103 protein-coding genes and 1 pseudogene (1 of these 104 cut by a window edge) are annotated in these 114234 nt (G+C 60.2%); 51 read left to right on the top strand and 53 right to left on the bottom strand.

What is annotated here, in order from left to right:
* The 4 genes from AB7M16_RS12365 to AB7M16_RS12350 all read right to left on the bottom strand — a co-directional run.
* A protein-coding gene (locus tag AB7M16_RS12365; protein ID WP_453944063.1) for an autotransporter outer membrane beta-barrel domain-containing protein crosses the window boundary here: on the bottom strand, positions 1-1524 show its 5' portion. Its footprint begins 561 nt before the window's first position; only the first 1524 of its 2085 coding nucleotides appear in the window; the start codon lies at positions 1522-1524; the stop codon falls past the left edge of the window.
* 863 nt (positions 1525-2387) lie between these two features.
* Positions 2388-3701, bottom strand: coding sequence for a GGDEF domain-containing protein (locus AB7M16_RS12360; protein WP_453944062.1), 1314 nt, complete (start codon positions 3699-3701; stop codon positions 2388-2390).
* Between the two features lie 243 nt (positions 3702-3944).
* Entirely contained in the window at positions 3945-5249 is a 1305-nt protein-coding gene (gene pncB, locus AB7M16_RS12355; RefSeq protein WP_172785713.1) for a nicotinate phosphoribosyltransferase, read from the bottom strand.
* A gap of 100 nt (positions 5250-5349) precedes the next feature.
* A complete protein-coding gene (locus AB7M16_RS12350) occupies positions 5350-6279 on the bottom strand; it encodes a LysR family transcriptional regulator (protein WP_453944061.1) in 930 nt (309 codons plus the stop codon).
* 92 nt (positions 6280-6371) lie between these two features.
* Here AB7M16_RS12350 and pcaH point away from each other — a divergent pair, with 92 nt between their 5' ends.
* Positions 6372-7160 (top strand): protocatechuate 3,4-dioxygenase subunit beta, encoded by a 789-nt coding sequence (gene pcaH, locus AB7M16_RS12345; protein WP_172785715.1) that lies wholly within the window; start codon positions 6372-6374, stop codon positions 7158-7160.
* A gap of 4 nt (positions 7161-7164) precedes the next feature.
* Positions 7165-7791, top strand: coding sequence for a protocatechuate 3,4-dioxygenase subunit alpha (gene pcaG / locus AB7M16_RS12340; protein WP_453944060.1), 627 nt, complete (start codon positions 7165-7167; stop codon positions 7789-7791).
* Between the two features lie 24 nt (positions 7792-7815).
* Here pcaG and AB7M16_RS12335 read toward each other — a convergent pair whose 3' ends face one another.
* Both AB7M16_RS12335 and AB7M16_RS12330 read right to left on the bottom strand, forming a co-directional pair.
* On the bottom strand, positions 7816-8427 hold the full coding sequence (locus AB7M16_RS12335; protein WP_212259206.1) for a LabA-like NYN domain-containing protein: 612 nt from the start codon (positions 8425-8427) through the stop codon (positions 7816-7818).
* A 309-nt stretch (positions 8428-8736) separates the two neighbouring features.
* On the bottom strand, positions 8737-9642 hold the full coding sequence (locus AB7M16_RS12330; RefSeq protein ID WP_453944059.1) for a helix-turn-helix domain-containing protein: 906 nt from the start codon (positions 9640-9642) through the stop codon (positions 8737-8739).
* Between the two features lie 50 nt (positions 9643-9692).
* On the opposite strand from AB7M16_RS12330, the gene pobA reads away from it, so the two are divergent.
* A complete protein-coding gene (gene pobA / locus AB7M16_RS12325; RefSeq protein ID WP_212259204.1) occupies positions 9693-10865 on the top strand; it encodes a 4-hydroxybenzoate 3-monooxygenase in 1173 nt (390 codons plus the stop codon).
* A 48-nt stretch (positions 10866-10913) separates the two neighbouring features.
* On the opposite strand, the pseudogene AB7M16_RS12320 reads toward pobA, so the two are convergent.
* The 3 genes and pseudogenes from AB7M16_RS12320 to AB7M16_RS12310 all read right to left on the bottom strand — a co-directional run bounded on the left by AB7M16_RS12320 (position 10914) and on the right by AB7M16_RS12310 (position 15079).
* Positions 10914-13063 (bottom strand): annotated as a pseudogene (locus tag AB7M16_RS12320) (CHASE2 domain-containing protein).
* A 20-nt stretch (positions 13064-13083) separates the two neighbouring features.
* On the bottom strand, positions 13084-13752 hold the full coding sequence (locus AB7M16_RS12315) for a hypothetical protein (protein WP_453944058.1): 669 nt from the start codon (positions 13750-13752) through the stop codon (positions 13084-13086).
* Positions 13753-13939: 187 nt separating this feature from the next.
* Positions 13940-15079: an HD domain-containing phosphohydrolase gene (locus AB7M16_RS12310; protein ID WP_453944057.1), complete on the bottom strand. Its 1140-nt coding sequence runs from the start codon at positions 15077-15079 to the stop codon at positions 13940-13942.
* 243 nt (positions 15080-15322) lie between these two features.
* Between AB7M16_RS12310 and AB7M16_RS12305 the strand changes: the two genes are divergently transcribed.
* From AB7M16_RS12305 to AB7M16_RS12245, 13 genes are all read left to right on the top strand, one after another.
* A complete protein-coding gene (locus AB7M16_RS12305; protein ID WP_271502006.1) occupies positions 15323-15646 on the top strand; it encodes an STAS domain-containing protein in 324 nt (107 codons plus the stop codon).
* Positions 15646-16011: a response regulator gene (locus tag AB7M16_RS12300; RefSeq protein ID WP_100231554.1), complete on the top strand. Its 366-nt coding sequence runs from the start codon at positions 15646-15648 to the stop codon at positions 16009-16011. Before AB7M16_RS12305 ends, AB7M16_RS12300 begins: the two co-directional genes overlap by 1 nt.
* Positions 16008-18104, top strand: a complete 2097-nt coding sequence (locus AB7M16_RS12295; RefSeq protein WP_453944056.1) for a chemotaxis protein CheA — start codon at positions 16008-16010, stop codon at positions 18102-18104. The genes AB7M16_RS12300 and AB7M16_RS12295 overlap by 4 nt, the downstream gene beginning before the upstream one ends.
* Positions 18104-18565, top strand: a complete 462-nt coding sequence (locus AB7M16_RS12290; RefSeq protein ID WP_260380468.1) for a chemotaxis protein CheW — start codon at positions 18104-18106, stop codon at positions 18563-18565. The genes AB7M16_RS12295 and AB7M16_RS12290 overlap by 1 nt, the downstream gene beginning before the upstream one ends.
* Before the next feature lie 42 nt (positions 18566-18607).
* Positions 18608-20305, top strand: coding sequence for a methyl-accepting chemotaxis protein (locus AB7M16_RS12285; protein WP_172785726.1), 1698 nt, complete (start codon positions 18608-18610; stop codon positions 20303-20305).
* Between the two features lie 66 nt (positions 20306-20371).
* Complete coding sequence (locus AB7M16_RS12280; RefSeq protein WP_100231558.1) at positions 20372-20860, top strand: chemotaxis protein CheW; 489 nt, start codon at positions 20372-20374, stop codon at positions 20858-20860.
* Between the two features lie 60 nt (positions 20861-20920).
* Positions 20921-22735, top strand: a complete 1815-nt coding sequence (locus AB7M16_RS12275) for a methyl-accepting chemotaxis protein (RefSeq protein WP_453944055.1) — start codon at positions 20921-20923, stop codon at positions 22733-22735.
* A gap of 134 nt (positions 22736-22869) precedes the next feature.
* Complete coding sequence (locus AB7M16_RS12270) at positions 22870-23721, top strand: CheR family methyltransferase (protein WP_453944054.1); 852 nt, start codon at positions 22870-22872, stop codon at positions 23719-23721.
* A 16-nt stretch (positions 23722-23737) separates the two neighbouring features.
* Entirely contained in the window at positions 23738-24829 is a 1092-nt protein-coding gene (locus AB7M16_RS12265; protein WP_260380464.1) for a protein-glutamate methylesterase/protein-glutamine glutaminase, read from the top strand.
* 5 nt (positions 24830-24834) lie between these two features.
* On the top strand, positions 24835-26562 hold the full coding sequence (locus AB7M16_RS12260; protein ID WP_453944053.1) for a chemotaxis protein: 1728 nt from the start codon (positions 24835-24837) through the stop codon (positions 26560-26562).
* A 152-nt stretch (positions 26563-26714) separates the two neighbouring features.
* Positions 26715-27158 carry a hypothetical protein gene (locus AB7M16_RS12255; protein ID WP_172785731.1) on the top strand — a complete coding sequence of 148 codons (444 nt, stop codon included), beginning with the start codon at positions 26715-26717 and terminating at the stop codon, positions 27156-27158.
* Between the two features lie 154 nt (positions 27159-27312).
* On the top strand, positions 27313-27597 hold the full coding sequence (locus tag AB7M16_RS12250; RefSeq protein WP_172785732.1) for a hypothetical protein: 285 nt from the start codon (positions 27313-27315) through the stop codon (positions 27595-27597).
* Between the two features lie 134 nt (positions 27598-27731).
* Complete coding sequence (locus AB7M16_RS12245) at positions 27732-28178, top strand: CHRD domain-containing protein (RefSeq protein ID WP_172785733.1); 447 nt, start codon at positions 27732-27734, stop codon at positions 28176-28178.
* A gap of 45 nt (positions 28179-28223) precedes the next feature.
* On the opposite strand, the gene AB7M16_RS12240 is transcribed toward AB7M16_RS12245, so the two are convergent.
* The 4 genes from AB7M16_RS12240 to AB7M16_RS12225 form a co-directional block, all read right to left on the bottom strand.
* Positions 28224-28589: a VanZ family protein gene (locus AB7M16_RS12240; RefSeq protein ID WP_172785734.1), complete on the bottom strand. Its 366-nt coding sequence runs from the start codon at positions 28587-28589 to the stop codon at positions 28224-28226.
* A gap of 98 nt (positions 28590-28687) precedes the next feature.
* Entirely contained in the window at positions 28688-30280 is a 1593-nt protein-coding gene (locus AB7M16_RS12235) for an EAL domain-containing protein (protein ID WP_453944052.1), read from the bottom strand.
* A gap of 692 nt (positions 30281-30972) precedes the next feature.
* Positions 30973-31119: a hypothetical protein gene (locus AB7M16_RS12230; protein ID WP_453944051.1), complete on the bottom strand. Its 147-nt coding sequence runs from the start codon at positions 31117-31119 to the stop codon at positions 30973-30975.
* 275 nt (positions 31120-31394) lie between these two features.
* Positions 31395-31568, bottom strand: coding sequence for a hypothetical protein (locus AB7M16_RS12225; RefSeq protein ID WP_271502031.1), 174 nt, complete (start codon positions 31566-31568; stop codon positions 31395-31397).
* A 565-nt stretch (positions 31569-32133) separates the two neighbouring features.
* Between AB7M16_RS12225 and AB7M16_RS12220 the strand changes: the two genes are divergently transcribed.
* The 4 genes from AB7M16_RS12220 (at position 32134) to AB7M16_RS12205 (ending at position 33914) form a co-directional block, all read left to right on the top strand.
* Complete coding sequence (locus AB7M16_RS12220) at positions 32134-32295, top strand: hypothetical protein (protein WP_172785737.1); 162 nt, start codon at positions 32134-32136, stop codon at positions 32293-32295.
* A 315-nt stretch (positions 32296-32610) separates the two neighbouring features.
* Positions 32611-32901 (top strand): hypothetical protein, encoded by a 291-nt coding sequence (locus AB7M16_RS12215; RefSeq protein ID WP_453944050.1) that lies wholly within the window; start codon positions 32611-32613, stop codon positions 32899-32901.
* A gap of 41 nt (positions 32902-32942) precedes the next feature.
* Positions 32943-33359: a hypothetical protein gene (locus tag AB7M16_RS12210; RefSeq protein WP_172785739.1), complete on the top strand. Its 417-nt coding sequence runs from the start codon at positions 32943-32945 to the stop codon at positions 33357-33359.
* Between the two features lie 276 nt (positions 33360-33635).
* Positions 33636-33914 (top strand): hypothetical protein, encoded by a 279-nt coding sequence (locus tag AB7M16_RS12205; protein WP_257187486.1) that lies wholly within the window; start codon positions 33636-33638, stop codon positions 33912-33914.
* 15 nt (positions 33915-33929) lie between these two features.
* Here the strand turns inward: AB7M16_RS12205 and AB7M16_RS12200 are convergent, their stop codons facing one another.
* Positions 33930-35102: a hypothetical protein gene (locus AB7M16_RS12200; protein WP_453944049.1), complete on the bottom strand. Its 1173-nt coding sequence runs from the start codon at positions 35100-35102 to the stop codon at positions 33930-33932.
* Positions 35103-35607: 505 nt separating this feature from the next.
* On the opposite strand from AB7M16_RS12200, the gene AB7M16_RS12195 reads away from it, so the two are divergent.
* Entirely contained in the window at positions 35608-35847 is a 240-nt protein-coding gene (locus tag AB7M16_RS12195) for a hypothetical protein (protein ID WP_172785741.1), read from the top strand.
* Between the two features lie 33 nt (positions 35848-35880).
* On the opposite strand, the gene AB7M16_RS12190 is transcribed toward AB7M16_RS12195, so the two are convergent.
* Entirely contained in the window at positions 35881-36258 is a 378-nt protein-coding gene (locus tag AB7M16_RS12190) for a hypothetical protein (protein ID WP_439364463.1), read from the bottom strand.
* A 426-nt stretch (positions 36259-36684) separates the two neighbouring features.
* On the opposite strand from AB7M16_RS12190, the gene AB7M16_RS12185 reads away from it, so the two are divergent.
* A complete protein-coding gene (locus AB7M16_RS12185) occupies positions 36685-37062 on the top strand; it encodes a hypothetical protein (RefSeq protein WP_453944048.1) in 378 nt (125 codons plus the stop codon).
* A 1-nt stretch (position 37063) separates the two neighbouring features.
* On the opposite strand, the gene AB7M16_RS12180 is transcribed toward AB7M16_RS12185, so the two are convergent.
* Positions 37064-37714, bottom strand: coding sequence for a hypothetical protein (locus AB7M16_RS12180; RefSeq protein ID WP_453944047.1), 651 nt, complete (start codon positions 37712-37714; stop codon positions 37064-37066).
* 23 nt (positions 37715-37737) lie between these two features.
* Positions 37738-38475 (bottom strand): metallophosphoesterase family protein, encoded by a 738-nt coding sequence (locus tag AB7M16_RS12175; RefSeq protein ID WP_172785745.1) that lies wholly within the window; start codon positions 38473-38475, stop codon positions 37738-37740.
* A 193-nt stretch (positions 38476-38668) separates the two neighbouring features.
* Here AB7M16_RS12175 and AB7M16_RS12170 point away from each other — a divergent pair, with 193 nt between their 5' ends.
* Positions 38669-39295, top strand: a complete 627-nt coding sequence (locus tag AB7M16_RS12170; RefSeq protein ID WP_453944046.1) for a transglutaminase-like cysteine peptidase — start codon at positions 38669-38671, stop codon at positions 39293-39295.
* A gap of 11 nt (positions 39296-39306) precedes the next feature.
* On the opposite strand, the gene AB7M16_RS12165 is transcribed toward AB7M16_RS12170, so the two are convergent.
* From AB7M16_RS12165 to AB7M16_RS12155, 3 genes are all read right to left on the bottom strand, one after another.
* Positions 39307-40578, bottom strand: a complete 1272-nt coding sequence (locus AB7M16_RS12165; protein WP_453944045.1) for a hypothetical protein — start codon at positions 40576-40578, stop codon at positions 39307-39309.
* 83 nt (positions 40579-40661) lie between these two features.
* Positions 40662-40937 carry a hypothetical protein gene (locus AB7M16_RS12160; RefSeq protein ID WP_453944044.1) on the bottom strand — a complete coding sequence of 92 codons (276 nt, stop codon included), beginning with the start codon at positions 40935-40937 and terminating at the stop codon, positions 40662-40664.
* Positions 40938-41014: 77 nt separating this feature from the next.
* A complete protein-coding gene (locus AB7M16_RS12155) occupies positions 41015-41587 on the bottom strand; it encodes a hypothetical protein (protein WP_453944043.1) in 573 nt (190 codons plus the stop codon).
* Positions 41588-41863: 276 nt separating this feature from the next.
* Here AB7M16_RS12155 and AB7M16_RS12150 point away from each other — a divergent pair, with 276 nt between their 5' ends.
* The 7 genes from AB7M16_RS12150 to AB7M16_RS12120 all read left to right on the top strand — a co-directional run bounded on the left by AB7M16_RS12150 (position 41864) and on the right by AB7M16_RS12120 (position 50266).
* Positions 41864-43066, top strand: a complete 1203-nt coding sequence (locus AB7M16_RS12150) for a polysaccharide biosynthesis/export family protein (protein WP_172785749.1) — start codon at positions 41864-41866, stop codon at positions 43064-43066.
* 169 nt (positions 43067-43235) lie between these two features.
* Positions 43236-43817, top strand: a complete 582-nt coding sequence (locus tag AB7M16_RS12145; protein WP_246708835.1) for a hypothetical protein — start codon at positions 43236-43238, stop codon at positions 43815-43817.
* Positions 43818-43839: 22 nt separating this feature from the next.
* Positions 43840-45333 (top strand): O-antigen ligase family protein, encoded by a 1494-nt coding sequence (locus AB7M16_RS12140; protein WP_453944042.1) that lies wholly within the window; start codon positions 43840-43842, stop codon positions 45331-45333.
* A gap of 138 nt (positions 45334-45471) precedes the next feature.
* The gene (locus AB7M16_RS12135) at positions 45472-46092 is read left to right on the top strand and encodes a hypothetical protein (protein WP_453944041.1); all 621 of its coding nucleotides are present in this window, start codon (positions 45472-45474) and stop codon (positions 46090-46092) included.
* A gap of 261 nt (positions 46093-46353) precedes the next feature.
* Positions 46354-48609 carry a polysaccharide biosynthesis tyrosine autokinase gene (locus tag AB7M16_RS12130; protein WP_453944040.1) on the top strand — a complete coding sequence of 752 codons (2256 nt, stop codon included), beginning with the start codon at positions 46354-46356 and terminating at the stop codon, positions 48607-48609.
* A 31-nt stretch (positions 48610-48640) separates the two neighbouring features.
* Positions 48641-49366 (top strand): hypothetical protein, encoded by a 726-nt coding sequence (locus AB7M16_RS12125; protein ID WP_453944039.1) that lies wholly within the window; start codon positions 48641-48643, stop codon positions 49364-49366.
* 21 nt (positions 49367-49387) lie between these two features.
* Complete coding sequence (locus AB7M16_RS12120; RefSeq protein ID WP_453944038.1) at positions 49388-50266, top strand: glycosyltransferase family 2 protein; 879 nt, start codon at positions 49388-49390, stop codon at positions 50264-50266.
* Between the two features lie 498 nt (positions 50267-50764).
* Here the strand turns inward: AB7M16_RS12120 and AB7M16_RS12115 are convergent, their stop codons facing one another.
* The 10 genes from AB7M16_RS12115 to AB7M16_RS12070 form a co-directional block, all read right to left on the bottom strand.
* Positions 50765-51604: a hypothetical protein gene (locus AB7M16_RS12115; protein WP_453944037.1), complete on the bottom strand. Its 840-nt coding sequence runs from the start codon at positions 51602-51604 to the stop codon at positions 50765-50767.
* Positions 51598-52575 (bottom strand): aldo/keto reductase, encoded by a 978-nt coding sequence (locus AB7M16_RS12110; RefSeq protein ID WP_453944036.1) that lies wholly within the window; start codon positions 52573-52575, stop codon positions 51598-51600. The genes AB7M16_RS12115 and AB7M16_RS12110 overlap by 7 nt, the downstream gene beginning before the upstream one ends.
* The gene (locus AB7M16_RS12105; RefSeq protein ID WP_453944035.1) at positions 52572-54158 is read right to left on the bottom strand and encodes a GMC oxidoreductase; all 1587 of its coding nucleotides are present in this window, start codon (positions 54156-54158) and stop codon (positions 52572-52574) included. Before AB7M16_RS12105 ends, AB7M16_RS12110 begins: the two co-directional genes overlap by 4 nt.
* Positions 54158-55387: an O-antigen ligase family protein gene (locus AB7M16_RS12100; RefSeq protein WP_453944034.1), complete on the bottom strand. Its 1230-nt coding sequence runs from the start codon at positions 55385-55387 to the stop codon at positions 54158-54160. Before AB7M16_RS12100 ends, AB7M16_RS12105 begins: the two co-directional genes overlap by 1 nt.
* A gap of 23 nt (positions 55388-55410) precedes the next feature.
* Entirely contained in the window at positions 55411-56643 is a 1233-nt protein-coding gene (locus tag AB7M16_RS12095) for a glycosyltransferase family 4 protein (RefSeq protein ID WP_453944033.1), read from the bottom strand.
* A gap of 2 nt (positions 56644-56645) precedes the next feature.
* Complete coding sequence (locus AB7M16_RS12090) at positions 56646-57896, bottom strand: lipopolysaccharide biosynthesis protein (protein ID WP_453944032.1); 1251 nt, start codon at positions 57894-57896, stop codon at positions 56646-56648.
* Between the two features lie 146 nt (positions 57897-58042).
* The gene (locus tag AB7M16_RS12085; RefSeq protein WP_453944031.1) at positions 58043-59182 is read right to left on the bottom strand and encodes a glycosyltransferase; all 1140 of its coding nucleotides are present in this window, start codon (positions 59180-59182) and stop codon (positions 58043-58045) included.
* Positions 59179-60210, bottom strand: coding sequence for a glycosyltransferase family 4 protein (locus tag AB7M16_RS12080; protein WP_453944030.1), 1032 nt, complete (start codon positions 60208-60210; stop codon positions 59179-59181). The genes AB7M16_RS12085 and AB7M16_RS12080 overlap by 4 nt, the downstream gene beginning before the upstream one ends.
* Positions 60211-60306: 96 nt before the next feature.
* Entirely contained in the window at positions 60307-60867 is a 561-nt protein-coding gene (locus AB7M16_RS12075; RefSeq protein ID WP_453944029.1) for a WcaF family extracellular polysaccharide biosynthesis acetyltransferase, read from the bottom strand.
* Positions 60868-60927: 60 nt separating this feature from the next.
* The gene (locus AB7M16_RS12070; RefSeq protein ID WP_453944028.1) at positions 60928-62427 is read right to left on the bottom strand and encodes an undecaprenyl-phosphate glucose phosphotransferase; all 1500 of its coding nucleotides are present in this window, start codon (positions 62425-62427) and stop codon (positions 60928-60930) included.
* Positions 62428-62690: 263 nt separating this feature from the next.
* Between AB7M16_RS12070 and AB7M16_RS12065 the strand changes: the two genes are divergently transcribed.
* The 8 genes from AB7M16_RS12065 (at position 62691) to AB7M16_RS12030 (ending at position 72980) form a co-directional block, all read left to right on the top strand.
* Positions 62691-63677, top strand: a complete 987-nt coding sequence (locus AB7M16_RS12065) for an ABC transporter substrate-binding protein (protein WP_453944027.1) — start codon at positions 62691-62693, stop codon at positions 63675-63677.
* 768 nt (positions 63678-64445) lie between these two features.
* Complete coding sequence (locus tag AB7M16_RS12060) at positions 64446-65420, top strand: GDP-L-fucose synthase family protein (RefSeq protein ID WP_453944026.1); 975 nt, start codon at positions 64446-64448, stop codon at positions 65418-65420.
* A gap of 54 nt (positions 65421-65474) precedes the next feature.
* Positions 65475-66758 carry a WcaI family glycosyltransferase gene (locus tag AB7M16_RS12055; protein WP_453944025.1) on the top strand — a complete coding sequence of 428 codons (1284 nt, stop codon included), beginning with the start codon at positions 65475-65477 and terminating at the stop codon, positions 66756-66758.
* 132 nt (positions 66759-66890) lie between these two features.
* Positions 66891-67889 (top strand): UDP-glucuronic acid decarboxylase family protein, encoded by a 999-nt coding sequence (locus tag AB7M16_RS12050; protein WP_453944024.1) that lies wholly within the window; start codon positions 66891-66893, stop codon positions 67887-67889.
* A complete protein-coding gene (gene galE / locus AB7M16_RS12045) occupies positions 67886-68869 on the top strand; it encodes a UDP-glucose 4-epimerase GalE (protein WP_453944023.1) in 984 nt (327 codons plus the stop codon). The genes AB7M16_RS12050 and galE overlap by 4 nt, the downstream gene beginning before the upstream one ends.
* A 33-nt stretch (positions 68870-68902) precedes the next feature.
* A complete protein-coding gene (locus tag AB7M16_RS12040) occupies positions 68903-70033 on the top strand; it encodes a glycosyltransferase family 2 protein (protein WP_453944022.1) in 1131 nt (376 codons plus the stop codon).
* Between the two features lie 168 nt (positions 70034-70201).
* Positions 70202-71167 (top strand): glycosyltransferase family 2 protein, encoded by a 966-nt coding sequence (locus AB7M16_RS12035; RefSeq protein WP_453944021.1) that lies wholly within the window; start codon positions 70202-70204, stop codon positions 71165-71167.
* 43 nt (positions 71168-71210) lie between these two features.
* The gene (locus AB7M16_RS12030; protein ID WP_453944020.1) at positions 71211-72980 is read left to right on the top strand and encodes an ABC transporter ATP-binding protein; all 1770 of its coding nucleotides are present in this window, start codon (positions 71211-71213) and stop codon (positions 72978-72980) included.
* A 284-nt stretch (positions 72981-73264) separates the two neighbouring features.
* Here the strand turns inward: AB7M16_RS12030 and gmd are convergent, their stop codons facing one another.
* Positions 73265-74356, bottom strand: a complete 1092-nt coding sequence (gmd, locus tag AB7M16_RS12025) for a GDP-mannose 4,6-dehydratase (RefSeq protein ID WP_453944019.1) — start codon at positions 74354-74356, stop codon at positions 73265-73267.
* A 907-nt stretch (positions 74357-75263) separates the two neighbouring features.
* Between gmd and AB7M16_RS12020 the strand changes: the two genes are divergently transcribed.
* The gene (locus AB7M16_RS12020; protein ID WP_453944018.1) at positions 75264-75482 is read left to right on the top strand and encodes a hypothetical protein; all 219 of its coding nucleotides are present in this window, start codon (positions 75264-75266) and stop codon (positions 75480-75482) included.
* 1171 nt (positions 75483-76653) lie between these two features.
* A complete protein-coding gene (locus AB7M16_RS12015; protein ID WP_453944017.1) occupies positions 76654-77961 on the top strand; it encodes an FAD-dependent oxidoreductase in 1308 nt (435 codons plus the stop codon).
* A gap of 476 nt (positions 77962-78437) precedes the next feature.
* Here the strand turns inward: AB7M16_RS12015 and AB7M16_RS12010 are convergent, their stop codons facing one another.
* From AB7M16_RS12010 to AB7M16_RS11975, 8 genes are all read right to left on the bottom strand, one after another.
* Positions 78438-79130, bottom strand: coding sequence for a sugar transferase (locus tag AB7M16_RS12010; protein WP_453944016.1), 693 nt, complete (start codon positions 79128-79130; stop codon positions 78438-78440).
* 225 nt (positions 79131-79355) lie between these two features.
* Entirely contained in the window at positions 79356-81575 is a 2220-nt protein-coding gene (locus AB7M16_RS12005) for an AAA family ATPase (RefSeq protein WP_453944015.1), read from the bottom strand.
* A 164-nt stretch (positions 81576-81739) separates the two neighbouring features.
* Positions 81740-82885, bottom strand: a complete 1146-nt coding sequence (locus AB7M16_RS12000; protein WP_453944014.1) for a glycosyltransferase — start codon at positions 82883-82885, stop codon at positions 81740-81742.
* A gap of 74 nt (positions 82886-82959) precedes the next feature.
* A complete protein-coding gene (locus AB7M16_RS11995) occupies positions 82960-83832 on the bottom strand; it encodes a glycoside hydrolase family 16 protein (RefSeq protein ID WP_453944013.1) in 873 nt (290 codons plus the stop codon).
* A 37-nt stretch (positions 83833-83869) separates the two neighbouring features.
* Positions 83870-85291 carry a lipopolysaccharide biosynthesis protein gene (locus tag AB7M16_RS11990; RefSeq protein ID WP_453944012.1) on the bottom strand — a complete coding sequence of 474 codons (1422 nt, stop codon included), beginning with the start codon at positions 85289-85291 and terminating at the stop codon, positions 83870-83872.
* Between the two features lie 73 nt (positions 85292-85364).
* Positions 85365-87416 carry a glycosyltransferase gene (locus AB7M16_RS11985; protein ID WP_453944011.1) on the bottom strand — a complete coding sequence of 684 codons (2052 nt, stop codon included), beginning with the start codon at positions 87414-87416 and terminating at the stop codon, positions 85365-85367.
* Positions 87413-88819, bottom strand: a complete 1407-nt coding sequence (locus AB7M16_RS11980) for a hypothetical protein (RefSeq protein WP_453944010.1) — start codon at positions 88817-88819, stop codon at positions 87413-87415. The genes AB7M16_RS11985 and AB7M16_RS11980 overlap by 4 nt, the downstream gene beginning before the upstream one ends.
* 115 nt (positions 88820-88934) lie before the next feature.
* Positions 88935-90899: a hydrolase gene (locus AB7M16_RS11975; protein ID WP_453944009.1), complete on the bottom strand. Its 1965-nt coding sequence runs from the start codon at positions 90897-90899 to the stop codon at positions 88935-88937.
* 364 nt (positions 90900-91263) lie between these two features.
* On the opposite strand from AB7M16_RS11975, the gene AB7M16_RS11970 reads away from it, so the two are divergent.
* The 3 genes from AB7M16_RS11970 to AB7M16_RS11960 are packed head-to-tail and all read left to right on the top strand — an operon-like array spanning position 91264 to position 94074.
* Entirely contained in the window at positions 91264-92013 is a 750-nt protein-coding gene (locus AB7M16_RS11970) for an FkbM family methyltransferase (protein WP_453944008.1), read from the top strand.
* An 11-nt stretch (positions 92014-92024) separates the two neighbouring features.
* Positions 92025-93323, top strand: coding sequence for a glycosyltransferase family 4 protein (locus AB7M16_RS11965; protein WP_453944007.1), 1299 nt, complete (start codon positions 92025-92027; stop codon positions 93321-93323).
* Between the two features lie 58 nt (positions 93324-93381).
* The gene (locus tag AB7M16_RS11960) at positions 93382-94074 is read left to right on the top strand and encodes a class I SAM-dependent methyltransferase (RefSeq protein ID WP_453944006.1); all 693 of its coding nucleotides are present in this window, start codon (positions 93382-93384) and stop codon (positions 94072-94074) included.
* 57 nt (positions 94075-94131) lie between these two features.
* Here the strand turns inward: AB7M16_RS11960 and AB7M16_RS11955 are convergent, their stop codons facing one another.
* Positions 94132-94443 (bottom strand): hypothetical protein, encoded by a 312-nt coding sequence (locus AB7M16_RS11955; protein WP_453944005.1) that lies wholly within the window; start codon positions 94441-94443, stop codon positions 94132-94134.
* 517 nt (positions 94444-94960) lie between these two features.
* On the opposite strand from AB7M16_RS11955, the gene AB7M16_RS11950 reads away from it, so the two are divergent.
* On the top strand, positions 94961-96031 hold the full coding sequence (locus AB7M16_RS11950) for a glycosyltransferase family 4 protein (RefSeq protein WP_453944004.1): 1071 nt from the start codon (positions 94961-94963) through the stop codon (positions 96029-96031).
* Positions 96018-97088: a glycosyltransferase family 2 protein gene (locus tag AB7M16_RS11945; protein WP_453944003.1), complete on the top strand. Its 1071-nt coding sequence runs from the start codon at positions 96018-96020 to the stop codon at positions 97086-97088. The genes AB7M16_RS11950 and AB7M16_RS11945 overlap by 14 nt, the downstream gene beginning before the upstream one ends.
* A 107-nt stretch (positions 97089-97195) precedes the next feature.
* Here AB7M16_RS11945 and AB7M16_RS11940 read toward each other — a convergent pair whose 3' ends face one another.
* From AB7M16_RS11940 to AB7M16_RS11915, 6 genes are all read right to left on the bottom strand, one after another.
* Positions 97196-99265 (bottom strand): carbohydrate-binding domain-containing protein, encoded by a 2070-nt coding sequence (locus tag AB7M16_RS11940; protein ID WP_453944002.1) that lies wholly within the window; start codon positions 99263-99265, stop codon positions 97196-97198.
* Positions 99266-99822: 557 nt separating this feature from the next.
* A complete protein-coding gene (locus AB7M16_RS11935) occupies positions 99823-100386 on the bottom strand; it encodes a transglutaminase-like cysteine peptidase (protein WP_453944001.1) in 564 nt (187 codons plus the stop codon).
* 447 nt (positions 100387-100833) lie between these two features.
* The gene (locus AB7M16_RS11930) at positions 100834-101193 is read right to left on the bottom strand and encodes a VanZ family protein (RefSeq protein WP_453944000.1); all 360 of its coding nucleotides are present in this window, start codon (positions 101191-101193) and stop codon (positions 100834-100836) included.
* Between the two features lie 357 nt (positions 101194-101550).
* Positions 101551-102126 carry a hypothetical protein gene (locus AB7M16_RS11925; protein ID WP_453943999.1) on the bottom strand — a complete coding sequence of 192 codons (576 nt, stop codon included), beginning with the start codon at positions 102124-102126 and terminating at the stop codon, positions 101551-101553.
* Positions 102123-103268, bottom strand: a complete 1146-nt coding sequence (locus tag AB7M16_RS11920) for an ERF family protein (protein ID WP_453943998.1) — start codon at positions 103266-103268, stop codon at positions 102123-102125. Before AB7M16_RS11920 ends, AB7M16_RS11925 begins: the two co-directional genes overlap by 4 nt.
* Positions 103252-104106, bottom strand: a complete 855-nt coding sequence (locus AB7M16_RS11915; RefSeq protein WP_453943997.1) for a YqaJ viral recombinase family protein — start codon at positions 104104-104106, stop codon at positions 103252-103254. The genes AB7M16_RS11920 and AB7M16_RS11915 overlap by 17 nt, the downstream gene beginning before the upstream one ends.
* A 323-nt stretch (positions 104107-104429) precedes the next feature.
* Between AB7M16_RS11915 and AB7M16_RS11910 the strand changes: the two genes are divergently transcribed.
* Positions 104430-104747, top strand: coding sequence for a hypothetical protein (locus AB7M16_RS11910; RefSeq protein WP_453943996.1), 318 nt, complete (start codon positions 104430-104432; stop codon positions 104745-104747).
* A gap of 224 nt (positions 104748-104971) precedes the next feature.
* Here the strand turns inward: AB7M16_RS11910 and terL are convergent, their stop codons facing one another.
* From terL to AB7M16_RS11880, 6 genes are all read right to left on the bottom strand, one after another.
* Entirely contained in the window at positions 104972-106378 is a 1407-nt protein-coding gene (gene terL / locus AB7M16_RS11905; protein WP_453943995.1) for a phage terminase large subunit, read from the bottom strand.
* Positions 106375-106797, bottom strand: coding sequence for a DUF5681 domain-containing protein (locus AB7M16_RS11900; protein ID WP_453943994.1), 423 nt, complete (start codon positions 106795-106797; stop codon positions 106375-106377). Before AB7M16_RS11900 ends, terL begins: the two co-directional genes overlap by 4 nt.
* The gene (locus tag AB7M16_RS11895) at positions 106794-108263 is read right to left on the bottom strand and encodes a site-specific DNA-methyltransferase (RefSeq protein WP_453943993.1); all 1470 of its coding nucleotides are present in this window, start codon (positions 108261-108263) and stop codon (positions 106794-106796) included. Before AB7M16_RS11895 ends, AB7M16_RS11900 begins: the two co-directional genes overlap by 4 nt.
* 265 nt (positions 108264-108528) lie before the next feature.
* Entirely contained in the window at positions 108529-108873 is a 345-nt protein-coding gene (locus tag AB7M16_RS11890) for a hypothetical protein (RefSeq protein WP_453943992.1), read from the bottom strand.
* Between the two features lie 728 nt (positions 108874-109601).
* Positions 109602-109778, bottom strand: coding sequence for a hypothetical protein (locus tag AB7M16_RS11885; protein ID WP_453943991.1), 177 nt, complete (start codon positions 109776-109778; stop codon positions 109602-109604).
* Positions 109779-110616: 838 nt separating this feature from the next.
* Positions 110617-110796: a hypothetical protein gene (locus AB7M16_RS11880; RefSeq protein ID WP_453943990.1), complete on the bottom strand. Its 180-nt coding sequence runs from the start codon at positions 110794-110796 to the stop codon at positions 110617-110619.
* Positions 110797-110825: 29 nt separating this feature from the next.
* Between AB7M16_RS11880 and AB7M16_RS11875 the strand changes: the two genes are divergently transcribed.
* From AB7M16_RS11875 to AB7M16_RS11855, 5 genes are all read left to right on the top strand, one after another.
* Entirely contained in the window at positions 110826-111074 is a 249-nt protein-coding gene (locus tag AB7M16_RS11875; RefSeq protein ID WP_453943989.1) for a PilZ domain-containing protein, read from the top strand.
* A 47-nt stretch (positions 111075-111121) separates the two neighbouring features.
* Positions 111122-111334 (top strand): GcrA family cell cycle regulator, encoded by a 213-nt coding sequence (locus AB7M16_RS11870; protein ID WP_453943988.1) that lies wholly within the window; start codon positions 111122-111124, stop codon positions 111332-111334.
* Complete coding sequence (locus AB7M16_RS11865) at positions 111322-111516, top strand: tyrosine-type recombinase/integrase (protein ID WP_453943987.1); 195 nt, start codon at positions 111322-111324, stop codon at positions 111514-111516. Before AB7M16_RS11870 ends, AB7M16_RS11865 begins: the two co-directional genes overlap by 13 nt.
* Before the next feature lie 85 nt (positions 111517-111601).
* A complete protein-coding gene (locus AB7M16_RS11860) occupies positions 111602-111898 on the top strand; it encodes a hypothetical protein (protein ID WP_453943986.1) in 297 nt (98 codons plus the stop codon).
* Positions 111899-112387: 489 nt separating this feature from the next.
* Positions 112388-113140: a Crp/Fnr family transcriptional regulator gene (locus AB7M16_RS11855; protein WP_453943985.1), complete on the top strand. Its 753-nt coding sequence runs from the start codon at positions 112388-112390 to the stop codon at positions 113138-113140.
* A 56-nt stretch (positions 113141-113196) separates the two neighbouring features.
* Here the strand turns inward: AB7M16_RS11855 and AB7M16_RS11850 are convergent, their stop codons facing one another.
* Positions 113197-113439 carry a hypothetical protein gene (locus AB7M16_RS11850; protein WP_453943984.1) on the bottom strand — a complete coding sequence of 81 codons (243 nt, stop codon included), beginning with the start codon at positions 113437-113439 and terminating at the stop codon, positions 113197-113199.
* Positions 113440-114234 lie beyond the last annotated feature (795 nt).

Genomic DNA, 114234 nt, shown 5'->3' with positions numbered 1-114234 from the left:
GAGAGAGGCGGCGAAATAGGCGGCTCCGTTGCGGACCGCTGTGTAGACGCCGGCCTGGACCGCATCGCTCTTGCCGCCGCCGATCGCCTGCGCCAGATCCCATCTGGTGCCGCCGCCCGAGAGCGCAAAGCCGACCAGCGCGTCGCGGCTGAAGTGATAATCGGCGCCGGCCGCGATGCCGCCGGCCCGCGCGCTGAGGTCGTGGCTGCCGATCACGACCGGGTCGCCGCTGGTGCGGTTGACGCCGCCGAACGCCGTGCCCCATGCCGCCCAGCGCTCTTCGAAGGCCGCCGCTTTCGCGGGCGGCATGCCCAAGGCCTTGTTGTAGGCGAGGGCAGCAGCTTCCGGCAGCGCGGGACGCTCGGGGCTGAAGCCGAATGCCGTGCCGCCCGCATCGACGAGGCCGCTGCCGCGGCCATCGACGAATGGATCGAGCATCAGGCCGAGGAACTGGCCGGTGAACTGGAAGGCACCCTGCCGTGCGCCGGTCGCAGCCTCTCCCGAGACCTGATCGAGACTGTAACGAAGCTGGGCGTCGCTGAGACCTGCGAAAGAGGACAGGAACGGCAGATTGGGGCCGAATGCGCTCAGTGCGCCGGCAACAGCTTTCTGGTTCTGCGTCTGGGCGACGGAGAGGAACGCGGCGTCATTGTAGTTGAGCGTCAGGAGGACGGCGGACCCGTTATAGCTGAGGGCGGAGGTGAAGAACTGAGGATTGTATCCGCTGAGCGTTACCCCGGAGAAAGTCCCGGTGAGGCCGGTCGTCGTGGTCAGGATCGTATATTGTGTCGATGCGCCGTAGACGCCGGCGAGCGTGGTGACGGCGACCGTGCCGCCGTTCAGCGTCGCGCTCACCGCAGCGATCTTGCTGGATTGTCCGGCCGCGTTGACCGAGATCGCGTAGGTCGAGCCGGCGTTGAACGTGGCATTGCCGTAGCTCGTGAGCGAACCGAAATTGCCGGGTGCGACCCTGCCGCCCGACAGCACGACGAGATCGCCGACATTGCCGTTGCCGCCAAGGGTGCCGCCGCCGCTGACCGTCGTCGTAACGCTAGCCATTGCGCCATTGATGATGAGGTTGCCGGCCAGGACGTTCATGGTCGCCGTGTCCGTCGTCGAGCCCGTCAGCGTCCAGGTGGAGCTGCCGGTCTTTTCCAGCGACTCGAATTCCCGGAACTGCTTGGCCGCGCCGAATGTGCCGAGATCGAACGAGCTGTTGGCCGCCCCGCCGAAACGCAGCGCGTCCGTTCCGTTGCCGCCCTGGACCAGGCCCGTGATGCTCGAGCCAGCGCGCAGCTCGAAGACGTCGCTGCCGTCCTTGAGATCGACGGCGCGGTTGGCGAAGTTGCCGACGATCGTGCCGGAGTTGATGACGGTGTCCTGGCTGGCCGAGCCGAAGATCGCATAATTCGAAGCGCTCGAGATCGTGCCGGCATTGTTGATGACGTTTCCGTCGCCCGCGCCGTTGAGGTTGAGGGCGTTGTTGTTGCTCGCCTGGACGACGCCGCCCGAAAGAATGTTCACCTGATTGTTGGTCGACGCGTTGGAGATACCGAGACCCGTCGTGCCCGACGCGAGGTTTCCAGCAGTGCCTCCAATGACAACGATGTTATTGCCCGAGCCACTCATAACGACAGCAATCGAACCCGGGCTCGTGGTACCGATGGTTGCTCCGGCCGCCACTGTCACGCTGTTGCTGCCGCCGCCAGAGAGGAGGATGCCCGAATTGTCTGAAGTGATTGCAGCATTGCTGAGAATGTTGATCGTGCTGTTTGATGCGGTATCGAAACCGATACCCGGAAGGAAAGTACCATCCAGGGATGTTGCGGTGCCATCGCCGATATGAACCGTGACGTTATTGACGGCCGGGTCCGTCCGAACGGCAGTATTTCCCGCGCCGGTACAGGTAACGACATCGCCCGACTGGAGTCCGAGCTGCGTGCCGCTTCCGGTGATCGCGCACGCAGCCTCGGCCGGCGTGGCGAGCCACGGCAGTGCGCTGCCTGTGGCAAGAGCTCCGATCGCGGCAGCCAAAAGACGTGCACGCCGCCGGGGTGTCTTCGCCGGGCGAGCGTCAGGCGAAGTCGGCAAACCATTCGAAGGCACTTCCAAACTCCTTTTACGGGGCGGTCCGAGCGGATTCGGGCCGCAACGTTGGGGCGGTGCCATGCTTAGCGGCGCAGGTCCCGGCCATCGTGGACCAGCGCGCAAGGAGTGGTGTCGAAATGCGAAGAACGCCGCGTTTTCAGAGCAATGTGGCCGTAGCGTCACAACCGCGCCGTTTCACCGGCATCGGAGTCGCGTCACGGCAGACCACGGCGCCATCGTCCGTGGCTTGAGACGAATCCGGCCGGAAGACTCGGGATCAAGCGGTTCGCGGGCGCCCGTCAGCCCCGTGCCGCGACGGCTTCGCGCGCCCGGGCTGCAACGAGGACGACGTCCGGCCGCACACTGTCGACCTGAACCCGGTTGCGTCCCTTTTCCTTGGCGCGGTAGCAGGCGGCATCCGCGCGCCGCATCGCCTCCTCGAGCGAGGTATCGCGGTCGGCGATGCAGGTGACGCCGACGCTGGCGGTCACCGCGAAGCAGCGATCGTCCCAGGTGAAGCTGAACAGCTCGAGCGATCGTCGCAGCCGTTCGGCGATGTCGACGGTGCTCGACGGCGAGCACTGCGGCAGGATCAGGCCAAACTCATCGCCGCCGAGCCGGGCCACCAGATCATGCGGCCGCCGGTCCCGTTGCAGGAGGCTGCAGACCTGGCAGAGCAGGCGGTCGCCCGCGAGATGGCCGCAGCTGTCGTTGACGTTCTTGAACTGGTCGAGGTCGAGCAGGATCAGTCCCAGCGGACCCGCCGCGACATTGTCCAGCTCGCCTTGCAGGCGCGCCTCGAAGGCGCGGCGGTTGGAAAGCCCTGTCAACCAATCGTGCGATGCCTGCCAGGCCAGGCGCTCCTTCTCGGCATGCAAGGCCTCTTCGAATGACTGCCGTTGCAGCACCAGCCGCCGCGTATGCCAGATCAGGAGCAGGATCAGCGTCGCGGCGGTGAGGATATTGATGCCCGTCAGCGTCAGCTTGATCGCGCGGGAGCCTTCACCGAGGACGGTGGAGAATCGCTTGGCATGCACCGTGAACTGGGCATTCAGCTCCGACAGCCGCGACGACAGGACTTGCAGGCGGCCATCGTCCTGAATGGGACCCTTCTCCAGCTCGGATCGGATGACCTCGCCGAACACGCTGAGCTCCAGCAGCATGGGATCGGTGGCGGCCCATTCCCTGATCGCGTCCTGGAGGAAGCTGACGCGGTTGAAATATCGAAACAGCCAGATCAGTCCCGGGACATCGTCGGGATGGTTGCCGCCTTGCAGGAAGCCGATGCGGGCGGCCTCGACGTCGACCGGATCGCGCTCCAGCGCCCAGCGCGCGAACTCGTCGCCGATGGGAACGGCGAGTGAAGCCTGATATTGCGCGAACTGGCTCGGTTCGCCCGAATGCAGATAGAGATTGAGGAAATAGACGGCGTTCTTCTGCGAGCGTGACCAGAGTGCTTCGCCGGCGACATAGGCGCGGACCGACGACATCACCTCGAGGCTGAATCCGGCGATCGCCGCCTGCAGCAGGACGACCATCACGAAAGGCAAGACGAGCTTGATGACGTGAAGGAAGTTGCCGCCCTCCGCCGACGCCGCTGTTCTGCGAAACACACTAGTCCCCAAGTCGATCGACGCGCCCCAGAGGGCGTCGCGCCTGCAACGCAAAGTAGACGAGATGGTTGCTTAACTCGACCTGAAAGGCGCGGAGAACTCCGTACCAGGGTGAAGCCGTTGTGAAGCAGGCGCCAGCAACTCGCTTCAAATGCGGTGAACGGGGAACTGGCGCAGCATCGACGAACGATGCCGCGCATTCGTCATGCGCGATTTACCCGATGGAGAGAATTTGGCGAGGCGCTACACAAGCACCGGCTTGCGCACGCGACCGGCGTCGCCGAACACGCGCAGGTAACGCGCGATCTCCGAGGGCAGGCCAGTCGCCTTCTCCGGATTGTCGGAGAGCTTGACAGCCGGACGGCCGTCGACCGACGAGACCTTGCAGACCAGCGAGATCGGATCGAGGCTGATCGAGCCGTCCGGCGTGCAGCCGACGAAGTCGTTGGTGAGGTTGGTGCCCCAGCCGAAGGAGAGCCGCACGCGCCCTGCGAAGTGGCGATAGGTGTCCTCGATCGAGCCGACATCCATCGCGTCGGAAAAGACGAGCAGCTTGTCCTTGGGGTTGCGGCCCTTCTTTTCCCACCAGGCGATGATCTCCTCGCCGGCCTGGATCGGCGGCGCGCTGTCGGGGCGGAAGCCGGTCCAATCGGCCACCCATTCCGGCGCATCGCGCAGGAACGCCTTGCTGCCGAAGGCGTCGGGCAGCGCGATCAGGAGGTTGCCGCCGTAAGTCTGACGCCATTGGTCGAGAATGCGGTAGGGCGCCCAGCGCAATTCCTCGTCGTCCCTGGCGAGCGCGGCTGCCACCATGGGCAGCTCGTGCGCGTTGGTGCCGATGGCTTCGAGATCGTTGTCCATGGCGAGCAGCACGTTGGACGTGCCGATAAAGGAGGGGCCGAGGCCTTCCTTCACCGCCTCGACGCACCAGCGCTGCCACAGGAAGCCGTGACGCCGGCGCGTACCGAAGTCGGAGAGCCGCAGGCCCTCGAGCTGGCGCAACCGTTCGACCTTGGTCCACAGCTTGGCCTTGGCGCGGGCGTAGAGCACGTCGAGCTCGAAGCGGCCTCGGCCCTTCATGGCCGCACGCGAACGCAGCTCGTTGAGGATCGCAAGCGCCGGAATCTCCCACATCGTGGTGTGGGTCCAGGGGCCATGGAAATGCAGCTCGTATTGGCCCTCGACCTTGCGCAGCTCGTATTCGGGCAGGCGGAATTCCGCCAGCCAGCGGATGAAATCCGCCGAAAACATATGGGTCTTGCCGTAGAAGGTGTTGCCGGCCAGCCAGATCAGCTCTTTCTTGGTGAAGCGGATGGTGCGGGCATGGTCGAGCTGGGCGCGCAGCTCGCCCTCGTCGATGATCTCGGCAAGCCGCACATGGCGCGACCGGTTGATGACCGAGAAGGTCACCTGCTGATCCGGGTAATCCTCCCGAATCATCTGCAACATCAATAGCTTGTAGAAATCGGTATCAAGCAGGCTGCGGATGATGGGATCCAGCCGCCAGCTGTGATTGTAGGTCCGGCTCGCAATGTCAGTCACTGTCATGCGGGGATTTTAGCGCGGCTCTCCCGGCGCAACCAGTGGGTTTGGGAAGAGCAGTCCCCACGAAGCGCGGCACCTGATATCAGGACTTGAGAACTGGAGGTCAGGACTTAGCGGCCGTCGTCGCGACGGCCTCGAGCTGGCTCCTGACCCAGCGATGGGCCGGGTCCTTCTGGTAGCGCTGGTGCCAGACCATGAACATCGGCAGCTCGGCCAGGGTCTTCGTGCGGGACGCCAGCGGGATCGGCGTTTGCGCAAAGCCGCGCATCACGCCGGACGCGAGCAGGCTCGGCATGCTCGCCAACATCTGCGAGCCGCGCAGGAAGGACGGCACGCCGGAGAAGCTCGGCACCGAGATCGCGATGTCGCGGTGAAGCCCGTTCGCTGCCAGCCGGCGGTCGAAGTCGAGCCGCTCATTGTCCGTGTAGACCACGGTGATGTGACGCGCCGCGAGATAGGCATTGCGGCTGGCCGGCGCGGCACGTGCCTTGGCATCGTAGTAGCAGACATAGTGATCCCTCAGCAGCCGCTTCTGCACGATGTCGACGCCGGAGGGCGGCAGCGGCGTGATCAGGAGGTCGCAGCGGTTCTCGCGCAGCATCGCCGGCGAGGGCGATTGCGAGGGGATCACGCGCAGGTTCAGGCTCTTCACTTGTGCGGCGACGTGATCGAAGAACCGCGGCAGCAGCAGGTCGCGCTGGAAGTCGTTGGCGGCGATCGTCAGCGACAGCTGAGCCTCCTCCGGCGCGAAGCTGACGCCGCCGGCAAAGCTGCGCATCTCGTCGATCAGCGCGCGTGCCTTGCCGGCCAGTGCCTGGGCATGAGCCGTCGCGACGATGCCGCGGCCTGACTTGGCGAACAGCGGATCGCCGGCGATGCGCCGCAGCTTGTTCAGGGCGTGGCTGACGGCCGATTGCGTCAGGCCGAGCCGCGTCGCCGCCGCCGTGACCGATCCCTCCTCCAGCACGGCCAGGAACAGTTCGAGGGCGTGGCCATCGAGGGCCAAATGATCGATTTCCTTCATGTAATTCATTATAATTCATCTATTTATCTTGAGAATAGGGTGGCTCATGCTCTCCCGATAAGCCGGGCCCGACCCCGGGCTCCCAGGGAGAGACAACGCCGATGAATGCCCAGGCGCCAGCCTTGCGGGATCCCCGCCTCAACCGTCCCGAGCCGTTCACGCCGCCGCTCGGCGACGGCGGCTTCTTCCAGCGCGACCGCGCGATCCATCCGCCGGCACATGCGCCAGGCTACAAGTCCTCGGTACTGCGCTCGCCGCGCCAGTCGCTGCTGTCCCTTGAGAACTCGATCTCGGAGATGTCAGGGCCGGTGTTCGGGCACAATGATCTCGGCCCGCTCGACAACGATTTGATCCGCAATTACGCCAAGGACGGCGATCCCGTCGGCGAGCGCATCATCGTCCACGGCCGCGTGCTGGACGAGACCGGCCGCGGCATTCCGAACACGCTCGTCGAGTTCTGGCAGGCCAATGCGGGCGGCCGCTACCGGCACAAAAAGGACACCTATCTGGCGCCGATCGATCCGAATTTCGGCGGCTGCGGCCGTGCGCTCACCGACGACACCGGGTACTATTATTTCCGCACCGTGAAGCCGGGCCCCTATCCCTGGCGCAACTACGTCAACAGCTGGCGCCCCGCCCATATCCACTTCTCGGTGTTCGGCTCGGGCTTTGCGCAGCGGCTGATCACGCAGATGTATTTCGAAGGTGACCCGCTGATCCCGGTCTGCCCGATCCTGACGACGATCCCGGACAAGGACGCGCTCGACCGCCTCGTCGCGCCGCTCGACCTCAACGCCTCGACGCCGTTCGACTCGCTCGCCTACCGCTTCGACATCGTGCTGCGCGGCCAGCGCTCCACCTATTTCGAAAATCGAACCGCGGGGAACTAAGCCCATGCCGCAGCCGCTCAACTACCTCAAGGAAACCGCCTCGCAGACCGCCGGGCCTTACGTCCATATCGGCCTGATCCCGGCCATGGCCGGCTTCGACATCTTCGAGAAGAACTTCTCCAACGTGCTGGTGACGCCGAATACCAAGGGCGAACGCATCACGCTGGAGGGCAAGGTGCTCGACGGCACCGGCACGCCGCTGCGCGACGTGCTGCTGGAGATCTGGCAGGCCAATGCGGCCGGCCGCTACAACCATCCGGCCGATCGCTCGGCCGGCGCGCTGGATGACGAGTTTCGTGGCTGGGGCCGCGCCGGCTCCGACTTCGACAGCGGCCTCGTCACCTTCGAGACCATCAAGCCGGGCGCGATCACCGACAGGACGGGCCGCAAATGCGCGCCGCACGTCAATATCTGGATCGTCGCGCGCGGCATCAACATCGGCCTCAACACGCGGCTCTATTTCTCGGACGAAGAGGCGGCCAACGCCGCCGATCCCGTGCTCAACCTGATCGAGCAGCCGATGCGCCGCAAGACATTGATCGCAACCCGCAGCGAGCGCGCCGGCAAAATCGTGTACGCCTTCACGATCAATCTGCAGGGGCCGGAGGAGACGGTGTTCTTCGACGTGTGAGGCGCCGGGGCGGCCGTCCTCCGATCATTCCACCCGGTCGTCGCGCTTGATCGTTCCGCGCGCGAGGAATTGCGGCGGCTGCCGCATCTCGCGCGATCCCGGCCGATCGGGTGGATCGCGCCCAACTTTTGGTTTCAGCTCCACCAAATCAATGAATGCGTCCGCCTGCCGGCGCAGGTCGTCGGCGACCATGGGCGGCTGAGTGGAGAGTGTGGAGACGACGGTCACGCGGACACCGCGGCGTTGCAAGGCCTCGACCAGCGAACGGAAGTCTCCATCGCCCGAGCACAACACGATCTGATCGACGTGCTGGGCGAGCTCCATCGCGCTCACGGCAAGGTCGACATCCATGCTGCCCTTCACCTTGCGGCGGCCGGTAGCGGGGTCGACGAATTCCTTGGTGAGCTTGGTGACGACGGTGAACCCGTTGTAGTCGAGCCAATCGATCAAGGGGCGGATCGACGAATATTCCTGATCCTCGATGATGGTCGTGTAGTAGAAGGCGCGTAACAGCGTAGCTCGGCTTTGAAATTCACAGAGCAGGCGTCTGTAATCGATCTCGAAGCCGAGCGCCTTGGCGGTGGCATGGAAATTGGAGCCGTCGATGAAGAGCGCGCTCTTCCCAAGCGAAGACATTATCCACAACTCCCGGGTTCGGCGCGAAAGCCGACCGTCCAGCTGAAATGGCGCGGCGTGTCGGCAGGAAAATACCTCAGCGCGCCGATGGTTGGCCGAAAAAGCGGCGCAGACGACCGGACAGGGTTGGCCGCCTTGCGCCGAGGGTAGGGAGGTTGCATGCCACCAGCGCCAGGGCGCCGAATGCCGTCACGCTAGGGCCTGGGCATGCCCCGCTCAATTGTACGGAGGTAAAGCGCCTCTATCCAAAGGATGGGGCGCTATATACGAAGGTAGTGGCAACGAGAGACATCGCGGTTCCGCGGCGCGTCAGCCTTCGCCGCCATGGAGCCGCGTGCGAAACGCGCGTGGCGACACGCCCGTGGCGGCGGCGTAGACCCGGCTGAAATAGGCGGGGTCGTCGAAGCCGAGGGCGTAGGCGATCGTCGAGACCGGCAGGTTGGTGTAGACGAGGTTGCGCCGCGCCTCGCGGATCAGGCGGTTGAGGATCAGATGCGAGGCGGTGTCCCCGGTCGCCGCCCGCGTGATCCGGTTGAGATGCGTCGGTGTCACCGACAGCGCCCTGGCATAGTCGGCGACGCCCCAGCGCTCCAGATGATGCTGCTCCAGCAGCGCCTCGAAGCGGCGGAACAACCCGCTTTCCGCGGTGCCGTTGCCGCCGCTCTCGCCCGTGAGCGCGCGCGCCACCAGCCCGATCATGGCCGACGACAGGGCGCGGAGCACATGCGCACGGCCGAAGTCGCGCGCGGCGTGCTCGGCGAAGATCTGCTTCATCGTGGCGCGGATCTGCGGCGTGCCGCGCACCACCGCCGACCGCGACAGCGCCCCGCGCAGGCCCTCGGCGGCGAGCAGCGCTTCGTCGAGAATCTCGGCGGCGATGGTCAACACCCATCCTTGCGTATCGGGCTCGAAGCGGAAGCCGTGGACGTGGCCGACCGGCACGTTGACGATCTGCATCGGCCTCAGCGGCACCACGCGCCCGTCGAGCGTCGCCTCGCCGCCACCGCGCTCGATCAGCAGCACCTGGTGCAAGCGGGCATGGCGGTGCACGGCCAGCGTCCAGTCGTGCAGCACCGAACGCGACGCGATCGTCTCGCAATGCACGACGTCAGGCAGATCGCCGGACTCGCCGAACAGATTGTAGACCCGGATTGCCGGGGCGGGGGCCGCGCTGCTCATGTTCGAATAGTACAAGACAAAGGCGAAACCCTCCATCGGTCTGCGGCGTAGAATATGCAAAAAAATGCCGACGGGAGGACGCAAAAATGAAAGTTCAGGTCTGTATCATCGGCGGTGGGCCGTCCGGGCTGCTGCTGTCCCAGCTGCTGCACCTCAAGGGCATCGACACCATCCTGCTGGAGAAATACAGCCGCGACCACGTGCTGGCCCGGATCCGCGCCGGCGTGCTCGAGCACGGCTTTGCGAAGCTGATGCGCGAGGCGCAGTGCGGCGAGCGGATGGACCGCGAGGGCGAGATCCACAACGGCTTCGAGATCGCCCATGACGGCGTGCTGTCCCATATCGACCTGCACAAGCATTCCGGCGGCAATTCGGTGCTGGTCTACGGCCAGACCGAGCTGACACGCGACCTCTACGAGGCGCGCGATCGGGTCGGCGGCAAGGTCGTGCACAATGCCGAGGACGTCACGCCGCATGATCTGACGTCGGATCGGCCCTACGTGACGTATCGCTCGAACGGGCAGACGATCCGCGTCGATTGCGACTACGTCGTCGGCGCCGACGGTTTCCATGGCGTCAGCCGCAAGTCGATCCCGAAGGACGTGCTGCGCGAATATGAGAAGGTCTATCCGTTCGGCTGGCTCGGGGTGCTGTCGCGCACGAAGCCGGTATCGCCCGAGCTGATCTACGTGAAGCACGAGCGCGGCTTTGCGCTATGCTCGCTGCGCTCGCAGGTGCTGAGCCGCTATTACATCCAGGTGCCACTGACGGACAAGGTGGAGGACTGGAGCGACGATGCGTTCTGGGCCGAGCTGAAACGCCGCCTGCCGGACGAGGTCGCCGGCCGCCTGATCACCGGGCCGTCGATCGAGAAGAGCATCGCACCCCTGCGCAGCTTCGTCGCCGAGCCGATGAGCTATGGCCGCCTGTTCCTCGCCGGCGATGCCGCGCACATCGTGCCGCCGACCGGCGCGCGCGGGCTGAACAGCGCCGCGTCCGACATCTATTATCTCTATCACGCGCTGCTCGCGCATTATCAGAGCGGCGACGATGCCGGTCTCAAGGGCTATTCCGCCAAGGCGCTCGCGCGGATCTGGAAGGCACAACGCTTCTCCTGGTGGATGACGATGATGCTGCACCGCTTCCCCGATCGCATCGAATATGAGGATCGGCTGCAGCAGACCGAGCTCGACTACCTGCTCTCGTCCGAGACGGCGCAGCGGCTGCTCGCGGAGAATTACACGGGGCTGCCGTTTTAACGCGGCCTCTCTTCACCCTCCCCCTCCAGGGGAGGGTAAGGGGCCACGCTACTTGCCTTCCAGCGTATTGACCGGTGTCCAGTCCGGCGGCTGCGGAGTCTCCGTCAGCACTTTCGCGCGCTTGGCGAACCGAGCTGACGCAGGATCGATCTTCGCGACGCCGTCGAACGCATCGGCCGCCTTCGCAAACTCGCGTCCCCGCCAGCACGCCAGCCCTTCCGCATATGCTGCGGCCACCTTCGCCTGCTCGGCGCTCTCCGCGCCGGTTTCCGCCAGCGGCTCGAACACCCTGATCGCCTCGCCGCGGCCCTGCACCCTGATCGCATCGAGCTCGCGCCAGGCGAAGCTATCGCCGGTCTGCGCCATCGTGGTTTCGGAGGCCATGATCGCGGTGCCGTAATATTTGTTGGCGCCCTCGAGCCGCGAGGCGACGTTCACGGTGTCGCTCATCACCGTGTAGTTGAAGCGGCGCCGCGAGCCGATATTGCCGACCACGGCCTCGCCGCTGTTGAGCCCTATGCGGTGCGACAGGCCGTGACCGGCGAAGGCGGGATGGCCGGCATTGAGCTCGGCAAGCTTGTCGTGGCACCTCAGCGCGGCACGCACCGCGTTGCGCGCGTGAGCGGGATCGTCGGCCGGTGCGCCGAACATGGCGACGATGGAATCGCCGATATATTTGTCGACGTAACCGCCATGGCCTTCGATGATGTCGGTCATGGCGGACAGATATTCGTTCATCAGCGTCACCAGCTCGCCCGGCGTCATCGTCTCGGCGATCGACGAGAATCCGCTGAGGTCGGAGAAGAACATCGTGACGTTGCGAGTCTCGCCGCCGAGCGCCGGCATCTTGCCGGAGGCGACCATGGTTTCGATCACCTCGGGCGCGAGGTAAAGGGCAAAGCTCTTGCGCAGGAAGCGCTCGTCGCGGTCGGCCAGCACGAAGCGATAGCCGATCATGATCGCGAGCGCGGCAAGGCTGGCGAGCGCCGGCTCGGTCAGCGGCAGCGCCAAGGCGTGGACGAATGCGCCGACAGCAACGACCACGTAGACGATGGTGAGGCCGAGCCAGGCGATCAGCGCGCCACTCGGTGCGAGCACGCCGGCCGCGCAGGCGATGATGGCCGCGAACGCGATCGTGAGAAGGGTCCGCGCGGGGAAGCCGAGCTCGGTCACGGCATCGCGCTCGATCAGGTTTCGGACCGCAGCGGCGTGCACGAACACACCGGCGACGTCGCTGCGGGTCTTTTGCGCGGTGCTGGCGGGCGCGGGCAGGGCACATCGTGCCGACGGTGTGCCGTCATGGCCGCCGGACAGGCGCATCGAGGTGAGCTTGCGATCCTCGAAGTTGAGGACGGTCCCGAGCAGAACGACCTTGCCCTCGAAGGCGCGCCGGAAGAAATCGCGGTCGCCTTTTTCGACGCAGGCGCGCAGGTCGGCAAAGGAGAAGGTCGGTACGTCGCGGCTGAGGCCGCGGAAGTTGAGCGTCAGCGTGTTCGGCACGGCGCTCGGGATCGCGTAGCCGGATAGCTCGGCCGCACCGGATGGCGCAATCTCGAGCTTCGCGCCGAGCGCGCGGGCGGCGAGCTCGACCGCCATTGCGGGCACCGGCTTGCCGTCGATGTCGAAGGTGAGCGGCATCCGCCGGATGACATCATCCGCATCGGTGTGGACATTGAGCGCACGGACGTTGTTTCGCACCGCCAACTGCTGCGCACGGTAGGGCGGTTCTGGATGGTCGTTGCTCAGGATCTCGCCGAGCACCAGCTTGCCATTGTCCGAGATCTGCCGCAGCGCGATCAGATAGTCCCGGTCAAACCCCTCACACGGCTGCCAAACGATGTGTCGCCAAAGGGAATCTCGGACTGCTCGATCGAGTTCTTGAAGATGACGTCGAAGCCGATCACCTTGGCGCCGCCGTCGCTGATGCTGCCGAGCACCCGGCCGATCTCGCGCGTCCAGGTCTGCGTCGGCGATCCCTTGAACGGCGGGGTTTCGTAGGTTTCGCCGTCGATGGCCACGACGACAACCGGCGATGTCGCGGGATCGCGGCGCTCGCCGATGAGCTTGCCGCGCAGCGCGGTGAGGATGTCGAGCGAGAGGCCTTGCAGCGTCTGCAGCGGCGGGGACGTGAAGATCGCGCCCGCGAGGAACGCGATCAGAATCGCCGCAACGATGTCCCGTCCCCCGATCCGCCGCATCGCCCCGTCGCTAGGTCCGCCTATTCGAGCCGCAGCAGGCGGCCGATGATCGGGGTCGGCGAGGAGGTGGCGTTGGCGTCGATCTGGAAGGTGTAGCGCTTGGCACCGAGAATGGCGAGGTAGCTGCCGCCCGGGGTCAGTGTCTTCCCGGCCTTGGCGAAATCATAGAACTTGCCGCCGACCATGGCGTCGCCCTTGAGCGGCACGCTGATCGTGGGCTCCTTGCCGTCGGTGCGCTCGATCACCAGCGTGCCGCCGGCTTTGGCTTGCACCAGTGGCGAGACGCCGTAAAGCGTCGGCAGCTTGGCCGGCCCGCCCTTGGCGTCCGAGCGCATGGTGCGGAAGGTCGTCGCGGCGCTCTGGTTCGCCTCGCGCTCCGACAGTTTTGCCGCATTGGTATCGCACGGCACCTTTTCCCGCTTGACCTCGCCCAGCTGCACGGTGCTCTGGTCGGCGCCGACCAGGACGACACCCTCGCTGATGGTCTCGCGCTGGCAGGATTTCAGGTAGCTGAGCGTGATGCTCGCCTTGGGCCCGAGCTTGATGATCTTGCCCGGCGCCACGTAGTCCATGAACGCGATGCCGTCGACCTTGCCCTGGATGTCCTCGACGATCGCAGCGGGAGTCTCCGCCAAAGCGGGGGCCGCAAGGCAGAATGCGCCGACACAGGCGCCGATCAGGCTTTTCATGGGAATTCTCATCCAATTCGACGATGCTCTGGTGCCCCGTCCTGGTTCGATGCCTAGCAGCACGGCGCCGGGGCAAGTGTGACCAGAATCACTCATAGGTCTTGGTGCCACTTTAGCAGGAACAGGTTCAAGCCGGCGACCGGAGAAAAATGTCAAGCCGCGGCAAGATGTTGGCGGATTGATCGGGTCAGGCGGTCGGGACGGCCTCGGTCGGGGTGTCCTCGTCTGAAGAGATTTCCGCCGCACTCTCCTGACTGGGAGCGAGCGGGGCCTCGGCGCTCGGCAAAGGAATCGTTCGCGGAGCGCCGGCGATCTCGACCACCTCGTCCCAGCGCGACAGGAAAGCCGTCACGCAGGCCGGATCGAACTGGCGCCCTGCGTTCTCGACCAGGTAGCCGCGCGCGACCTCGAGCGGCATCGGTTCCTTATACGGCCGCCGCGTCGTCAGGGCGTCGAAGACGTCGGCGACCGCCACCACGCGCGCGGCGATCGGGATTTCATCCGCCTTCAGGCCGCTCGGATAGCCTGCGCCGTCCCAGCGTTCGTGATGGCCTGCAGCAATTTGCGCGCCGAGCCGGATCAGCTCGCAGCTGGAATCGGCCAGGATGCGCTCGCCGATCGTCGCATGCGTCCGGATCACCGCCATCTCCGCCTCGGTGAGCCTGCCCGGCTTGAGCAGGATCTTGTCGGGAATGGCGACCTTGCCGACGTCGTGCAGGGGGGCGGCGAGATAGATGTCGCGGCAGAGCCGGGCCGGCAGGCCGAGCTGCTCGGCGATGATGCGGCTATAGCGGGCGACCCGCAGCGTGTGCTCGCCGGTGTCGTTGTCGCGGTATTCGACCGCGAGCGCGAGCCGCAGGATGATCTCCTCCTCGCGCTCGCCGAGCTTTCGTGTCGCGATCGTGACTTCGCTGGCCAGATGTGCGGCGCGGTCGTTCAGCTTGCGTACGGCTGTACCAAGCTGAACCAAATTCCGCAGGCGCACCGTCATCTCGACGCTCTGCGGCTGCTTGGGCAGGAAATCGGTTGCACCGGCCTGCAGCGCTTCCATCTTCACGTCATCGGTCTGACGCGAGGTGATCATCGCGATCGGGATGTCGGCGCGGCCGGGAAGCCTGCGGAAGGTGCGGATGAAGCTGATGCCGTCCATGTGCGGCATCTCGTAGTCAACCAGCACCAGATCGAAGGCGCGCTCCTGGGCGCAGGCCAGCGCCTCCACGGGATCGAGGAAGGTGGTGGCCTCGACCAGACCTTCAGCCTCGATGTGGCGTTTCAGGAAGTTGAGGACGGAGCGGCTGTCGTCAACCAGGAGCGCTTGGGTGAGCATCGGGCTCTGTTCGCTGGCAAAGGCACGAACCCGCGCCATTACCGAAGCGGATTTAACACGAAGCAAATTCGACGCGGATGTGCGTGTCCAGCCCACAATGTGGGCAGGTTGTGCACATCTGCATGCGGTTGCGCGAATTCCGGAAGAATGTGACCCGTAGTTGTACGGATGCCCGCGTTAGGAGTTTGCTCACCGGATTCGCGTCAAACGAGTAGTGGAATTTTAGCAAAGGCGGATGCTGCGATGTCGCTCAACCCCACGGAGCCGAAGTGGTCGCTGCGGTTGCCCGCCGATTGCAGCATTGCGGCGATCCGCAATGTCTATGATCTCATTCGCGAGGCATTCGGCCGCCAGGAGCGGCTCGAGATCGACTGTTCCAGCGTCGACAAGGCCGACGTGACCTCGATCCAGCTTCTGCTGTCGACCGCCAAGACCGGCGAGGCCCAGGGCCGTCCGGTCGTCCTGACCTCCTTTTCACAATCTTTGCGCAACACCCTTCGCCGCGCCGGCTTCGCCAGCGAGGCGATGATCGATCAGCATTTCCCACAAAAGAAAGATGGCACCTGATGGCCACGATTTTGACCGTCGATGATTCTCCCAGCATTCGGCAAATGATCAAGGTCGTGCTCGAGCCGGCCGGTCACAACGTGATCGAGGCCGGCGACGGCGCGCAAGGGCTCGCCAAGGCGCAGGCCGGCAAGCTCGACCTCGTCATCACCGACCTCAACATGCCCGTCATGAACGGGCTGGAGCTGATCCGCGCATTGCGCAAGCTGCCGAGTGCGGTCGGCATGCCCATCGTGTTCCTGACCACCGAATCCAACGACACCGTGAAGCAGGAAGCCAAGAGCGCCGGCGCCACCGGCTGGATCACCAAGCCTTTCAAGCCTGAACAATTGCTCGCCGTGGTCGGCAAGCTGGTGCGCACATGAGCGCAATGGACCCGACCGAGGTCTTTCGTCAGGAAGCCAGCGAGCTCTTCGAAGTTCTTGAAGGCGCCTTGCTCGATCTCGGCCAGCGTCCAGACGACCGCGAGCTGGTCGATTCCGCCTTCCGCGCCCTGCACACGATCAAGGGGTCGGGCGCCATGTTCGGCTTCGACAAGGTCGCCTCCTTCACTCACGAATTCGAGACCGCCTTCGACCGCGTCCGCAAGGGCGAGATCAAGCCGACGCAGGAGCTGATCTCGGTCGCGCTCGCCGCCAAGGACTACATCCGCGCATTGATCGAGGATCCTCAGTCGACCGACGACATCATCGGCGAAGCCATCCTCGACGACCTCAAGCGCTTCGTCGCGGCCGACATGCCCGTCGCCCTTGAGGTCGAGGCCCCTCCGCTGGCGCCTGCCGAGAGCAAGCAGGCCGGCTGGCACCTCTATCTGGAGTTCGAATCCCACATCCTGCGCAACGGCTCGAATCCGCTCGACCTGTTGGAAGATCTCTGCAAGCTCGGTCCCTGCTTCGTCGTGCCCGTCACCGACGGCATCCCGTTCCTCGACGAGATGGATCCGGAAGACTGCTATCTGAAGTGGGACGTCAAGCTGCACGCGGCCTGCGACAAGGATGCGATCGACGACGTCTTCATGTTCGTCCAGGACGAGATGAAGCTGACGCTCTCGCCTCTGGAGCATGTTGAAGCGCCCGCGCCGGCCCCGCTGTTCCAGCTGCTCGACGAAGAGCCGGCGATGGCCGAAATGGCTGCGCCTGTGGTGGAGGCCATCGCCGAGTTGCCCGCCGCAAGGGCCGAGCCCGAGTTCGAGGCCAAGCCGGACGTCAAGTCGGACGTCAAGCCGGACGTCAAGCGCGAGGCGGCACCCGCCCGCCGCGAGGACGCCAAGCAAGAGCGTAGCATCGCCACCGTTCGCGTCCAGGCCGAGCGCCTCGACGAGCTGATGGACCGCGTTGGCGAGCTCGTCATCGCCCAGGCGCGGCTGACCCAGCTCGCCGCCTCCGGCTCCGACCTCTCGATCAAGATGATCGCCGAGGAGATCGAGCGCCTTGCCTCGTCCCTGCGCGACACCACGATGGGTGCGCGCATGGTGCCGATCGGCTCCTTGTTCGGCCGCTTCCGCCGCCTCGTGCACGATCTGTCGCGGGGTCTGTCAAAGCCGGTCGAATTCGTCACCTCCGGCGAGGATACCGAGCTCGACAAGACCATGATCGAGGCCCTGGCCGATCCGCTGGTGCATCTGATCCGCAACGCCATCGACCACGGCGTCGAGGACACCGCCACGCGCGCCGCCAGTGGCAAGACCGAGCAGGGCCGGATCGAGCTCGCCGCCGTGCATTCCGGCGCCCAGGTGCTGGTCACCGTGAAGGACAATGGCGGTGGTCTCAATACCGCGCGCATCCGCGCGAAGGCGGAAGAGCATGGGCTGATCGCAGCCGGTGCCGTGCTCAGCGATCACGAGATTCACCAATTCCTGTTCCACCCGGGCTTCTCGACCGCGCAGACCATCTCGGCGCTGTCGGGTCGCGGCGTCGGCATGGACGTGGTCAAGCGCACCATCGAGAACATGCGCGGCTCGATCGACCTGTCGACCCGCCCGGGCCAGGGCACCATTGTGACGCTGCGCCTGCCGCTCACGCTCGCGATCATCGAGGGCCTCCTGATCCGCGTCGGCGAAGGCCGTTACATCATTCCGCTGTCGGCGGTCGAGGAATGCGTCGAGCTGACGGCCGAGGACGAGCGTTCGCGCGGCCGCAACTTCCTCAACGTGCGCGGCAATCTCGTGCCCTTCCTGCGCCTGCGCGAGCTGATGGCCGCCTCCGGCGCGCCGGACCGGCATCAGAAGACGATCATCATCTCGACCGGCGAGACCCGCGTCGGCCTCGTCGCCGACCAGATCATCGGCAACCACCAGACCGTGATCAAGTCGCTGTCCAAGCTGCACTCCGACGTCACCATCTTCTCCGGCGCGACGATTCTGGGTGACGGCACGGCCGCGTTGATCCTCGACGTCGCGCAGCTCGTCGCAATGGCGCAGTCGAAGGTCGAGAAGCAGCATATCAGCGAGGCGGCGTGATGAACGACGGTTTGGCGGGCGAGCATCAGTCCGGCGCGATGCAGGTCGTGATGATCGGCCTCGGTGAGGAGAAGTTTGCGCTCGACGCCGGTCTCGTGCGCGAGATCATCGATCCCGTCCCCGTGACCAGGGTGGCCGGCGCGCGCGCCTTCGTTCCCAGCGTGATCAACGTGCGCGGCAACGTCATTCCGCTCGCCGACCTGCGCATTCGCTTCGGCATGCCGCAGCTCGACAACTCGGCCGACACGCGCATCGTCGTCATCGAGCTCGAGCTGGACGGAGAGCCGGTTCTGGTCGGCGTCACCGCCGACAAGGTCTACGAGGTCACGGAGATCTCGCAGACCGACGTGCAGCAGACGCCGCGCGTCGGCATGCACTGGAAGCCGGAATTCATCCGCTTCATCGCGAAGTGGCGTGAAGAGTTCGTCATCGTTCCGAACATGGAACGCATTCTGAATTGAAAGCAAATCCAATCGCAAGATTGAGGGGCTGAGGGGCTGCACATGCGATTTACGGTCAAGGCTAAGCTTGCAAGCGCGTTTGGCGTCGTCCTGGTGCTGTCCATGGCCGCAGGCGGCGTTGCGTACGTGAAGCTCAACGACATGATCGTCGCCGCAGAGGGGCTGGTCTCGCGTGCTTCACGAATAGCGCATGCCGCCGACCTTGAAAAAGGCATCCTGTTCCAGGTCCGCGCGGAAAAGAACGCGATCCTTGTGCCCGAGTCGGAATCCGAGAGGTTCCTCGCGGAGATCGCCAAGCTGCGCAGTGGTGTCCTCAAGACGAAGGACGAGATTTACGCGGTGGCGACGCCGGAAGGAAAGAAGCTTCTGGAACGGTTCGGCACCGCCTACGCCCGCATGAACGTGGTGGAAGACGACACGCTCAAGGTTGCGAAGACCGACAAGGTCAAGGCGACGGAGCTGTCGATGACGTCCGTCCGCAGCGCCGTTGGGGAATCGATGGAGGCTGCCGAGGCCTATATCGCTTACGTGAAGACGGCGATGGACGAGCAGACGGCCCATGCCCGCGAGGAGAGCAGCAGAGCGCAGTTCATGCTGATCGCATTCGTTCTCGGCTCGCTCGCGATCGGCATCATCGCGGCAGTCTGGATCTCCGTCAGCATCGCCCGCGGGCTTGGCCGCGCGGTTGGTCTCGCCGGCGCGGTCGCGGCGGGAGATCTGAGCCAGACCATCAACACCGGCAGCAACGACGAAATCGGAGATCTCGTCAAATCGCTCAACCTCATGGTCGAGAAGCTTCGGCAGATCGTCTCCGAGGCGCTCACAGCCGCGCAGAACGTCTCCGCCGGCAGCCAGGAGCTCTCGGCAAGCGCCGAGCAGCTATCGCAGGGCGCGACCGAGCAGGCCTCCTCGGCGGAAGAGGCGTCGTCCTCGATGGAGGAGATGGCGTCCAACGTCAAGCAAAACGCCGACAATGCCAACCAGACCGAGAAGATTGCGGGTCAGTCGGCGAAGGACGCGGAAGCCAGCGGCGCTGCGGTGAGCCGCGCGGTCGAGGCCATGCAGACGATCGCGGAGAAGATCACGATCGTGCAGGAGATTGCGCGGCAGACCGATTTGCTCGCGCTCAACGCCGCTGTCGAGGCCGCGCGCGCCGGCGAGCACGGCAAGGGCTTTGCCGTCGTCGCCTCCGAGGTGCGCAAGCTTGCCGAGCGCAGCCAGGCCGCGGCCGCCGAGATCGGCACGCTGTCGAGCGAGAGCGTGAAGGTCGCGCAGGAGGCGGGACAAATGCTGTCCAAGCTCGTGCCCGACATCAAGAAGACCGCGGAGCTGGTGCAGGAGATCACCGCGGCCTGCCGCGAGCAGGACGTCGGCTCGGCCCAGATCAATCAGGCGATCCAGCAGCTCGACAAGGTCGGTCAGCAGAACGCCAGCGCCTCCGAGCAGGTATCCTCGACCTCCGAGGAGCTCGCTTCGCAAGCCGAGCAGCTCCAGTCCACCATCTCGTTCTTCCGCATCGAGCATGCCGGGCGGGAGGAAGCTGCTTCGCCCGCGCCGATCGACCGCGCTGTCAGCCAGCTGCGGGCCAAAGCCGCGCACATGGCGGCGGCGGATCGCGGCACCAGGAAGCCGGCCCCCGTTCGCAAGCCGGCCCGTGCGATGAAGGTCGCCGGTGGCGGCGGCTTCGCCTTCGACATGCATGACGGCGAGGACGAGCGCGACGCCGAGTTCCAACGCTGATCAGCCGGTCCGGCTCTTACGCCGGACCGCATTCATTTGCCAACCTCCGGATCCCTGGACTCCATCATGGCCGCAACCTCGCAATATCTGACGCTCGGGCTCGCCGGCGAGACGTTCGGCATCAGCATCCGCAATGTCCGTGAGATCCTCGACATGCGGCCGATCTCGCGGCTTCCGCACGCCCCGAACTTCCTGCTCGGCATGATCGACGTGCGCGGCAGCGGCTATCCGATCGTCGACCTCCGGACCAAGCTCGGCCTGCCGAGCGTGCCGGCCACCGAAGCCACCCGCATCATCATCCTCGACGTGCCGATGAAGGACCGCCTGGTCGGCGTCGGCTTCGTCGCCGATTGCGTATTCGAGGTCACCGACATCGACGAGCAGGCGATCGAGCCCATCCCCGAGGTCGGCGGCAAATGGCAATCCGATTATGCCGCCGGCATCGGCCGCAAGGGCGAGAAGTTCGTCGTCATCTTCGACCTCGCCAAGCTGATGGCGAACGACAAGATTCCGGAAGGGCGCGACGCCGGTGCGGACGCGCCGCGCGCCGCCTGAGTTTGCGAGAGTGAAGCGTGGTCAAGCGTAAGCACCCCAATTCGAACCAACGAGACTGACATGAGATTCACCGTCAAAGCCAAGCTTGCCAGCGCGTTCGGCGTCGTCATCCTGTTATCCATCATCGCCGGCGCGGTCGGTTACATGAAGCTGGCCGACATGGTCGGCACCACCGAAAGTCTGGTGAGCCGCGCGGGCCGCATGGAGAAGGCCTCCGGGCTCAAGGAGGGTATCCTCTTTCAGCTTCGCGCCGAGAAGAACTCCATCCTGGCTTCGGACGCCGAATATGACCAGTTCGTCGCGGACCTCGCCAAGACCCGTGAGCAGCTGCTGAAGCTCAAGGAGGAAATCCACGCCGCGGCCTCGGAAAACGGCAAGAAGCTGATCGACGGCTTCTCTGCTGCGTATTCCAAGATGAATGCCTATCAGGATGAGACGGTCAAGCTGGCCAGGACCGACAAGGCCAAGGCGATGGATCGTTCGATGCATGACGGCCGCAAGGTTGTCGCGGACGCGCTGGACGCGGCCAACGCTTACATCCTGAACGTCAAGAAGAACATGGCGGACCAGGCCGAGCAGGCCAGGCAGGATGGCTCCCGCGCGGAGATCATACTGATGAGCCTGGTTCTCGCCTCGCTCGTGATCGCTGCCGTTGCCGCGACCTGGATCGCGCTCAATATCAGCCGCTCGCTGGGGCAGGCCGTCGGGCTTGCCGATGCAGTTGCGATCGGCGATCTCAGCCGCAAGATCGAGTCCTCCAGCAATGACGAGATCGGCGACCTCATCAAGTCGCTGAATGCGATGACGGTGAACCTGAATGCCACGGCGGCGGTCGCCAACGAGATCGCAAAAGGCAATCTCATGGTCGAAGCCAAGCCGCTGTCGGACAAGGACACGCTGGGTCTCGCGCTCGAGCGCATGGTCGAGAAGCTCCGGCAGATCGTGTCGGAAGCGCTGACCGCGGCGCAGAACGTCTCCGCCGGCAGCCAGGAGCTCTCCGCCAGCGCCGAGCAGCTGTCGCAGGGTGCGACCGAGCAGGCCTCGTCCGCCGAGGAGGCCTCCTCCTCGATGGAGGAGATGGCCTCCAACGTGAAGCAGAACGCGGACAACGCCAACCAGACCGAGAAGATCGCCGCGCAGTCCGCCAAGGACGCGGAAGCCTCCGGCGCCGCCGTGGGCCGCGCGGTCAACGCGATGCAGACCATCGCCGAGAAGATCACGATCGTGCAGGAGATCGCGCGCCAGACCGACCTGCTCGCGCTCAACGCGGCGGTCGAAGCCGCGCGTGCCGGCGAGCACGGCAAGGGCTTTGCAGTGGTCGCCTCCGAAGTGCGCAAGCTCGCCGAACGCAGCCAGGCGGCCGCGGCCGAGATCGGCACGCTCTCGGCCGATACGGTGAAGGTCGCGCAGGAGGCCGGCGCGATGCTGGCGAAGCTCGTTCCCGACATCAAGAAGACGGCCGAGCTGGTCGAGGAGATCACCGCGGCCTGCCGCGAGCAGGACGTCGGTTCGGCCCAGATCAACCAGGCGATCCAGCAGCTCGACAAGGTCGGCCAGCAGAACGCCAGCGCATCCGAGCAGGTGTCCTCGACCTCGGAGGAGCTCGCCTCGCAGGCCGAGCAGCTGCAGTCGACCATCGCCTATTTCCGCATCGAGCAGGGCGCAAAGAGCCAGGCGGCCGCGCCGATCGACCGCGCGGTCAACCAGCTGCGCGCCAAGTCAGCCACCATGGCAGCCACCATGGCGGCGGCCGAGCGTCCGGCCAAGAAGCCGCAGGCCAAGCCGGCCCGCACGCTGAAGGTCGCCGGCGGCGGCGGCTTTGCTTTCGACATGAACGACGGCGAAGACGACCGGGACGCCGATTTCCAGCGCTGATTGTCTTTGTGGGATCGGCCTCCCAATTTGGGGCCGATCCATCTTCAGTCATTGCGTAGACGTGTAGGATTCAAGATGGCCAGGATGGCCCCACATTCAGTGCAGGCGGTCATCCTGGACCGGAGCGTGTGGCCATGATGCCCGCCCTGCAGGATACGGCCGTGCATCTGTCCGACCGCCATTTCCGGACCATCGCCGAATTGATCGAGAGCCAGGTCGGCATCAAGTTGCCGCAGGGCAAGCGGCTGATGCTGGAGGGGCGGCTGCACAAGCGCGTGCGTGCGCTGAACTTCTCCGGCCTCAATGAATATGTCGACAACCTGTTCGAGGTTGATCATTTCGAGACCGAGCTGACCCATCTCATCGATGTGGTGACGACCAACAAGACCGACTTCTTCCGCGAGCCGCAGCACTTCACGTTCATGAGGGTCGCGGTCCCCGCTTTGCTCAGATCGCATGGACGCAAGGATGCCAACCTGAAGATCTGGAGCTCGGCGAGCTCCACCGGCATGGAGGCCTACACCACCGCGATGGTGCTGGACGACATGACGCGGAACGGCTCGCGCTTCCAGTATCGCATCCTCGGCACCGACATCTCGACGGCGGTGCTACGCCTCGCCAGGACGGCGATCTACACCCGCGACGTGCTCGCGCCGGTGCCGGAGCCGTTCGTGAAACGCTATTTCTCGTCCTCGCGCGACAAATCGCGCGGCGAAGTGCGGATCATACCCGAGCTGCGGCGCGTGACGCACTTCATGAGGATGAACCTCATGGACAAGTCCTATCCCGTCGATCGTGACGTCGACATCATCTTCTGCCGCAACGTCCTGATCTATTTCGAGCGCGAGACCCAGCGCAAGGTGGTCGAGCAATTGTGCGGCCATTTGCGTCCGGGCGGCTATCTGCTGGTCGGGCATTCGGAGTCGATGATTCACAGTGCGGTGCCCGGGCTGAAGCAGGTTCAGCCAACCATCTTCCAGGTCTAGGCGGAGCGCAACGACAATGCCGAGGGAGAAAGTTCGCGTGCTGATCGTGGACGATTCGGCGTCGGTGCGCCAAATCCTGCTGACGATCCTGTCCGAAGATCCCGAAATCGAGGTGATGGCGACGGCGTCCGACCCGTTCGTTGCAGCCAGGCGGCTCGAGAAGGAGCTGCCCGACGTCATCATCCTCGATCTCGAAATGCCGCGCATGGACGGCCTGACCTTCCTGCGCAAGATCATGGCGCAGCATCCGATCCCGGTGATCATCTGCTCCTCGCTGACGGAAGAAGGCTCGAACGTGATGTTCGAGGCGTTCGAGGCCGGTGCCGTCGACATCGTGCCGAAGCCGAAGATCGACACGCGGCAGGCGCTGCTCGAATGCTCGACGCGGCTGCGCGAGGCCGTGAAGTCGGCCGCGCGCGCCCGGGTGCGTCCACGGGCGGAGCGCCGCGCCATCGAGAAGAAGCTGACCGCCGATGCCATCATCCCGCCGCCGGTGCAGGGCAGGGTGCGGCCGACCACGGAACGCATCGTGTGCATCGGCGCATCGACCGGCGGCACCGAAGCGCTCAACGACGTCCTCGAGATGCTGCCGCCGCATTGCCCGCCGCTTCTCATCGTCCAGCACATGCCTGCGGGCTTTACCGCCGCCTTTGCCAGGCGTCTCGACGGCATCTGCCAGATCAGGGTCAAGGAGGCCGAGGACGGAGAGCCGGTGCTGCCGGGCTGGGCCTATATCGCACCCGGCGCGCGGCACATGCTGCTGCAGCGCATCGGCCTGCGCTACCAGATCGCGATCAAGGACGGCCCGCCGGTGTCGCGGCATCGCCCTTCCGTCGACGTGCTATTCCGCTCCGCCGCCCAGCATGCCGGCGCCAACGCGCTCGGCGTCATCATGACCGGCATGGGCGATGACGGCGCGCGCGGCATGCTGGAGATGAAGAAGCTCGGCGCCGCGACGCGCGCGCAGGATGAAGACAGCTCCGTGGTGTTCGGCATGCCCAAGGAAGCCATCGCCCATGGCGGTGTCGAGAAGATCGTTTCGCTGCACCAGATCCCGCGCGAGATCATGCTCTGGTACCAGGCCGGACATCCCGCGGTGGCAGGCTGACGGCAATGTCGCTCATTCCAGCCAATACGTTCACCGAGGCGATCGCAGGGATCGAGGGCGTCTCCTCGCGCATCGAGGACGTGTTCGCGCGCGTCGGCCACGAGCTCGGACGCGGCCATCTCATCTTCAAGGAGCTGAACCAGGGTCTCGCGGCGCTTTCCGCCGAGCTCTCCGGCGCAGAGATCGAGGGCGCCGCGACGGCGCTGCAGGAGATCGCTGCGCGGCTCAGCGAGCTGGCGCAGGCGCTGCCGGCCGAGACCGCCCTGCTCGAGACCATCGGCAAGAGCACGGCGGAGGCGTCTGCTTTGCTCAAGCCGCTGTTCAAGCACATCCAGATGATCACCATCATCGCCCGCAGCGCGCGGATCGAGGCGGCTTCGCTCGACGGCGATCGCGAGGGCTTCCTCGCCTTCACGCAGGAGGCTTACGATCTCGGCAAGGCGGTGCAGGGCGCGATCGAGGGCTGCGCGCGCGATCAGCAGCGGCTGTCCGAGGCGGTCGCCACCGCATCCGGCCGGCAGAAGGAGTTCGAGGGCCGTTACCGCAATCAACTGGCGGCGGAGAGCGCCGAGCTCGGCTCCGCCTATGCCGGATTGCGCGATCAGCGCAGCAACAGCAGCCATCTCGCCGATCTCGCGAGCGCCAGCACCAGGAAGATCGCCGAGGCGGTCGGCAGCGCGATCATCTCCTTGCAGGCCGGCGACAGCACGCGCCAGCGCCTGGAGCATGTCGCTCACGGCCTCAGCCTCGCTTCGGGGCCCGCCCCGAGCCTCGTTCCCGAACCTGTCGCGAGCGAGGACGGCGCGCGCACGATCTGTCAATTGCAGGCGGCCCAGCTCAGGGATGCCCAGCGCGAGTTCGGCGGCGACATCGGCCAGATCGTTCGCGCGCTGACCGCCATCCTGCACGATGCGGGCAGTGTCGTCGGTCATGGCCGCACGCTGTTCGGCGGCGAGGACGGCGGCGCGTCCTCGTTCCTGGCGCGCATCAAGCAGACGCTGGCGCACGCCTCGACGCTGATTACGACCTGCGAAGGCGCCGGCCGCTCGGTCGACGAGGCGCTCGCGATCGTCGAGGACACGCTGACCAAATTTCGCCAGGCGATCGCCGGGCTCGCCGAGGCGACCGTCGACATCACGCTGATCGGCATGAATGCGGGCCTCAAGGCCAGCCATCTCGGCAGCCGCGGCAGCGCCTTCGTCGTCATCGCCAACGAGCTGAAGGCCACCTCCGACCAGGTCTCGCTGGGCGCGGGACGCTTGAGGCCCGTGCTCGACGGTATCGAGCGCTCGGCGAGGGAGCTGAAGCAGCTCCGCGTGCAGGGCGATCCCACCCGGCTCACTCAGCTCGAGCCGCAGATTCTCCAGGCGCTGCGCGAGGTCGAGGCCGGCAATGAACGGCTCGGCAAGCTGATGAGCCGGCTCGTCGATGAAGGTGCGGAATTCGAGCGGCTGATGAATTCGGCGCAAGGCCTGATGAGCACGCTCGGCGAAGGTTCCGCGGCGTTGCCCGCGGTCGCTGCGCGGCTCGAGACCGCGAGCGCGGGCGGCCAGAAGCCGCGGCCGCAAGCGCAGGACGAAGCGATGCTCGATGCGCTGTTTGCGCGCTACACGATGGAGCGCGAGCGGGACGTCCACCGCCAGTTCCTGCAGACGCTCGGGCTGACCTCGGTTGCCACCGCATGCCGGGCCGAGGCTGTCGAGGCTGCCGACGACGGCATCGAATTGTTTTGACGGTGCTGCGGGCACCACCTCGCGGCGCCCTGCAGCAATTGACGGATTGGTTTTGCAGGGCATTAACCGTGGCGGAATGCTCGCCGTGTCGGTCATTGTCGCGCCTCGAGCTTCGTTGCAAATACGCATGGAAATCACGGGTGGATGTTTCCATGCTGAAAGAGGGCAAATACGCGGCGTGGTTCAGAACCGCGCACGCGCAAGGCACGGGTATCGTGCATCTGGCCCAGGGACGAATCTCGGGCAGCGACAGCTTCTTCAACTATGGCGGCTCCTATCAGTTCGAGGACGACCGGCATTTCACGGCCGTCCTGACCACGCGGCGACATGCCGACGGGCCGCCGACCGTGTTCGGGCTCGACGAGGTCGAGGTCGAGCTCTCCGGCGTCTATAGTGGTGCGATGGCGACCTGCTCGGGAACGGCCCGCGAAGCGCCCGACGTGAGCTTCGAAGTAACGTTGATCTACAGCCAGGAAGAGGCGCCGGCTCCCGACGCCCGGGGCGCGGTCGTCAAGCTCAAAGCCGACAAGCTGCCCAAGAGGCTCGACAGCCGTTCACGGCCGCGGCATCGGTTCACGACGGGTTCGCCGAAGTAAAACCGGATCGGCAACAATTCCGCGCAATTCCATTCGCGCCTGCCGCCCGGTTAGCATCGCATTGACGTTGTTGTCTCGAATTCGCGCTGCAGCAACTCTGCCTTTAGAAGCGAGAGCTATCCAGTCCGCGATCGATCGAGTGTGGTGGAAGAACATGCCTCAAATCTGGATGACATATGACGAGCTCGGCGCGCTTTGCGGCTGCGGTGCAACGGAAGCCCGGAACCGCGCCATCCATCTGTCGCTCGATCGTCGCAAGAGCCGCGACGGCGCAACGCGCGTCAAGCTCGATCTGGCACTGACGGCCAAGTTCTTCGCGTCGGTTCGCGAGGCGGATTTCGATCTCGACTGCGCCATTGAAGCGCTGCACGACACCCACCGCCAGATGGCCGAGCTCCTGGTTCCCTCCGGGCGTCACACGAGGCGCGGGGCGGCTTGAGCCGACGCGTGACGCGCCTGCGAAGGTCTAATTCCCGCAAGCGTTGTCCCGAATCAGCATAAGCTCTGTGTGGAATGTCCGGCAGTCCTCGGTGTTTTCATCGCGGGACGAGCAGAATCCGCAGGAGGAAGTGCATGAGCAAAGCCGTGTGTCGACGGTCCGTGGCACTGTTGGGAGCGCTGGCGCTGGTCGGAGGCGTCAGCGCGACGAGCGGAACGGCCGGTGCGGAGGTCGTGAAGCTGCAAGCGGAACTCAAGGGAAGCAACGAGGTGCCGCCGAACAGCTCGACCGGATCGGGCAAGGCGGAGGCGAGCTACGACACTGAAACGAAGGTCCTGACCTACGTCGTCACCTTTACCGGGCTGACGGGACCGGCGATGGGAGCGCATTTTCACGGCCCCGGCGAGGCCGGAAAGAATGCCGGCATCGCTCTGCCGTTCAAGACGGCGCAAAGCCCGATCCAAGGCAGCGCCACCCTCACCGACGCGCAGGCGGCAGATCTGTTGGGCGGAAAATGGTACGCGAACATTCACACCGCCGCGAACCCAGGCGGTGAGTTGCGCGGTCAGATGATGAAGTGAGGAGCGTGGCGCCCGGTCATTCCGCGGAGGCAAAGGCTCGCCGCTTCAGGACGGTGGTCTGGGCAGGAACGCCAGGATCATCTGTGCGAGCATGACGCCCACGGTGCCTCCTGCCGCCTTCTGCAGCACGTCGAGAAAGCCTGGATCGCGGTCGGGTATGAACGCTTGCATCAGCTCCAGCCCCATGGCGACCGCGATGACGAGCGAGCATGCCAGGCTGAACCGTCCCGGCAGCAGGAACGACAGCAGGAAGCCGAGCAGGCCATAGGCGCTGAAGCGCTCGATCACGACGACCCAATAGGCCTCGTGGTGCCCCAACAGCGCGGGCCGTCCCGACAGCTTCGCCAGCGTGGCATAGACGATCAGCGCCAGACAGATGCTCGCGGCTGTTATGAGGTGGCTCCTGCGCATGGCTCCAACATACAAGCTTGCTCGCCGCTCCGGTTTGAAAGCGGAAAATATCGTTAGAAAGTATCGTTAAAGCCTCGGCGGCTATGAGCGCCGGCCAGTCAGGCCACCAAAGCCGTCGTACCGGATGTCGCCGCGCCCGACTGCGCAACCCGGCGCGACTCGAGGAGCTCATTGAATTTGGCGGCGGGCAGGGGTGGCGCAACCAGATAGCCTTGGCCTTCCTCGACGCCGGAGGCGAGCAATGCGCGTAGCTGCTCCTCGGTCTCGATGCCTTCCGCGACCACGCTCATATTGAGGTCTTTCGCGAGCGCCACCAGCATTTCTACGATCGTGGTCGTCGATGCGTCCACCGTGATCGTGTCCACGAAGAACTTGTCGATCTTGATCGTATCGGCGCCGAGGCCCTTCAGCCGCGACAGTCCGCTATGGCCGACGCCGACGTCGTCGATGGCGACGCGGAAGCCGCGGTCCCGCAGCTCGGCCACGACCGAAGCGGCGCGCGCGAGATCATCCAATTCGTCGCGCTCGGTGATCTCGACCACGATCTGGCGCGCGGAGATGCGTGCGGTCAGAACCGTGCGCCGCAGCGTTTCGACGAAGCCCGCACTCAGGAGGTGCTTGGGCACGACGTTCAGCGACAGCTTGAAATTCTTGTCGGCCCTGAGCAATGGCCTGAGCTCGGTGAGCGCCGATCCCAGGATCTGCCAGGTCATCGCCTGGATGCGTCCGCTGGATTCGGCGAGCGGAATGAAATTCATCGGCGGGACGACCGAGCCATCGCGGCGCAGCCAGCGAACCAGAATCTCGCAACCCTTGATCCGACCGGTCCGGAGGTCGAAGATGGGTTGGTAATATGGCTTGAATTCGCCGGCCGTCAGCGCCCGGTCGAGATCGGCGACTGGCCCCTCCATGCGACGGCTGCGTGCCAGCAGGATACCGAAGATCGCGCCAAGTCCGAGGGCCACTGCGAGCGTAGGCCAATAGGCCTCGTTATTCCAGCTCGACAGCACCGCGTGCTCGAGCTGGATCGTGACATGAAGCGGCAGCCGAGCGGACGTCCGCTCGAAGCTGATCGGCGCCGGCAGAGACTTGCCGGCGTCGGTCTGGAATTCGCCGAGCTTCTCGCCATTGCTCAAGGCGAGGATCACCTGGCTGTGCGCGCGCAGCTCGGCCGGCATGATATCGAACAGGCTGGCATTGATGCCGACAATGGCGACCAGAGCGGAGCTGCCATCGACGTCCCTGAGCACGCCCAAGGCGTCGCCGCCGAACTGCTCGACGCGGAACAGCGAAAGCGTCTTGTCGCGCGAAGGCAGCATGTCGCGGCGGTCCACCCATCCCTTGTCGAATTCGAGCGTCTCGGAATAGGCCGAGCAGATCACCGAGCCGTTCGGCTTGACCAGGCGGACGTCCTTGATCGCCGAGCGCTGGTAGACGTGCAGACGGATGGCTTGCAGCGCCGCCGGCTCGCAGCTGGCGAAATTGCGCCGCGCGAGTTCGTCCAGGCTGCCCGCGGCAAAATCGACGGCAAGCTCCGATCGGCGCAGAACGACCTCGGTCAGCTCGTTGAGCTGATGCGCCTGTTGATGGCGGATGACGGCCTCCGCGGCGAAATGGCCCGCCAGCCCAAACGCCAACATGCTCGCAAGCACGAGCGCCGCAAACGGAAGGCTTGGTCGCAGTAATCTCATCCGGTTTCAGGCGAATTAGGGCAAGGCGAAAATACGAGCAGGCTTGGAGATTGATCCTAGCCAGCGGGGGCTAAGATAGGGTTTAACGGAGGGACCAGCCCGAACGGGCGGCCGCGCAATGCCCTGGCCAATGGTCAGGCGGCTCAGGGCTAGAAACAAGCAGGGAAAGTTGAGCAGTATGATCAGGACGTTAAGCCTCGTCGTGGCGTTGACAATCGGAAGCTCCGTGGCCTCGGCGCAAGGAACCAAGGACCAGCCATCGGGTACTCAGCCCACGTCCGCGACCCGCAGCGGCACGGGCACCAACTCCGGATCGGATACGATGGGCGGAGCCTTCAAGGGAACGGGGACGCCCAGCTACGGAACCAGTCCCGGGATGGGGTCCCAGAAGCGGACGCAGAATTAGGTTGCGGCGGCTGGGCGGGGCACCGCAGGCAACCGCTCAATCGACCCTCACTGTCCGAGACGATGGCGGACGGGAACGACCCAGGGGATAGGAGCAGGGCTACCGCATATGACTTGTGGCGGCGGTCTGCGCGCACGCCTCGTCCTTCGAGACGGCGCTGACGCGCCTCCTCAGGATGAGGCTAATCAGGTCAGTGCCCGTTGAAACTGCTGCCGCGCACTCCGACCTCATCCTGAGGAGCCCGCCTCAAGCGGGCGTCTCGAAGGATGGCCGCAGGGAAAAACTCTCAAATGCGATAGCCCTGGGGATAGGGGCGGCTGGGCCTGTCGATGCGGGGCGTTGCGGACTCGCAGGCGGCCCGCAGCCGGAGCACCACGAAGGCGATGTTGAGCGCCAGCCAGACCAAGATTGCGGAAATGGCAAAGTGGAGCACTGCCAGACCTCGCTGTGAGAGCCGGACCAACATCCCAAGGTTGATTTGGTTCCTCCCACCGCGGCGACGGCTGTGCCGCGCTGCCTGACGCTCCACCGAAAGTCCGAAAGTTCTGTCTTGGCCGGCGGGCTGAAGAAAGCTCAGCGCAGGAATTTGCGAAGCCGCTTTTGCGCTTTGGCCTCCATGACGGCCCGTTGTCTCATCGGCGACATCACTGGACGTTCACTGCAGCGGCCGGCCACGAAGCCGAGGCGAGCGCCGCTGCACTGCTACGATCAGCTCTTCTTAGCCGCCTTCGACTTCAACGAAAGACCAAGCCGCAACGCCATGCGCTTGACCGCATCAGGCGAGCGCCCGAGAGCTTTTGCTGCCTGCTCCAGCGAGGCTGCAGACTTGGCCAGCTCCATGAGCCGGCGATCTTCCTTGAACGACCAGGGCCTGCGCGCCATAACCGAAATGATCCTCTCGTCGACACAACGACAAAGCCGCCAAGCGGACCCATGTTCGCTCGACGGCTTTGCTTGGGTGGGGCCGAGCTTGGGGGAGCCCGGTGAGAGATGGATAAGCAATCGCTGAGAGTTCGCAACAAACAACGCGGGTTAAGCTAACCTCTCAACCTTACCGCGATGAAGTTGCCGCATGACGCTCCGTAGAACAACGGATGCTATGTCGGCACTGGCTTCGCGATGGCAGCCAGATGCCCTTGACGAGGTGTCAGTGCCTGTTCTGCAGATCGCGGCATGCCCCGAGTACCGCGCATTCCACCGTTTCGTTCGAGGCTGCTGCCGCAGTGAACACGGGTTAACATCGTGGGCTGGATATCGCCCTCGAACGATGAGAGATTTCGTCATCCCCTGGGGCTCGTGGTTCTTGCAACGACCAAACTTCAAGCATCACGTTGCACAAACTTCATGTTCCTCTGACAAAACTTTCAGCGCCGATGATCTTGAAGTCGTCACAACATCACGTTGAAATGAGCCGGGAGGAGCGTTCCGATCATTGGGAACATAACAAATGTTTGCAATTCTGGTTTTGATTTCGATCTTTGCAGCCGGCTTTTGCTGCGGCTATGGCGTGCGGGCATGGCGCTCCCGCAAGCGGTCGGCACGATATCGTCTCTATGCGCCCTACACGCCGGCAGCGATGGGCGCCAAGCAGAGCGAGCATCCATCGTAGTGGCTCGACCATGGGCGGATGTGAGCGCAAGCTGATCTCGCCGTGCGGCCCGGTCGGATAACCATGCGCAGTTAGGTTAATGTGATGCGGTTCTTGAGAGCTTCGGAAAGGCAACCTAGAACGTAGCAATTCATGGCGAGACTTTACTTTAGCCGCCTCCATATTTTCGCGGCTCGCATAGGTGGGCGTGAATGGCGTATTTGATTGCGTTGCTGGGCGCGACCTGCGTCCTCGTTTTGATCGCGTTTGTTCGTAGCTTTGAGCGGCGGCTGAAGGATCGCCCAGGGCCATGGATCATGAATGAGGGCCCTGCGCATGACTGATCCAAGGCACAACGCGCCGCGCAGATATTTCGTCGACGCCCAAGGGCATCGTGTGCTGATCGGCCTGTCTCCGGAGGAGACGGCGGAGTTCGAAGCACTGGACCTCGCATCGAACGAGACAGGACCATTCACATCCGAGGTCCGCGCACGGGTAGGCGCCGCTGCGGACGGCGAAGTCCGCTGGCTCGAGCTCTATGCCAGGCACGAGGGAGCTTGGCGGGCATGGATCGCACAAAGCCAGACCGGACGGGCGCCGGATTCAGGATTTGTTAACTACGTCTGACCGATGGTACCCGCCTGGATCTCGTATGTGGGATGGCCCGGATGTTTCAGCTGTTCCTGAGAGCGCGCGCACATAATCTCCTCGGCTCCCGCCGCGAGGACAAAACCTTCAAGGCCCGCTCGGCCGAGCGCGATGCGGAGACCGACCGCGTGCGGATCGGAGCTGTTTTGGCGGCGATCGAAACCGCCTTGCAGGAGGCGGAGAGGGAGCAGGCCGGGCTCAACCGGCGTGTCGACGATGCCCTTGCGCGTGCTTCCGTGACCTTCGGAAACGGCACCGATGAATATCTCGAGCGGGAGGCGCTCGATAATTATCATCAGGATCTCTTCGCGGCCGACATCTCGAACGGCCAGCGCCGGCTCAAGGAATTGGCGAGCACCATTGCTCACTTGAAGTTCGTCAAGACCGCAATGCTCACGCGCTTTCCGGATTTCAAGCCGCCGCAGCTCAACAGCTAGGAGCGCGTCCGAGACGCCCGCTTTCAGCGGGCTCCTCAGGATGAGGACGGAGCGCGCGGCAGCGACAGTTTCAACGGGCACCGTCGCCGATCGGCCTCATCCTGAGGAGGCGCGTTAGCGCCGTCTCGAAGGATGAGGCGCGCGCTCGGAGATGGTGCACAGCCCTGCCGGCCACGCAGGGCAAACGCATGACAATTCGGCACCGCTTTGCCGTTTGGCGCCTCGTTCCTTTTTGGTATGGTTCGGCAAGCATTCACCGACTGAAGGAGCGACGAGGTGCCGGTCAAGAATTTGCGGACATTGGTTGGGCTGGCATGCGCTTTGACCCTGGCGGTGCCGGCGACGGCCTCGGCCATTACCGTCGAAGTGGCGCGGGCATGCGATGCGGCGGTGGCCAAGGCCTTTCCGCCCAGACAAATAGGCAACCCCGCAGCGGGGAGCACCAAGGGAACGGGCAAGGACCAGCGCGAGTACTTCCGGAAATGCGTCGCCAACAACGGCAAGGTCGACGACATGCCGGCGGATGCGCCAAAGGACAACAAGCCGGCCAAGTAAAACGGGAAGGCTGCGTTATCGTCGCGGCGGCGGGCAGGGCGAATAGAACGCGCCGTTGATCGCATTGATGCGCTCGACGCATTGGTTGGGATCGGTGATCGTCCCCGCAACCGTGAAGTCGTAGCCCATGCCCTTGACCAAGACGATGTAGCGGCCGGGCGCGAGCGTGAAGCCGTCCTGCTCCGGTTGCAGCAACAGCATTCTCGACTGGTCGTCGATCGGTCCTACCTTGTAGGGGTAGGACATGCTGCGGATGACCCAGGAATCGCCGGCGCTGACCATGGCCGCTTTCCCGGTCGCATCGACGCCCATGGCGCGGGAGACTTTCGCGATCACCCGAACTTCGGTTCCGCCGGCCTCGACACCCCCATCGGGCCTGAACACGATGAATTTGACATCACCGTCCGGCACTGTGGTCACGCTCGGCGTGTTGATGGCGGCCGAGATCGCGACGCGCCGGTCCGGAATCTTTCCGGGTACCGGCTTCAGCTCATGGAGCTGGCCCTCGCTCAAGGCGTAGACGCCGAACGTCGTCGGCAAAGGCATCGAGGGGTGGGCCGCCGGCGCCGGGCTCTCCGGCGTCCGTTCCGGGGTCTCGCCCGCCGCGGGAGTCGGGGTCGCGGTCGGTTGAGGCTCGGGACTTCCAGGCGTGCGCTCGGAGAGCGGCGCCACCTGCGACAATGCGCTCAGTTGGGTCTTCAGCCGTGGCCAATAGACGATCGCGGTGCCGGCCCCGGCGATCAGCAGCAGGATGGCGCTCAATCGCACCAGCGAATTGAAGGCTCTGCTCCGTTTGGGCTGGTCAAGCGAACGTGGCGGTGCGGCAGGATGGCCCGGCGTCTCGGGAGCCGTCGGAATGGGCGGAGGAACAGGGACGTCGACCAGCGGAGAATTCGCCGCGGAAACTGCGGCAGCCTTTGGCGGTGAAGATATTCCGCTTCGCTCAAAGGACCGTTCGACCTCCCGGATGGCGCGTTCGAGGACTTGCTGGAGCTCTCGCGCTTCCCGCGCATCGGCGTGGGTGAATTGTTCCAGAAGCTTGACGCGAGCCAGCTCGTAGACGACATCCCGCATCTGCCTGGGGTCGCCCGAGACTTCGCGGATCCGCTCCGATAACAGGCGGACGAGTCCGGCCTTGATCTCTTGCGCCTGCGAGGCGTTGGCTGCGGTGTCGCCGGTCTCGGTCATCAAGACCGATCAACTAGCCCGGATAGTGCCGTTCCGCTAGGCTTTTTCACCCCGGACCCCGTTGGTCGCGGTGAAACGCGCTGATGCTCCGGCCCCGCAAAGGTCCTGTGCGATCGTCTCGTAGAGCTTGCTTTTGGGCAGAAACCTGTGACATTTCGACCAGCTCCTTCATCCGGTGTGTGACCATGCGCGGCATTTTGACAGCAATCATGTTTTCGGCCTTTCTGGTTCAGTCTGCTTCGGCACAAGGGACCAAGGACCAGGCCAACACCACGAGCTCCAGCATCGTGACGACACCTGAGAAAAAGAAGCAGACCACTCAGGCTGCCTCTCGACCTACCGCCGTCCGGAACGTGGGGAGCCTTCCCACCGGAAAGGCGGCGCAAGGTGTCTGGAGAGATGGCAAGCTGATTGCCGTGCGTCGATGAGGTCGCGCAAGGAACCGTGATGCCGCCGTGAAGGAACGGTGTTCGCCTCCCTGACGTTCTTGCTCGGGAGATCTGGCATGAAACGCTTAGTCTTGATCACACTCGCGCTTGTGGTGCCTGCCGGCGCCTGGGCCCAGGGCGTCAATGACCCCTCGAGCCCCAATCGCAACGTGATCATCGTCAACCCGTCGCAGCCCGCGCCGCCCAACGCGACGCCGAATATTCCCAGCCGGATCGAGCCGCCTGTGACGAGGGGCGGATACGCCCGTCCCTATTACGGGAATAGAACCCGGGGCAGCGGGTCGAGCCGCCGTTAGTCGCGCTGAACATCCGCCACGAGGCGGAGCGGGCTATTGCGGATTGACCTCGACCTCCAGGGTCGATGTCCCCGGAGCGTGACGGTTCTTGCCCGAGATCAGCAGCGTGAAATTGTCGCTGCCGCGTGCCCCGGCTTCTGCCGAATAGCGGAAGCCGGACCCGACCACCGCCAATTGCCCCCGTGATGGCCCGCTCACGACCGATACCTTGAAGATTTGCATGTACGACCAACGCAGTCCCTGGATGCAGTCGGCTCCAGGCGCGATCGACATCGTCCATTTCACGGTGTCTTGCGACAATTCAAACGGTGTACGCTCCTTGACGCAGGCGGGACTGGCGTGAGCCGTAAGGGCAGGCATGGCGGACATCGCAACGGTAACACTCAACAGCAATACCGGTCCTGCATGCATGCACGGCAACTCCATCAGCGAATGCCGAAGTCTAGCAGCGATGACCTAACGAGGCCTTGGGACCGAGTTATTGTCTTTGAGGCGCTCATCCGAGGCTGATCGCAAATAGGCCGATTATCGGTCGGCCTCTCTCCAGATCATGCCATCCTACCCCCGTTTTGCCCGACGGACCAAGTCGGATTTCGGGAAATTCGTAACCCATTGATTTGGCTGGGGTCGGCTACTGTGCATGGGGTTGTTTTTTCGCTTTTTTGATGGGACGGCCGCGGCGTTCCGAAAATGTTGCAATTGGCGTCCGTATCGGCTGAAGTCGCGGCGCCCTCTGGCTGCCGCTCGGCCCGCTTTGGAGTCATCGGAGTGCGCTCCCTTCGCTGCAAGTCCCTGTCAGACCGCCGGACACTGGCGCGCGCGCCGGTTCGGGCGGCCATGGCGGTTGCGGTCGGATTGGCTCTCTATGCCTCACCGCTGTCATGCCGTGCCCAGACCGAGCCGGAGCCGTCCATCAACGACTATCTTCCGTCGAGCGAGCCGGAAGTCTCGCGCGGCGAATGGCGGCAGCGCATCGAGGATGCGCGGCGCCGTGCCAAGGAGGTCGCGCGCGACCGGCGCGATCATCCGGAGCTCTACAAGCCGATTCCGGAAGATCCGGACCTCGTCGCGACCGAACGCCTGCTTCGCGACGACAGCCTGCAGCGAGGCGACATCGTCGCCACCAAGAAGGGCATGTTCGTGTACCAGGGGCGATCCGACCAGCCGCGCCGCGATCAGCATTTCGTGCCGGTCACCCCGAAATCGGCGCCCTGAGTTAGTACCGCCGCAAGATCTCGTTGAATTTGGGATCTGTCACTTTGGTCGTCTCCAGCAGCAGCGACTTGCCTTGCGGAGTTGCCTGCACATAGGCCGCGATCAGCAGCGGCTCGTAACGCGAGCGGTTGGCCAGCGCCGACCGGATGTCGGATTGCGCCAGCAGCTTGATCTCCTCGTCGGTTGCAGCGGCGCTCGAAGTCACGGTGCGGACGCGTGAGAAGGCAACATCGATCGGCACCGACCCGGTCAGATAGGACATCTTCACCGCGGGCGTGACCGCTTCGCCGGCCTGGGCCTGGAGCGTGCCGAGCGTGAGCCAGAGCGCCGGCCTGATCGGCGAGACTTTCAAGGCCACGACGACAGCGGCTTGGACCGCCTTGCTCTCGCTGGCCCTTCCGCTTGCGTCGGTCGACGGACGGTGCAGAACGTCGGCGGCCATCGCCGCTGCATAATTTGCCAGGAGGTCGCCATCCCACGAGAAAGACGCCAGGCTACCTGCGGCCTTAAGCTTGGTCTTGTCCGGCGGAATCTCGCCCGAGAACAAGTCGCGGGCGCGAAAGTCCGGCCGTACCAGATCGCCATAGAACGTCATGCCGGCGTGGAGCGCCAGCGCGATCGCGGTCAGGATACCAATGGCGCGAAGCGTCATCACCGAAGTTGCGGCCCAAGCTTTCAAATTGCGAGAAGACTATCGCCTTGGATCGTCAACAGCGTCAAGTTGCCGGTCGCATACGCGCCGGTGTCGATGTTGATGCGGTTCGGTCGGATATCGGGCGCGCTGACCGGCGTGTGACCGTGAACGATGTATTTGCCGAACCGCTCCTCGGATGCCAGGAATTCCTCGCGGATCCAGAGCAGGTCCTCATCCTTCTGCCGATCGAGCGCGACGCCAGGCTTGACGCCGGCATGGACGAAGAAGAAGTCGCCGCAGGTAAAGGACGAGGGCAATTGCTGCAGGAAGGCGAGGTGCTCGGGCGGGATCGCGCGCCTCAGTCCTTCGATCAGCTCGACCTGCTGTTCCGCGGACGGATTCATGGTCGGCGTGACGCCGTAGGAGACCAGGGTCAGGAGGCCGCCATAGTGGCGCCACTCCTGCAGGCGGGCGGGGTCCTTGAGCACCTCGAGCAGGAAGACCTCGTGATTGCCCTTCAGACACACGGTCTCGTGCGACTTCGAGCGTTCGATCAAGAGATCAAGAACGCCGCGCGAGTCCGGGCCGCGGTCGACAAAGTCGCCGAGAAAGACCTGAATGGCGCGTTGGGGGGCCGAGCGGGCCAAGTCGGCGTCGATCACGGTTAACAGCGATTGAAGCAAGTCGGCGCGGCCATGCACGTCGCCGATCGCATAGACGCGAACGCCGTCGGGGAGCCGCGGCTTGGTCTTCTTGCGAAAGCGTGAGGAAAGGCCCATCAGGTCGGTCGAATCGCATCCAGCGTCACGAGCGGAACGTCGTGACCGCTCTTAGCAGAACAAGTCACGCATCGGTATTCTTAATTGTCCCTGACCGAGGCGCCCGCATTTTGATTAAAGCACTGCGCGGCCTTTGAGCCGTATTTCAAGAGGTCTCGCGTAGCGTCTCCCCAACAAGAACGGGGAGCGCGAGATGCGCAAAATTGCAAAGTTCCTGGCGGCCGTCGCCGCCATCGTCGTCGCTGCGGGGATGCAGCGGAGCGCGGAAGCCGCCTTTGTCGGCGCGCCCCTGGGGCTGCGCGGCGCGATCCAGTACATCAAGTTCGACCAGCCGACGCTGGCGCCGATGGCGTTCACGCTGTTTTGCCTGAAGTACAAGGACGAGTGCAAGCCGCGGCCGCAGCAGATCGTGTTCCGCGGCGGCCGCCTGAAGCTCACCGCCGAGCGCGTCGCGCAAATGCAAGAGGTCAACCAGCGGGTCAATGCCGCGATCCGTCCCGAGCCCAACCTGGAAGGCCTGCGCGGCGAAAAATGGCTGCTGCATCCGGCAAGCGGCGACTGCAACGACTATGCCGTGACAAAACGCCACGATTTGATCGCCAAGGGCTTTCCGGCGCGCTCGGTTCTGCTGAGCGAGGTCGTCACCACCTGGGGCGAGCATCATCTCGTCGTCGTGGTGCGCACCTTCTCCGGCGATCTCGTGCTGGACAATCTCTCCGGCCACATCACGCCGTGGTCGAAGAAGCCCTATCGCTGGGTCCGCATCCAGTCGCCCAAGAACCCGACCTACTGGGCCTCGCTCGGCGACCGCGCGGTCTAATCAACCGCGCTCTATCGTGATCCGGATTGGCTGACGCTCTGCGACAGTCCGAGGCCCACGATCACCGCAAGACAGAGGATTGCTGCCGGGTGCAGCAATCCGGGACCTGCAAAGCTCTGAACCAGTGCGAAGAGGACGCAGGCCGCGGCCGAAGCGGGAAAGAACGAGTCGCGTCCGCGCTGCAGGGCGCCGAAGAACAGGCGAACCAAAGCCAATAGGCTCACCGCGATCATGGCGATCAAGCCGACCCACCCCATCCCTGCGAACACGGAAATGGCCGCCGAGGGCGTGGTCAGGACGGCGCTGGCATCGCTCTGATAGATCCTGCCCACCGCAGCAAAAGTCCCGGCACCGGCGCCGAACCATCGTGTGTCGGCCAACATCCGCTCGAACGCGGCCTTCGTTTCGGCCCCCATCTCCGGGACGAGCCGCAGGAGGATCGGTCCGGAGCTCTTCTCGAACAGGAAGGTCAGCACGATCGCCGCGCCGGCCAGAGCTGCTATCGACAACGCGCTCGCGGCCAATGGCGACAGATCCAGTCTGCGGATGACGAGAATCAGCAGGATCAGCACGACGCCAAAGGCCGCTGCGATCGCGCTGTTCGTCCCTGATAACCCGAAGATCGCAGCGGCACTGACCAAGGCTCCGACGAGACCGCAAAGTCCGATCGCGACCGAGCGAACGACCGAATGATGCGTCTCCGCCCGTTCGGCGGCGAGCTGCATCACTGCCAGATTGAGCATGAGGCCGAGCCCGGCCAGGCTCGTCGTGAGGTCATGGGGGACGGTTGCAGCAAGCGCCGGCGAGAGCCGATGTAGGTCCAACATCAAGGCGGAGATCGCGGTGACCCCGCTCAGCACGAACAGAACGAGCTCGGCACGGATGCGGTTGCGGACAACCAGGATCGCGACGCCGAGCAACGAGATTGCGGCAAGCGCCAGCAGCAGCGCATTCACCGTCAGGCCGATATCGGCCGTGATCGGTCCGAGCGAGAGGCCACCGATCACCTCGTGGGCGCTGGTCCAGATCGGATGAGCAAAGCGCAGCGGAAGCGGAGCAAGCTGGGCCGCGATGCACAGCGGAATGGCCACCAGGATCCAGCGGCCCCAGGAGGTGGCACGGACATAATGCTCGTAGTCGGCCTTTCGCGCGCTGAAGGCGGCCGCCAGCAAGCCTAGCGCTGCGGCCAGCGTCCCGAGCTGCGCCCCGAACGTGGCGCCGGCGATGTCGAGAGCGGAAGCGGAAACGACGGAGACGATGAGGGCAAAATAAGCGAGGGACAAACGGCGCGCTCGAAGGAATCCTGAAACGGTCAGGTCACCATACAAGCGGGCGGTGCGTTTTCAAACCGAGGCCTGCGCCGTGATCAGCGGGTGGCCTTGACCGCTCGACCGAAGACGCGGGTGGCGCGTGCGGCGGCAAGGGCAAAGCGCGCCCCCGAACCGAAGAGGTAACCGCCCTGGAGGGCGATGGCGGCGAACACCGCAGCCCTCATGCCTTCAAGGAAGCCAAGGCTGGTCATCATGCTGACCGGCAGCATGGTGAGCACCAGTGCAAATGTGACCGGCAGGAGCACGAACACGCGAAAGCGCTGGCCCAGCACGGCACCTACCAGAAAGCTGAAAATCAAAAAGGCGGTCATCCGAAACACTCCCCCGTGCTTCGGACCCTAGGTTCCCCACCTTAAAAAGACCCTTAAGTTGTATGGCTAAATTTGGCCTATTGGCCGCAATTTGCCAGCAGCGAATTGTAGGCTTCGCGCAAGCCATTCAGCGCCACCAGTCCCTTGATCTCGCTGTCGCTTTCCCTGACCACCACGGACAGTGAGGCCGTGGTCTGCCACTTGCCCGCGGCAAAGGCCGAGACCTCGTCCGGCAACAGCACGGCGGCGCCCGCGGCCGCCATGCTGCCCTCGAAGCTCAAGGTGCCGCCGCCGCTCGCGGCGATGGTCACCTTGGGGCGGCTGCGGGGCGGGAAGGGCCGGATCAAGGCCACCAGCACATCGACCTTGCCCTTCGGCGCGCAGCGGACGATCAGGCCGGCGAAGTCCGGGTCCGACTGGGTCGTGTCCGCGGTCTTCATGATCGCGGCGAAGCTCTCGCCGTCCTTGGCCCCCTGGGTCCGGGTAAATTTCCAAACGGAAGTGGACGCAGACCCGGCGACCTCAACCACCGCCGCGCCGCGACACCACCCCACGGCGCTGCCAGGGCAGGCGACGGTGGGGCCGGATGCGCGATCGGCGGCGCCAAGGAGGGAGCCCGCCAACAGCGGGATCAGAAGGAGGCCAGACACGGGGAGTTCCTATCTTCAACACCCCAGAGTTAGCAGAGGGCGGAGCGGTCAAGAAGCCTTGCGCTCGACACACTGAGCCCTCGACTGGGGCGATCTGCTCTCGAACTGAGCACACGAAATACAACAAATAGTCACAAAGGGTTAAACCAAGCCCCAAAGAGTGGCCCACACGCAACACTGGCCGACGGATTGCTCCGTTAACCACCGGGAACACTTGTCGCACCACCCCCTAGGCCGTACCAATTTACGTCAATTGGGGACCCTCGGGCGCGATTCATGTCATCTATTGCCAAGACCTATGTGTTGAAGCCAGCGTTCCTGGCCGCCGCTTTAGCGCTCGGGGCCTGCTCGACCAATCCCGGCTCGGGGCCGCTCACCGACGACGTCAACAACAAGATCCAGACGGAAAACGCGCCGGCCTACGAGCTGGTGCCGCTCAATCCGGCCACGGTGAAGATCCTGCACACCCATGAGCCCAAGGGACTCGCCGGCGTGTTCACCGATCGTCGTCCGCCCGCCAGCATCGTGTTCGGCATCGGCGACGTCGTCAGCGTCACCATCTTCGAAGCCGCGGCAGGCGGTCTGTTCATCCCGGCCGAAGCCGGCGTCCGTCCGGGTAATTATGTGACGATCCCGGATCAGTCGGTCGACAATGACGGCTTCATCACCGTGCCCTATGCCGGGCAGATCAAGGCCGCGGGCCTGACGGCGGTCCAAATCCAGCGCGCCATCGTCGAGAGGATCGGCAACCGCGCCATCGAGCCGCAGGCGGTCGTGGCGATGTCCTCGCAGCGCACCCAGCTGATCAGCGTGCTCGGCGAGGTCAATTCGCCGGCGCGTTATCCGGCGAGCGCGGCGGGTGCGAAGGATCGCGTACTCGATGCGATCACCCGCGCCGGCGGCATCAAGGGCCAGGGCTTCGAGACCTGGGTCATGCTAGAGCGTGGCGGACGGCGGGCCACCGTGCCGTTCGAGAATCTCGTGATGGCGCCCGAGAACAACGTCTATGTGCGCCCCGACGACAGCATCTACGTCTATCGCGAGCAGCAGAAGTTCATGGCGTTCGGCGCCAGCGGCCAGAGCGGCGAGTTCAACTTCGACGCCTGGCGCATCAACCTCGGCGAAGCCGTCGGCAAGGCCGGCGGTCTCCTGGACGGCCAGGCCGATCCGGCTGCCGTGTATCTCTATCGCCGCGAGCCGCGCGAGGTTGCGGCCCAGCTCGGCATCGACGTGAGCAAGTACACCTCGGAGACGATCCCGGTCATCTTCAACGTGAACTTCCGCGATCCGGGCGGCTTCTTCCTGGCCACCAAGGTCATGATGAAGAACGGCGACATCATCTACGTCTCGAACTCGCGCAACGTCGAAGTTGCCAAGTTCCTGCAGTACATGCGCGTGATCATGGCGACCGGCAGCGATGCCATCAATCTTGGCAACGACGCGCTGATCTTCCGCAACAACATCAAGCTGGCGCCGTAAGACGCCGACTTGACCGACCTAAGACGATGGCACCGGGGCTTTGTCCCGGTGCCATTTTCGTTTAGCGATCCAATCGGTATTGTCGCCGGGCCGGCGGGCAGGTTCGGATGAAGGCGTCACCGAGTAGGACGCGCCCGCCACTGGTCTCCGCGCTGCTGCAAGGGGCTTCATGCGCTTTCGAAGATTTTGCCATCTTCTGGCTCTCGTCCCGCTCGCCTTCGCCCTCGCACCGGCCGAGCCGGTGCTCGGCGCTGCCGCCGAGATGGGCGTCCGCCATCGCATCGACGTGATGGTTTCCGCCGAGCCTGACGCTCCCGTCCTGTCGCGCCTCAAGGGAGCCAGGGGCGAGCTGTCCTTCACCGTCCGCCTCTCGGCGAACTCCAAGGAGAGCAAGTTCTTCGGCATGCTGCGCCCGTCCTTCCCCGACATCGTCGTGCCCGATGGCGCTGGCAAGCCGCTGGTGCAGCAGACCAAGCTGTGGGAGGAGGACGTCTGCCATCAGCGCCGCGGCCTGCCGAAGGTCACCGTGACCCAGCTCGGCGGGCATTTTGCGCAAGGTGAGGGGCGGATCGAGATTTCCGCCATCAACCGGCACATCGGCGTTCTGGTCCCGCCCGACGAATTAACCCCCGGAATAAAACTCGATCAGGGGAGTGATAGCTTTGGACTATTCTATGCGTTCCGCGCGCAGACCCGGAACAGCCGCCTCAACGTGGATCTGAAGATCTATCCGATCGATTGCTTCCTCTAGGCGCGAGCAAGGCTCGCAAGACATGACGATGCGCCTTTGGCTTCCCAAGATTCGCTGCTCATGGAGCTTGCCCGCGGCCTTCATCCTGTTCTTCGTGGCCGCCGCCGCGCCGTTTCCGTTCGGCTCGACCAATGATCTGTCGATCGCGTTCTGGTGCCTGTGCCTCGGGATCGCGGTGATCTTCGCGACGACGCGTGATCTGCGCCGGCCACATCTCTGGCTGCTCGCCGGCATCGGCGTGATCGTGGCCGCCTATGCCTTCGTGCTGCACGAGCAGCTCTCCGACCATCCCTTCCTCGCGCCGTTCCAGCCGATCTGGAAGCAGGCCTCCGATCTGCTCGGCGTGCCGATCGCCCCGTCGGCCTCGATCGTCAAGAACGAGGCGTTCTTCGCGCTCGGCGCGCCGCTCGCCAACATCCTCGCCATCGTGCTCGGCATCACCGTCGGCGCCGATCGGATGCGCGCGCGTCGCCTGCTCTGGGTGATCGCGATCTCGGGCGCGGCTTACGCGCTCTATGGCGTCGCTTCGTTCCTGATCGAGCCGACCATGATCCTGTGGCGAGACAAGACGGCGTATCTCGGCAGCGTCACCGGCACCTTCATCAACCGCAACACGGCGGCGGCCTATTTCGGCTCGGCTGCGGTGATCTGGATGCTGCTGATCCTGGAGGACGTCCGCCGCCGCTTGCCGGAGCGGCACATCGAATGGCGGCGTCTGTCGCTCGACCTGCGTGCGATCCCGCCAAGAGAGATCCTGCCGCAGCTCGCATGCCTCTTGATCTGCCTGATGGCGATGTTCATGACGACCTCGCGCGCCGGCGTTGGCCTGTCGCTGCTCGCGATGATCGTCGCGTTCACGATCTTCCTGCGGAAAGACCTGCCGCCGCGCACCGGCATCTGGATTTCGCTCGGCTCGGGCCTTGCGGTGGCGCTCGGCCTGTTGCAGCTGCTGGGCGGCCGCGTCTCCAGCCGCTTCGACAGCCAGGGCCTGGTCGACGAGGGCCGCATCGAGGCCTGGAAATCGACGCTGAAAATCATCGGCGACAACCCCTGGTTCGGCACCGGCATGGGCACCTTCCAATGGGCCTTCCCGCCGTACCGCAGCCCCAACATCTCGATTCGCGGCGTCTGGGATGCCGCGCATTCGACGCCGCTGGAGCTTGCCTCCGAGGTAGGCATCCCGATGGCGCTGCTGGTGGCGCTCGGCTGGGCCGTCATGCTGCTCGTGCTGGCGCGGGGCGTGTTCGGGCGACGGCGCGACGTTATCATCCCGCTTTCCGCCGCGGCCACCGCGACGCTCTCGCTGCTGCATTCGTGCCTCGACTTCACGTTGCAGGTGCCCGGCTACAGCATTCCGTTCTTTGCGCTTTTCGGCGCAGGCCTGTCGCAGTCGTTCTCGAGCCGGGAGGGCCGCCAAGCGGCCGATACTGTCGCCACCGCACCGCGAGCCGAGGGCCGCTCCGCAACCGCGGCGCCAGCCCCGCTCGCGCGGCCCGAGCATCGCAAAAGTGTCTAGATTTGAAGCAGTTGCGCCGTTTACGAAGTCTTTAGAATAAGTGGACAGCTCTTTTCAGTTCCGCTAGGTTCCTGCACTGCACAGCCATTTGCCCGGGCCGAGGAATCGGGGCAGCTGTTTTTTTTTGGAGGTTGATTTATGAACGTTATCCGCATCGCGCTTCGCATGGCTGCTGCCGCGGCCGTCGCCGCGACCATCGCCACGGCCGCCAGCGCCGCGGTTTACCCGCCGCAGCGCCAGCTGCCGGCCACCGTCATTTCCGACTTCAAGGCCGCTCCTAACAGCCTGCTGCAGCAATATCCGACCGGCGGCCCGCAGCTAATCTCGCGCGTGCGCGACCTCGGCGCCTCCGACCCGACCACGCTGCCCGGCTTAATCGCGCTGCTCAAGGATCCTGCGACCACCAAGGACCAGATGCGCGCGATCGTTGCCGGCCTCGCCCAGGTCGCCCGCATGGCTGCGCAGCAGGACCAGGCCTATGCCAATGAGATCCAGACCGCGATCGCCGGCACCGGCAACCCCGACGTGATCGCAGCCTATCAGGCCGCGACCGGCGACGTCGCGATCGCCGCGACCGGCGGTGGCGGTGCCGGTGGCGGCGGCAGCGGCTCGGGCGGACCGACCGGCACCAGCGGCTTTGCGACCGGCGGTGGCGGCGGTGGCACGGTCTTCGGCAACAACACGACTGCCAATAACGGCACCGGCACTGGCAGCGGTTCCGTCGGCGGCACCACTGTCAATCAGGTGAGCCCACGCTGAGCGTGGATCAGTGAAGTCCTTGTGAACCTTCCTGCAGAGCGGCGCCATCGAGCGCCGCTTTTACGTTCGGGTCGTTAACGTTCACGCGAATTGTCGGGCGAAAGCTGCGTTGCACTGCGTCAACGGCGTTCAACTCCAGATGGCCTTGTGCTACCTTGCGTACGGTGACAGGGCACGAGGCTTGCCTCCGAAGGTCTGGAGGCAATGGCCAAACCTCAATTCATTAAAACCAGATCGCGGATTGATTTCAGGGACCGATAGATGTTGCAGGTGAACAAGCCGACCTCGGAGATCAACCGTGATTTCGCCGAGGCCGACGGCTCCCCGTCACGAGCGCTGACCTCCTATTTTGACATCGTCCGCCGCCAGCTCCCGACCATGGTCGCGATCGTCTCGGCCTGCCTGATCCTGGCGCTGCTCTATCTCTTCACCGCCGCGCCGCTGTTCACCTCCACCGCCTCGATGGTGATCGATACCCGCAAGGTTCAGTTATTCCAGCAGCAGCCGTTACTAGGTGATCTCGCTGTTGATTCTGCAACGGTGGAAACTCAAGTGGAGATTCTGAAATCCGAGAATGTGAGTCTCGCCGTTATCCGCGAACTCCGCTTGATTGAGGATCCGGAGTTCTGGGGCACTCGTGGCGGAGTGCTTAGCGCCGTTGCCGACGGGATCAAAGGCTTGTTTTCCAGCGGTGCCGCGCCATCGGAATTCGAGCAGATGCGGTGGGCGGTAGCTCAGTTCGAGAAAAATCGAACCATCAAGCGTGTTGGGCTCACCTACGTAATGGAAATCGGCTACACGGCATCAAATGCGCAAAAGGCCGCACAAATCGCAAACGCGATTGCCGATGCCTATATCGTCGACCAGCTCGAGGCGAAGTACCAAGCCACTCGTCGCGCAAGTGTTTGGCTGCAGGACCGTATCAAGGAGTTGCGCACCCAGGCGTCGGCCGCGCAGAAGGCGGTAGTAGATTTCAAGACCGCCAACAACATCGTCGACACCGGCGGTCGTCTAATGAACGAGCAGCAGCTCGCCGAGGTGAATAGTCAGCTCATTATGGCGCATGCGGCCACCGCCGAGGCGAAGGCGCGGCTCGACCGCATGAATGAGATTCAGAAACAGGATGTGCCGGACGCCAACGTTGCCGATGCCCTGAAGAACGACACCATTGTCAAGCTACGCGGGCAGTATGTCGATATGGCTTCCAAGGAATCGATCTGGGCGATGAAATACGGGTCGGATCACTTGGCTGCTGTCAACCTGCGCCGGCAGATGGCGGAGATCAAAAAGAACATTCAGGACGAGCTCGGACGTATCCAGCAGTCCTACAAGAGCGACTACGACATCGCGGTGACCCGCGAGGAGGCTATCAAGTCGAGTCTCAACAACGTCGTATCGGAATCGCAGCTCACCAACCACGCGCAGATTCAGCTCCGCGAACTCGAGAGCAGCGCGCAGAGCTACCAGGCGATGTATGACAATTTCCTGCAGCGCTACATGGAATCGGTGCAACAGCAATCGTTCCCAATCACTGAAGCGCGCGTGATCGGAGCGGCGACCACTCCCCTGTTTAAGAGTTCTCCCAAGACGGGGCTTATCTTGGCCGCGTCTCTACTTGCTGGGCTAATGCTGAGCTTTGGTGTGGCAATGGCTCGTGAGCTGTCTGATAAGGTTTTTCGGACTACCTCCCAAGTCGAGGAAGTACTCGGTACGAATTGCATCGCCATTTTGCCAGCGCTGGATGGAAGTATTGCACCCTCCGAGCTTTCCCTTAAGCTGCGCAAAAAGGTTAATGAACCTCAACGTAATCTGTTGCGCTATGTCGTCGACAATCCGCTGTCACGTTTTGCGGAGGCAGTGCGTTCACTGAAGGTCGCGGTGGATCTCAATTCGGTAGTACGTGAGAACCGCATCCTGGCAGTTACTTCGACCTTACCGAATGAAGGAAAGAGCACTCTTTCAACCAACGTTGCGCAGCTGATTGCCCATAGCGGAGCAAGGGTGATTCTGGTTGATCTGGACCTACGTAATCCCTCACTATCGCGAGCGCTGGCACCGAATGCGCAAGTGGGCCTAGTAGACGTGGTCGCGCAAAAGGTGCAGCTTGAGTTTGCGTTGATCACCGATCCCGAAACGCGACTGTCGGTCCTCCCCGCGGGTATTACATCGAAACTCCTGCACACAAACGAGGTTCTCGCCTCAAAGGCGATGAATGCGCTCGTCGCCGCGCTGCGGTCGAAATACGATTACGTGGTTCTCGATATGCCACCCATGGCGCCGGTCGTTGACGTTCGAGTCACTTCCTCCTTTGTAGATTCATATATATTTGTGGTGGAGTGGGGTAAAACCGACATCGACGTGGTGAAGCACAACCTGCGCGGGGCGCCTGAAATTCAAGACAAGCTTTTGGGGGTCGTACTCAATAAGGCAGACACTAAGTTGCTGTCTCGCTACGAATCCTATCACGGACGTTACTACTATCAAAAGTACTACGCTCGTTATGGCTACGTCGAGTAGCCGCTTTATAAGTCTAGGAAGCTGGGCGCGTGTGCTGTTCCTCCTGCTCAGCCTCATTGCGGTGCTCTGGTCGTTCGCCGTTGGGCCGTCGTTTCGATCTATGGTGCCAGTTAGCGACATAGCGGTGCGGATAGTCGCGGGGGATCGTTTCAAATCCGGAGTTTTGAGGGAGTTCGCGGCGCAGTTAGAAGGAAAGCTAAACGTCCTCGTATCGCCACCAGCGTTCGCGCGCGGGGAAGCTCTGATCTGGCTGCGCATCGCTGAGGAGTCTATGAGAGGGCGCATCTCGCAACTGCAAGATACGCAGCTAGAAGTAGTTAGGCGCTCGGTAGCGTCTGCGCTTTCTGTCAATCCTGCGGATGCCTACATATGGATGATGCTCTATTCGCTCGAGACTTCCAGTAGCGGTTTCGACTTACGCAATATTAGATTCCTCGACCAATCCTACACCGCGGGCCCGCGCGAGGGCTGGATTGCGCTTCGCCGTAACAGGCTCGCGCTCGCCGTTTTTCCTATGCTGCCCGATACAATGAAGAAGGTTGTCGTCTCGGAATTCGCAGAGATGGTCGATAACAACTTTATTGAGGATGCGGCGATAAACCTTACAAGCGTCGGTTGGATGCATAGGGAGCGGCTGCTCAACGGCTTGGACGAAGCGAGCATAGTATCTCGTGAGGCGCTCGCAAAGAAGCTGATGGATGATGGGGCAAAGGCAAGCGTACCGGGAGTAGCCGTGCGAGATAGCTTTTTCAGATGAGTACTTGGATCGGTAAAGCGTATGCGAATCGCAGTGGGATTTGCCACAAGAGGAAGACGAAAAACGATAGGCCAAACTCTCGCATCTCTGAGAGCTCAAAGTAGAGCCCCGGATCATGTATTCGTGTCTATAACCAGCCACGAAGACATCGACGAAGGCGATCTGCAACCGTTTGATTGTCCAACGACAGTAGTCGAGAATCACAAGCCCGGTCTTTGCATTCAACGTAATGCAATACTGGACCGATGTTCAAATTTTGATTTGCTCCTATTTTTCGACGACGACTTCATAATTGAGCGCGACTATATCCGTGTGATGGAGCGTCTATTTTCTGCCGAGCAACGAATACAGATGGCTATTGGGACCTTAATATTAGATGGTGCCACTGGGCCCGGCTTCACATCTGCCCATGCTGAGGCGGTCATAAGATCCTTCAAGAAGCAAGCGCAGGGGGTGCGGGATGTCTTCAGTGCGTACGGTTGCAACATGGCAATTCGCCTTCGCACTGTGTTCCAGCATGGCCTTCGGTTTGATGAGCGCCTTCCGCTACATGGTCTACTTGAGGATCTGAGTTTTAGTAGAACAATCTGTCACTTCGGTAGGATTGTCCAGACAACCGAAGCAGTTGGTGTTCATCTTGGAGATAAGCACGGGCGAGTCTCGGGGAGAAGGTACGGCTACTCTCAAGTCGCCAATCCGATATACTTGCGACATCGGCGTCTCATCTCGCTTCCAACCGCCGCGTTGTTCGTTTGCAAGAACTTGCTTGCGAACGCAATGAGGTCAATGCTTCCCGAAGCTTGGATCGACAGGAGAGGTCGGCTAGCTGGAAATCTGGTCGCGCTAAGGGACCTACTGAATGGAAAGCTCGATCCCCTGAGGATTCTGGACGAGCTTTGAGCGAGAGATGCAGGGCAGGGTTTCCGCGAAAGTCGTCATCGACTACTTGGCTCGAAGAGAGAAATTTCTATGGCTATGAAGCTAAAAGAACGCTCCGCGATTGCCGGTAGGTGGATGCTCATGTCGACAATCGTAATGTTAGCGCCCGCACATTCCCAGTCAGCAAGCCAAAGCGGGAATCCGCCTAAACTCACCTTGCAAGGGCCCGCGGAACAATCTGCGACTCCAGTTATCCGAGATGCTGTAGGTCGTCCGTGCTTGGATAGCGAGGCTGCTGGCCGAGCCCACTTAGTCGATCGCGACCTCATCGATCATGTGGTGAGTATCAAGAACAATTGTCCACGAAATATCCGAGTGAAAGTCTGCTATTCTCAAAGTGATAGATGTAAGGATCTCGAAATTCAAGGTTACAAGCGCGTTGACACGATCCTAGGTACCATGAGGAAGGTATCAGCGTTCCGATATTCCATCTCTCAAAAGTAAGCAGCCTTTCCGAGATTAAGGGTTATCTTGAAACGCTTGCACCCTCGCCACGCTCATTCTGTACGGAATGTTCTTCCCCCGTGATTGGGCGCTCACAATCAAATAGAAATTCTGCTTCAACGCTACGTCAGGGACCGAAGGGGAACGAGCGACATATTGAAGTTCATCATTAAGCCAGAAGCTTATCGACATATTAGAGGCATCAAAGCCCGCGCCGAAGCGATTTAGCTTCGTCCTGTCAAGAAACGCGTTGTGCAGGTTAGGCGTGCTTCGAATCCGAGTGTAGTTTGGCCAAACACCTGACCAGGAGAGAGCCGTTCCCATCGCTCCGTTCGCGTAGCCACCTTCATCAACGTCAATTTCGAGCCATCGTTCAAATTTCGGTGGGTCGCCTTCGTAAACATCGTCTTGACGTACATTGTGCTCGATAGGCATCAGCCAAACGGCCGGCCAATGATCGGGGTCATTGTCAGATATTGACACTGTGAACTCGACGTAGAACGATCTTCTCCCAGGGAGAAGAGGAATCAGGCCAGGTCTCATCCCTCGATTAACACTGCCGATGTTTCCTCCCAGGAGCAACGTGAGATGGCCAGTTTCGTTGTTTGAATAGAGGCTCGCGGAAGGTTGCTGCTTTAGCCACCACAGCCCATTGTATAGATAGGCCATAGCTTCTGGCTCGAAGCTGATATCTTCTAACCTAGGGCAGATATCAATCTTAGCGGTACGAAGGTTAAGCGCTATTGCGCCTTTTGGGAGAGGGCGCTTCGGACACTCCGCGAGCACTTGGCCACTACACAAGGCCAGTAGCATCAGTCCCGTTAGCGCATGGGCGGCAAATGATAGCTTCAACATCTGGCTTGTGCCGCCTCATGTTTCACCATGTTATTCAAGCTTTGATACAGACGCTCACCAGCCTCGACAAATTGGCTGCCATCTAGGAGCGAAGCGTTTACGCGAAGGTGTTTGAATGTGCGTGTTCCGGCAAGGGTTATTCCCTCGGGATTTCGCGCTACAGCAGCTCCCAAGAGGGTTTTGGAAAGGTTTTCTGAATTACCCAAATCAAACCCGACTTCGTCTTGAAGAGACTTGGCTTTTCGTGGATCTTCTAAAGAGAGAGCGCGAATCTTCCGGTAAGCCTCCAGAATTGCCCGGTGGGTTATGTGGAAATGCGTCTGATCGCTGAAACCCATGGAATCATGTGCATTCCATGCATATTGGACCACATCAAAGAATTTAGGATAGTCCTCGATGATAAGAGCAGCCTTCTGGCTCTTCGTTGCGATGCCGATCGAAAGGAAGGTTCCTGATCCGCGTTCTTTGTCCAAGAACGTCAAGAGTTCGTCGTTTAGGTCCTCTCGGCTGACCTCGTGCAGGAGGAGTAGGTCTAAATAGTCTGTCTGTAGCTGCTTCAAAGAGGTGAATACGGACAACTTCACGGCATCGAGGCTGAAGTCACGCGCGCCTGCCGAGGCAGTAATAAGCCTACCCCCAAGGGAACGCGCCACGGTTGGTGCAAGCCGCCGGATCGGTTGAGCAACAAACCGCACCGCCTGCTTTCTCAAGGTAAGTGAAGGGCGCTTTAATCCAACCTTCGTCGCGATGGTGACACTGTGTCTCCGCGCGCGCAGAGCTTCCCCCAGGATTGCTTCCGCGGTGCCGATCCCGTAAGGCGGAGCAACATCGTAATGCCGGAATCCAAGGTCAAAAGCTGCATGTACCAGGCTTCGGTTCGATCGTGCCTCAAAACCTCCGGTCAAGTACGCGCAGCCGAAGCCAATTCGCGTCGTAGCAATTCGAGAGCGCGGCAAGAAGATCGATTTCACGATACGAGCCCGTTCGCGAGGCCGTTGCTCAGTCGAAGGCCGAGAGCCATCGCCGTGAGGGTTGGATTGGCAAATCCGGTCGACGGGTAAACAGCAGCTCCAGCTACAAATAGATTGCGAGTTCCGTGAATGCGAAGATTTCGGTCTACGACCCCATCGCCGTGATGATCCGACATACGAGCCATTCCCATGTGGTGATTAGCATCATCCGCGCGAAGTAGAAAATCGCTGTCACGAGCAGATAGTTGTTGGTCTAGGGCGACCTTCGCCACACCCGCGTCTTCCAGATATTTTGAAACTATCTCAGAGAATGTCGCCATTGTTTCCAACTCGACTCCGTCGACTTTCCAATTGATAGCAGCCAAGGGCATGCCAAGCTTGTCGCGCTCGCCATCTAAGGTGAGGCGACTCTCCGAAAGGGGAACCTGCTCGGACGTAAGGCGTAGTTGGATGCCGAGATCAGCGGGATTGTACATTCGGCGGTATCTCACGTATCGATAGGCTAGGGGAAGCGCGACATTGGCAGCACCACGCAACGTGTTGATTGCTTCGACCGGGCCAATCCCACGCCAGTCTCGGGTTACGCTTCGGAGTAAGGTCTTTGCATTCGCCAGATTTTCAGTAACGGATGATCGAAAGATCAAGTGCGCAGCTATTCCGAGCAAGCCGCGCGATCTTTGCGCTTCTTCGGATAACTTTAGCTTGGGCTGATATTTGATCCCCCTTATGAACCCGTTGTCAAAGAGGTTGTGCAGCTTCCTTGCGTCGATCGGTTTGACGTCGCCTGCCACAACATCGACGTGATCCATGAAGCCTCGTCCCAGCCATTTACTGGACTGCCACGGGGCCTGATCTCCGCTCTTCAACGGAAGTGATAGGAGCCGCGCAATCTCGATCGTCCCATTGGCGAGTACAAACGCCCGGCCCATAAATTCTAGCGAGCTTCCATCCGGCCGAACGATGCGGGCCCGCTCTATGAGGTTGCTTCCGTGGTCGAAAGATAGCTCTACGACAGGTGCGTCGAGAACCACCGTGAGATTGGGGTTATTCCGTAGATCAGCCTCAAAAAGGCGCGCAAAATTGGGTTCTGGCATCCAGCGGGTGAAGAAGAAGTCAAGTTCTTTCGGTAACGTGTGCGGACAAACACCAAATTCCCTCATCACTTCGGCATCGTCTTGAAGTACGCCGTCCATTCCAGCGATCTCATAGACCCTCTTGTAAAAAGGTTGTAGTTCGCCAAACGTGACCGGCCAGGAAGCCGCGGCCCGCAACCAGGGGCGGTCCAGGAAAACAACAGGCTCAAATGGCACAAGTTGTCCGCCCCAGAAGTTTGTCGTCCCACCTAGAGCTCGAAACCGGCCGATGTGGAGCCCCTCTAACGCGCGTCCAACACTCCGCGCCTTTTCGAAGAAGTCTTGTGACTTCTTGGTAATGGTCTTTGGTCCAGCTTCTAGTAAGACCGTGCGCACTCCCCGCCGGGCAAGATCGTTGGCAACCATCAGGCCAACAGCTCCTGCGCCCACGACAATAATGCTAGATTGGAACGGGGACGTCGAATCGAGCTCTGCTGCGGAAATAAGCATCAGCTGCTCCTACCAGTTCTCAGGTTTGAGCTCGAAACACGTATCTTGTCACCCGAGTGCGCAGACAAAGTTTGCTTTCCCTCTAAGCTAAGCTTTACGACTAAGATTAGGAAGAACATGGAGAATGGATTTCCGATCGCAATTAGGTATCGATTGAAGAAAGACTGAATCAAGAAAAAGATTACAATGGATTTGGCGATCACGTGGTATTTGCTCGGGATGTCAAAATCCTTTTTGAGAAGCGTTGTGATGATTGCTGCTATCTGAAGAGTCCCGGCGAGCAATCCGGATTCTATGAAGATTGTGATGAACGAACTCTCGGTAGAGAAGCCAATCGCATCAGGGCTTGAAGAGCGCAGGCCACTTCCGAATAGCATTTGCAAGTCGCGGCCGAGTATGAGGTCTACACCCTGGCGCCATAAATCAACGCGCCCGGTACCCCCGGAGTCCAAGCCGCGAGTCGTCGAGTTAAGCTCGAACATGGTCGAGATGTAATTCCAAATCTCGTTGGGAAAGATTATCAGGATAACAAAGGAGAAGGTGAGTCCAACAAGTGCGATGGAGAGACCGTATTTCTTGAAAGATCCAAAATTTCGGATTGTTAAGAAACCGCCAGCGATCACCAGAGAAACGAGTGCTCCTCTGGCTGAAGCGCCCACGTCGACGAGGAAGCAGATGCTTATGCAAACAAGAATTGCAGCTCGTTCAACCCGCAATGCGCGCTGGAAGCGAGCTAAAAGGATCAAGACACCTCCGAGGTAAATCAAGCCAGCCAAATTTGGATGTGTTCCAAGTGGCGCAAGTCGGTTTTCCCAACGAGTGAGAGGATTGCCCGCAAGCGCCTTCAAAAGACTCGGTCCGTCGATGACTAGGATTGCGAAGAGGCCGATATAGTACGAAACGCTGGCAGCGAGTATTAGCTCCTCGAACTGAAGTGATCGGCAGATCAGTCCAATACTGACTACCGTCAGCAGGAATAGCACGGTGTATGCAGCAACATAATCATTTCCGGTGAAAGGGACCGTAGCTATCGAGAGAAAGATCGCTAACAATGCGGACGCTTCAAAAAACGTAAGCCTGGAAGGTCGAAAATCTCTGATGAGACTTGCTGTTGCCGCGCCGGCTAACATCGAAATGGCGGCCAGTTGGAATACCAGTTCATAGCCGTTGACGTTAGCAAACATGAGCGCCGAAAGCGAGGCTGCGGTCAACGCAACGTCAAGCTTCATTCGTCGATCTCCCGAACCCCTTCTCATAGCGAGGCGACTAACTCGCTAACGCGCGCAGTGTATGATTCGAATGTAAATTCGCGAGCGCGCTGTATCCCGTCTTGGCTCAACTCTTCCAGCAGATGAGTTCTGTCGATCGCAGTGTGCACACATCGTTCCAGCTCTGGCTCGGAGACTTCCTTCATAAGAAGTGGAGAATTTGGCTGCGGAACGTGAGTTCGAGAAGATTGAATGACGCCGAGGCCCATCGCCATCGCCTCGTTGATTACGAGCGCGGCGCCTTCGAAGTAGGACGGAAAAATCAGATAGTCGGAGTGTTCCATAAAGGAGCGCACTTGATCTCTTGGAACAGTAGGGTGGTAGTCTATTCGGTCCCTGTAGCGAGCGAACACTTCCTTCGGAATTTCGAGAGACCCAACAATCGTTAGCTTAGCTGCATTTTTCGGGAGCCTCTCAAAAACTTGCAGAATTAAATGTATGCCCTTCCTCGGGCCAGCTTGCCCAGTGAAGAGAAAACGAACAGGCGTGCCCTTCTTCCGTTGCCGAACTCTTCCATTGAAGAAGAATACGTCGTCGTAACAGTACGGTAGGATCCGCAGCTTTTCTTCGGGAATCTTTGGTACTTCCGGTTCAAAGAGGGTGGACTTGCAAAACTCCGACCCAACAAGAACAACGTCCGCGAGTTCGTGCTCTAGATTTACGCGATCAATCACCCAGTTAGGCTTTCGATAATTGGATGAAATAAAGAAGTCACGATACTGTTCGTAGACCTCGTCCATTATTCGATTGTAGACCAACGGATGTCCGACTGTTCGATCAAGAATGCGCCCGATTCCACGTTTTTCGGCGGCCAAGAAGCCTTCGAGCGCCACATTGTCGTACCCCCATACGGCACGGACCGGAGTCTGACTTAGCAGCCGGGAAACCGGACGCCCCATGGATGCATCACTTGCTCGCGCTAGTAGCCTTGCCAGCTGGCGAGAGCCCGCTCGATTGGCGATACGTCGCCACCACTCGATTGCGTTAGCCGCGTGCACACGAGAAGAGTCAAGGTCGGGATGAACATACCGGCTTAGCTCGTATTTCGCATGAGCTCGCACGGATGGCGGCATCATCTTGATGAGTCGGTAGGGAAATTCCTCTGGAAGCCAATAAATGGAAGTCAAGTACCAGCCAAGCTGTCCAGTCGACTGAAGCGCACGGGCAGTTTGCCAAGAATGTTGGGTGCCAGGGTGAAAAACGCCGATTGGCTTCATTGTTACAGCTTCGCTGCTCTAGTTACATCCAAGGGGGGGACGATCACTTCTTTCGGAGGAGCTATAACAATAAAAGCCTTCCAAGCGTGCCGTGCCACATGTTGAAGCATGAACAAGTCGAGCAGCAAAATCGACATCGCCATTCCAGCTTCACCAAGAGCTCGGCTCAAGAAAAATCCGATGCCGAGCGAGGCGGCTACAGCCCCGAGAAAGACGTAAGAGTATGTAGCTTGCCTATTGACTGCTAACAGCAGATTGGAAAGGGGGTGCCACATGCCGTTGACTAGCATCACTGTGGTCATAGTAGCGACGAGCGCATAAGTGGGATTGATAGTATGCGCAGTCCAGAGCTCGACAAGTTGTTGTCCAAACAGCAGAAGAATCGCTGACCCAGGGAGAGTAACCACAAGGCTGCTCACCAGCGTCAAGTAAAGCAGTTTCTTCAATTTTTGGGTTTGATTCAGGGCGGCCGCAGCCGCAGCCTCTGGCATCAGGGCGTGATTGACGAGGGTCGTGAATTGCACGCCGGCGCGGGTGAGAGTCCGGACTGTCGTAAAAGTGGCGACGGCTGCAGGCGAAGCGGTCATGCCAAGCACAATCGCGCTCCCTTGAAGAAAAAGACTTTGGGCTGCCGGAAGGGCCATAACGGCCAGGGCGGGATGAAGTAGCTGACGTATGTCAGCCAGGGAGCAGTGCTTAATGCCAAATGAGAGCCAGCGGACCAATCGGGCTAAAATCAGCAGTTGGCCCCCTAACAATATAGAGCGGGTGACGAGATATCCCGACGCCACCCCGAGAATTGAGCCGCCAAGTTTTACAATTAGCAGGGCGACGGCTCCTTCCATAAGCTGTAAGCATGCTTGTAGAAGTGTTCCAACAGCGTAATGTCCACTGCAACGGAAGCCTGCTTGGAGGAGAGAACCCTGCAAACAGATGAGCCCGTATATTAAAAGAGCAAGAAGCGTCCCCTTTACTTCCAATGCCTGAGAGGCATCTTTGCTGAAATAGGCATTCGGAGGAACGAGGATAGCTACAGCCCCCGCGATGCCGACAGCCAAGGATATACCCAGCACGACAACGATTGTGCTCTGAAACGTTCTCAACGCATCATCAAGCCGACCTTCTGCGACATCCATGGTCATCTTCGTGGTGGCTGCCGTCGCAAAGCCGAGATCACTCAATGCAAGATAAGAGGGAATCGTAAATAGTAGCAGCCAACGTCCGTATTGGTCGATGCCCCACGAGGCGGCCATTGTGGGAACAAGCAGTAGTTGAACAAGTATAATCACCACTTGGGTGAATGCGTTGGCGCTGGTTCCCCTGACTATACGGCGGCCGGTTGCAGAGAGATCGCTCCGCGTTAGAGAGTGTGCTATGGTCATATCGAACCGATGCAATTTTAGTGGCCCGCGCGCGCGAGTAAGGTGCATCCGTCAAGCATGCTTCGCGCTGCGTTTTCTGGGCTGTAGGGTGCGATCTGCTGTATGCACATAAGAGACATCGCGTCCCCCCTCGCTTGAGCGATCTGTTTCATTCTATCAGCTAGATGTTCGATCTCGCCCCATCGGAAGGAATACCCTGTCTTCTCCTCGACCACCAGCTCCGGAACACAACCGCAGCGATCACTCACTACCACCGGGCATCCGTGGCTTAGTGCCTCGTTGACAACGAGGCCCCATGGCTCGCTGTAGCTTGGCAGCACGAGGGCCGTGGCCTTAAGGTATTCCGAAAACAGCGCCTGATCATGCTTCGGGCCAGCAAATTGGACGTTGTTCCCGAGGCTAAGCTGGATGCAGAGACTTTGGAGGTGTTTTTCCTCGGGACCGCCACCAACGAGTATCAATTCCGCAGCCGGCATCTCTTTTCGCAAACGATCGAAGGCGAGAATCAGGTGATCGAGGCTCTTTTCGCGAGAGAAGCGGCCGACATACAGGAATCTTGCAGGTTGTGAGCGGTCATGCATCGCCAGTCTTTGTTCCAACGCAAGTTCAGGTGTGTATCCCTCGTACAGCGCGGCCGCTTGGCAACGATGAATAATCTTCTCAGGGGCGGCTCCATAGAGCTTGACATATTCGGCGGCACGCTGGCCGTAGCAAAAAATCGCACTGCATGATCGGAAAAAAATGCGCTTAAGAAAACCAGCAACAAGCTTCTGTTTATTGTCGTGGATAGTCGAATCGCAAAAACATGCAAAAACCTTCCGACGGAGCAAGAGAATCGTCGCCTGTATCCAATACTCAGGACGATCGTAACCTGCAAGGATCGTCACGTCGGCATCCTCGCGCAACGCTTTCTTTGCAATCTTCCAGAATAGCGGCAGTCGCGGAATAGCCTCATAGGGGCCATCAAACAGCAGTTCGTAGTGATACTTGTGGCGAGACACATCTGTGGGTGAAAGGCCTGTTCGCTGATTTGCAGTCTCTGCGATTTGGTAGACCTGCAGTTTCGTCTGTCGTTCGTTACAAAGGGTTTGTAGGGACGAAAAAACCGCGGCCTTGTAGCGCGACCACATTATGTTGTGCCAGACGACGACTTTCATGAGCAACATCCGAGATGGCTGCTGAAACGTGAGTGACCGGAATCGGCCATCAGAGTTGCCACTGATAGCAAAGCAGTGCTCTTCAGTTCGCGGAATTCGCAGACGATCGTCTCTCGAGACGAGGTGCTGATAGAGTTTTGTTGCTGTTCAGCAAGATAGGCGCTGGCTCGGAGGCAAAAGTCTTCTGTGGTGGCTATAGCGAGGCCAACCTTGCCGACTTGGCTTCTTATGCATCCGCGATCGTACGCAATTATCCGATTGCCGGCCGCGAGCGCTTCGAACAACACGGTCGGCTGTGCCTCGTTTGGGTAGACCGTAGGAAACACGAACACATCGAGGTCGCGATAGAAGCGGTCTTTCGCCTCTCCGTAGACAGGACCGATATACTGAAGTGCGCCGTCCAATTCGCTTTCAGCGGCCGTAACGTTTACCCTGTCTTCTTCCTTTGCGATCGGACCGGCAAGTACGCCTCGAACGTTAACGCCGCACTGCCTCAATGCGCGCAGCAGATCGATGAAGATGTACAAACCTTTCTCTCGCCCCAGATTACTGAGCAGGCCCAACCGCAAGGGGCCGGGGAGGGGCGCATCCTCCTTAAGCATTGAAGAGGGATCGACAAAGGCAGCATTGGAGACTATGCGGCAATCATCAATTCTCCCATATTGTAGTTCAAAGCGATCTCGCATCGTTGCGCAGAGGAAGATGTGCCGAGTTCGCTTTCTGCCGGCACTCAAAATCAGCCTCATCAGAGCGGACCATCTGTCAATGTAGCTAAAACTGTGATGGTGAAGAAAAATCGTGTAGCCGAAGAGACGGGCAGACATGACAAGCCCTGCAGTATAGATGAGTCCCCAATCCCCTTCGCACCCGAAGTAAGCGACCGTGGTTCGTCGCGAGTTCGTCGCGATGCGCCAGCAAGCGCGCAGGACCTGCCATCCCTTGTGGAGGTGTTTGGACGGACCAAGCCGATTTGGCGGTGAGATGTTGATCGCTTCGACGTCGGCATTCTCGCCAAGCGTCTCGATCATTCGGGCTGTAATATACGAATAGCCCGTCACGGGCGGCGGCATCTGGCCGACGGCGATAATTTGCGGGCGACTGTCGGATCTAGAGTTTTTAGGCACTTATCGTTGGCCTTTTAGCTGAGCTGGTTGGCCTGCCACAATCGTCGCTGGGGCCACCGATTGCAGCACCGTGCTTCGCGCGCCCACGACGGCGCCAGCGCCTACGGTTACTCCTGGAGCGATGAAGCAATCGGCTGCGACCCAGGCTTCGCGCTCCACCACCACCGGCTTGGCGACCAGCGGGAAAGTGATATCCCTGTAGTTGTGCGTAGCAGCGCAGACATAGGAGCGCTGCGATATCACTGCGTTTTCTCCAATAGTGATCGCTCCCAGGCTGTATAGCTCTGCATTGTCACCGATCCAGCAATGGTGACCGAGCTTGACTTTCCAGGGATAGGTCACGCGCGCAGTGGGCCTCACGCGCACTCCTCTTCCAACTTCAGCTCCGAAGAGGCGCAATAACAATCGGCGCCAGCCATAGGCAGGTTGTGGAGACCAGGCGAACAGTGTTTGTTGAACCGTCTGCCAGAGCAGTACAGTGAATCCCGAGCGCCCTCTGAAGCCCGGCGGCGGCTTGGACTGCGAGAGGTCCTGAAAGATCGGTAACTCATCAGTAGCCATGAGATTCTCGAGATTCTCGCGAGTCCAAATTCCGATTACAGCGCATGTCCCGGATTTTCGTTAGTACGCGGACTTTTGACCAAAGCTTGCCCACGCGGTTCTAATGACGATGCGGGTATCCAACCATAAGCTCCAATTGTTGATGTACCACAGGTCATGCTCCACGCGCTTCTGCATCAGCTCGAGCGCGCGGGTTTCTCCGCGGTAACCATTGACCTGGGCCCAGCCGGTGATGCCTGGCTTGACGTGGTGGCGGAAGGCGTAGTTGCCGATGATCTGCTCATATTCGGTATTGTGGGCGGCCGCGTGCGGGCGGGGGCCGACCAGCGACATGTCGCCCTTGAGCACGTTGAAGAGCTGGGGCAGCTCGTCGATCGAGGTCTTGCGCAGCCATTTGCCGATCGGTGTGACGCGCGGATCGTTCTTCTGCGCCTGCTGAATAGTCGGGCCGTCCTCGAGCACGCGCATGGTGCGGAACTTGAAGATCTTGAACGCGCGCCCGCCGAAGCCGTGGCGGGTCTGGCGGAAGAACACCGGCCCCGGCGAGGTCAGCTTGATCAGGAGCGCGGTCACCAGCATCACCGGCGCGAACACGAACAGCGCAAAACTCGCGCCGGAAAGGTCCAGCGCGCGCTTGAGCGCGCGTTCGCGCCACGTGAGCGGTGCGCGGCGCAGCTCGGCGGTGAAAGTGTTGCCGGTGCCGACCAGCGGATAGCGGAGGAAGCGCGCCGTGGTGGGGTCCGGCACCAGATGGACTGGTACGGGGAGGATCTTCAGCGCGTCCAAAATGCTGTCGATCGCATGCTGCCGGCTCCAGTTGATCAGGAGGAAGACGTGCTCGATCCGGTGCTCGCGCGCGTAATTGATCAGCTCCTCGAAACGCGGCGCCAGCGAGGACAGCAGCAGGGGCGAGGCGAGCTCCTTGGCCGGGATCTCCATCACGCGCATCAGACGGTAACCGTGCTGGCCGAGGTCGTCGACCGCGTTGGACGAGGTGGCAAGGCCGAACTCAGCGATTAGAAGCGCCCGTCCGTTGGCGAAGGCGCCGGTGCGTAAGGCATGCGCCGTCCAGCGCGCCGCCACGGTCTTCCAGGCCAGCAGGGCGGCAAGGCCGACCAGGTAGAACGAGATCGTGGTGCCGCGGGAGAACGCGTCGCTGACCTTCATCGTGAAGGCAATCGCTAGCAGCGCGCCGAACAGGCCGGTCCACGTTGTCAGCGTCATCCGGAACGTGGGGGGCAGGTTGGTGACCGTCTTGAGGCGATAGCCCCGCTGCACGACCATCAGCAGGACGAAGTTTATTGCCACCAGCACGCTCGCTGCCGCATAGACGTCCGCCTTGCCGAGCACGCCCGCGGAGACGAGGTGATAGCCGACCGCGCAGCCGATGCCGCTCACCACGATCAGCGCCCCATCCACTAGCGCCAGCAGACGCTCGACGACCACAGGTCGCAGCCAGCTCGGCGCAAATCCCCCAGATGAGGATGCGATCGGCTCGACCACACGAATTTCCGTCGTCGAATCAGCGACGGGCACCGGCCGAGTGGAAAGAAGTGTCATCCTGCCAAAATCCATTGACGCAAAATTTATCAGCCCGAACAAGCCGTGCTATCGGGCAAAATCACTGTTAGAACAAGGCGAAGGAAAAATTAACCTTACCCCACAAGCGTGCATTGTAGCCCATCCCGCCTCGACTGATATGTTAAATTTCACAACCCGTTAGGAAGTCCTCGTTGCCTCGCACCCAGTCCCGGCGGCGAACCCGGTCGAGAGGGAAGCGGTACCTCGCCATTGGCCTTGCAGCCCTCGCTTTGGCGGGACTAGTGCTGCTCCTTTTTCGTCCCGATGCGGCGCCCCTCCGAGCTCCGACGGCGTCCAAGCCCGTCGCGATCAAGCTCCTCCTTGATGGGCCCTATGGCGGGCGGTTTGCCGGCGAGCTCGCTGCATCCAGGCAGGGATATTTCTCCTCCCGAATTGAGGTCTCGGCTCAGCCCGATAGCTCTGACTTCGTCCAAACCATTGCACGCCAACATGCCATCGGCGTGACGAGCGGCCAGAACTTCCTGCTGGCAAGCTGGCGCGGCATCCCCGTGACTGCGTTTGCCGCAAGCTTCCTGGATACCTCTGTCGCGATCTTCACGCTCGAAAGCTCGGGCTTGCGGCGGCCGGCCGATCTGGTGGGAAAGCGAGTCGGCTACCGCAGGGCGAGTGAGGGAGACGTCGTGTTTGATGCCATGATGGCGCAACTCGGGCTTCCACGCAGTCAGATCACCAAGGTGCCTGACGGCGACAGCTTCGAAAGCCTGAGGGCCGGGGAGGTGGATGCGATCATCGCCGCCATCGATGCGCAGCCCGATCCCTCCGGTCCGACCTTCGTGAAGCTGAACGTCATTAAGCCGCAGGACTACGGCATCCACGTCCCGGGTTTGGTCTATTTCGCAAGCAATGATCTCATCCATGACCGGCCGTCCGTGATCGCCGACGTGCTCCAAGGCATCATTCGAGGATGGCAATTTGCCTATCGGGACTATGCACAGAGCGTGCCCGTTCTTGCCGGTCCAGCCGGGCTAACAACCGAGCGGCTGAGATTCGAGCTACAGCAGCAGCGCCCGCTGGTGCTGCCGACCGGCGGCCGCTTCGGCGACTACGACGAAAGCCGCTGGCGGACGCTTCGGGATGTCCTCCTTTTCGCCAAGCTTGGCGAGGAAGATGTGCCCTTGGCTCAGACGGTCAACTACCAGTTTCTTCGAGATGTGTACCGCCGTTCACCCGATCTCGCTGCTCCCGGCGCCTGGAGCGAGGAAAAATAGGACCAAGAAGCCACACTTGCGCGCCATATCTTCCCAAAAGGCCCTGGGCCGCCCCAGCATCAGTTGCATTTCCGCCGGTGGCTTTGGTAAAGTTCGGTTCACTATTTGGGCTAGTCGCGGAGTGGCTTTACGGATCGATACGTTGGTCGGCTGGGGTCTGACAAGCGCGAGTCGGGGATCAAATCCGCAGGGGCGAGGAGCTTTTTGGATGTTTAAGACGTTGATGCGAGCAGGTCTTTTGGCTGCAATCGTTACCTTGTGTGCAGCGAGCGGAGCGAGCGCCGCAATGCAGATGCCCGCCCCGGCCGCCCTGCTCACAGGTGAGAGCCAAGCGACGACTGTTACGTTCTGGGCGCAGCCGTATCCCTACCGATATGTGCCGCGGCGCCACTGTCCGTTGGTGCGGGTCGAGACGCCCTATGGCTGGTACATGGACCGTGTTTGCGCGCCTGTCGGTCCTGTCTTGCGTCGGGCGTACTGAGATTGAAGTAAACTGAGCGGCGACTGCCGTCGGTCACGATCCATTCCAAGGCAGTCGCACAGTTGATGCGGCTGCCTTGCTCGTTTTTGTTTCATTGTGTGCTGATCATTTGTGCGCGCAGCGCAGGTTCACCATGAATATGTTTGTCGGGCCGGGGCAGGCTGTCGCATGGTGAAGATTGTGTTAGCAGATTGGCGGGGCTGCATCGGCAGCGTGATTGCGTAAAGCGACCGGTCGCCGGATCTCGCAAGGTGGCGCGATCCAGCCGGAAGCTGACAGAGGATACGATGACAGGGGCTTCAACCTACGATCTCACGGGCAAGCGTGTCTTCGTCGCGGGGCACCGGGGCATGGTGGGATCAGCTGTCGTCCGCCGGCTTGCGTCGGAGAATTGCACCGTACTGACGGCTGATCGGCGTGAGCTGGATCTCACAAAGGAAGAACCCACGCTCAGATGGCTCGAGGCCAATCGCCCGGACGTCGTGGTTCACGCCGCTGCAAAGGTTGGCGGTATCGCAGCCAACAACAATTTCCCGGTCGACTTTCTCTGCGACAATATTGCGCTGGAGTTGAGCGTCATCCGCGCAAGTCACGCGGTTGGTGTGCGGCGCCTGCTGTTCCTCGGCTCGTCCTGCATCTACCCCAAGCACGCTAAGCAGCCGATCGCCGAAAGCGAACTGCTAACGGGGCCGCTCGAGCCGACCAACGAGTGGTACGCAATCGCCAAGATTGCGGGACTCAAGATGTGCCAGGCGTATCGTCGGCAATATGGCGACGATTTCATCTCGGCGATGCCGACCAATCTCTACGGCCGCGGCGACAATTATCATCCGGATCATAGCCACGTCCCGGCCGCGTTAATCCGACGCTTCCACGAAGCCAAACTCGCCAATGCACCCAGCGTCGCGGTGTGGGGCACCGGCACGCCACTGCGCGAATTCCTCAATGTCGATGATTTTGCGGATGCCTGCGTTTTCCTTGTGAAGAACTATTCGAGTGACCAGCCGATCAATGTTGGCAGTGGTGACGAATTGTCTATTGCCGAATTCGCGACCACAGTCGCGGAGGTCGTGGGCTATGGAGGCAAGCTCGCTTTCGATACGTCCAAGCCTGATGGAACGCCACGTAAGTTGCTGGATAGCTCGAGAATCCGAGGGCTTGGTTGGCAAGCGAAGGTAACGTTGCGAGCCGGGCTCGCAGCGGCATACGCAGATTTTTTAAATGGCTCTGGGCGCCATCTGGAAGTCGGCGCAACGCGTTGAGTACACTACTTAGACTACAAAACCTTTCTTCTGAGCTTTTGAATTGGACGGTTTATGCGCATTCTCTTGGTCGGCATCAACTATGCTCCCGATCTGATCGGCGTGGCGAAGTACAACGCCGAGCTGTGCGAAAGCTTGGTAGCTGAGGGTCATGAAGTTCGAGTGATCACGGCGCCTCCCTATTATCCCGCCTGGAAGATCCCGCCCGCCTTCCAAGCCTCGTACTTTAGACCGCGAGCTGTTGATGGTGTTCGAGTAACGCGTACGCCTATTTATGTGCCCGGACATCCGTCGGGCGCAAAACGGCTGCTCCATCACGCTTCATTCGCGCTGACGAGCGCGGCGCCGGTCCTTGTTGAGGCGCTATCCTGGCGACCGGACGCTATGATCGCTGTCGCACCGTCGCTGATGTCGGCTGCCTTCGTCTCGTTCGTAGCCCGTCGCCTCGGTGCCAAATCATGGCTTCATGTGCAGGATTTTGAGGTGGACGCGGCATTCGATCTTGGTTTGCTGCGCAATGCTTCCTTACGAAAATGGATGCTTAAAGCCGAAGCGGCGATCCTCAAATCATTCGACCACGTGTCAACCATCTCTGAAGCGATGGTGGAGCGGTTGAGAATCAAGGGCCTGGGTCTCGACAAAACAGCGGAAGTGAGAAACTGGATCGACACCAACGTGATCTGTCCCGGTTCCCGGATGACCAAATACCGCCAGGAGCTGAAGTTGGGCGAGGCCGATATCGTTGGACTTTACTCCGGCACAATGTCGAACAAGCAAGGGCTCGAACTGGTTATCGAGGCGGCGATTGGGTTGGAGAAAAGTCATCCACAAATCCATTTCATTCTTGCAGGCGAAGGGCCTCACAAAATGAGGCTCGAGCAGCTTGCCGCCGGACATCCCAACATCCATTTTCTCGGCCTGCAGCCCAACAACAGCTTCAATCAATTAATGGCCACGGCCGACTTTCATGTGATTCCGCAGAAAGCTGAGGCCGCCGATCTTGTATTGCCCTCAAAACTTGGGGCGATCTTTGCGTCCGCTCGGCCGGTCGTGGCCATGGCCGAAGAAGGAACTGGGCTAGCACATGAAGTCACGGGTGCAGGTGTCGTGATTCCACCGGGAGATTCGTCTGCTCTTCAACTCGCGATCTCCCAGCTCAGCGAAGCTCCTGCTCTCTGCTGGCGCTACGGGGAAGAAGGAAGACGGCGTGCTATCAACCGTTGGGATCGACGCTCGATTGTTCGACGGTGGGCAGATGCAATGGAGGAGCGCGTTAGCCCAGCAGATGCTAACGACAATATTGTCCCGAAGGTAGAGGATGCCATCCGACTACCTTGAAGAGCGTGTGAGCTCAGATGGTTGCTGCAGCTGTGCTCAGGACACAGGAATTAATAGTGAATTGCAGTGTTGGTGTGAATAACAGGCGCAGGGCGCTACACTTTAAAACCAATTTATAGTCGGTTGCGTGAGATGATACACGACAAGATATTAACGAATGTTGGCTACCGCTCAGGTAGAGCCAAGCAAATACTAGTCACCGGCGGCGCTGGATTCCTTGGATCTCATCTCTGCGAGCGCTTGGTCCACGCCGGGCACGAAGTGCTTTGTGTGGACAACTTCTACACCGGCTCGAAGCGGAATCTGACCGCATTGCTCGATTCTTCCCGCTTCGAACTTATCCGGCATGATATTACCTTTCCGCTCTATTTAGAGGTCGACGAAATCTATAATTTGGCCTGCCCGGCCAGCCCTATTCACTATCAGTACGACCCAGTCCAGACGACCAAAACAAGTGTTCACGGATCGATAAATATGCTTGGCCTGGCTAAGAGGCTGAAGGCAAGAATCCTGCTCGCCTCAACCTCTGAAGTTTATGGCGATCCAGAGGTGCATCCACAGCCCGAGACCTATTGGGGAAGGGTAAATCCAATCGGGCCTCGCGCCTGCTATGATGAAGGGAAGCGATGCGCGGAGACCTTGTTCTTCGATTATCGGCGGCAGCACAATCTCTCAATTAAGGTCGCTCGAATATTCAATACTTATGGCCCTAGAATGCTGCCGAATGATGGGCGCGTCGTCTCAAACTTCATTGTCCAGGCGCTTACGAACGAGCCGATCACCATCTACGGCGACGGAAGTCAGACCCGCTCGTTTTGTTTTGTCGACGATCTCATTAGTGGCTTAGTGCGTTTGATGGAAACTCCAGACAGTCTCACGGGGCCAGTTAATCTCGGAAATCCGGCAGAGTTAAAAATTCTGCAGTTGGCTCAACTCATCATCGATATGATCGGCTCGAAGTCAGTCATCGATTTCAAGCCGCTTCCGACCGATGACCCAAAGCAACGTCAGCCGGACATTGCAAAAGCTAAGGAAGAGCTTGATTGGGTTCCATCAGTGTCACTGCATGACGGACTAACCAAAACAATTGCTTACTTCGAAAATTTGCTTATGGCGGACGACCTAGTATGACGAGGACTGTGCTCGTTACAGGTGGAGCGGGTTATGTGGGCTCTCACTGCTGTAAGGCGTTCGCGGAAGCTGGGTGGGGAGTCATAACTCTCGACAATCTCACAAGGGGATGGCGGGACGCGGTTCGGTGGGGTCCGTTGATCGAATGCGATATCAGAGATGGAGCGCGGGTACGGGATTTGCTGCATGTACATAAGCCAGAGTTGGTCGCGCATTTCGCCGCTCTGGCTTACGTAGGCGAGTCTACCAGTGACCCTGCTTCATACTACTCCAACAATACTGCGGGCACGCTGAGTTTGTTGGAAGCGATGCGGGCAACGGGGTGCAAAAACTTGATCTTCTCCAGCACGTGCGCAAGCTACGGTATTCCACAGAGCGTACCCATCGACGAAACTCATCCACAAGCGCCGATCAACCCGTACGGCTGGTCGAAAATGATAGTAGAACGGATGCTGGAAGACTTTGGTCGAGCCTATGATGTCGCTTCTGTCTCTTTGCGATATTTCAATGCTGCTGGATGTGATCCGAGCGGGGAAATAGGGGAGCGCCACGAGCCGGAGACACATGCTATTCCCTTGGCGATAGAAGCCGCTCGTCGCCTCGATCGCCCCTTCACTGTATTTGGAACCGATTTTCCAACGCCCGATGGGAGCGCGATCAGAGACTATGTGCATGTTGAAGACCTAGCTCGAGCTCATTTGCTCGCTGGCGAGATGCTTCTTACTCGAGGAGGTACTCATGTCTTTAATCTCGGGACAGGTCTTGGAACAAGCGTATTTCAACTGGTCGCGGCAGTGAAGCGCGTTACGCGAAGCGATCTAGCTATCCAGTGCGGACCTCGTCGCGCGGGAGATCCGCCAATGCTTGTTGCGTCCTTTGCCAAAGCCGAGCGCGAACTTGGTTGGAAACCGGAGAAATCGGAGATCGACTTCATAATTGAAACCGCACTCAGATGGCGCGATCGCCATCCTCTGAGCTGACTTGTCATTGCGATGCAACTCGAAGGACTCGTCTTGGGCCAAGGCGTTAAACATCTCGCCGTAAAAGCGCGCTCCGACATCGCGTGCGCAAGGCTTAGCGAAGGGATGATGGTCTTTTGGTGCGGCGACCGTCCGATCGGTGATATCATAGTGCACGAGGGCCGAGTCGAGAAATCGAGAATTGAACATATCGATGCCAATTTCATCTCGGAAATAAATGCAGAGCGGGAGACGCTTGTGAGGCCAGCTTGCTCGGCCAGCGTTGTCATTTGCACACGCGATCGACCAGCCGAACTCCGGGTTTGCCTATCTTCGCTACCTCTGCAAACGTATCCTCCGGGAGAAATCATCGTTGTTGATAACGCGTCTAAAGACGCGCGCACCCGGGAGGTGGCGCTGGCGGCGGGAGTGACCTACCTTCGAGAAGAGCGACCAGGTCTCGATATCGCTCGCAATACAGGAGCGCTTCGAGCAACTGGCGATATTGTAGCCTACACCGATGACGACGTGCTTCTCCATCCATGTTGGCTTGAGCGTTTGGTAGGAGCCTTCGACAAACCGGAAATCGCTGCCGTGACCGGGCTTGTACTTCCGGCCGAACTCGAGACGGAGGCACAGCGTCACTTTGAGACCTACTGGGGCTTTAACAAGGGCTACAAGCAAAAAGATATCGACGCGGAGACATTCAGATCTTTTCGCGGACGAGCTTTTCCTGCGTGGGAAATAGGCGCAGGTGCAAGCATGGCTTTTCGCCGGGAGGCATTCCAAAACGTCGGACTGTTCGATGAGCGCCTCGACGTCGGCCAAGCAGGTTGCTCGGGTGACTCGGAATATTGGTACCGTTTACTAGCGCACGGTCATACCTGCCGATATGCCCCCTCCTCGGTTGCGTTTCATTTCCATCGACGCACCATGGAAGGTTTGTCTAACCAGATCTACTATTATATGCGCGGCCACGCTGCGGCCCTTATGGTGCAGCATGAGCGGACGGGTATCAAAGCGAATAGGTTGCAAGCCTACTATCATCTTCCGCGTTGGTACATGGGCCGGGTTTTCAGAAGTGCCTGTGCAAAAACGAGGGCCGATGATCTTTTCCTTAAAGAAGAGATTGCAGGTTACCTCGCGGGCCTTCGTTTCTATCACAATGAGAGGCGCGGGAAATGACACGCGGGCGTGTCGTCTTTGTCACGATATATGCCGGTCCGCTGGCGACGAACAAGACGCAGCCATCACTTTGCGATCCGCTACGGACAAAAGTGGAGTGTGCCAAGGTAAGATCAGTGTGGCTCCGTTTTACTGCGAGGCTTCGCTGTGACGGTTAGTGGACACCTCGTGACAGTGGTCATACCCGCATTCAATGCAGCCTCGACGATTGACGAGACGCTCCGCAGTGTTAGATCGCAGTCACACGAGAAACTCGAAATAATAGTAGTAGATGACGGCTCCACGGACGGCACTTCTGCTGTCGTGCGGGAGCATGCTTTGATAGATCCTCGGGTCAGACTTATACCGCAAGAAAATGCTGGTGTGGCGGCTGCTCGGAACGCTGGATGGAGGAGCGCTCAAAGTGAGTTCGTAGCCTTCATAGACGCGGACGATCTTTGGGCCCCAAGAAATGTCGAGCGGCAACTCGAAGCCCTATTAGCCGCGGGGGAAAATACAGGTCTCGTGTACAGTTGGTATGCGTTAATCGACATTAGCAGTCGAATTCGGACCAAGTCCGCTCCAGTATATTTTTCCGGTGATGTGTTGAACAAACTGTTCGAAGGGAATTTCATTGGAAACGGTAGCGCGATCTTAGTTCGAAGAGAGTCCCTTCTTTCGACCAATGGTTTTGAAAGTGGGCTTCATGCGAGGGGAGCCCAGGGTTGCGAAGATCTTCTCTTCTACTGTCGTGTTGCCGAGAATTTTCGTTTTGCCGTAGTGCCAGAGTATCTCGTCGGCTACCGATACTCACCTGACAACATGTCAAGCAATATGCCGCGTATGCTTCGGTCTTGGTTGATTGTTATGGACGAAATGGAGAGGCGCTACCCGGATCGGAGAGGGGCGCTCATCTACGGGTTAAGAAATTACGGTGGCTATTTGCTTCACCAAGCAACGACCAAAGGTAGATTCGGATACTTCTTATCTATACTGATCCTTCTCATTCAGCGTGATCCTCTGGTGGCGGTCAAAGTTCTGAGCCACGATTTGCCTCGCAGCCTGGTCAGGGCGATCCGAAAAAGGCTAGAAGGCGAGCGCGATCAAGCTATTCGTTCAACTGTATCCCCATTCCCGATCGGAGATCCCGGTTAACGCCATGCTCGCCGTTCCAAGCAAAAGAATTAGTCGAGCACCATTGGCTGAGCTGTTGCTCCTTCTGAAGATCGCCTCACTCCCGCGCTGGACTACTCCCGTACTGATCTTTCTCGGATTTGCGTCTTCGCTAGCGGAAACCGTCGGAATCACGCTAGTGCTTCTCTTTTTTTACTTGGCGATGGGGCAGGTGGAGCTGGCAACATCCACGAGCGGCCTGCTAGGAGACGCGCTGCGATACGGCGCAACTTACTTTCAAAGCTCAGCTGAGGCTGCCGTTGTGGTTTTTCTTCTTATCCTAACGCGAGGGGGGATATCGTTTATCTATACTTATATCAGTGCCAGCGTAGGAGAGAGAATCAACGAGATCGCCAGAAATCGCGTGCATCTGCAATATTTATCGGCTTCCTACGCCTTCTTTCTTCGCCACGAGGAGGCTTATCTAATGGAGATGCTGGGGACCGAAACGTGGCTCATTTCCGGAGCTTATACGAGCTTCACACGCATCATCGTCAGCGCATGTTCGATTGTACTGTTCGCAGCTTGTCTCCTTGCACTCTCAATGAAGATCGCTGTTGTAGCCGTTGTTGCATCGTTGCTTGTGTCTGCCGGTTTGCGGCGGCTTTCCAAGCCGGTGCGAGCATTGGGTAGTAAGGTCAAGTGGGTACATCAAGAGCTAGGTTTGCACATGCTGATGTCCCTTCAGGCCATGCGAACAATACGCGCCTACGGTCAGGAAAAAGTACATCAAGAGAGATTTGAGCGTTCATCGGCCGAGGCTCGCGATATCTCTCTAGGGCTTGCACGGCTTTCAGCTCTTGTTTCTCCTCTCACCGAGGTAGGATATCTTTTTGTGCTGTGCCTCATCATCGTTATGGCTCAATTGTGGGATGGCAGCTTTGCGACCACCCTAACCGCAGTAGCGATACTCTATCGGCTGCAACCTCATGTGAGAGAGCTGGAGGGCAACTTGTTGAATATGACTCAGATCGAGCAGCGGTTGCGCTCGATTCGTGTCATGCTCTCCACCGAGGATAAAGAGTATCCGAACGCTGGTAAGTATCCTCTCGAGAAATTGGACCAGCGCATTGTGTTCGAAAAGGTCGATTTCCATTACGGAGAGCCTTCCAGCCCTATCCTGCGTGAGCTCTCCTTCGAAATTCCGGCAGGCAAGACAACTGCGCTAATCGGTGCCAGCGGCTCTGGGAAGACTACGATTGTAAATTTGCTACTTCGTCTCTATTCGCCGTCCGGCGGTCTCATACGAGTTGACGGTCGGCCGATGGAGGAAATCCGACGAGTCGATTGGTTGAGTCACCTCGCGATTGCCGGACAGGATATTGACGTCATTGAAGGAACGGTGATTGATAATGTGCGGCTGGCAAGGAGCTGCGCTTCAGCTGCCGAAGTCCTGGACGCGCTTCGGATTGCAGGAATTTCGGAGTTTGTTGAAGGTTTACCTAAGAAATTTGACACTTGGGTTGGCCAGCATGGGTTGCGCCTCTCCGGTGGACAGCGACAAAGGCTCGGGCTTGCCAGAGCAATCGTGCGCAACCCTGGATTCTTGATTCTCGATGAAGCGATGAGCGCACTGGATAGAGAATTGGAAGATAGCGTCCGGGAGTCGATCCGATCCCGTTTCCGCGGCCGAACCGTGCTCATTATCAGCCATCGCATGGAAACTATCCTAGATGCTGACCATTTGGTCTACATTGAAGCCGGCAAGTTACGCGCTCAGGGGCCGCCAGCGGAGTTGCTCAAGAACCCCGCGAGCCCACTTCGAAACGTTTTGGCAAATGGCAGCGTGTCTTAGGCTTGCTGAGCTTTGTACCCTTCTGCTCGAAAATAGAAGGAGTGCCGGGACGGACGAGCGTCGAGCTCTGGCTCGAAGGACCACGCTAATTCAACATGGAACTGCTTGAGGAGCAAGAACGAGGCGTTACGCCAGGCCGCGTGAGGATGCTCAGGTCGACCAGGAGGAAGCACGCCACCCGTCTCCGCCGCCGCCGTCGCTCGCCAGCGCTGCGCTGCGCTTTGGCTAATCGGGCGGCGGCATTCCGAAGAGTTGGCTCGGCTGCTGCAGCTGTGTTATGAAGTCTATTCGTGTCGGACAAAGTAGCGGAATCCATGCTGCTTGATAAGTTCGTCTCGCTTTGCGGACTCGACGTCTTCCTTCATCATTTCGCGGACAAGGGACTCAAATGAAGTTTTCGGCTGCCAGCCGAGCTTTTCTTTCGCTTTGGTTGGATCGCCGAGGAGGGTCGCGACCTCAGTGGGGCGGAAATAGCGGGGATCGACCGAAACAACACACTTGCCGGTCTTGGCGTCATATCCCTTTTCTTCGATCCCGTTTCCTTCCCAGCGGACCGTCATGCCGATTTCGTTGGCTGCTACATTGACAAAATCTCGGACTGAATGCTGCACGCCAGTTGCAATCACGAAATCCTCCGGCTTGTCCTGCTGCAGCATCAGCCATTGCATTTCGACGTAGTCACGCGCGTGTCCCCAATCGCGCAGGGCGTCCAGATTGCCGAGATAGAGCCTATCCTGCAGTCCCAAATGGATCCGCGCCAAAGCGCGCGTGATCTTTCGGGTCACGAAGGTCTCGCCGCGGACGGGAGATTCGTGGTTGAAGAGGATGCCGTTACAAGCGTACATCCCATAGGCTTCGCGGTAGTTGACCGTGATCCAATATGCGTAGAGCTTGGCTACAGCGTACGGCGAACGCGGGTAGAAAGGCGTAGTCTCCTTTTGCGGGATTTCCTGAACTAAGCCATACAGCTCGGACGTCGACGCCTGATAGAACCGAGTCGTTTTTTCCAATCCAACGATCCGCATCGCTTCGAGAATTCGAAGGGTGCCGAGACCGTCAGAGTTCGCGGTGTATTCTGGTTCCTCGAAGGAAACCGCCACATGGCTTTGTGCTGCGAGATTGTAGATCTCGTGCGGTTGCACTTGGCCCACGATACGTATCAGGCTCGAAGAGTCCGTTAGATCGCCGTAATGCAGGCGGAACGGTGGATTCGGCTCGTGTGGGTCCAGATAGAGGTGGTCGATACGATCCGTGTTGAACAGCGAAGTCCGGCGCTTGATGCCATGGACTTCATATCCCTTCTCCAGTAGCAATTCAGCGAGATAGGCGCCGTCTTGGCCGGTTACGCCAGTAATAAGTGCGCGTTTCTTTGTCATAATTATCTCTTGATTCGGTACCCGTTGGTACTCGAAAACGCAGGCAATAGGGAGATGGGCTGGACCAAAAAAGCAAGCTTAGATTAATGGCTTTCTAGGTCTGCGGAATAGGCAACAGACTCTCTCGATAAGGCTATTTTAGATTGATGCTCCCGGAGTAGTATCATAGCTCTATATAGACCTCTCCGATATACTTGACTGAGTTTTGCCTGGAGCTTCAGATTTTGGACAAACGCATAATCCCCCTGATCATGTGCGGCGGTGCCGGCACGCGGCTGTGGCCCGCTTCGCGCTATCTCGGGGAAGACGACATCATCCGGATTGAAGATGACTATCAAAGAGCCTAAGCAAAATCCGAATTGTGCATTGCAATGATCAGGCCGGGTCATGTGCGTCTGGTGCCCGGCGACGGTTTGCAGATTTCGGTCAGTACGTGATCTGCGTCCACAAGGACGAGGAGATCGCGGTGAGATCCCGATCCGCTAACCCCGGACTTGTCGAGTTGGTGGCAAATACCGTCAAAGCTAAGCGGCTGGATTGGACCATTGACCCGACTAAGCCGGTTCGCCGCGGCCGCTTCATCGCGGTCGGTACGCTCTCCTGATAACGCAGTCTCACACCGGCGACCATGGTGGTAACGAGACCGGCGGTGCTGGCCGGGACTTAACGCACTGGACGAAGTCTTGCCGCTTCCTCCCGGTGTTTAGCTTGTCTGCATAAACTCACGGAGGGAGATCAGTCGATCTGAGCTGCGCGCTTTAATAAAATTGCTCGGACGCGGAGACACTTTGAGGCGAACGAGTTCAAATGGATGGATATCTCAGCTGTGACGGACAACGCCCATTGATTGCCCAGTCGATTGCGTCGTAGATCGGAGCGGGCTGGAGGCGAGCCGAAGGAACGGCTGATGCCAACTACTCTCCAAGAACAACTGGACCAGGTCGAACGCGACATAAAGTTATACATGGAGTTTGATGCAAACGAGAAAGATCGTTTCAATCGCGAGTCTTACTTGTGGACTGCCGAGGATCGCATCGAGTGGCAGGAGATACAATCTGACAATGCTCAACGACTCCGAGAACTGCTCGAGGAGCGCGAAAGTTTGCGCAGCCGACTGGGCTTATGAGGGGACAATCGGATGGTTTGCCGTAAATCGCGAATGCGCCTCCGATTCGGGACACTAACGCGGTGCATTGGCTGTCGCTCCGTTCGCTAGTCGGCGGCGAAGGCTGGCATCACAAAGCACTTCCGCGATCGGCAGAGACCAAGCATGCAGGTTGGTCCACCAGGCTGTTTTGCCTCCATGTCGATGCAGACATGATCCCCCAAAGGGTACTGTGAACTCCACGTTGGCAGTTGTGTGAGTGTCCCCGGCAGCCGACCCTGACATACGTTCAAACGAAACTTAAAGCTCCTGCCAAAAGCGGGATTTTAGTCGTCCCAAGTGCGATCGCCGCACTCGCATTCAAATGAGCGCAGGGTCGTTTCCCGGTCTGGGAAATGCACTACCTTTAGTAAGCGGAGCGTTCGTCCGCAGAATTTACACTTTCTATTTGGCCGGCTTTTGGTTTCACCGATTTTTTCCGCTCTAAACAGCTCCATCCCCTCGCCCTCCCCAAGCTTAAAAAAGTAGGCAAATATCCAAGATTTGTCATTAAGAATCGACTTAGGCAGCACACTCCTACGCTGCTTGGGGCGCCCCTAAACAGGACTCCGATCAGATTGTCACCGAGCCAGACCAGGCGATCAGTTCGGATAATCGGAATGTGCGGTCACAGCTGGCATCGCCGCGACTGCAGCCGATTTTATCCGCAGTCGCCTGCGAAAACGTTACCTGATCTGGTGCAGTCTCGAAGGGCTTTTAGGGCGCGGCATATCGAGAAGCAGCGCGCAAGGTATGCTCTTGAGCTCGGCGTCTGCATTCGAAGCGCGTGGCGTAAGCAGCTTGGCACAAAGATCGAGCTAGTGATCGAACGCGAAATGGGGGCCTGCTTTGTAGAAGACGCATCATGTTACCGCAGGATCTAACTAGATCGCTGCGATCCGCCTAATGTGAGCAGATCGCTGAGCGAGCCAGAGGTCCTCTACCTAGCCGCGGCCTACTCCAGCGAAAAAGCTTGAGGTGCGGGCGCAGGCTGCACAAGTTTAGATCAGTTTCCTCGAAGACCTCACCTTGGAAGCAGCGTGCACATGCACCTATAACGCGGTACAACTAGCCTCCGCGCTTAGCTTATGAAATTGCTGGCAGCGTTTTCAAAAATGCGCTTGAATAAACAGGCCGTTTGATGGTTTTTTTGATGACGAACAGCTTTGATGAGTTGCGTTACGATGCACTGGTGCTGGGCGCTGGAATCAGCGGCTTGGTCGCCACATCGATCTTGCTCGGCGACGGCGCCCGCAACGTCCTTGTCATCGACGAGTACGCCCAGAGCGGGGGAAATCACATTGATTGCAAGATCGGTGACTACACGTTCGACGTCGGCAGTTACATCTTTCAGGATGATTCCCCCTTATTGGCACACTTTCCCGAGTTGTTGCCGCTTTACATTGAGATCCACCCGTCTTGGGGGCGTCTCACGCCGCAAGGCGCAGTAAGCCACTATCCGCTATCGATCAGCGACGATCTGGTTTCAGCTGGTCCGATGGAGTGGCTGCGGATGGCAGGCTCGATCGCTTTTGCCCGAACATTCCGCCGCAAAATCCGGAGCGCTAAGGACTTTGCAACGTTCTGGATCGGAAAGCGGTTACTGGAGCGCACAGGACTCGGCTTCTATTTGAGCCGGTTCTACGGCTTTCCGGCCGACCAGGTCGACGTCAGGTTTGCCGAGAAGAGAATGCTTTGGATCAAAGAGCATGCGACGCTACGAAATCACGTTGCGCGCGCCTTGCGTCGCGCCCCTGACGGGCCCACCAATCGACAACTTGTTCGACCGCGGGAGGGCTTCGCATTTCTTTACCAGAAGGCAGTGGAGCGGCTCGAAGGTCGAGGCGCAAGCTTCGTGCTGGGGGCCAAAATAGCTGGCGTTGAAAGCCAGAATGGAAACTTTTCGATCGTGCTGGCAAACGAGCGCGCAATTTCCGGCCGGCGCCTGGTCTCAACGGTTCCCCTCGCCCGCATCCAGGATTTGTGCGGCTTGCAAGCTCACCGAGAGCTGAAAACTGTCACGTTGTTGACGCTGTTCTACAGCTTTTCCGGTAAGCGGGGCTTTAGGCAATCAATCTTGTACAACTTTTCAAGAGAAGGTGCTTGGAAGCGTCTCACAATGCACTCTGATTTCTACGGCAAGTGCCATGGCCGAGAATTCTTCTCGGTCGAAATCAATGCTGAGCACGTGGCGCACGATCGGGAAAAGGCAGACTGTGACTTTAGAACTCATACCTGCGACAACAGTTTGTTTCTCGGCGATCTTCGGCTTGAGGGCGCGCATGTGCTTGACAATGCCTATCCCATTTACACTGATCAGGCCGACGAGCGCGCCGGAAGGGCGGTGGCTGCACTGCGCCAGTTGGGAATCGAATCCATTGGCCGGCAAGGTCGATTTGACTATCAACCCACGGCCCGCGACTCAACGTTGAAAGCAGAAGCCGCACTTCGTTCGGACTAATCACGAGAGCCAAATCAGATGCGAGCGCATCGCAGGTTTGGTGAATTGCTTTCACGACCGAGGCAAAAGCGGTTGGAGTCGCGCAGAGTTGGCAAAATAAAGTTGGCCCCTAGAGCAGCAAACGCGGGTCGTACGGAGGGCTCCGCGAGCCGGCCGAGTGGGATGTCGCGGGCTGATGGGCCATCTTCCTGACCGCGCCGATAAGGCCTCGTAAGCGACCACAGTTCCTGCAAAAGACTGGCGTGTTATCGAGGGCTCCGTCGTTGCACTCGAACGTGACCGCCAGCGTCGCGCAATTCGAGCAAACGGATTCGAAATCCGTAGCGTCCGTCGAGGTCACTCTCATCACGATCCCTCATTGATACAATCAATGGCTTCAGCGTTGGTCTGTCGTGGCTCGTCAACTCCTGTGCCGTCGAGCGATTATCAACCCCAATCAGAAGGCCGTCTGTCTCGCAGTGGGTCTCAGGCCCATGTCAGTATGCCGCATCCTCAAACAATGCCGGGATGGTCGCCAACATGATCTTTGTGTCCAGCATGATGGACCAATTGCGTGCGTAGAATGCATCGCAGGCAACGCGCCGGCGGTAGGTGGTTGTACTGCGACCGCTCACTTGCCAAAGGCCGGTAATTCCAGGACGGCAGGCGAGGTAGGCGTCGAGCTTGTACGCGTACCGCGCCAGTTCGTCTTCAGTGACCGGCCGAGGGCCGACGATGCTCATGTCGCCGCGAATGACATTGAACAACTGAGGTAATTCGTCGAGGCTGGATCGACGCAGCGCTGCGCCCAACGGCGTGACGCGAGGGTCTGCGCGCAGCTTGCGAGCGGCCTTCCACTCGGCAGCCGCGGCAGGATCCGACTCCAACAGCCGTTGCAGCCGCTCCGCTGCGTCAGGCGCCATGGTACGGAATTTCAGGCAGTCGAAGGTTTGACCATTAAAGCCAACCCGTCTGTGACGGAACAGCAGCGGTCCTGGCGAAAACAAAATCAAGGCCGAGCAACAGAGCAACAGCAAAGGAGAAAGCAGCAGAATGCCAGATGCTGCCAATACAAGATCAATCGATCTCTTTACGACTGTCCCCACGGGACGCGGTGCCGCGTGGGCGGGAGAACGTCTCTTCGCGGAAATGAAAGGCAACTCGCCGCGTGTATCGACCACATTGGCCATTGCGGGAACTCCATAAAACAAAACCTAAAATGCCTTCGAGCTCGTCCCCTCTTTTCTTTCGGTCTCATCGCCCCCAATGCGAGCACATTAAATTCTGACGCGGTGCAAAATTAATACAAGTTTAAAGTTTCGGCAGAGCCAGCGGATTTTTTCAGCGTAGTATCAAATGAGCTCGTGATGACTTTGCGATGTGAAAAAAAGCGGCTGCAGCGCCGCTAGCTTCCTTCAGTCTTGATAATAGGAGTAGCGCCGATCGGAATAGCCCTCGAAGCGCCGCATAAACGCTTCGTCGGTTTTGTTGAGGACGGTGCCAAGCAATCGCTCCGAAACAAGCGGCGATGACTGGATTGCCTTGAGGACCTCATTGGTGGACGTGCCCCATTCAACCACCATCACAAAAGCGTCAAACAGGCTTGCGACCGCTTTGACGTCAGCGATCGGCAAGATCGGCGGCAAATCGCAAATGATGTAGTCGTAGTCCTCGCGAACTCGCTCCAGTCCCAGCCTGACCGATGGCGCACAAAGCACATCCGAGCTGTTCGAGGGCGGTGCGCCAGACGGCGAGGGGACGACATCGAAGTTGAAATTGAGGTCGTTGATGATCACGTCTTTGAGACGCAACCGATCGACCACCATCCGTTGCAACCCCAACCGGCGCTCGTAGCCAAGCATTTTGGACAAGGCGGGTTTACGTAGATCCGAGTCAATCAGAAGCGTGCGGGCTCCGCTTCTCGCAAGAAAGGCGGCGAGCGCCGCGGTGGCGGTTGTCTTCCCTTCACCGGGAAGGGCCGACGTGATGCCGATCACTTTTGGCTTCGCCGGATGCAGGTCGATGGCGACCTTGATGTAACGCAACGCCTCGGCCGTCGCCGAAAACGGAGCGGCTTGGTTGATCTGCTGGAAGGCGCTGGCGTGACCGCCGCGCCATCGCGTCCGGAGCTTTGAAACGGCTGGGAACGCCGCCAGGCAGGGCGTGCCCAACAGCTTCTCGAGCTGGTCACGTGTGTGGACCCTGCGGTACATGAATTGCTCTCGGGCTATTGCTGCAAGCGTGCCCAGGCCGAGACCGCACATCGCTGCGAAAGCCAAGGCGATGGCGAGCTTGGGCGAGCTTGGTTTTCCAGGTGCCGACGCTTCCGTCACCACGCGGGCCTCGGTCGACGGAAACGACTGCTGTTGTACCGACTGGGTGAATCGAGACAGGAAGGCCTCGTAGATGCCGCGATAGGTGTTTGCGCCCGTTTCGAGCTCACGCAGGTGAACCTGAGCTTGCCGCGTCGCCCCGGATTGGTGGAAGATCTCGATCATTCGCGTATCGATCGCTTCCTCCTGCGACTTCGCAATCTGGAGTTCGCTCTTGTAGCTCTCCGCGATACGGGAGATTTCATCCCACATCGACCGTTGCAGCGCTGCCATTTCCGATCGCAAATTCCTGGCGGCCTCATGCTCGGCACCGTAGCGCGCGCTCCATTCGGCTTGCTTGTTTTGGTTCTCCAGGTATTTCTGACGGAGCTTGGTGATGACCGGACTGTTCAGCGCATCGGTGACAACCGGATCCGGGATCGTGAAGTTTTCCTTCTCAGGTCGTTGTTCGAGGATGCGTTGTATGCGCTCGAGCTTGGCGCGAGCTTGGCTGGTGTCGGCGCGCGCCTTGGCCAGTGCGACGCCGAGCTGATCGAGCTCAACCTCGCTCGCCAGTTTGCCTTCGACGCCAATGATGATGCCGTTTTCGGCCTTGAAGTCCTGCACGGCCTTGTAGGCATTGCTAGCCTGCTGACGGAGTTCGCTGATCCGCTGTTCCAGCCAAACGCTGGCGCGTCGGGTGGCCTCGTACTTTGCCTTCAGCCGGTATTCGATGTAGGCATCGGCGAAAGCATTGGCGATCCGTGCAGCCTTGTCTGGGTCAAGCGAGGTATAGGCGATCTGCTCGACGTAGCTGCGGCCCAAACGGGTGACGCGCAGATTGTCCTTCAGGACGCCAAGCGCGCGTCGCTCCAGCTCTGCAGACGAAGGCCTGTCTTCGGATGGCTTCGTTAGCCGCAACGATCTTGCCAAGCGGCTTGTGATTGCATTGCTCGAGGCGACGAACTCGGGATCATCGGTGAGATGCAACTTGCTGATGACCGCTTTTCCGACCTTTTCTGACCTGGTGGTCTCAATCTCACTCTCCACAACAGCGTCGTCTACGCCTTGATGTTCCTGGGAATTCTCGCTTCGCGGCGAAGTAATTCCCTTGGTATCAATGAACATGTCAGCCTGCGCGGTGAACTTGCGAGGCGCCATCCCGACGTAGAACGAGCCAAGCGCCAACGAGGCGGCCGTCATGAAGGCGATGAGGCGCCATTCGCGACGTAAGAAGTCGCGTAACAGAAGCAGAGATTTCGCCTGATCAGGGGCGGCTTCTGTCGCCGTTGCATAGGGCCGAAATTCGCCGGCGATGTTCATTCCACGCCCTCAACTCAACTCGTTTCAAGAACGCATACAGTCCAAAAGGAGCAGCTCGCATCGGCTCGCGCAAACAAGAATGGGCATTTAAACAAAAAGCAGTATCGCCCATTAAATTGCTGTTACGGAGCCCAAATGCCGTGCAGGCTGTGCTCAAGAAGCGGTCAATTGAGGGTTGAACCCATGCCGAGCGCTTCCTTGCCCTGATGTCTCGGGCTGGCGCGTTGGGCGAAAAGGAGGTCGATATGGGCGCGCATTTTGCGGATGAATGGCTCGCGGCCAAACTGCAGGGCGTGAGCAACGATCGCCTCGGGCTCAAAGCTCATCCGCTCGAATCGGGCAATGCTATTGTTGATGGCAGCAATGCTCTGCTCGTCGAAGAAGAGACCGGTCACGCCGTTTGCGACTGTTTCGGTAGCGCCCCCCCGCCCGAAAGCGATCACCGGACGTCCGCTCGCCATAGCCTCAACCGGGACCATACCGAAGTCTTCTTCTCCCGGGAAGATGAGCGCGCGACAGCGCGCGTAATGGTGCTTGAGTGCCTCGAACGGCTGCGGTCCCAGCACGGAAACGGTCGGACCGGCGAGGCGGCGAATCTCGGACAGCATCTCGCCGCCGCCGATGACCACCAGCTTCAGTTTTAATTCGTTAAACGCGCGTACCGCAAGGTCGGGTCGCTTGTAGGATACGAGTTCCCCGGCCATCAGATAGTAGTCGCCGAGTTCGGAGGAGGGGCACGGCGAGAACGCTGCAGTATCGACGGGAGGATGAATCACGCTGGCGTCGAGACCGTAGTAGCGACGGATACGGCCGGCGACGGTTGCGGAATTGGCAACAAAACTGTCGACCCGTGCGGCGGAAGCGACATCCCACAGCCGCAGATAATGCGAAAGCGAGGGCATCGCCAGCCGCGCGAGCGAGCCTGCGCTGGCTCGGTAATCGTGAAACATATTCCAGATGTAGCGCATCGGCGTGTGGCAATAGCAGACGTGGAGGGCGTGAGGAGGAGCAATGATGCCTTTTGCCGGTCCGGATTCACTGCTGAGGATCAGATCATAGTCGCGCAAATCTAGCTGTTCCAGAGCGAGCGGCATCAGCGGGAGATAGGTCTTGTACATGCGTGCAGCGCGCGGCAGCCGATTGATAAAGGTCGCAACAACGCGGTGTTTTCGAATAGTTGCGGAGACCATTTCTGGAACATAGACGTGCGTATAGATGTCCGCCTCGGGATACATCTCGCAAAGAGCTTCGAGGACTTTCTCGCCCCCGCGCATTCCCACCAACCAATAGTGAATGATCGCGACTTTCATGCAGTCAATCTTTCGCAAATGGATCGAAATGATGTGCTGCGCTTGCGCAGTGGGATCGCGCGCACATCTACGATTCAGCGTGGCAGGACTTCAGGGGCAGGCGGACAGCCTTCGGCCGGACCAGGCCCGCGCCCGTACACATGGACATAGTCGATCAACAGTGTGGAAGGACTGGGTGTCTGATCGATCGGCCAACCACCGCCGAGGGCAAGGTTCACGAGAGGGTAGAGCGGACCGTCGAGTTCAGGTGGGGTTGGTTGGCTCCAAACCGCAGTTCTGTCGAAGAAGAACACAACGGCTTGCGGCGAGATATCTACGCCGAAAGTGTGGAAGTCCTCTACGAGCGCATCGTTCGGTACCGTGACCTTGTGCGCCTCGCCCCGGGTCTTGTGTGGTTGCTTGTACCAAATGTGCGTGGCGGCCTGATAAGCGGATGTGAACTGCCCATAATACTCGATGACATCGAGTTCGACGTTTCCTTCCGTCATCGTGGCAGGCTTCAGAGCAGCAAGCCAGAATGCCGGCCACGTTCCCGGACCGGGCGGCATCTTCATGCGTGCTTCGAAATAGCCGTAGCGGGTTCCGGTGCCGGCGCCGGAAGCATCGGCTGCCGCCAGAAGACCCGACGTCCACTTGCCGTTCCGGTCCTTTGAAGCGGTGATGGTGAGAATTCCGTCTTCCACCTTGAAGGGCCCCCTCGGTCCCGGATTGGCGAATGCCGCGTCACCGAAATCGCCTGACCAAGGCGTGTGTGCGGTCCAGCGAGCAGCGCCCAGGCGGGTCGCTGAGACACTGAGCTCGTTGAAGTCTTCAAGCAAGATGGGATGAAGGTCACAGGATGCAGGCGGCTCGGCTGCGATCGCAGAACCGAGTGAAATCCCGACCATGAGCACGACCGACGTGGCTGTACAGGCCGGGCGTTTTGTTGCATGCCCCTTCTTGGTCATCCTGCTCTCCCTGATCCTGCACCGTGCACTTCCACCATCACACCGCCCCTGCGTGGCTGCTGATCCGAACACCAAAACCATACAGCGCGCCGACATAGACAATGGCGCCGAACAGAGAGATCACTCCCAGTTCAAAAAAGGCAGCCAGATGGAGCTCAGGCAGCTTGTATCGCAGGCTCATCACCAGAAGGGTCATCACCGCAGATGCGGCCGCGATTGGCCATAGATTGGCCGCCTCAGACGCGACGCTGGTTCCGACCAGTTGCCGGGCTCCCATCAAGGAGAGGACGAACATGATGAACGAAACCGCCGCCCGTGCCGCCACCACGCCTGCAAGCGAATAGAAGTAGAAGCCAAAACACATAAGAACGACCTTGGCGCACAGCTCGACCATTGTTAGGCGAAACACCAGATGGGTTCGATTGGTGGCCAGCGCCAACGAATGCAGGGGCTGATAGAACGCGCTAAGGACGGTGGATAGTGCGAGCCACCGCAAGTAGATTCCAGCCTCGCCCCACTGTGGGCCCAGCAGGACCTCGGCGATCAAGTCCGAGGTCAATGACATTCCGATGCAAGCCGGCGCGGCAAGTGACATCGTGAGTCGGGACGCCTTCGAATAGGCCTGACGGAGCCGGTCCTGGTTCTGGTTGATCTGCGACAGTGCGGCCATGAGAGGCTGCATGGCCGGGCCTATCAGGCTCTGGGTTGGCATCACCGATAGATCGCTGGCGATGGTGTATTGACCCAATGTGGCCTTGCTCGATGAATAGCCAAGCAGGATTCGATCAAACTGCCAGCTCAGGGCGATGATGATCTGAGCGCCGCTAAGCCAACCGAGAAATCCGGAGAACTCCCGAAATCTCGAAAGCGTGAGGTGTGGTCTGTAAGGAGCCAACAGGTAAGACATTGATGTGGCGCCCAAGGACGCTGCGACGCCGCTGGCGACAATGGCCCAATACCCAGCGCCAAGGTGGACTGCTGTCGCTGCAATGATCGCCGCGGCGAGTTTGCCAAAGATCTCGGCAACAAAGACTGGCCTGAAAGCCAGGCGGCGAGTGTGTTCGACCATTGCAGGACTATACAGGCTGCGAGCCAAGGGTCCGATGGCGCTCACGATGATCAAGCTGGCCAGGCGGGAATCCTGGTAAATCTGAGCAAAGGGCCACGCCACCAGCAAGAGCACCAATGTCAGGACGAGGCCCCTGAGAGCGCTCAAAGTAAAGGCAGTGTCCAAGTGCGACTTCGTTACGTTTGGCAAGCGGGTCAGGGCCTGCAGCGTTGGTACCTCGAGCACCATGTCGGCGATGATCGTTACGGTAGCGGCGAGGGCGGTGAGGCCGAAGTCGGCGGGCGTCAGGATGCGTGCGAGGACCAGAAGCGTGACGAAATCGATAGCCCGGGCTGTAAGCCTGGACGACACAGTCCAAGCGGCTCCCAAGAGGGTTTTGCGAGCAAGCACGACTTAATGCCCGCACGTTGCGACGAGGCACTGCCAGGCCGTCAATGCGAAAAGAGTGCCGGCTCGCGCGACTTCACGAGGTAGCGGCGTCATCGCGAGTGCCTTTGGTTGGAGTGGCTGGTCGTGGGCCCGAGCTCTTATTGCTCCGTATGATGGTCGCTGCGCGCTCCGGTTCAACACGGCCTCTCAGAACGTCGGCGAAACCGAGCAGGTTTCCGCGAAGGCGGCCCCGCCGATCGATGAAAGGTTCAGGTCTGGCGGCGCGCGCCAGGTTGATGGCGACGTTCCGAAAGATCTGCATGGTTGTCTGGCGAGGCGTCATCGTGCCTTTGCGCAGCAAATAGATTGGATTGACGACTTGGGAATAGCCCAGTCGGTCTCCGGCAACACGGCCCGTCTTCTGTCCCATATGCACGCCGCGGGCGCGGGCGGATTTGATTAAGCGGCCGCCTCGCTTTGCGAGCGCTGCACCAAAATCCCGGTCTTCTTGCCATCCGTAGAGGACGAGCCGCTCATCAAAGGTTATATTGCCGATCGCAGACATGCGGAAAGCCATGTTGCAGCCGTACGGGCTGAATGGTTCGATGCGCGGTGCTTCGGGCGACAGCCTGCTTTCCGTTAAGATGCGCTGCGCTTCATCTAAGCTCAATCCCGGTCCGAGGATGCCATCAGCATAAAGATACCCAGTGAAGCCGACGACCTCTGGCTCGTCGCGAAACGTTTGCGCGGCCGCGGCCAACCAATCGGGATCCGCCAGAAAATCATCGTCGAAGAACACGATCACGTCGGTCTCATTCCTGAGCGCGGCCAACGCGGTATTGCGCTGAGCCGGCAAGCCGCCGGGGCCGGTGACAAGCCGAACGCCGGGCAGCTTGGCGGCGTCGCCCGCATCCTCACGGTTGACGCAAGAAACGATCACGGCGTCCGGCTTGAGGGTCTGGGTCTGCAGCAAGTGAGTCAGCGTAGCCGTCACCGTTTGGGGTCGTCCTCGTGTCGCGATTGCCACCGCCACTCTGGGCATGCGCCCAGCGATGGTCTCACGCGACCTCAGAGCCGATGCAGGCTCTTGCATCAGCTCGACATATCCAGCCGCGGTGCGCGCCCAAGAAAACATCTGGATGCGCTCGCGGCCACGTCCGACCAGTTCATCGCGCTGATCTCCGGATATCGAGAGTTGTCGAATGCACTGCACCCATCGTTGTGGATCGTCGGGTGCAGCCAGCAAAGCGGCATCGCCGCACACTTCGCCCATGCTGGCGCGATCCGAGGCAATGACAGGACAACCACGCGCCATGGCTTCGACAATCGGAATCCCGAAACCTTCCGTCCACGATGGAAAGATCAAGCACAAGGCGCGATCCATGAGATAGGCGAGATCGTCATCGGTGACGCGGCCGAGCAGGGTCAGGCCGCGTGCGTCGATTAGACGTTCAGCGGAAAATATGTCGGCGCCGCCGCCGGCGACGATCACGCCGATGTTCATTGCGGCCAGCTCCGGCGCGATGGTGCTAACCAGCTGCAGGTTCTTATGCGGAGCGCGCGATCCGAGCGCCAGCACGAAGCGACCTTCGGCCGCAAGCTGGCAATCCTTGCGCGCGAGGCTGGGGTCCCAGGCCAAGGCGTGCTCATGTCCATTGGGAAGCACCGGAATGTCGGCCGCGCGTAGCGGCAGGTGTCGGGCAAGTTGTTGGGCCGAATAGGCTGAAACGGTGCTGATCCTTGCAGCGCGCTTGGCCAACATCGGTTGCAGGGCGCGATAGATCGCGCGAAACGCTGGCCGATAGCTCTCCGGTGCGTCGAACACGTTGGCGTCGTGAATACATACGACCTGATCCGGTTTGACAGCCGGCGCTGTGTTGCCGAGATTGAGCAACCGTCCGGGCCAGCGCCCGGGAAGAACCAATTGCTCCCAGAGGTGTCCGTCGAGTGGCCCGGCCGGGATCAGCGGCATGGCCTGAAGCCGAGGATCGGGGGCGCCCGTGGGGGCAATGATCGGAACGCTTGCGCCGGCCCCGATGAGTGCCTGATTCATTGCCGCCGTGACGCACTGGGCGTAGCGCTGCACGCCGCTTGTGGACTGAGTCAGATAGCGGCCATTGACGGCAAAACTGCTGGAGGCATTCATGCTTTGGCTCCCGATGGTGCGGCCGGCGTGAGCAACAACCCCTCGAGGTGATCCCGCGGCGAGGCGCAGGCCAGCGCGGCGAGGGCGTAGAACAGCAAACCTTGCTCCACCGATGGAGCCGCGAACGTGTCGCCGATGATGAGAGCCAAACATGCATTGCGCGCGGCTAGGCGAGCATCCGTCTCATAAGCACGCGGACCATTGAATGGCGCGAACAGGGCCGTTGCGGCGAAAAGCAGGTAGAAGGCAGTTCCCGGAATACCGACGTTGGCAAGCAGTGCGATCGGAAAACTGGATGTGCGGATGGTTCCGAGCCCAACGCCAAAACCAAAGGAGTCAAAGAAGTTCTGGAGGGCAGCCGCATTCCAAGAGCTGCGCTCAACGGCCGAGGTCGACGAGGATTTGTTGAGAATCAACGTATCGATATAGGCACGCACCGTTTCGCTGGCTCGTTCGTCGAGGAGCACACCCAAGATGAGGATGACCAAGAGGATTGGCGTGCATAGCACAGCGGCGGAACTGAGCGGACGGTCCGGTTGAAAGCCCGATCGCAGCACAAATCCGGCGTAAAGAATCACGGCGACCAGTGGAGTCCCAGCGAGTCCTGTCGAGGAGGTTGACAGAATGACAAGCGCCAGCGATGCAAGCGCCATCGGGCCGGTGAGCATCGGCATCCTGCCGCTCAGAAACAAGGTGCCGGTGAATGCGAATGCGCCGAGAGTCGCGCGGGCGAATGCGGAAGCTTCGGGAAATGAACCGACGATCCGCTTTGCACCATCGACCTGATCATCGGAGTGCATGGTGTACTGGGCGTTCCGCATGAAGTCGAGAAGACTTTGGGTGCCTGTCGCGTACGTTCCGATGTCCAGCATGGCGAGCAGGACGTTTCCGGCGCAATAGCCGAGTACTGCGGCGACAACGGCGCGAAAGCCGGCATGAGTCGTTGCGATCGCGGCCGTGATGCCGAAGCAGGCGAGATCCGCTGCTATGTAGACGGATTGAGTAAAATTGCTGGACACCGGCCCGAGCGGGACGGTTGAGCCGGTGTCGGCGTATTCCGACGCGCCAAGAGGAACGATCTGGGTTGCGCCAGCCAGTAAACGGGGCATCAGGGCAGCAGAGCCGACGCCAAAGATCACCAAGCATAACAGCCAAAATCCGGGCTGGCCGAAGCTCATCGCTCGGATCGCAGCGGCAGCCTCGCGCCGCCGAGCGAGCACCGCCGCCACGGCAAAACCTAAGAACAGGTGTGCCGGTTGGATGTTTGCACCGCCGACGAGGATGGCGGCGGCCGCGCCAAACAGGGCAGTGCCCATCAGCACGCCGAAAGTGGCGCGATAACCGAGCGGCAGGCAAAGCAACCCGAGGAGGATGGTCAAAATCCCGATCGGTTCTACCGACATGGCGCACCGGTGCGGTTTGGCTCGACTACGCCACACGTCCTAACCGGCGGCGCGCAGCCAGCGCGGCTGACCGGAGACGGCACGTGAAGTGCTGCTGGATTCGGCATCGACTTTTTCAATGCTGGCGAGCCATCATGCCCCTGACAGAATGTATGGAATCGAGCATTGGCAGCAGAGCGTGCTTAAGAACGGGAAACTGCCGTGCGATTGCGCCCTCACGCCAGAGTTCAAATCGCAGCGACGCCAGCCTGCTCAACACCGGCTCCGGTTGCTCGGCGCGCAATGCGTGCAGCACGTCGGGTCTGCCAAAATCGACGGATCGGCCCGGCACTTCGAGGCATCGCAATTCGCCGGCGGTAGGTCGCGTAATGGCTCGCTTGAGCCGAACCCAGGCGGGATCGGCATCGCGCAAGGCCGCTGCCCCGCGGTCGATCGAAAGGCCATCCACATAACTGAGCGCGCCGGACAGCAGTTCGTTTCCGAGGCTGGCGTCGCTGATCCCGAACCGGATGTCGCCGCAATTGGCCGCGACATCCTCTCCCTCATCGACAAAAGAGGTGACCGAGGGGACCCTTGGCTCGAACAGGCTCTCAATCAGATGCCAATACCGCAGCACAGCGGATCGGACGTCGAGCGGACTATAACGGTTGCGCTCAACCACGAGGCCGAACACCCGCTTGAAATGTTCTTCACTGTGTCCCTTATAGTTTGATCGGGCAAACTGAATGGTTTCAATTTGGAGCACCGGAAAGGCACTGGCCAATAGCCGCTGTGTGCTGCCGTAGAGACCGGTATCGCATAACAGGATTCGCCGAGCGTCGCCCCGGAGCTTGGCAAAGTGCTGCTCGAATAGCGCGTTCTGCCGGCAGACGTCAGACAAAACCGCTTTGGCGCGATCGTCGAACAACATGGCGTAGAATAGGTCTGCACGAAATGGCTGCTTCCACTCCTCCGGCAGCTCGTAGCGTCCTCCACCAAGGGCACAAGCCACATCAAGAAACGAGCGACCGCGAAACTCACGGGCAATCTCTTCGAGCGCAGACGCGCTGCGAACCAGCACCGCAGCCCGCGCCGCAACAAGGCGAGAGACCATGAAGTTCTGCCGCGGCATGCGAAGCGGGAGCGAAAGCCGAGCGACGACTCGTTCGAAGGCTTCCCTTATTCCAACACCGCCCCGGGCGCAAAACAGCAGGGTCGCCTTGTCGCATGCGTCCACCTCGGCGGCGTATAGCCAAATCAGCAAACAAAACTGAGTGACGATAGGCCCAAGGACAAGACGTCCAAACGCGTGCGCATTGTCGGGTGTCTCCGCTGCCGAGTACTTGCCGCGTCTTGGTCGCGACAATGAAGCCCGAGCGGCGACCAGGCCGCCATTCGCCTTGCGCAAATAGCTGAACCAGACCGGTCGGGGTGTATGAATGACAGTTAGTCCATGTGCCGCGGCCCGACGAACGTCGGCGTGCGGATCATCGCCGATGTGCAGAATTCGGCCTAAGGATACCCCTTCTGCTTCGGCGACCCGGGGAAACAGGGCACCGTCACGCTTGGTGCATCCCTGATCGGCGCTGCTGTAGACCTGGTCAACAACATCGCGCCCATGAAAATGCCAGATCAGCTCATCGAGATCTGCAGACGACAGCATGGTGTCGCTGACGGCGACAACGCGGCTGCCCGCCGCTCGGCGTGCGCGCAGAAGCCCGGCCAAGTTCCGGTTTGCAGCGAGAGAGGTCTTCTCGATGTCGAGTTCAATTGCCAGGCGCGCAGCGCTCAAGGAAGCCGGAAGACCCAGCAAGCGCAGTTGCCGATCAATCACGTCGGGCAGTCGGACTTCACCGGAGCCGCGCACGGCGAGCGCGCGGAAGGCAACTCGCTCGGCTTCTTGTCTGGCTCTCGCCAGCAGAACAGGTTCGATTTGCCAGCCGCGCGCGCGAAGAAGGCTGCTGAATAAATGCTCACCTTGCACAATCCGTGAGCGAGCGGAGCGTACGGTTCGCAGCAGAAGCGTATCAAAAACGTCGACGGATATCAGATCGATTCCATCGGCGGCTCTGACGCGCTCGGCTAGCCTATGTGACTTCATAAATTACCGAACTCCAAACGCACCGAAATGACTCAATACGCAAAACGGTCGCAAATTGATTTGTGCTAGGCGGCTCCGCAATTAGATGTTGCTCAGATCAATAAATTGCTTGTAGCATTTTGCGTGCCAACTCTGAGTGGCGTTCATACTGAAGAATTATATGGAGTTGCCAGCCGAATTATCACGATCTCAGCTGGGTGTTCCAGCGAGGGCTATTTAGAGAATAATGATGCGATCGCTTACTAAGCATGGAATGTCCGCGCTTGCTTCTGTTGCCTCCAGGGCTGCACAAAGCGCGTCGTTGCGTAGGATGATATTCAACGGCATTCGGTTGCGGCGCCCTGAAGTGGAGCGTTTTGGTCGAATGGACGAGATCCGCTTCCTGACCTACTGCTTTCTGAATCGCGATCGATCGCGATCACAGATATTTCAAGACCTTTGGGTCAGCTACGAGCTCGGAGAGAAGCAGGGCGGGTTCTTTGTTGAGTTTGGCGCTACCAACGGCGTTACCAATAGCAACACTTGGTTGTTGGAAAAGGAATACGGCTGGCAAGGAATTCTAGCTGAGCCGAATCCGTTCTGGCACGACGCGCTCGCACAGAACCGGACTTCGCGCAAGGATCGTCGGTGCATCAGCTCGAGCTCAGGCAAGAAGGTGCGCTTCTTGGTAACCAACGAAGTGGATCCGGAGCTCAGCGGCGTAGCCGAGTTCGCCTCGGGTGATCACTTTGCAGCTGTGCGTTCTGCCGGACAGGAGATCGAAGTCGAGACGGTCTCGCTTAACCAGCTGCTGGCGGACTGCAATGCTCCTCGCAGGATTGACTACATGTCGATCGACACTGAGGGGAGCGAGTACGATATCCTGAAGAGCTTCGATTTCTCCCGCTACAGCATCGATTTACTCAGCGTGGAGCAGAACCGGCAAACCGAAGCTTCGATTCAGAGCCTTCTTGCGACGCACGGATACAAGCGAGTCTTCGAGGAGTTCTCGCAGTGGGACGGTTGGTATGTGCATTCGGAGCGCATGATCTCTGGTCGTGGCACGAATCTTGACAGGCGCTTTGGCGCAAGCCCTGTTCAGAAGGTGGCGTTGGTTGAGAAAGGGAATGGCTGACCAGACCCGGAATGAGCTTGAATAAAAGAGTTTTCAGCACGAGCAAGAATGCCACACGCATGTCATCGTTAGAGCCCGCGGCTGAAGCAAAGCGCATTAATGTCGCGATGCTGCTCAGCTGCAGTTCCTTCGAAGGTTTTTTTGGGTGGGTACAGGGACAGACGCGCGCCAGTTACCTCGAGCGCTACCGAAACGACTGGGCGTGGTACTATGCTCGCGGTTTGAGCCGAAACGGGATCAGGCCGCTGCTCTACATCCCCTCACTGCGGGAGTCGGGAAAGTTCGCCACAGATGTTGGGATCGACGTTCGATTTCTGCCGCTCGAGAATTGGTACCGGCTAGTCGAACAGGTGTGGGTCAAGCGCCTGTCGCGCCGTTCGCGCTGGTCCTTATATGCTGAGGAACGGTTGAACACGATTGCCTTTATGCAGCCGCTTCGGAAGGCGCTGGCTGCGGACGAAATTGATCTGCTGTACGTGCAGGAATATTGGAGCGGCCGATTCGATCACCTCGTAGGTCGAATTGATCTGCCAATCGTCGGTGCAGATCATGGTGGCCTATCAGATCGTGTCGTGAAGCTGTTCAAACGCGATAGCTTCCGCAAGGCGGCGTTGCTCTACGGTCAAACCGAGCAGGAATGTCGCATTGTCAGTCGGTATGGCGGTCGATCCCATCTGCAGCCGAACGGCTGCGACGTATCGGAGTTCTTTCCGGATGCGGCCGCAAGCCGTTCCAAGACGATCCTGACGATCACGCGTTTGACCAACAGGCAAAAACGCACGACCGACCTCATTCGCGCACTCGCTAACCTTCCAGAGGAATGGACGCTGGATATCGTCGGCACGGGGCCCGACAAGGACCTGATGCAGGCGCTGGCGGCCAAGCTCGGCTTGTCGCACCGGGTGCGATTTCATGGATTTGTCGACCGATCCAAGGTGCACGCGTTGCTGTGCCGGTGCGGCGTATACGTGATGCCCTCGGCGAACGAGGCGGTGGCACTTGCTGTCCTGGAGGCAATGGGGTGCGGTGCGGCCGTGGTTCTGAGCCGAATACGGGCGTTTGAGCAATTGGTCACGCACGGGGTTAATGGAATGCTGTTTCCCGTCGGTGACGTAAGAGGGCTGTCAGCTGCCATCCTAGATGCCTGGCACCATCGCCAAGCACTCGGCCGAGCAGCAAGCGAAACCGTTCACCAAAGCTACAATGCGGAGAAGCTGTACGCGGCGCTCGCGGATAGTCTGCGAAGATCCGCCCATCACACTGTAACCACCCCGGCGGAATCAAGCTTGAACTTGGAGGCTTTGTCTTAGCGGTGTGAGGCGGAAATCATAGGCGACGGGATCCCCATCTTTCGAGAAGGTTTGCGTAATGAAGGAATTATACGAGGGTGACGCGTACGGAAAGAACAATCCGACATGGCACGAGGAGGATGCGCCGTGGAAGGCCAGTCACGTCGCGCAGATGATCCGGCGAAACAACATCCCAACCGAGCGCATATGCGAGATTGGCTGCGGGACGGGCGAGATATTGTTGAACCTGGAAAGGGCGTTTCCGGATGCGCAGCTATCGGGGTACGAAATCTCGCCGGATGCGTTCAAGCGCGCAGCGGCAAAAAGTACTCAACGCACAAAGTTTCATTTAAGCGACCTTCTGGGCGAACACGATTTAGAATTCGACGTTGTTCTCGCAATTGACGTGATCGAGCACGTTGAGGACTATATTTCATTCATAAAGCAGATGCGTCGGTTTGGAACATTCAAGATCTTTCACATCCCATTGGATCTCTCCGCGCAATCCATTTTGCGGGCTTGGCCGATTGCCGACCTCAGACGCAATGTCGGACATATTCACTACTTCTTCAAACAGTCGGCGTTGGCTACGCTCGAGGATTGCGGCTACACGATTGTCGATCATTGTTACACCGCCAGTCGGTTGGAATTGCCCAATCAGGCCTTCACGAGTCGTCTCATGCGACTGCCCCGCCGCCTGATGTTTGCGTTCAATGCGGATCTCGCGGTGCGTTTGCTAGGCGGCTACTCGCTGCTGGTCGTCGCAAAGTGAGGACCGATCGGAAAGTCGGCTGGGTTTGCGACCATAGGCTGGAGCCGGTGATCGGCCTCAGTTGGAGGCGATCGATCCTGAATTGGACCTGCGCTTATCCGCTGCAGCCAGCTCGTCTGGCGCAATTAGCTTGCGCGGATAGGCGCGAAACAGCGCGCGGATAATGACCCCGACAAAGTAACTGCCTTGCAGGATGGCTTGGGTGGCCAAGACGGCAAGTACGGCCTCGAGCCCGCCGAGATGCTGATTGAGTGCCAGGAAAATCGTGACAAACAGGACAAGCAAGGCAAATGGCAGCAATGCCCGAAATCGAAAGCGCAGGCCCAATACCGCTCCGAAAATTGCCAGTCCAATCGCTGCGTATTCCATTCCAGTGCCCTGTGGTGCGCGAAGTCCCTTCGGAAGAGTTGAGCTGAACCAACGTCCTTGCGACCGGTTTCGTGGCCCTCACGTCGCTGGGGGCCGGAGTTCGACACCTTGCCTCGCTGCCCAACTGACGAACCCGTCAAGTGACAGATCACCTGTTGCGAGAACGTAAACTCGCAGTGTGGCAAGATCTTGTGGCAGTTCAGCACTCACCGCGCGCCAAGCCGGTTTGGTGCATCCGAACAATAACTTAGGTCGGCTTGTCGGGCCAAGGCTCAGTGAAAGCCGTTGACGAGCCACAATAGCAAGCAGAGGAACCAGATCAAGTTGAAGGTTCCACCGTCAACGGCTTTTTTCGGCGCAGGGGGTTTGGTGTTTCGACCGCTGTCACCTTGGCAGGGTATTTGCACCGTAAGCACCGTTGGCTGCTTTTCCATCTTGAGATCAATCGTCCCGGTGAACGCGCTGGACCAAGCACTGGGGTGTCTTGCATCTCCCAGGCTCTTTGCCGCAGGTGTGCATGCGTATTGTACAATTACTCAATCACACACGCCGGCTGAACGGTCATGTGCATGCCGCCGTGGATCTTGCCTGTGCGCAGGCGAAACTAGGCCACCAAGTCGCAATGGTGAGCGGCGGCGGCGATTTTGATGCCTTGCTCGCGAAAAACAATGTCGAAACCATCCGCATCGGTTTGGAGCGCCGCCCCAAGGAGCTGCTGCAGGCCACACTGTCGCTCTATCGGTTGATGCGCGATTGGCGGGCAGAGGTGGTTCACGCCCATATGATGACCAGCGCCGTCCTTGCCTGGCCTATTTGCAAGTTGCTCGGAATCCCACTCGTCACGACCGTTCACAATGAATTCCAGCGAAGCGCAGTCCTCATGGGCCTCGGAGCGAGAGTGATCGCGGTTAGTACGGCCGTTGGTAAGTCAATGCGAAGCCGAGGGATTCCGCAGTCGAGGATCCGCGTCGTTCTGAATGGAACAATCGGTGCAGCGCGTTTCGACCAAAAGGATCGCACGCCAGCCTCGCTTCAATCACCGGCGATCGTGTTCGTTGGCGGACTGCATCCGCGGAAGGGGCTATCGGACCTCTTTGCCGCGTTCGATATGGTTTACGCTGCGCTCGGAGCAGGACGCTTATATATTGTCGGCGACGGTCCGCACCGCGAGCAATATGCCGCCCAGGTCAGCTCGATGGCATGCGCGTCAGCGGTGACCTTCCTGGGTGCTCAAGATAATCCTTTTCCGTTCCTGTCAGGAGCCGACATATTCGTGTTGCCGTCGCACGCTGATCCCGCTCCGCTGGTGCTGTCGGAAGCGCGGGAAGCTGGCTGCGCCATCGTCGCGACCGATGTCGACGGAATTCCTGAATTGCTTGAAGAGGGACAAGCAGGCCAACTCGTTCCCGTGGGCAACCCGCAAAGACTTGCCGAAGTATTGCGCTGTTTGCTCCAGGACCGGCAAGCCGTGCTGGAATGGAAAAAGAAAAGTCAGTTCAATCTAGAGTTTCTTACAATTGACCGAGTCGCTCGTCAAACGCTTGCGATTTACGAAGAGGCGTCTGGTCCCGCTCATGCTCACGCCTGAAGCAAGCGATGTCGGTGACCCAGCTACAGCGACGACGTGCTCGAGAAAAGAGGCCATCGATGCGCCCAAGCTCGCCGTCATCATCACCTGCTTCAATTACAAGGCTTACATTGAGCGAGCGATCAGGAGCGTCTTAGACCAGAACTGCGATGCCTGCGAACTCCTGGTGGTGGACGATGGCTCAAGTGACGGCTCGTGGGAGACGATCAGACGCTATGCGGTGCCTGCATTCAAGATTGAAAACCGCGGGCAGCTAGGGGCCTGCCTGTTTGGGCTAGAAAGGACCCAGGCAAGATTCATCTTGTTCCTCGACGCCGATGATGAGCTCAAGCCAGGTTCACTGGCCAGAATCTTGACCGAATTGGACGAGCGCGTCGCAAAACTTCAATTTGGTCTGACGCTCATCGATGCCGAAAGCAGGCCTGTCGGATCGTTTTCGTCGCTCGAATCGTTTCGGGAGCGCGACCGATTGGTCGATGAAGTGCTCAGACGCGGCGTCTACAAGACCCCACCGACGTCTGGAAACGTTTTTCGTCGGGATGTCTGCGAGCTGCTGCGGGAGGTGGACTATGACAAGGCCGTCGATGGGGTGATCTTGTTTGTTGCTCCGTTCTTTGGGGACGTCGTCAGCCTTTCCGAGGAGCTGGGAAACTACCGTGTGCACGGCCTAAACGATTCGCAGCTCGGTCAGCTTCCAAGCGCTTCGTTGCTACAGCGCGATATCAAGAGGTTTGTGGCGCGGACCGAGCATTTGCGCGCGATTGTCGCTCGAGTGGCTCCGGGCCGAAGATTGGTTGAGCCGCAAGTCGCCTTTTACTATCGCGAGCGCAGCTTCTGTCTCCAAATCGTATCGGGAAGCAGCTCACGCGCTTCGATGTTGCCGAAACTGATAGCGAGTGTTAGCACTGAGCCTTTCCCCATCGTTCAAAAAATGGCGCTGGTTGCGTTCTTTGTGCTTGCGGCCATGCTGCCTTGCGAACCAGCCAGAGCGTTGATGGCCTACAGGTCTCGAAACCGAAGACGATCGGGACGTCTCCGCTTGGTTTCGCGACGCTAGACAAGACGCTGGTCATGGGCCCGGTAGCGGCCCCTCTCGCTGCCGCTGGCCCGGCCCTGGGACCCGCCGTTGCCGTCGCGGGCCGAACTATCGGTCCAGCGCAGTTATCAAACTAGATCATGGAAGCTGAAAAATTGGCCGAGCACGTTTCCGATCGCGCCCTGCGGAAGGTTCGTTCCGTTGAAGCTGACGGTGTCCACGTAAAGATTGCGGTCGGTGTCAGGGGTGCCATCCCAGCGGTCGTTGAGAAAATGGACCAGGACAGTGTGATCGCCGGATCCCCAATCCCCGTGCACGGCAATGGTCTCGGATTGATTTGCCGCATGCGATGCATGGGCCGTCAATGTCCCGCCGACTTGGTTGCCATCGACCGAGATGGTGTAGAGCGCGTCTCCAAGATAGGCATCTTCGCTGATCTTGAACACGAGTTGATCTGGACCGGCGCCGATCGATGTTGATGAGCCGTTTTGTGATTGTGAAGGCGTACCAGTCGAGTTTGTCTGCGGCACGGGCGTGGTCGCTGGCGTGGTTGTTTCGGCCGATGCACCATCATGGAAGCTGAAGTTCTGTCCGAGTACGTTTCCGATGGCGCCTTGCGGAAGGTTCGCACCGTTGAAGCTGACGGAGTCCACGTAAAGATTACGGTCGGTATTCGGGGTGCCATCCCAGCGGTCGTTAAGGAAGTGAACCAGGACGGTGTGATCGCCCGGTGCCCAATTGCCATGCACCGCAATGGTTTCGGATTGACCGCCCGCGTGCGATGCATGGGCCGTCAATGTCCCGCCGATTTGGTTGCCATCGACCGAAATGGTGTAGAGCGCGTCTCCGAGATAGCCATCTTCGCTGATTTTGAAGATGAGTTGATCCGGACCGGCACCGATCGATGATGATGAACCGTTTTGTGTTTGTGAAGGCGTACCGGTTGGATTCGTCGGCGGTGGGGGCGTTATCACCGGCGTGGTCGTTCCGGCCGATGCACCATTGTGGAAGCTGAAGGTCTGGCCGAGTACGTTTCCGATGGCGCCTTGCGGAAGGTTCGTTCCGTTGAAGTCAACGGCGTCCACGTAAAGATTGCGGTCAGTATCCGGCGTGCCGTCCCAGCGGTCGTTAAGAAAGTGAACCAGGACGGTGTGATCGCCGGGTCCCCAGTTCCCGTGCACCGCAATGGTGTCGGATTGACCGCCCGCATGCGACGCATGGGCCGTCAATGTCCCGCCGACTTGGTTGCCATCGACCGAGATGGTGTAGAGTGCGTCTCCAAGATAGGCATTTTCGCTGATCTTGAAGACGAGTTGATCGGGACCGGCGCCGATCGATGTTGATGTCGGCGTGGTTTGGGGTGTGCTCGACGCAGTTACAGCACCGTAGGTCCCGGGATCACTACCCGTTGGAGATGAGACCGGCTCTAGAGAAACAGCTGTGGCCGAGGGGTCGGCAGAATACACGCGGATGTAGTCGATCTTACTGGTGATAGGTACCCGCGCGAGGCTTGCGGGCTCTTGCGTAGCCAGATTCGCCAGAAGGTACATTGGCTGATGCATGTCGCTTGGCGTTGCGCGAGTCCCAACCAGGTGGCCATCGATATAGAAACTGATCTGCTCATTCTGCCAATTCACGCCATAGCTATGATAGCCACCCGGATTTGGCAGTTCGCTGTAGACTTGGAGCTGCGTCTGCCAGTTTTCGTTCAACACTCGGTCCGTTGTGTGAATGGTGCTGTATGCCCCTTTGCTCCAGACGCCATAGTGCTCAACCACATCGAGTTCTTGCCACCGCCCGAGCCCATTGGGGTCGGGAAGAGCTTTCACGGGCAGCAGCCAAAATGCGTCCCAACCGCCTGCTAACGACGAGAACTCTGCCCGTATCTCGAAGTAACCGTACTGTTGCGAGAAACTTCTCTGGGTTGTTATCAGTCCGGATTCCCAGCTTCCGGGAACTCCGAATGGAGTACGATCCGGAACAGCGGTGATCGCAAGCACTCCCTGGGAAACGGAGAAAGGATCGTATCCCGAGCTGGGGTCGACGAATGAGCTGGTGCCAAAGCCAACGTCGGACGCCGCATCGCCCCGCCATTCGGCCCTGGTGTCCGCCCACTTGGTGCCGGCGCCAGTAAGTGAAATGCTCCTGGAATTGAATTCATCGTCGAACGTCAGCTTGTAACCGCTAAGATCGATCATCGAAAATCTCCGCGAGTAAAGCCCTGAAGGGTACGAACGAAAGATTTGCGCGAGAAACGAACGCTTCGAAGTGGCTGCCCTGAAAGGTGCGAGAGACTTGATCGTGATGCGTCGATCGTTCGAAGTCTCGGAGCATCAAACTTACGTCAGTAGACAGTTCACACGGATCGGCTCGTCAGTGTCGGCATTCGAGGGCCACACATGCCGCACACCCTTCGGGAGCAAAAATAAAGACAGTATCACCGCGATCTCTCTCGACTATACGCCCGTCCAGCCTGGAAGTGCATGGTGACGGAAGTGCATCCCTGCACCAATTTTAGGCGATTGCCCGTCGCGTACACTGATCTCGCGGTGCTGCTTCAATCCTCTTGAATCACAATAGACGCAGAACAGTGGGCGCAGGCGAGCCAGTCAGCTGCGGTCCGCTGATACACGCGTCATAAGTCAGCCCACCATGACTTCGGACCAAGGCACGCATGGACCAGAGCTGGTCGCCTCTCCGCCAAGCAGAAGGCAGAACTCCCGCTCCGCTCCACTCCAATGTAGGATTCCACGGACTACGTTACGTTAAGCCTGCGCGTCCAGAGTTGCGGGTCGTAATGCGATTGCAAACGCAGGAAAGCGTATTGCTCGGAAGCTTCGTTGAAGTTGAGAATGGCCGTATTCAGATTGTCGAGCACCAAAATAGCTCTGCCTTCTCGTACAAGCAGAACCAGGTGGTGTTCCCCGGTTGTCCGAATGCCAACCTCCGCAAGAAGAAGAGACGAACTTGGCCAACCTGCTCGCAGCAGCAGATGGCGCTTTGTGACAGCATAATCCGCGCAGTTTCCCTCGTTGGGAAAGATCTGCCAGTCATAGTCATTCCGGCTTGCCGCCAACGCCTTCGGCATGATGCTGAAATTGACCATGGAATTAATCTGGTTGAGCTCTCGCCATCGCTGACTACGAGAACGGAAATCTGTGATGCGCAGATCGCCATGTTGCTGGCAATCTTGGGGATATCGGACGCAGAACAGCGCGAACGAAAGGGGAGCGGCGACTTGCTGTTCAAAACCGCAATAGGCCGGTTGGCCGCAAATCCAATACATTATGGCAAGTGTGCTTGCAGCATATCTGATCATGACTCGGTGCCTGACAGAAACGACTACACCATCGCTCCATATTGCAGGCGCAAAAATGGGAACGCTATATCAATTATGGGGCAATTGATGCCTAGCCTTGAAGCGTCGCTGCCGCAGCCGTTTGCCGGTCCAAAAACGCGACGCTGCTGCGAACGTGGTCGCGAGGACGCAATCAACGGGACAGACCTCACTGGAAAAAATGGCTTCTCTGTCCAAAAAAATTGCCTGGCACATCGAGGGCGCCAGCGCCGTTTCGGGCAGCCGCCGGCCCAATTTGCGGTGCCATCGCGGTGGCTGTTGGTCCCGCAGAATGCACCCGGATCTCAAGCCGAGCGACAACATAGCTGCGATCAGCCAGAGATCGTCCATGACGGGCTAGCCTTGTTATTCGCGTCGCCTCAGCTTGTAGCGGTACCTAAGAGCAGACGTATTTCAGAGCCGTGCCGGTCATCCGCGAGATACGATCTTGGTCATTGCCTGAGTTATACCGACGCGCGCGAGAGTGGCGACAGAGATCCCGCAGACGCCACCAGCCACTTTGACCAGCACATCCATGAGGTCACCATGCCTATCGAGAGTCAGCAGCTGCAAGGCTTCGAGGATAACTGCGCTACCGACGACGATCAGAGTTATGAGGATAATGCGATTCGAGTAGGCCAGCACGAGCACGAGACCGAGGATAAAGAATGCGGCAAAGCGCTCGACGTTAGGCGGCGCAATCATGGGCCGATCGTAAATGGGAGCGAGCGTCACAAAAGCGACGAGGGCGAGAGCCAACCATCCCGCGGCGAGAAAAAATTTGACCATGTCTGTTATGATCCAGAGTTCGTGTTCGGTGCAATGAGGCGAGCGGCGCGAACATCTGGCCCTGTGTCGGAGCGGTTATCAACCGTGTCGGATGATCAAAAGGTGGGCAGGGGCCGCACGATCGATCGGCAGAAACCGTTTTACGCGGAGCCTGTATTTGCGTTCGTCCGAGTGAACGAGTTGTGAGCGCCTGCTGTGGCGGAGTTCGCAGCGGTAGGCGGCTCCGAAGCTTGCGGGTACGATGCTGCTACTCCGATGTTGCTTCGCATTTCGCTTTTGGAACTCCGATCAAGCGAACACATCTGTGAGCGCAAGCGAGAGTCGAGAGTGCGCGGTCCGGAATATCGATCTGATCTTTCAGCGTGGCCGGCGCGTCGGTGCGCTGACGAAGCGCTGATGCCTGATCTCGCGCAGCAGCAACGTGCGCTTGGTTTGTGCGGCGTTGAGCAAGCCTTCGAACAGCACCAGGACCTCGCGCGCCTGGACGTAGACTTCGGTGGTGACGGCGTCTTGATCGAAGCCATAGGCGGCAAGCCGCGCCTCGATCTCGGTCGCAGCGATTGGGTCAGTGCGCCAGCTCAGCGCATTTTGCTGCGTGTAGTATTCCGCCCGGGGTTCGAAGTCAGGATCGATCCCGACCCTGTCGATGTGCCGCAGCGCCGCTTCAATCGCCTTGTGGCGATAGGTGTCGAGCAATTTGTGCCGCAACATGCGGTAGCGCTGGATCTCCCAGGACAGCTCGGCGACATCGATGGCGAGCAGCCATTCGATGGCGGACCGGGGCGCAAGGTCGGCAAAGATGGCCTGTCGCAGCGCATGGTAATGGTCGAGATGTTCGCCGGGCAGCAGCAGGGGCGGCGGCGCCAAGGCCGCAAACTCCGCCGGTAGCGCAGTGGCGGTCAGCTCGCACGCGGTTTGGAACGGGCCGTTCATCGGGATGCGGCCTCCGCGCCGAGGTTGGCGAGGACGGCTGCGGCGCCGGCCGCACCCTCGGCCCGACCATGGATCGGGCTCGCCGCCCACAGCTCCTGCGCGAGCGGCAGTGGCGCGATCTGCAGGTTCGCCCACCACGCCCGCTCGTTGCCGTGCCGATGCAGCTCCTCGTGATGGGCGCGGCACAGCGGCACCGTAAACTCATCGCTGACCTTGCGCCCGAGCGCCCGCGGCTGGGCGAAGGTCAGATGATGGGCATCGCACGGCGTTTGCCGGCACACCAGGCAGGGCTGCTCCCGGACAAACAGCAGGTGCGCCTTGCTGCGCTTGCGCGGTGGCTCCTTGGGATGGGCGAGCCCCGTCTCGGCGAGCGCAGGCTGCAGCGCGGCCTCGGCGTCATCAGCAGGCGCTGCTGGCAGGGGTGGGGCGCCACCCAAGTCGGCCGACTGCTCGGCCTGAGTCCGGGTCGTGTCCTCAAGCTTGGCCTGATAGGCGGCCTCGACGCGCCGGGCATCCGGCTCCTGCAGGCTGTTCTTGAGCGGGAGGTTCGCCATGGCCCAGCCGAGCAGATCGGTGCTGGCGGGCAGCGCCTCGAGCTGGCGCAACAGCTGCTCCCGGAGTGCAGCGGACTCGCCCGGCCGCAGCACCGGCGCATGGTTGAGCGCGCCCTTGCCGGGCGCGGCCTTGAAGCTGGGCGCTGCGGGGGGACCGACGACCGTCTCCGGGGCGTCCAGATCATCCTCGCCGGCAATTCCGACCAGCGCGAACAGGGCGTAGCGCCGGGCGTAGGTCAGCGCCGCACCCATGCGATGCGGCGCCTCGATGTCCCGGGCGGCGCAGACCGGCCAGTCCGAGGAGATCCACTCGCCGGAGGAATGGGCGAGCAGGGTGGTGAGGTGGATGTGGCCGCTGGTTGCTTCGACCCGGGTGGTCTGGATGGTGGCGATCTCCTGCTGGCTCAAGGTCTTGCGCACGATGTCGAGGCCGCTTGCCAGCGAGGCGTAGCGAAAGGTGCGGTCGTCATCGCGCAGGAACGGCGAGCGGAGCTGAGCGGTCAGAGTCTTTTCCGGGTTGGTCAGTTCGGCTTGGGCGCGGGCCAGCGCCGCCGCGATCGCCCCGATTTGCTCACTGGCCTGGTGCATTGACGGCCTCCATCTCAACCGGATCAAAGCTGACGGCGCCGGCTTTGGAGCGCTTGGCGCGAACGCCGTGGCCAAACGCCTCCTTGGCATCCTCCGGCAGCAGCCTCTTGAGCTCGGCCTTGGCCAGCTCGTGCTCGGCATGGGCGTCGCGGGTGCGCAGATAAATCGCCGCACATTCGGCCCAGACATTGGACGCGCTCATGTCGACGACCTTGACGGCAGCAAGCCGCGGCCGTGGGGTCTCGATGCCAAACAGCCGCGGCGGCTCGCCGCTCTGCACGCAGCGCCAAAACTTCTTCTCCGCCGTCAGCAGCAGGTGCTGATAGAGCGGGTCGGCATGCAGGGTGATCTCGAGCCATTTGCCGCCGCCGGTGATGATCGAGAGCACGGCCGCGCGCGCCGCGACCACCCACATGTTGTGCTGCAGCTGCGCCATGTGTTTCTCCGCCGCGGCCTCTTCGGTAAAGCCCCAGGGCAGCATGAACTTGGCCTCGTACACCGCACCAATCGGGGCCACGATGCCGTCCAGCGTGGCCGCCATCCAGCCGTGGACTGAATGCCGCACCCGCTTCTGGACGTCGGTGATCACGTGCCCGGTGGCGCCCTGGTACCAGGCGCGGTTGAGCGCTTCGGTGGCGAGGCCGAGCTGAACGACCAGGTTGCGGGACAAATCTTGCGGCGCGATCTCGCCGCGCTTTTCCCGCCACAGGCGCAGCAGCGCGTCCTGGTCGTCGCCCATGATGATGCGCGCGTCCGAGCCGCCGATGAAGGCGCGGCGGTCGTGGCGGTTCAATGTGATGACGGAGCGGGGCGCGCCGTCGGTTGCAATCGTGGTCACCGGTCTCTCCTTTAGTTGGCACATGCGGCTTGCCGCCGCACCGCCAAAACCCCCGCCGCCGCGAGGGGAAAGACCGGGGCCAAGGGCCGAAAGGCCGGTCCGGTGATTAACGCTCCTTTCGCGCCCGAATGCCAGTCCTTTCTGCAGCAATTTTGCCCTTCGTTCGGCGCCAAAAGTCTTGAAGTTTCAGGAGGTTGGAGCGAGCTTTCGGGGGCCGCAACCCGCCCCGCCCGAGGCGCTCGGACATGACGTCAATTCGACAAATCGAAGCCAATCGCAGCAACGCCAAGCGCAGCACCGGGCCGAAAACGGCGGGGGGCAAGATGAGGTCCAGCCGCAATGCGCTGCGTCACGGGCTGGCGCGCAGCGATATCAGCGATGCTGCCGAGGCGGCGAATCTTGCCGTCGCGATTGCTGCCGGGCTCGGGCGTCAGGTCACGCCCGACGCGGCGATGGCGCTTGCGCGGTCCAAGCTCGCGCGGCTGCGGATCCGCAGCTTGCGGCAGGCGGTGTTGGCCGCGCTTCTGACCGGCCCGCTGCCGGCAGATCTGAAAGGGCTTCAAGGGCTGGAGCGCTACGACCGGGCTGCTTTGGTGCAGCAGAAGCGGACGCTTCGCTTGCTAGGTTTGGCACGCGAGTGAGGCAAGGTCAGCTGGCTTCGTTCTGAAAAAGGCCGCGGCGCCCCATGGCCTGCGGCAAAGCTCCTCGACCGCGCACCGACGGGTGATGGGGTTGGTCGGGGGCGGTGAGCGCCCCCGACGACCGCTCCGACATTCACGTCGGGACCGGTCGCGAGCTCGGTTCGACCATCATGCGGCTCGGGCTGCACGATTGGGTGATGGAGAGGCTCAACTAGCGGCAACCATCAGAGCCAACTGAATGTGTGATCGTAGCCATTGGTGTTATCGTAAGCAAGCGCCTGGCTGATGCTGTCGACCTGATCGTCGTGACGGCCTTGCGGGAAGGTCAATAGCTCCATCTCGAGCTCGGGCAGGAAGGGCGCGTTCCTGGGAAACCGCACCCGTCCGGCGGCAAACTTGGCCTGCTGGACATAAAGGCGACCGATCTTGTCGTGCTCGACCTTGATCGGGTTGACGAAGCAATCCGTTCGATCGCCGAGCTCCTGGGCCAAGGCAATTCCAGTGGAGGCCTCCTCGATCAGGATTTCGTGCGGCTTGAAGCGCCTGGCGAGCTCGATCGCGGTGTCGCGCAGGGCCGGATACTCGAACCGGCCGCGCACAAGATCCAGCAGGTAATAGGTCCCGTCCACGACCAGCCACGTCGTACACACCGACCAGTCATTTTGGGCGCCATTTTTCGCAGCGGTATCCCAGCTCTGGATGATGCAGCAGCCCAGGCCATCTTGGGATGGGGGCTCGTCGTAATATCGCAGCCAAGGGCGCTTGATCAGGGCGCCGCCGGCCGGCACCGGCGCCTGCTGGTATTGCGCAGCGAACACATCGGGCCCGAGCGTCTGCTGCAGCTTACGCAACATCTCAATCGATTCATGAGCCGGATGCAGCGCCTCACCGGCCTTCCGGAAATGGAATTGGTTGGGCCCGATCGGGATCGCGGCGTCGGTCTCGGCGATCGCGGGCAGGCTCAGCACCTCCCACTCATCGGATGAACTGGCGAGAAACCCGGACAGATCGTCGAGATGAACGCGCTGCATCACCAGGATCACCGCGCTGGTCAGCTTGTTGTCGAGCCGCGACATCAGCGTGTTGGTCACCCACTGATTCACAGCAGTTCGGCGCGACTCCGATTGCGCATCGGCCGGCTTTTGCGGATCATCAATCAGGATCAGGTCACCACCCAGTCCCGTCAGCGTCCCCGAAACCGAGGTCGTCCTGCGCGAACCGCGCCGGGTCGTGATCAGCTCGGATTCGGTGCTGCGCGCGATGCGCATGTTGGGAAACGCGCGCCGGTACCAGTCGGCATGCACGATGGAGCGGAAGTCGCTGGCATGTTTGGCCGAGAGGTCATCGCCATAGCTGAGGGAAATGATGCGGCGGCCTGGCGCGTGCCCCAGCAAGAAGGCCGAAAAGGCCACCGATACCGTGATCGATTTGAGGTAACGCGGTGGCATGTTGATAATCAAACGCGTCAGCTCGCCGCGGCGTACGCGCTCGAGCTGATAGGCAATCGCCTGGATGTGCCAATTGGGTAGGAACCGAGCGCCGGGGTTGAGGTGAAGAAAACAGCGGTAGACAAAGCTGACGAAGTCAGCGCGCAAGATGGCGCTTAACAATTCGAAGTCGTGGGCAGTCATTTGGAGTCTCCTTGCTTTTTGAATTTCTCGTAAAGCTGTGCGTTATAGAAATCCAAGACCTTGCGATCGTCGATGTCGAGCTGCGGCGCTGCAGGCTGTTCGCTGGACTCGACCTGCTGCTTGCGGTTGAGAAGGAAGGCGGCCGCTTTGTCCTTGCCCTTCAGCGCATCGTCGGCAGCTTTGGTCAGGATCCCTTCGAGCACGGTGATCATCCGCGCCTTGCCGTTGTCACGGATGGGGATTTTTCGGTCGAGAATCTCGTTGATGATGGTCGCCTCGTTCTTCGAGCCTTTTGGCCGACCGTGCTTGTTGCCGGATTGACCCGGCTTGAATTGGTGCTCGGGGGGCGGGCGGCCGTAGCCGACATCGGTTCGTTTCCCGCGCCCGCCGCCCGGTCCGGTTTGCTTGCGGCGGCTCATGTGCTGCGCTCCGCTGACGTGGTCGCTCGCTCGGTCGCCACCTCGTCGAAGGTCTGGCCGGTCGCGACCAGGATGGCATCGCGCTTGGTGACGTCCTGCCAGCGGCGGATGGCAGCATCGACGTAGAGCGGGTCGATCTCCAGGCCATAAGCGCGGCGGCCGACGCGCTCGGCCGCCAGCAGGGTGGTGCCAGAGCCCAGAAAGGGGTCGAGCACGAGATCGCCGCGCCGGGTGCAGTCCTTGATCGCATCCGCGATCATCGCCACCGGCTTCACCGTGGGGTGCACCGTGAGATCATCGAGTCGATCTTTGCGGAAGGTGTTGACGCCGGCATAGGTCCACACGTTCGAGCGGTTGCGGCCGTGGCGGCCCAGCTCGACGTTGTTGAGGTGCGGCGCATCGCCGTTCTTGTAGAGGAAGATCAGCTCGTGCTGGGAGCGGTAGAAGCTGCCTTGGCCGGCATTGGTTTTGTTCCAGACCAGCAGATTCTGCAGCGGACCGTAGACGGCGCAGCCCGCGGCATGCATTTCGCCAAGGTGACGCCAGTCGATGAAGATGTAGTGCATTGACCCGTCATGCGAGAATTTGACGGCCAGTCGCGTCCAGCTGGCGAGAAAATCGGTAAACTTGGCCGACGACATTTCCCCGGACCCCACCGCAAATTCGCGATGCTTGATCTTGCCGCGGCCGAGCGTCTTGGAAATTTGCAGGTTATAAGGACAGTCGGCGATCAGCATGCTGGCCCGATCGGATCCCATCAACCTCGCCCAATCGTTCTGATCGCAGGCATCGCCACACAGCACGCGATGCGCACCAGGCTGCCACAACTCGCCCCTGCGGCTGATGGGCTGCTCGCCGATCGTGCAGGGCGCGTCAGCTGAATCATGCTCCGAGTTGCCGAAATCGAGCATCAACCCGTCGATTTCGGCCGGCGCAAACCCGGTGATGTCGAGGCTGAGATTGCACTCCGGCAGCAAGGATGCGAGCTCACCAAGTTCTTCGGCGAGCAGCTTGCGATCCCAGCCTGCGTTCGCTGGAATCTTGTTGTCGGCGAGAGCCAGTGCGCGCTTTTCTGCGTCGCTCAGGCCGCGCATCACCAAGACGGGGACCTCCTTCAGGCCAAGCCGCTTGGCCGCCTCCCAGCGGGCATGGCCGCAGATGATCCGCCGATCTGCGTCCGCCAAAATCGGATAGGTCCAGCCGAACTGCAGGATCGAGTTGGCGACTTGCTTGATTTGCTTTTTGGCGTGGGTTCGCGCGTTCTTGGTAGCTCGCTTGAGATCTCCGAGCGGCAGAAGCATCAGGTCGCGTAGAACAGCCGGCGACAAGCGAGTGCTTGTCTCGGCAGCCTTCAAATCGTCTCCAATGGGACGTTCGAGGTGCTTAGTTCGCTTACGGGAGTTGGAAAGCGCGGTACGTCTGTCAGGCCGTGATTTGGAGGCGGCCTTTGTTCGACCGAGCGTCATGTTGCGGCTCCTTGTTGTTGAAGGAGCAACTCATATGCACCACAGCAGGTGCGTTGGGTAAATGATCAAAAAAGTATATTGTGATCAGCCGGTTAGGACGCGCAACAATGCTGTTGGGAGGTCGCGGCGGTGGTCCGCTTGCACGAGGGGCAGCGCATAGCCTTCGTTTCACGGACGGTTGCTGTGGCCGCGTGACCGGTCATGATTGGCTTGCTCAGGGCAGCTGAGGGGCCGTACGCAAGAGCCATCGTGGTATTGAAAAATGTTAGCTGGGAGCTTTCTGCCATTTGGGCTCTCGGAAGCCGGCAGTAATCAGGCCTTTCCGAAGTGTATCGATCGAGATTTTGCTGGGAAACGGTATATAGCGCGGCGCCAAATCGCCGGGCTGAAAGTAGCAAATTTCGTGCTGCTGGCCGCTTTCGATGATCTCTTGAAGGCCTTGATTGACCAGGTGAATGGCTTCCTTGAGCGGAGGAATGAGCGAGATAAGATACGCATACTCCTGCGGAGATCGATTGTACCGATGCTCACCCAGAGCTTTGAACAGCAAGTTTACCGCAAGCTCTTCGAGAGGCATCAGTCTGGGCCCACGCTGCAACGGTTTGCGCATGTTGGGACACTCCATAGATGAGAGATCCGATGGCACCTTGGTTCATTTCCGGACAGCGTCTCGTTGACTCCAGTTGGGATCGTCCCTGGCAACTTCAGCCCGAAGTCTGATGACACGCCGACTAAAGATGATAGTCCGTAGCTCTACGGTGAACCAACAGAGAGGACGGCAGCCGTTCCGTCAAGGCGTCAATGCGGCGCGCGCCGGTCACTGTCGATCCTCTCAGGACCACCGGGCCGGCAAGGGGTGGACGACACGGCCAACTCTGGTTCGGCGTCCGTATGATTGCGACGCCCCGGCTTTCGTTGGGCTGGCTGGCGCAACAGCAAAGCGCTGCGCTCCGAATTCTGAAAGCGCGAAATAAGTGATTAGCATTCTTATCGCTAGCTGGGTGCGTGCCGCCTACCGCCGATTGCGGCACATGGAATGGCAATGCCGGCCCCGGCTGTTTACCCCATCCTGCGGCTGGGGCCGCTTTTAGCGTGCTCAGCATCTCAACGGACCACAACCATGCTTAGAGGCATTGCTATCGCACTATTCGGAATGGGCATCTTTTCTCAGGTTGATGGAGCGCTCTTTAGCGGCCGCTATACTGATGCCGCGATTAGGGTGATGCGCGGGATCGGCCGCGGGTTCGGTTTATAGATCCAGGCTCATTCTGAAGGGCACGCGAAGACCTGCGATCGAGGCCGCGCAGTTGGCTACTTCTGAAATGCGCTGCGGCAAGGCTACTCTTGCGATTGCTTGCCGGCCAATTCGCGAGCAGCCAAATTAAGCTCTAGCTCGTTGAGCTGCTCGAGGAGTTGCTCAACGATCGCCTCATAATCAGAGGGCGCCAATGTATGCACGCCGCGCGATGCGAGTTCGTTCTGAAGGATCGTCGCCATTAGGGCTTTGACGCTCATGCGGTATTGTCCAAAAAGATGAGTTGGTCACAAAATCGATGGCAAAGTAGACGCTGAACATCTTGCATGCGCACTCCGTAAAGTTACGGAGAGTCCACTGCGCCCGGAGGGCCCTACTTCTTCACCAGATTCCCATTGTTCGCGCCATCCGCCGCACGGAGCCCAGAACGGCAGTGATGTTCGATGCGTCAATTCCCTTTCGGCCCAGGCGGACCAATCGTCGGACGTTCTGCTCAGTCCATTGCTTTGGCTTGGTGCTGTCATGGTGGGCGCGACCTGAAAAAATCGGAAGCTTCGCCGTCGGTCCATCGTTCGACGAGAGAGATATATAGCTTCGGTCCAAAACGGTCGGACTGGCCGCGTCGCTGCGGACTGACTTAGGTGGATGGGTCTCACGTCGGCGTTCAATTCGTGCACAGCAAACACGAGGCCAACGCCCCCCACAGAAACGTCTTGTCGGTTCACAATGAGACGGGCTCGGGTTAGCCCATGATCGCTCAGCAGACTGACAGGTTTGTTGTCGGCGCCCGTTTCAAGATGAGCGAGCTTGGGATCGTTTCAGTTTCCCGAACTTGGCCCGCAAGACCGGCACGGCAGTCGAGACCAACATGCGCAGCGCCGGCATAACGGTGCCGTCGCCGTGCTGAGGTAACGGGATGTGCCTGGTACGGAGCCGGTGTCTGGTCCCGCTTGCCGGCACCGAGCCGAATGGCTCGAGTGTAACGTTTTCGCAGGGCCGGCGAGGTAGGATGTCGCTTTACTCGCCGACAGGCCCGCCGTGGGATTGCCCATGACCTCACATTGTGAAGATGAATTGACAAGTCTCTCGCGAGACATCTCAGCCAAGCAACTCAGCATTGAAAACCAAGCCATCTTGATCGAGGTGCTTGAACGTGACGGACACGACATGGTTGAGGAAAGAAGCAGTCTCGCCAAGGAACGATCGAACTTGGCAAGGCAGATCGCGCGACAACTGCGACTGCTCCAGACGCGGTGCACATTGGATGAATGCGTTCATTGCGGGCAGCATAGAACGGGCAGCCTAGAATGATCGAGCGTCGAAGGCTTGAGCGCATCGAGGTGGACGAGGTCGCCTACGTGTTCGGCGACGGCGCCAGTTTGCGTTGCCGCGTGGTCAACATGTCGGATCATGGCGCAGCCATCGAGCTTCCGTCGAAGCAATACATGAACTCCACATTCAAACTGATGCTTGAAAGAGATCGCAGCATTCGAAGTTGCCGATTGATCTGGTCGAGTGGCAATCTTATCGGCGTCGCGTTCGAGGAACTCTGGTAACCCTGCGTGAGCAGGGACGATCTGTGCTATCGCTGGGATGGTTGGCGATGTCCAACAATAGACTGGAAATACGTCCGTGGTCGCCCGAGGAAGAGGCGAATCTCCGTGCGCTCATCCAAAGCGGTATGACTGCAACCGAGATCGGTCGGCAGTTAGGCCGCACTCGTTTGGCGGTCTACGGTCGATTGCAGCGCTTTCGTAAACAGGAAGGTCGCGTAAGCCGCACCAGCGGGCGTGTTTTCCCGCAATGGGCCGGTTAGTCAAGCCCGAGTCAGGCCGCCAAGCCGGTGCTGGACGACGCTGGTGCACCGCAGACGGTTGTGGCAGGATGACACGGCATGCGTTGCGCCATGCCTGTGCTTCCCTCTGGATCGAAAACGGCCACAACCCGAAGCAGATCCAGTGCCTGATGGGGCATAGCTCGATCAAGGTTACAATTTGACGTCTACGGGCACTTCTTTCAGAGGCTGACGCGGATCAACGCGCCGCCGAAGCACTTTAGGCCCGATTGCTCGGGAGCTAATTTGATGTTGGATTGGTTTAAGTCTCTGTTTGGGCAAAACAAGTTAATCGCCCGCTCCTGGCCGTTGCATCTTGATGCCAGCTCCGAAGGTGCATTATCTGCGGCTCTTAAAAGCCTACCCGTAGGCGCGAGCGGATGGATTAGCAAGAGCGAAGCGGCCCAACTCTACTCAACCAGCGATGTTGTCTTCGATGAATGGGACAGCGCAGGCATACTCGCTCTTTCGGAATTCACGGCGTGCGCCGAGCACAGCTGCGATTTTCGCTTGCAGTCCGATCGCGTGATCTTCACTCGCACGTAAGCGCAACGCCCACGCAACACCAAGGAGCTAAGCCATGATTGGCTCCGCGTCTAAAACGTTTCTACTCCGCCGGTTGCAGGCTCGAGTACTGCCGAGAGCGTGACTCCCCCTAGAATATCAATAGCTCGGCCGCTGTGCCTGTCATGTAGACGAAAGACAGCGTCGGATCGATCTCTCGGGCTAGCCGGGCGATCTGCCAGCCGTTCATCCCGCCTCTTACGTGGACAGCCGCATCCGGGCGGGGCGCTTTTCATGGTCGCTTGGCTTTGGCTTATGGACCGGGCTGCGGCCTGTTTAGGCGGGACGCGAGTGTCCCTGTTATCGCCGCGTGGCCGGACGCAATCGAAGGCGCCGGTCTGGGGGCGCAATGGGCGTGACGTCTTGGCCGGACTATATCGCGCTGGGGTATATCGGGAAAATTTGGAACAGGCCCCCCGAACGCCGGGTTGACGCTTCGGGTGCTTCGGCGTGCTCGAAGGGAGATCCGCAATGGCGCTCCAGACCGGCCCTGAGAATCGGCTTTTGGCGGCTTTGCCCCAAGCGGATCTCAACCTGCTTGAGCCTCACGTTCAGAAGATAGCGTTCGAATCCGATGCTGTACTCGTGCGAACCGGAGATGAGCTCAAACAAGTCTATTTTCCGCTTAGTGGGGTCTTGGCGTTCCTGGTTGAGATGTCGGACGGACACATTGTTGCTTCCACTCTCATGGGCTCGGAAGGAGCGGTCGGAGCTCTCTCTATTCTAAGTCCTTCGCACTCGCCAGTCACAGCAACGGCCTATGTGGCCGGAGCTGCGCTCCAGATTCCTGTACCACGGCTGCAACAAGCCTATGAGCAAAGCGGCGCCATCAAGCGTGTTCTGCGCCTCCATCTCCGCACTCAATTGTTGCAGCTTCAGAATGTGGCTGCATGCAACGCGGTGCACCCGGTGGAATGCCGTATGGCCCGATGGTTGCTTGAGATTCACGACCGTGTTGCCAACGGCGAGATCAGATTGACCCAAGAGGCGCTCGCAAAACTTCTTGGGGTGCGGCGAACGACCGTGTCTCTAACGATGCGCAAACTTCGGGCAATCGGATGCATCATATCGGAGCGGCGCGGCGCGTTGGAGGTCCACCGGGCGCAACTCGAAAACGTCGCTTGCGAGTGTTACGGCGTGATGCGCCAGCGGATCAAACGAATGGATGAGGAGGAGCTGGGCTCGCCGAATCTTTCGCAACTGCACTATTCCCCGTTGGGATGAATCGAATGTTTGGCACAGAACACTAGCATTTGGCGGCTCGTCGAGCGGGCAACTCTTCAATGCACCATCGGCAGCTTGGTCAGGATTGAAAGATGGGGGACCTGCGCAAGCTTCCTGAACGTGGCTTTGGCGACTTCGGCCTTTAGGCATTCCCTGTAGGGCTTGAGCTGCTCGGCCATCGCGCTGCCGACTTCAACAGCCTCTTGTTGAGCCAGGACCGTATCGCAGAGGCCAACAAGGAGCATGACCGAGAACGAAAGTACGTTTTCGCGACCGGACGTAAACGCAAACCAGACCACAGTTCAATTGCTGAATTCACACGTACTCACCTAACCTAACGTTTCTGTTTGCCCCGGCAGCCGTGCATAGGTGCCGCTCTCATGCAGCTCTAGCCAGCCTCGCTCCTGTGCCAGCGCGACTGCGGTGTGGAACTGCTCGCCGGTCCCGCTCTGCTGCAGGAACGGCACATTGATCAGCTTGATGAAGATGCGTCGCGAAGCGTTGCATATTTGCAACCCGCGCTGCCGTGCAGGCTAGTAAGCTCGTCGACCGGAATGACGAAAACATATTTCGCTTTGATATAATCGCGGGGACGAAAAATGTTTGATGTTTATCGCAATGGCAAGCGTGACGTGCTCGTTCTAGGCACAGGCTCCCCAATACCAGGCGCTTGTTCTACAAATAGGTGGCGCAAGAGCAGAACAAGAATTCTCAAAGTAAGCGAGGAGATTAGGTCAACGGTTCAGCGACAAGGGTATTACGTCCGTAGCTTGCGGGTCACGAAAAAAGGACTGATCTAATTCGGGCGCGGACCCCGGCATCACTACCACCTAGCCGCTATGCTTTCGCTTTTCCGGGTGTCAACCGCTACTTGCCTAAATCCGGCGCCCCGGCCATTTCCGAGCCAACGTTTGCCGACAGCGTTCTCGACGCAACCTGCATACCGCATCGGCTGCTCGCAACCTCCTAGCTGCTTGCCAATCGCTTTGGCGTAAAGTTCGGAGTACGGACATTCTACGGGAGGTGCGAGCACGGGCGTGATGGCCAAGCTCGCCCGAGCTGGCCTGTCCAGATTAGGGCGTCGAGATCAATCC

The sequence above is a fragment of the Bradyrhizobium sp. USDA 372 genome (assembly GCF_053629095.1).
This window is presented reverse-complemented; position numbering and strand designations above follow the sequence as displayed.

Excerpts from the sequence above, each read along its gene's own strand:
- pncB (WP_172785713.1), bottom strand. The coding sequence starts at position 5,249 with ATGACAGTGACTGACATTGCGAGCCGGACCTACAATCACAGCTGGCGG.
- AB7M16_RS12350 (WP_453944061.1), bottom strand. The coding sequence starts at position 6,279 with ATGAATTACATGAAGGAAATCGATCATTTGGCCCTCGATGGCCACGCC.
- pcaH (WP_172785715.1), top strand. The coding sequence starts at position 6,372 with ATGAATGCCCAGGCGCCAGCCTTGCGGGATCCCCGCCTCAACCGTCCC.
- pcaG (WP_453944060.1), top strand. The coding sequence starts at position 7,165 with ATGCCGCAGCCGCTCAACTACCTCAAGGAAACCGCCTCGCAGACCGCC.
- AB7M16_RS12335 (WP_212259206.1), bottom strand. The coding sequence starts at position 8,427 with ATGTCTTCGCTTGGGAAGAGCGCGCTCTTCATCGACGGCTCCAATTTC.
- AB7M16_RS12330 (WP_453944059.1), bottom strand. The coding sequence starts at position 9,642 with ATGGAGGGTTTCGCCTTTGTCTTGTACTATTCGAACATGAGCAGCGCG.
- pobA (WP_212259204.1), top strand. The coding sequence starts at position 9,693 with ATGAAAGTTCAGGTCTGTATCATCGGCGGTGGGCCGTCCGGGCTGCTG.
- AB7M16_RS12315 (WP_453944058.1), bottom strand. The coding sequence starts at position 13,752 with ATGAAAAGCCTGATCGGCGCCTGTGTCGGCGCATTCTGCCTTGCGGCC.
- AB7M16_RS12310 (WP_453944057.1), bottom strand. The coding sequence starts at position 15,079 with ATGCTCACCCAAGCGCTCCTGGTTGACGACAGCCGCTCCGTCCTCAAC.
- AB7M16_RS12305 (WP_271502006.1), top strand. The coding sequence starts at position 15,323 with ATGTCGCTCAACCCCACGGAGCCGAAGTGGTCGCTGCGGTTGCCCGCC.
- AB7M16_RS12300 (WP_100231554.1), top strand. The coding sequence starts at position 15,646 with ATGGCCACGATTTTGACCGTCGATGATTCTCCCAGCATTCGGCAAATG.
- AB7M16_RS12295 (WP_453944056.1), top strand. The coding sequence starts at position 16,008 with ATGAGCGCAATGGACCCGACCGAGGTCTTTCGTCAGGAAGCCAGCGAG.
- AB7M16_RS12290 (WP_260380468.1), top strand. The coding sequence starts at position 18,104 with ATGAACGACGGTTTGGCGGGCGAGCATCAGTCCGGCGCGATGCAGGTC.
- AB7M16_RS12285 (WP_172785726.1), top strand. The coding sequence starts at position 18,608 with ATGCGATTTACGGTCAAGGCTAAGCTTGCAAGCGCGTTTGGCGTCGTC.
- AB7M16_RS12280 (WP_100231558.1), top strand. The coding sequence starts at position 20,372 with ATGGCCGCAACCTCGCAATATCTGACGCTCGGGCTCGCCGGCGAGACG.
- AB7M16_RS12275 (WP_453944055.1), top strand. The coding sequence starts at position 20,921 with ATGAGATTCACCGTCAAAGCCAAGCTTGCCAGCGCGTTCGGCGTCGTC.
- AB7M16_RS12270 (WP_453944054.1), top strand. The coding sequence starts at position 22,870 with ATGATGCCCGCCCTGCAGGATACGGCCGTGCATCTGTCCGACCGCCAT.
- AB7M16_RS12265 (WP_260380464.1), top strand. The coding sequence starts at position 23,738 with ATGCCGAGGGAGAAAGTTCGCGTGCTGATCGTGGACGATTCGGCGTCG.
- AB7M16_RS12260 (WP_453944053.1), top strand. The coding sequence starts at position 24,835 with ATGTCGCTCATTCCAGCCAATACGTTCACCGAGGCGATCGCAGGGATC.
- AB7M16_RS12255 (WP_172785731.1), top strand. The coding sequence starts at position 26,715 with ATGCTGAAAGAGGGCAAATACGCGGCGTGGTTCAGAACCGCGCACGCG.
- AB7M16_RS12250 (WP_172785732.1), top strand. The coding sequence starts at position 27,313 with ATGCCTCAAATCTGGATGACATATGACGAGCTCGGCGCGCTTTGCGGC.
- AB7M16_RS12245 (WP_172785733.1), top strand. The coding sequence starts at position 27,732 with ATGAGCAAAGCCGTGTGTCGACGGTCCGTGGCACTGTTGGGAGCGCTG.
- AB7M16_RS12240 (WP_172785734.1), bottom strand. The coding sequence starts at position 28,589 with ATGCGCAGGAGCCACCTCATAACAGCCGCGAGCATCTGTCTGGCGCTG.
- AB7M16_RS12235 (WP_453944052.1), bottom strand. The coding sequence starts at position 30,280 with ATGAGATTACTGCGACCAAGCCTTCCGTTTGCGGCGCTCGTGCTTGCG.
- AB7M16_RS12225 (WP_271502031.1), bottom strand. The coding sequence starts at position 31,568 with ATGGCGCGCAGGCCCTGGTCGTTCAAGGAAGATCGCCGGCTCATGGAG.
- AB7M16_RS12220 (WP_172785737.1), top strand. The coding sequence starts at position 32,134 with ATGTTTGCAATTCTGGTTTTGATTTCGATCTTTGCAGCCGGCTTTTGC.
- AB7M16_RS12215 (WP_453944050.1), top strand. The coding sequence starts at position 32,611 with ATGACTGATCCAAGGCACAACGCGCCGCGCAGATATTTCGTCGACGCC.
- AB7M16_RS12210 (WP_172785739.1), top strand. The coding sequence starts at position 32,943 with ATGTTTCAGCTGTTCCTGAGAGCGCGCGCACATAATCTCCTCGGCTCC.
- AB7M16_RS12200 (WP_453944049.1), bottom strand. The coding sequence starts at position 35,102 with ATGACCGAGACCGGCGACACCGCAGCCAACGCCTCGCAGGCGCAAGAG.
- AB7M16_RS12195 (WP_172785741.1), top strand. The coding sequence starts at position 35,608 with ATGAAACGCTTAGTCTTGATCACACTCGCGCTTGTGGTGCCTGCCGGC.
- AB7M16_RS12190 (WP_439364463.1), bottom strand. The coding sequence starts at position 36,258 with ATGCATGCAGGACCGGTATTGCTGTTGAGTGTTACCGTTGCGATGTCC.
- AB7M16_RS12185 (WP_453944048.1), top strand. The coding sequence starts at position 36,685 with ATGGCGGTTGCGGTCGGATTGGCTCTCTATGCCTCACCGCTGTCATGC.
- AB7M16_RS12180 (WP_453944047.1), bottom strand. The coding sequence starts at position 37,714 with ATGACGCTTCGCGCCATTGGTATCCTGACCGCGATCGCGCTGGCGCTC.
- AB7M16_RS12175 (WP_172785745.1), bottom strand. The coding sequence starts at position 38,475 with ATGGGCCTTTCCTCACGCTTTCGCAAGAAGACCAAGCCGCGGCTCCCC.
- AB7M16_RS12170 (WP_453944046.1), top strand. The coding sequence starts at position 38,669 with ATGCGCAAAATTGCAAAGTTCCTGGCGGCCGTCGCCGCCATCGTCGTC.
- AB7M16_RS12160 (WP_453944044.1), bottom strand. The coding sequence starts at position 40,937 with ATGACCGCCTTTTTGATTTTCAGCTTTCTGGTAGGTGCCGTGCTGGGC.
- AB7M16_RS12150 (WP_172785749.1), top strand. The coding sequence starts at position 41,864 with ATGTCATCTATTGCCAAGACCTATGTGTTGAAGCCAGCGTTCCTGGCC.
- AB7M16_RS12145 (WP_246708835.1), top strand. The coding sequence starts at position 43,236 with ATGCGCTTTCGAAGATTTTGCCATCTTCTGGCTCTCGTCCCGCTCGCC.
- AB7M16_RS12140 (WP_453944042.1), top strand. The coding sequence starts at position 43,840 with ATGACGATGCGCCTTTGGCTTCCCAAGATTCGCTGCTCATGGAGCTTG.
- AB7M16_RS12135 (WP_453944041.1), top strand. The coding sequence starts at position 45,472 with ATGAACGTTATCCGCATCGCGCTTCGCATGGCTGCTGCCGCGGCCGTC.
- AB7M16_RS12130 (WP_453944040.1), top strand. The coding sequence starts at position 46,354 with ATGTTGCAGGTGAACAAGCCGACCTCGGAGATCAACCGTGATTTCGCC.
- AB7M16_RS12120 (WP_453944038.1), top strand. The coding sequence starts at position 49,388 with ATGCGAATCGCAGTGGGATTTGCCACAAGAGGAAGACGAAAAACGATA.
- AB7M16_RS12115 (WP_453944037.1), bottom strand. The coding sequence starts at position 51,604 with ATGTTGAAGCTATCATTTGCCGCCCATGCGCTAACGGGACTGATGCTA.
- AB7M16_RS12105 (WP_453944035.1), bottom strand. The coding sequence starts at position 54,158 with ATGCTTATTTCCGCAGCAGAGCTCGATTCGACGTCCCCGTTCCAATCT.
- AB7M16_RS12100 (WP_453944034.1), bottom strand. The coding sequence starts at position 55,387 with ATGAAGCTTGACGTTGCGTTGACCGCAGCCTCGCTTTCGGCGCTCATG.
- AB7M16_RS12095 (WP_453944033.1), bottom strand. The coding sequence starts at position 56,643 with ATGAAGCCAATCGGCGTTTTTCACCCTGGCACCCAACATTCTTGGCAA.
- AB7M16_RS12090 (WP_453944032.1), bottom strand. The coding sequence starts at position 57,896 with ATGGCCGCCTCGTGGGGCATCGACCAATACGGACGTTGGCTGCTACTA.
- AB7M16_RS12085 (WP_453944031.1), bottom strand. The coding sequence starts at position 59,182 with ATGAAAGTCGTCGTCTGGCACAACATAATGTGGTCGCGCTACAAGGCC.
- AB7M16_RS12080 (WP_453944030.1), bottom strand. The coding sequence starts at position 60,210 with ATGATCGAGACGCTTGGCGAGAATGCCGACGTCGAAGCGATCAACATC.
- AB7M16_RS12075 (WP_453944029.1), bottom strand. The coding sequence starts at position 60,867 with ATGGCTACTGATGAGTTACCGATCTTTCAGGACCTCTCGCAGTCCAAG.
- AB7M16_RS12070 (WP_453944028.1), bottom strand. The coding sequence starts at position 62,427 with ATGACACTTCTTTCCACTCGGCCGGTGCCCGTCGCTGATTCGACGACG.
- AB7M16_RS12060 (WP_453944026.1), top strand. The coding sequence starts at position 64,446 with ATGACAGGGGCTTCAACCTACGATCTCACGGGCAAGCGTGTCTTCGTC.
- AB7M16_RS12055 (WP_453944025.1), top strand. The coding sequence starts at position 65,475 with ATGCGCATTCTCTTGGTCGGCATCAACTATGCTCCCGATCTGATCGGC.
- AB7M16_RS12050 (WP_453944024.1), top strand. The coding sequence starts at position 66,891 with ATGATACACGACAAGATATTAACGAATGTTGGCTACCGCTCAGGTAGA.
- galE (WP_453944023.1), top strand. The coding sequence starts at position 67,886 with ATGACGAGGACTGTGCTCGTTACAGGTGGAGCGGGTTATGTGGGCTCT.
- gmd (WP_453944019.1), bottom strand. The coding sequence starts at position 74,356 with ATGACAAAGAAACGCGCACTTATTACTGGCGTAACCGGCCAAGACGGC.
- AB7M16_RS12020 (WP_453944018.1), top strand. The coding sequence starts at position 75,264 with ATGCCAACTACTCTCCAAGAACAACTGGACCAGGTCGAACGCGACATA.
- AB7M16_RS12015 (WP_453944017.1), top strand. The coding sequence starts at position 76,654 with ATGACGAACAGCTTTGATGAGTTGCGTTACGATGCACTGGTGCTGGGC.
- AB7M16_RS12010 (WP_453944016.1), bottom strand. The coding sequence starts at position 79,130 with ATGGCCAATGTGGTCGATACACGCGGCGAGTTGCCTTTCATTTCCGCG.
- AB7M16_RS12005 (WP_453944015.1), bottom strand. The coding sequence starts at position 81,575 with ATGAACATCGCCGGCGAATTTCGGCCCTATGCAACGGCGACAGAAGCC.
- AB7M16_RS12000 (WP_453944014.1), bottom strand. The coding sequence starts at position 82,885 with ATGAAAGTCGCGATCATTCACTATTGGTTGGTGGGAATGCGCGGGGGC.
- AB7M16_RS11995 (WP_453944013.1), bottom strand. The coding sequence starts at position 83,832 with ATGACCAAGAAGGGGCATGCAACAAAACGCCCGGCCTGTACAGCCACG.
- AB7M16_RS11985 (WP_453944011.1), bottom strand. The coding sequence starts at position 87,416 with ATGAATGCCTCCAGCAGTTTTGCCGTCAATGGCCGCTATCTGACTCAG.
- AB7M16_RS11980 (WP_453944010.1), bottom strand. The coding sequence starts at position 88,819 with ATGTCGGTAGAACCGATCGGGATTTTGACCATCCTCCTCGGGTTGCTT.
- AB7M16_RS11975 (WP_453944009.1), bottom strand. The coding sequence starts at position 90,899 with ATGAAGTCACATAGGCTAGCCGAGCGCGTCAGAGCCGCCGATGGAATC.
- AB7M16_RS11970 (WP_453944008.1), top strand. The coding sequence starts at position 91,264 with ATGGACGAGATCCGCTTCCTGACCTACTGCTTTCTGAATCGCGATCGA.
- AB7M16_RS11965 (WP_453944007.1), top strand. The coding sequence starts at position 92,025 with ATGAGCTTGAATAAAAGAGTTTTCAGCACGAGCAAGAATGCCACACGC.
- AB7M16_RS11960 (WP_453944006.1), top strand. The coding sequence starts at position 93,382 with ATGAAGGAATTATACGAGGGTGACGCGTACGGAAAGAACAATCCGACA.
- AB7M16_RS11955 (WP_453944005.1), bottom strand. The coding sequence starts at position 94,443 with ATGGAATACGCAGCGATTGGACTGGCAATTTTCGGAGCGGTATTGGGC.
- AB7M16_RS11950 (WP_453944004.1), top strand. The coding sequence starts at position 94,961 with ATGCGTATTGTACAATTACTCAATCACACACGCCGGCTGAACGGTCAT.
- AB7M16_RS11945 (WP_453944003.1), top strand. The coding sequence starts at position 96,018 with ATGCTCACGCCTGAAGCAAGCGATGTCGGTGACCCAGCTACAGCGACG.
- AB7M16_RS11940 (WP_453944002.1), bottom strand. The coding sequence starts at position 99,265 with ATGATCGATCTTAGCGGTTACAAGCTGACGTTCGACGATGAATTCAAT.
- AB7M16_RS11935 (WP_453944001.1), bottom strand. The coding sequence starts at position 100,386 with ATGATCAGATATGCTGCAAGCACACTTGCCATAATGTATTGGATTTGC.
- AB7M16_RS11930 (WP_453944000.1), bottom strand. The coding sequence starts at position 101,193 with ATGGTCAAATTTTTTCTCGCCGCGGGATGGTTGGCTCTCGCCCTCGTC.
- AB7M16_RS11925 (WP_453943999.1), bottom strand. The coding sequence starts at position 102,126 with ATGAACGGCCCGTTCCAAACCGCGTGCGAGCTGACCGCCACTGCGCTA.
- AB7M16_RS11920 (WP_453943998.1), bottom strand. The coding sequence starts at position 103,268 with ATGCACCAGGCCAGTGAGCAAATCGGGGCGATCGCGGCGGCGCTGGCC.
- AB7M16_RS11910 (WP_453943996.1), top strand. The coding sequence starts at position 104,430 with ATGAGGTCCAGCCGCAATGCGCTGCGTCACGGGCTGGCGCGCAGCGAT.
- terL (WP_453943995.1), bottom strand. The coding sequence starts at position 106,378 with ATGACTGCCCACGACTTCGAATTGTTAAGCGCCATCTTGCGCGCTGAC.
- AB7M16_RS11900 (WP_453943994.1), bottom strand. The coding sequence starts at position 106,797 with ATGAGCCGCCGCAAGCAAACCGGACCGGGCGGCGGGCGCGGGAAACGA.
- AB7M16_RS11895 (WP_453943993.1), bottom strand. The coding sequence starts at position 108,263 with ATGACGCTCGGTCGAACAAAGGCCGCCTCCAAATCACGGCCTGACAGA.
- AB7M16_RS11890 (WP_453943992.1), bottom strand. The coding sequence starts at position 108,873 with ATGCGCAAACCGTTGCAGCGTGGGCCCAGACTGATGCCTCTCGAAGAG.
- AB7M16_RS11885 (WP_453943991.1), bottom strand. The coding sequence starts at position 109,778 with ATGAGCGTCAAAGCCCTAATGGCGACGATCCTTCAGAACGAACTCGCA.
- AB7M16_RS11880 (WP_453943990.1), bottom strand. The coding sequence starts at position 110,796 with ATGAACGCATTCATCCAATGTGCACCGCGTCTGGAGCAGTCGCAGTTG.
- AB7M16_RS11875 (WP_453943989.1), top strand. The coding sequence starts at position 110,826 with ATGATCGAGCGTCGAAGGCTTGAGCGCATCGAGGTGGACGAGGTCGCC.
- AB7M16_RS11870 (WP_453943988.1), top strand. The coding sequence starts at position 111,122 with ATGTCCAACAATAGACTGGAAATACGTCCGTGGTCGCCCGAGGAAGAG.
- AB7M16_RS11865 (WP_453943987.1), top strand. The coding sequence starts at position 111,322 with ATGGGCCGGTTAGTCAAGCCCGAGTCAGGCCGCCAAGCCGGTGCTGGA.
- AB7M16_RS11860 (WP_453943986.1), top strand. The coding sequence starts at position 111,602 with ATGTTGGATTGGTTTAAGTCTCTGTTTGGGCAAAACAAGTTAATCGCC.
- AB7M16_RS11855 (WP_453943985.1), top strand. The coding sequence starts at position 112,388 with ATGGCGCTCCAGACCGGCCCTGAGAATCGGCTTTTGGCGGCTTTGCCC.